The organism is Actinomycetospora callitridis, assembly GCF_028737265.1.
GTDB classification, from domain to species: domain Bacteria; phylum Actinomycetota; class Actinomycetes; order Mycobacteriales; family Pseudonocardiaceae; genus Actinomycetospora; species Actinomycetospora callitridis.
Genome location: NZ_JAQZAK010000001.1, coordinates 506,364 through 621,706, shown reverse-complemented (window position 1 = coordinate 621,706; position 115,343 = coordinate 506,364). Strand labels below are relative to the sequence as shown.

Below are 115,343 nucleotides of genomic sequence, written 5' to 3'. Positions count from 1 at the left end.
ACGGTCGAGGGGACCATGTGCTCGGGCACGCGCGTCGAGAGCGCGCGGCGCACCTCGTCCGACGACAGCGCGCCGCCCGGCTGCGGCACCACGTAGCCGACCAGCTGGGGACGGCCGGTGTCGGTGCGGATCGCCGCGGCCGCTGCGCGCACGCCGGGCAGCTCGGCCAGCTGCCCCTCGACCTCGCCGATCTCCACCCGGAAACCGCGGATCTTCACCTGGCCGTCGCCGCGGCCGAGGTAGTCCAGCCCCCGCCCGGGGACCCAGCGGGCGAGGTCGCCGGTGCGGTACATCCGCGCGCCGGCCGGGCCGAAGGGGTCCGCGACGAACCGCTCGGCGGTCGTCCCGGGGTGCCCCAGGTAGCCCCGCGCCAGGTGCGGCCCGGCCAGGTAGAGCTCACCGACGGCACCGTGCGGCACCGGTTGCAGCGCGACGTCGAGCACGTGGATGCGCGTGCCGGGCAGGGCGTGGCCGATGGTCGGGGCGCCCGTCGTGACCGGGGCGACGGTGGCGTCGACCGCAGCCTCGGTCGGGCCGTACATGTTGCGGGCGGCGACGCCGGAGTCGGCGACGCGCTGCCACAGCGCGGGCGGGGTGGCCTCACCGCCGAGGATCAGCAGCGAGGGCGGGTGCTCGCCGGTGAGCAGGCCCGCCTCCACGAGCTGCGCGGCCATCGACGGCGTGGTGTCGACGACGTCGATGCGGTCGCGGGCGTACGCCGCGAGCAGCTCCTCGGCGTCCTTGGTCAGCTCGGTGTCGTAGAGGTGCAGCTCGTGCCCGCCGAGCAGCCAGAGCAGCTGGTCGATCGAGGCGTCGAAGGCGAACGAGTAGGTGTGCGCGACGCGCAGGACGCCGTCGGCCACCTCGGCCGCGGTCACCCGGTGGTGCGCCAGCAGGCCGGCGAGGCCCCCGGCCCGGCCGAGCACGCCCTTGGGACGCCCGGTCGAGCCGGACGTGTAGATCACGTAGGCGAGCCGGTCGGGTGACTCGTCCCCCCGCACGAGCGGCCCCGCCTCCTGGGCGTCGGCCTCCGTCCGCAGGTCGGCGACGTCCACGGCGCCGAGCTCGTCGACCGCCGCGTCGCTCCCCAGGACCAGCGCCGGGCGGGCGTCGTCGATCAGCTCCTGCCGGCGCCGCAGTGGGTGGGCCAGGTCCAGGGGCAGGTAGGCGGCGCCCGCGTCCATCACCGCGAGGAGCGTGACCACGAGGTCCACGCCGCGCGGGAGCGCGAGCGCGACGACGTCGTCGGTGCCGATGCCGCGCGCCCGCAGGGCCCGCGCCGTCCGGTGCACGCGGTCGACGAGCTCGACGGCCGTGAGCCGCTCGGAGCCGCAGACCAGGGCGGTGCGGTCGCCGGCCTCGTCGCGCAGCCGGTCCAGCGCCGTCGGGACGTCGTCGGGGTCACCGGTCGGCGCCGGCCCCGTCCACTCCCGCAGCAGCCGGTCCTGCTCGTCGGCCGGGATGAGGTCAACGCGTCCGATCGGCGGCGCCTCCGCCGACGTCAGCGCGTCGATCACCCGGAGCAGGGCCTGCGCGCGCCACTCGACGCCGGCCTGGTCGGTGAGCCGGTCGTCGACCTCGAAGCCGAGGCGGATGCCGCCGTCCGCTGTCGGCGTCGCGGTCAGCTCGAAGTCCTGCGGGGGGCCGCCGGCCACGTTGCGCATGACGCCGGTCGAGCCGGCGAAGTCGATCGTGTAGTCGAAGGCCTTGAGATTGATGCCGCCGATCAGCATCGCGCCCAGCCCGGGCACACCGAGCTCCCGCGGGAGGTCGGCACCCCGGAAACGCTGGTGGGAGCGCATCTCCTTCATGAGGCCCGCGACCCGGCGGGCGAGGTCGTCGAGGCGGTCGTCCCCGCGCACGGTGACCCGCAGCGGCAGCAGGTTGACGGCCATCGACGGGGTGCGCAGCGCCACCTTCCCGACGCGGCACATCAGCGGCATGCCGATGACGACGTCGGTCTCGCCGTGGGCGCGGTGCAGGAACGCCGCGAAGCAGCTGATGAGGACGTCGGCCCAGGTCGTCGAGGTCTCGTCCCCGACGGCGCGCAGCCGGGCGAGGACCTCCGGCGCGACCACGACCGACGCGGCCACCGTGCGCTCCGGCGCCCCGGACGCCGTGCGCGCTGTCCACCCCGTACTCGTCGGGTCGGGCAGCGGGGAGAGGCGGTCGCGCCAGTAGGCCCGGTCCTTCTCGTGGCGCTCGCCCGCCCGGTACTCCTGGTCGGCCGCGACGAGGTCGGCGATCGCGCCGAACTCGGGCGGCGGGCGCTCGGTGCCCCGCACCAGCGCCGTGTAGTGCGCGGCCGCCCGCCGGGCCATCATCGCCGCGGAGTACCCGTCGATGATCACGTGGTGGTAGAGCTGCACCCACCACACCGCGCGGGCGGAGAGCCGCAGCAGCGTCTGGCTGTCCAGCCGGCGGTCCACCAGCCCGCGGCACGCCTCGGCCGCCCGCGCCCGGATGGACGCCACGGCCGCGTGGGCCGCGGCGACGGGGTCGGGCTCGGCGCGGAGGTCGACGATCTCGGGGGGCGGCGCGGGGTCGTCGGACAGCGACTGGCGCGGGCCGTCCGGGGTGTCGTGGAAGCGCAGGTGCAGCGTCTCGGCCTCGTCGATCGTGGCGCGGACGGCCTCCGCGAGGGACGCGAGGTCGAGCGGCTCCGTCCCGTCGATCTCGACGACGTCGCCGACGAGGTAGTGCGGGGAGTCCGGCTCCAGCCACTGCGCGTTCCAGATCCCGAGCTGGGCGCCGGTCAGCTCCAGCAGCGCGTCCGCCGGGGTCCGCGTCCGGACAGCAGTAGTCAACCCGTCCTCCGTCTCGCCGGTCGGCCGAGGCTCCGAGCCCGGGACACCCGTGTCGGTTAGGCATGCCTAACCCACCATCTCGCGCCCGTCCGGCGCAAGCGGCTCGAGTCGTCGGGCGGGTCACGGGCGGTGTCGACCCCATCACGTCGGGCGATCACCCGGCTGGTGCGGTGATGGAAGGCTGTCCTAACCTCGCCTCCGACACGGTCGACGTCATCACGCTGAGCACACCCGGGTCGCGCACGACCGTGGGTGGACGACGAGAGGAGTGACCCGTGGGCCCTGCGGGCTCGATAGGTCAGGACGCCCCGGCGGTCCGGCGGGAGCCCGCGAGGGGCTCGCGGCGGTCCTCGTCAGGCGGGCGTGTCCGCCTCCTGGTCGCCGGGCTCGCGGCCCTCCTGGTGCTGGCCGGCTGCGGCGGCGGCGAGTCCGGCGGCGGCGCGGCACCGGCGGGGCCCACGCGCACCGTCGACTCCGAGCGCGGCCCGGTGCAGGTCCCGGTCACGCCGCAGCGGATCGCCGTGCTGTCCGGCAGCCTCGCGGGCGACCTGTTCACGCTCGAGGCGCCGGTGGCCGTGGCGGAGCCCCGCGTGCTCGGCGTGCCGCCGGACGCGACCGGCTTCCCGCCGAGCTGGTCGGCCCAGGCGACGGCGCAGGGCACGCAGCGGCTCGCGAGCGAGGGCGCCGGACTGTCGATCGAGCAGATCGCCGCCGCCCGCCCCGACCTGATCATCGGCGGTGGCCAGGGCTTCACCGCCGCGCAGGCCGCCAACGCCTACCCGCAGTTGCAGCAGATCGCGCCGACGGTGCTGCTGCCGGCCTTCACGCAGTGGCAGGACCAGCTGACGCGGATCGCCGACGTCGTCGGGCGGTCGGACCGCGTGCCGGGGCTCCTGCAGGCCTACCAGGACCGGGCCGCGCAGGTCCGGGGCGCCCTGCGCCTGCCCCCGCAGCCGACGGTCTTCCTCTACCAGGCCCGCGACGGCAAGCCCTACGTGATCACCCCGACCGCGGCGCTCCCGCGCATCGCGAGCGACCTCGGCTTCGTTCCCGACGACGTCCTCACCAAGGCGAACAACCCGCCGCTGTTCGGCACCGGCGACTCGTTCGAGACCAGCCCGGAGCTGCTCCCCCGGGTCGCCGACGCGCCGACCGCGATCGTGCTCCCGATCGGCCAGCGCCCCCTGTCCCAGCTCCAGGCGGACCCGGTCTACGCGCGGCTGCCCGCGTTCGGCAGCGGCCAGGTCTACGAGCTGCCCTCCACGGCCTTCCGTCCGGACTACGCGGGCGCGATGAGCACGCTCGACGCCTTCGCCGCCCAGTTCCGCTGACCGCCGGCCCAGAACCCGAGCGGCCCAGAACCCGAGCGGCCCAGAACCCGAGGAGCCCATCGATGCGCGTCGTCCTGTTCGGCTACCAGAAGTGGGGCGCACGGCTGCTGGCCGCGCTGCTGGAGTCCCGCCACGAGGTGGTGCTCACCGTGAGCCACCCCGAGGAGGGCGAGTGGGCGCCCGCGATCTTCGAGGAGTCGATGGGCGACCTCGCCCGCGCCCACGACATCCCCGTGATCTACCGCGAGAAGGCGGTCGACGACGAGCTCGTGAGGGCGATCGAGGAGGCCGGGGCGGAGATCGGGCTGGCCTGCAACTGGCGCACCTGGATCAGCCCGGAGGTCTTCTCCGCGCCCACCCGCGGCACGGTCAACACCCACGACTCGCTGCTGCCGAAGTACGCGGGCTTCTCCCCGCTGAACTGGGCGCTGATCAACGGTGAGAGCCAGGTGGGCATCACCGCGCACTGGATGGACGCCGACCTCGACCGCGGCGACATCATCACCCAGCGCACCGTCCCGGTGACGCCCACCGACACCACCGAGGACCTGTTCCACCGCACGGTCGGGCTGTTCGGGGAGCTCTCGCTCGACGCCTTCGACCGGATCGAGCACGGCCCGCACGACTGGCTGCGTCAGGACCCCGCGCACGCGTCGTTCTTCCACAAGCGCGCCGACCCGGACAACAAGATCCACTGGGAGCGGCCGGCCCGCGACCTCGTCAACCTCGTGCGCGCCCAGACCGGGCCGTACCCGAACGCCTGGTGCCTGCACGAGGGCCGACGGCTGCGGGTGCTCGAGGCGTCGGTGTCGACGGAGAAGGCCGGCGGCACCCTCGGGCGCGTGTTCGCCCGGGAGGGCCGCGGCGTCATCGTCGTCGCCGGACCGGAGGCCTGGCGGGGCGGGCAGCACGGGCTGGTGCTGCAGCGGGTCCGCGACGACGAGGGCGTCGAGCACGTCGCCGGCGACTGGTTCCGGCGCATGGGGGACTACCTCGAATGAGCGTCTCGCCGCCGACCGCCCCCACGACCGACGAGCGGGCCGACGAGCGCGGGACGCCCCCGCTCGCCGGCGGGGCGGCGCGCGCGGCGGGCCTGCTGGTCGGGGTGGGACTGCTGGCCCTCGCGACCCTGCTGTCGCTGGCGGTGGGCGCATTGCCGGTCTCGCTGCCCCAGGTGATCGGCGCGTTCACCGACTTCGCGGGCACCGACGCCCACGTCGCCGTCCGGGAGCTCCGGCTGCCGCGGACGCTGGTCGGCATCGCGGTCGGCGCGGCGCTGGGCGTCGCGGGCACCGTGATCCAGGGCGTCACGCGCAACCCGCTGGCCGATCCCGGGATCCTCGGCATCGAGGCCGGCGCGGCCTTCGCCGTGGTCACGTCGATCTACGTCCTGGGCATCACGAGCGTGTCCGGGTACGCGTGGTTCGCGCTGCTCGGGGCGGCGGTGGCGGCGGTGGTCGTCTACACCCTCGGGGCGTCGGGCCGGGCGGCGGCGAGCCCCGTGACCCTGGCGCTGGCGGGGGCGGCGGTGGCCGCGCTGCTCACCGCGCTGACCTCGGCGATGGCGCTGCTCGACTCCGGCACCCTGGACGCCTTCCGGTTCTGGGTGGTCGGCTCGCTCGCCGGTCGCGACCTGGAAATGCTGGCCGGGGCGGCGCCGTTCCTGGTGGTCGGCGTGGTGCTCGCCCTCCTCTCCGGGCGCGCGCTCAACGCGCTGGCCCTCGGCGAGGACGTCGCGCGGGCGCTCGGCCAGCGGGTGGCCCTCTCGCGGGGTCTCGCCGCGGTGGGCATCGTGTGCTGCGCCGGCGGGGCGGTGTCGGTCGCCGGGCCGATCGGGTTCGTCGGGCTGACCGTGCCCCACGCGGCCCGCGCGCTGGTCGGACCGGACTACCGCTGGGTGCTCCCCTACTCGATGCTCATGGGCCCGATCCTGCTGCTCGTCGCCGACGTGATCGGCCGGGTGCTGGTGCGGCCGGGCGAGCTGCAGGTCGGCATCGTCATGGCCGCGATCGGCGCCCCGGTGTTCATCGCGCTGATCCGTCGCGGACGGCTGGTGCAGCTGTGACCCGGGCCGACCCTCGACCGGCCCCCCGCCGGGTGCCGGTCCGCGCCGGCGGGTTCTCGCGGCTGCTCGACCTGCGGCTGCTCGCGGTGTGCGCCGGCGCGCTCGTCGTCGGCGTCGTCACCATCGCCCTGTCGGTGAGCGTCGGCGAGTTCCCGATCCCACTGGGCGACGTGGCCGCGACCCTGGTCGGCTCGGGGACCTTCAGCGACGAGTTCATCATCGTCGGCCTGCGGCTGCCGCGGGCGCTCGTCGGCCTCGGCTGCGGGATGGCGCTCGGCGCCTCCGGGCTGATCTTCCAGACGCTGGTGCGCAACCCCCTCGCCGCGCCGGACATCATCGGCGTCACCGGCGGCGCGAGCCTGACCGGCGTCGCCATCCTCATCCTGGGCGCCCCGCCCGCCCTGCTGCCCCTCGGCGCGTTCGCCGGCGCCGTCGTGTCGGCGACGCTGGTCTACGCCCTGGCCTGGCGCGGTGGGCTCTCCCCGTACCGGCTGGTGCTGATCGGCATCGCGCTCGCCGCGGTCTCGGTGGCGGGCACGCAGTACCTGCTGGTGATCGGCGACCTCATCGACGTCCAGCGCGCCGCGGTGTGGCTCGTCGGCAGCCTCAACGGCGTCACGTGGGCGGAATTCTGGCCCCTGCTCGTGGGGCTGGTGCTGCTCTTCCCGGCCACCGCGGCCCTCGCGCGCGCCCTCGACGCGCTCTCGCTCAGCGAGGAGTCCGCCACCGCGCTCGGGGTGCGCGTGCAGCGCTCGCGCCTCGGTCTGGTGGTCGTCGGCGCGGCGCTGGCGGCGTTCGCGGTGGCCGCGGCCGGGCCGATCGGGTTCGTGGCCTTCATCGCTCCACACCTCGCCCGCCGGCTGACCGGCCTCACCGGCGCCGCGGTGCTGCCCGCGACCGCCCTGGTCGGCGGGGTGCTGGTGATGGTCTGCGACCTCGTCGCCCGCCTGGTGCTCGCGCCGGTCGAGCTGCCGGTCGGTGTCGTCACGGCCGTCGTGGGCGCGCCCTTCTTCCTCTACCTCCTCTACCGCGCCAACCGACCCGTCCGTGGAGGGTGACCCCATGAGCCTGCGCGCCCATGAACTGACCCTGGGCTACGGCGGCACCCCGGTCGTCGCCGATCTCTCGCTCGAGCTGCCGCCCGGCGCCGTCACCGCGATCGTCGGCGCCAACGCCTGCGGCAAGTCCACCCTGCTGCGCGGCCTGATCCGGCTCCTGGCACCGAGCTCCGGCGCGGTGCTGCTCGACGGCACCGAGCTGGCCCGGCTCGGTACCCGGGAGGTCGCCCGGCGCCTCGGGCTCCTGCCGCAGTCGCCGTCCGCACCCGAGGGGCTCAGCGTCGAGGACCTCGTCGCCCGGGGCCGCTACCCGCACCAGAGCTGGCTGCAGCAGTTCTCCCGCGACGACCAGCACCACATCGACTGGGCCCTCGAGGTCACCGACACCGCCGGGTTGCGGCGCCGGTCGCTCGACGCGCTGTCCGGGGGTCAGCGCCAGCGGGCCTGGATCGCGATGGCCCTGGCGCAGGACACCGAGACCCTGCTGCTCGACGAGCCCACGACGTTCCTCGACATGGCCCACCAGGTCGAGGTGCTCGATCTGCTCGCCGATCTCAACCGCGAGCAGGGCCGCACGATCGTCATGGTCCTGCACGACCTCAACCAGGCGTGCCGCTACGCCGACCACATCGTCGCGATGCACCAGGGACGGATCCACGCGCAGGGCCCGCCCTCGGACGTCGTCGACGCGGAGATGGTGCGCACGGTGTTCGGCCTCGACGTCCGCGTCGTCCCGGACCCCGAGGAGCACACGCCGATGTGCGTCCCGGCCAAGCGGCGACGGCGTCGCCTCGACGCCCCCGAGCAGCAGCCCACCGTGACGTGACGCTGCCGCGACCCGACGGCAGCACGAGGGAGAGGACCGCCATGGCAGAGCAGACCCCGACGACGGGGACGGAGATGACGGGCAGCGTCGACCGTGACCGCATCCGGACCGACGTCGCCGCAGCACTCGGCGAGGAGCCCCGGGACGTCGGCGACGACGACGACCTCTTCGACCTCGGCCTCGACTCCATCCGGCTCATGAGCCTCGTCGAGCAGTGGCGCGGCGAGACCGGGTCCGACATCGGCTTCGTCGACCTGGCCGAGGAACCCACCGTCGCGGCCTGGAGCCGCCTGTTCACCGGAGCGTGACGACGTGCCCAACCCCTTCGACGACCCCGACGGCCGCTTCCTCGTGCTCGTGAACGACGAGGGGCAGCACAGCCTCTGGCCGGTCTTCGCCGACGTCCCGGCGGGCTGGACGGTCGTGTTCGGTCAGGACTCCCCCGGCGACGCCCCGGGCGCCGACCGGGCCGCCGCGCTCGAGTACGTCGAGCAGCACTGGACCGACATGCGCCCGCGCAGCCTCGTCGAGGAGATGGAGCGGGCGGAGCGCTGACGCTCCCGCGTCAGCGGGCCTCGCGCCGCATGCTCAGCGCGAGGCCGATGTCCATCGCCCCGCGGAAGAGGAAGCCCAGGGCGATGAAGATCGCGATCAGCCCGACGGCCGTTCCCGGCGAGACGATGAGGATGAACGCGACGACCAGCGTCAGCGCGCCGAGGACGAGGTTCCAGATGCGGTGCTCGCTCTGCGAGAAACCGACCAGGAGGTCGTGGACGCCGGCGATCACGAACCACAGGATGATGCCCCAGGCGAGCACGAGGATGCCGCCGCCCGGCTGGAAGAGCACGAGGACGCCGGCCACCAGGGCCAGCACCCCGAACGCGGCGAGCCAGCCGCGGCCCGCCGAGCCGGTCTCGGCGCGCCAGGCGACGCCGATCTCCAGGGCCCCCTGCACGATCAGGCCGATCCCGAGCACGAACGCCGCCGTGAGGATGGTCAGCCCGGGGAAGAACAGCGCGACGACCCCCACCAGCAGACCGAGGATCCCGGACGCCAGGACCCAGCCCCACCCGCTCGACGCCCGGCGCACGCCGGGTCCACCCACCGCGCTGGTCATCAACGTTCTCCTCTCGAGGAACAGATCTGTCGGGCACATCGAAGCCTTGTTCACGCTCCGTGTCGAGAGGGCGCGCTTGACCGATCTGCTGCGATGAGCGGGTGAGCGGAGCCTTGCTCGACACCGACGTCGCCGTCGACGCCCACGCCGCGGAGCGTCTGGCCTCGGAACCCGTGATCTGGCTGGGCACGGTGGCGCCGGACGGGCGCCCGCACACGGTGCCCGTGTGGTTCGCCTTCGACGACCCGATCGTGACGATCTTCAGCCGCCCGGACACCGCGAAGATCGGCCACCTCCGGGCGCACGGGGCCGTCAGCCTCGCCCTCGACACGGCCGGCCAGGGCGGCGACGTCGTCACCGGCGGTGGCGACGCCGTCCTCTCCGAGCTCGCGCGGGTCGAGGACGCCCTCGACGCCTTCGGGCGCAAGTACGCCCCGATGCTCGGCGACCAGCCCCTGGACGCCTGGCTCATGACGTTCTCGCAGCCGATCGTCGTCACCCTCGACCGGCTCGTGGTGTGGCGCGGCACGGCGAACGGCCTCGAGTACCGGTCGCTACCCTCCCGCGGGTGATCACTCCGACCCGCCGGGCAGTGCTCCTCGGCGGTGTCGCGGCGGTGCTCGCGGGGTGCTCGACCGGCGGCGCCTCTCCTGAGCCGACGAGGCCCGGCACGACCGTCGTCGACCCCGCGGCCCTCGACGAGCTGGAGCGCCGATCCGGCCGGCGGATCGGCCTCGTCGTGCTGGACACCGGCACCGGTCAGGTGGTGCGGCACCGCGCGGAGACCCGGGTGCTGATGTGCTCCACGGCCAAGGTGCTCATCGTCGCGGCGATCCTGCGCCGACGCCTCGACGACCCCGGCCTGCTCGAGCGCACCGTCCGCTACACCCGCGCCGACCTGCTCTCCTACGCGCCGACGACCACGCGCTCCGTCGACACCGGCATGACCGTCGCGGCGCTGTGCGAGGCCGCGATCGTCGTCAGCGACAACACCGCCGCGAACCTGCTCATCGGCCTGCTCGGCGGGCCCGCGGCGACGACGGCGTTCGTGCGCACCCTCGACGACCCGGTGACCCGGCTGGACCGACTCGAGCCGGAGCTCAACGAGACCGGGCCCGGCGACGAGCGCGACACCAGCACGCCGGACGCGATGGCCGCGGACCTGCGCGCCCTCGTGCTGGGGGACGCCCTCGACCCCGCGGGCCGCGATCTCCTCACCGGGTGGATGGACGGCGCGACCACCGGCACCCAGCAGATCCGCGCCGGCGTGCCCGGCGACTGGCGCGTCGGCGACAAGACCGGCTCCGGGGCGCAGGGCGGGAGCCACGACATCGCCGTCGCCCGGCCGCCGGGACGCGCGCCGCTGGTGATCGCGGTCTACACGACCCCGTCCGACCCGACGAGCACGAACGGCAAGCAGACCATCGCGGAGGCGACGCGGATCGCGGTCGGGGCGCTCTGAACCGTCGTCCCACGACGTGCCCCACTACGTTGTCCGCATGGCGCCCGGAGCGAGCGACGCCGAGCCGCGGACACACCCGGCGGTGCGCTGGCTCTCGCCCACCGAGCTCGCGCGCACCGGCGTGACCGTGGCGCTGGGCAGCATCGTTGCCGCGTACGCCGACAAGCGCGACGTGATGTCCGGGACGACGTTCGCGCAGGGCGTCGCGACCCACGAGGCGGACCCCGACGACGACTTCTGGATCGACGTCCTCAACGACACCGGTGACGGCTTCCGCGCCATGGCCACGGTCGCGACCCTGCTCGGGGCACCGGCGCTGACGGTCGACGGCGAGGAGCTCCCCCGCGGCGACGTGCTGCTGATGGGCGGCGACGAGATCTACCCGGTGGCCGGCGTCCGCGCCTACGAGGAGCGACTGGAGGGCCCGCTCGACGCGCAGTTCGTGCCCGACCCCACCCGCGACGCCCCGACCGCGTACGCGATCCCCGGCAACCACGACTGGTACGACGGCCTGACCGCGTTCCTGCGCGTGTTCTGCCAGGGCCGCGACCTCGCCGGCTGGCGCACCGCGCAGCGCCGGTCGTACTTCGCGCTGGCGCTGCCCCGCGGATGGTGGGTGCTCGCCGTCGACATCCAGCTCGACACCTACGTCGACGCGACGCAGCTGCTGTGGTTCCGGGAGGTCGTCGCCGGGATCCCGGCGGGCGACCGGATCATCCTGATCACGGCCGCCCCGGCCTGGTACGCGGCGCAGGACGGCGACGACGAGGCGATGGACCGCCTCGCCTTCTTCCTGCGCGACGTCCTCGGCGACCGCGACCTGCCGGTGCGCCTCGTGCTCACCGGCGACACCCACCACTACGCCCGGTATGCGCTGCGCCGCCCCGGCGAACCCGGACCCGGTCCGGACGGCGGCGAGGAGCAGGTGCTCGTCACCGCCGGCCACGGCGGGGCGTACACCTCGCCGACACACTTCCTCCCGCCCACGCTCGACGTCACCACCGACCTCGCCGAGCCCGGGAAGGTGCGCGCGACCGGCACCCACCGCTACGTCCGCGGCCCGCACACGTTCCCCACCGAGGCGGTGTCACGGGCCGAGGCCCGCCGGGTGCTGTGGCGGCTGCCGATGCGCAACGGGCTGCTCCTGCCGCTGCTGGTGCTCGTGCAGGCCCTCGTGATCGTGCCGTGGGTGCTGCGCGTGCCCGCCGTGTCGGTGGTCGCGGGGGTGGCCCTCGCGGCCGGGGCGTTCGCGTTCGTGGTCCCGCAGCGCGCCGGGCGGGTGCGCCGGGTCCTGCTCGGTCTCGCGCTCGCCGTCCCCGAGCTGGCGGTCGCGATCGGCGCGACCGCCCTGGCCGCCCGCCTGGACGATCCCCTCGCGACCGTGCTCCTCGTCCTCGCCGCCGGGCTCGCCGCGAGCCTGGTGATGTCGGTGTTCCTGCTCGTCGCGGCGCGGGGGGCCAACCGCAACGAGCTCTTCGCCGCGCAGAGCATCGAGGACCACAAGGGCTTCCTGCGCCTGCGGATCGCCCCGGACGGCGCGCTCACGGTGTTCGCCCTCGGGGTGGACCGGGTGCCGCGACGGTGGCGGTGGCGCCCGGGCGCCGCGCCACGGTGGGAGCCGACGACGCCGGTGTCGGTGCGCCTCGTCGACGAGCCGGTCGTGCTGAACCCCTGACTGGGTCGGCTGAGCGCGAACGGGCCTCCCGTCGGCGTCGACCGCGCGGTAGGACTCCACCGTGGAGTACACGGTCAGCCGGGATGTGGACGCCGACTCCGGGACGGTGTGGGCGGTGATCGTCGACGTGGAGCGCATGCCGCCCCCGGCCTGCAGAGCGTCGCCTGGCACGCGGTCGAGCCGGCCGGTCCGGGACGGAGCCGGGTGACGCTCGGCATCCGGCAGACCGGGCCGCTCGGGGTCGTCGCGACGCTGATGGGACCGCTCACCCGGCGCTACGTCGACACCGAGATCGCCGGGATCGTGGCGGAGGCAGCGCGAACCACGTGAGGACCGGCGTCCTACGTGAGGACCAGCGTGAGGTGCACGCTGTGGTGGTCCTCGGGGTAGTCGGCGAACGGGGCGCACCGCACGAACCCGTGACGTGCGTAGAGGCGGCGGGCCGGGGCGAAGTACTCCTCCGCGCCGGTCTCCAGGCTCAGCCGCGCGTACCCGCGGCGCCGGGCCTCGGCGACGACGTGCTCGACGAGCCGCGTCGCGGTGCCGCGGCCCCGGTGCGCCGACGCCGTGCGCATCGACTTGATCTCGCCGTGGGACGGGTCGAGCTCGCGCAGGGCGCCGCAGCCCAGGAGCGCGCCGCCGTCCGTGTCGTCCCAGACCGTCCAGAACGTCACGTCCGGGGCGCGCAGACCCTCGAGATCGAGGGCGTGCTTGCTCTCCGGCGGCGACACCGCGCGCATCTCCTCGAGGTGCTCGTCGAGCAGGGCGGCGATCTCGGGGCCGGTGAGGTCGTGCGCGACGATCTTCATGGCAGGGGCGCGAGCTGCGGGCGCTTCGGCGGTCGGTGGTCGCCCGTGCTGCGGCCCTGCGCGCGCCGTTGCACCCACGGCCACAGGTGCTCGCGGGCCCAGCGGGCGTCCTCGCTGCGGCGCGCGGTCCACGTGGTGGGCGCCTCGGGCGGCCAGGGCTCGCGCCAGTCCAGCTCCGGCGGGAGGCCGAGGACCTCGCAGACGCGGGCGGCGACCTTCGCGTGACCGGCCGCGTTGAGGTGCAGCCGGTCGTCGGTGCGGGCCCGGGCGTCGGCCAGCGGCGCCATCGCCCACAGGTCGACGAGGTACGCGTCCTGCCGGGCGGCGATGTCGCGGATGTGCTGGTTCATCGCGGCCAGCCGCCGGGCGATGAGGTTGAGCAGCGGGCTCTCACGGGTGTTGAACCCCGTGAACACCAGCACGTCGGCACCCGTCGCGCGCAGCGTCGCGACCGCGCCCTCGAGCCGTCCGGCCAGGGCGTCCGGGTCGGCCGACGGACGCAGCAGGTCGTTCCCGGCGGCGCAGATGCTCACGAGGTCGGGAGCCAGGCGCACGGCCTCCGGGACCTGGGTGGCGACCACCCGGTCGAGCAGGAGCCCCCGGATCGCGAGGTTGGCGTACTCGACGTCCGGCCGTCCGCGCGCCAGGGCGGCGGCGACGCGGTCGGCCCAGCCGCGCTCGATCCCCGTCACGGGATCGGGGTCCCCGACGCCCTCGGTGAAGCTGTCCCCGAGTGCCACGTAGCTGCGCCAGGCCCCACGCGCGGGCCGCGGGCCCGGCACGTCGAGTGACGCCTCGTTCCTCGTCACCCGCGCGATTCTGCTCCGCGGGCCCGACGGCGCGCGCCACCGCCCCGATCTTGTCCGGTTCCTATCGGCCGCCCGCCACGTCGAGGACGCTGCCCGTGCAGTAGGACGCCTCGTCGGAGAGCAGCCACGTCACGGCGACGGCGACCTCGTCGGCCGTGCCGGCGCGACCGACCGGTGCCGAGGGCCCGAGGCGGGCCACGCGGTCGGGCTGCCCGCCCGAGGCGTGGATCTCCGTGTCGATGATCCCGGGACGCACGACGTTGACCCGCACGCCCTCGCCCGCGACCTCCTTGGCGAGCCCCGTGCCCAGGGTGTCGACGGCGGCCTTCGACGCGGCGTAGTCCACGTACTCCCCCGGCGCGCCCAACCGGGCGGCGACGGAGGACACGAGCACGATCGACCCGCCGAGGCCGCCGTGCGTGGTGGAGAGCCGCCGCACGGCCTCGCGGCAGGTGACCAGCGCGCCGACGACGTTGATCGCGAGCATCGCCGTGACGCGCTCGGCGGACATCGCGTCGACCCGCGCCTTCGGGGCCACCACCCCGGCGTTGACGACGACGCCGGCGAGCGGGCCCATCGCGTCCGCGGCGGCGAACGCGGCCTCGACGTCGGCCTCCGCCGCGACGTCGGCGCGCACCGCCCGCGCGTCGACGCCGTGCTCGCGGGCCGCGGTGACCACCTCCTGCGCCGCCCCGGCGTCCCCGCGGTAGGTCAGGCACACCGCCCACCCGGCGGCCGCGGCCCGCGCGACCACCGCGGCGCCGATGCCGCGGCTGCCGCCGGTGACGAGCAGGACCGGGGCTCGACCGCTCATACCCTGAACCCGAGGCTCGACTCGCGTCCGGCGGCGCGGGCGGCGCGGTGCTCGGCGATCGTGGTCTGGTCTGCCAGCGAGCGGCCCTGCCCGAGCCCGGCGAGCACCGCGGCCTCGGCGCGCTCGATCTCCTCGGCGCCGGCCAGGGCGGCGCGCAGCTGGTCGGGGGTGGCGACGGCGAGCCCGTCGTCGTCACCCAGCACGACGTCGCCCGGCCGCACGGCGACCCCGCCGAGGGCCACCGCACCCTCGTCGACCCCGCGCGGGTCGCGCGCGGTGCCCGACGCCGGCGTCGAGCCGCGGGCGAACACCGGCAGCCCGAGCACACGCAGGCCCGCGACGTCGCGGCAGAAGCCGTCGATGACGATCCCGGCCAGGCCGCGGCGGCGCGCCTCGGCGGCGACGAGCTCGCCCGCGATCGCCCGAGTGCCGCGGGGGTTGGTGATGACCAGCACCGAACCCGGCGCCGCCTCACCCGCCGCGAGGAGCACCGGCAGGTGGTCGTCGGGGGCCACGACGGTGACGGCAGGCCCGGCCATCCGCACGCCGGGCACCATCGCCCGGATCGCGGGGTCGGGCAGGGCGAGGGTCTTGTCGGCGTCGCACAGCGAGGAGGTCGCGAGCGCGCGTACGCGGCCCAGCTCGTGGGCGGTGAGGGGGTCCACGGGCGGCCATGATGCTCGACGCGGCGCCGCGGGGCGACGATCCTCGCCGGGTGACGTCTCCCGTGATCCTCGAGGTCGCCGTCAACGGGGCGACGCCCCGCTCGGTGAACCCGCACGTGCCGCTGACCCCCGCCGAGGTCGCCGACGAGATGCTCGCGTGCGTGGCCCGCGGGGCGAGCATCGCGCACGACCACCACGAGGCGATGTTCGTCGCCGACGGCGTGCACTCGGTCGAGCCCTACGTCGAGGCGTGGACGCCGGTGCTCGTGCAGCACCCCGACCTGCTGCTCTACGCGACCATGGCCGCCGGGGCGCGGGGCATCCCGATCGAGCGGCGCTGGGCGCACCACGAGGAGCTCGCCCGCCGCGGCATGGGCGGGCTCTCGCTCGTCGACCCCGGGTCGGTGAACCTGGGCCTGACCAGCGACGGCGTCGTCGCCGAGGCCGCCGCGCCGGGGCCGTACCAGAACAGCCTGGCCGACACCGAGCACATGTTCGCCCGCTGCGCGGCGCACGGGACCGGACCGTCGATCTCGATCTTCGACCCGAGCTTCCTGCGGGTGGCGCTCACGCTGCACCGCCACGGGCGCGTGCCGCCGGGCGCGATCGTGAAGCTGTACTTCGGGGGCGCGCTGGAGTTCGGGCTGCCGCCGACCACCACCGCGCTGGAGGCCTACCTCGAGATGCTCGAGCCGTCGGGGCTGCCGTGGTCGGTGGCGGTGCTGGGCGGCGACGTGGTCGCGTGCGGGCTGGCCGAGACCGCGATACGCCGGGGCGGGCACGTGCGGGTGGGACTGGAGGACTTCGCGGGGTCGTCGACGCCGACGAACACCGCGCTCGTCGACGACGCCGTCGCCCTGCTCGCCGACCTCGGGCACCGGCCGGCGACGATCGCCGAGACGCGCGGGATTCTCGGCCTGTGACCGACTCCGTGGTGACCCGCCTGCGGGCCGCCGGGTGCGTGTTCGCCGAGGAGGAGGCGGCGTTGCTGGAGTCGTCCGCCGGGGACGTGGAGGCGCTGGTGGCCCGGCGGGTCGCGGGCGAGCCGCTGGAGCAGGTGCTCGGGTGGGCGGAGTTCGCGGGGCTGCGCGTGCGCGTCGCGCCCGGGGTGTTCGTGCCGCGACGGCGCAGCGAGTTCCTGGTGGCGCAGGCGCAGGCGCTGGCGGTGCCCGGTGAGGTCGTGGTCGACGCCTGCTGCGGGAGCGGGGCGATCGGGGCGGCGCTGCTGGCGGCCCGCCCGTCGCTCGTGCTGCACGCCACCGACGTCGACCCGGCCGCCGTGGCCTGCGCGCGGGAGAACCTGCCGGAGGCCGCGGGCGTGCACGTCGGGGACCTCCTGGACGCCCTGCCGGCCTCGCTCGCCGGGCGGGTCGACGTGATCGTCGCGAGCACCCCGTACGTGCCCACCGACGCGCTCGCCGACATGCCGCCCGAGGCGCGCGACCACGAGCCCCGCGCCGCCCTCGACGGCGGCGGCGACGGGATCGACGTGGTGCGCCGGCTCGCGCTCGGGGCGCCGGCGTGGTTGCGGCCGGGCGGTCACCTGCTCGTCGAGTGCGCCGAGCACCAGGCCGACGTGGCCCGCGAGGCGCTCGTCGCGGTGGGGTTCGACGCCGTCGTGCACCACGACGACGACCGCGACGCGACGGTCGTCGTCGGCGTTCTCCACTGACGCTGCGTGAGCGAGGCGCGAGCGTCTGCGTGGCCCTATCGGCGTGCTCCCCTTCTACGGACGTTCACCGTCTGCGACGGTCCGCCGCTGACCTGGACCTCGAGGGGAACCGACTACTCGGGGTTCTTCTCCGCGGCGCGCTTGCGGCGCTTGCCCTCGTGCATGGCCTGGACGCGGGCGACGGGGATGGTGCGGCCCTCGGCGACGAGCTCCTCCGGCAGCGCCTGGGGCACCGGGCGGGACGTCGCGTCGGACCAGGGATCGGGGCGGTCCGGGCCCGTGTGCACGGTGATCTCCGAGGGCACCACGGTGTCCAGCTCGTCCCAGGTCACCGGGAACGACACCGGCAGGCCCGGGCGCACGCGCGGGCTGTAGACGGCGGCGATCGTCGAGCCGCCCGCGCGGGTGGGGTCGACGAACACCTTGCCGTCGCGGTCGGCGCGGATGAACGCCGTGGTCGCGACCGACGGGTCGAGCCGCTCGGTGTGCACCGCGAGCGCGCGGGTGGCGCCCGCCACGTCCTCGTGGGTGGGCCCGGGCGCGAGCGGCACGAGGATGTGCACGCCCTTGGACCCCGTGGTCTTCACGACGCCGGCGAGCCCCACGTCGTCGAGCGCGCGGCGCACGAGGTGCGCGGCGGCCACGACCGCGTCGAACCCGGCGTCCTCGGGCGGGTCGAGGTCGAGGACGAGGTGCTCGGGCGTGCCCATCGCGTCCGCGCGGGTGAGCGTGGGGTGGTACTCGATGGCGCGCTGGTTGGCGAACCACAGCAGCGTCCGGCGGTCGTCGCACAGGGCGTAGGCCACCTCGCGGTGCGACGACTCGGCCCAGAACGACACCGTGCGCACGAAGTCCGGCGCGTACTTGGGGACGTTCTTCTGCATGAACGGCTTCTGCCCGCGCAGCGCCCGCACCACGGACAGCGGCCGGCCGGCGAGCGCGGGCAGCAGCCGCGGCGCCATCGCGTCGAGGTAGTCGACGAGCTCGCGCTTGGTCACCCCCGCCCCGGCGAACAGCTCCTGGTCGAGGTTCGTGAGCGCGACGCCGTCGCGCTCCTCGCCCGTGCTGTCGGCCCCGCGCCCGCGGGATCCCGTTGCGGCCACGGCGTCACTTTCCTGCTCAGGGCCACACCGGGCAAGCGCCACACGCGGGGCGGGGGGTCCCGGCGGAGGCCGTCGCGGATGAGAGAGTCCCCGCCCGGCAGCCGAGATCGGCACGGAGAGCGACGGGACGGTCACCGCGAGGGACCACCCGGACAGACCACTCGTCCGTGTCGACCCCGGTGCCGTTGAGAGGGAGGCGCCGCGCAGCGGTGCCCCGTCGAGAGGAGCAGGGTGGGTCGGCACACGTGGATGGACGTCCGGACCGAGGCGCGTGAGGGCGCTCGTCGGGTCGGACGTCGGGTCGGCAGACGCGCCGCGGCCCTGGGACTCGGACTGACCGCCCTCGCCGGCATCGGCGGTGCCGGGGCGGTCGCGATGGCGGCGCCGGTCGCGGCCATGCCGTGCGAGGACAACGTCAAGGCCTGCGCGCGCCTGTCCACCAACGAGGCGTGGCTCTCCGACGGCAAGGGGACGATCGTCCGAGGCCCCGTGCGGATGAACCACGGCGCCCCGGGCAGCGAGACGCCGGTCGGCATGTTCGCCGTGCAGCGCAAGGAAGAGGTCCACCTCTCCAAGGAGTACAACAACGCGCGGATGCCGTGGTCGGTGTTCTTCGACAACAACGGCCGCGCATTCCACGGCGGCGACCCCGCCCGGCAGTCCGCGGGCTGCGTGCGCATGGCCGACCCCGACGCTCAGGCCTTCTTCAACGGCCTCAACGTCTACGACCGGGTCCAGATCGTCCCCTGACCCGTGAGCGAAGTTCCCGGCTATAGCCGGGAACTTCGCTCACGTACGGAGGCGCATCGACCGGAGGCGGTTGAGGGCGGCGGCGACCTCGTGGCGGCGGGGGCGGGCGACGTCCTCGGACCGCCCGTCGAGCAGCGCCTCGGTGCCGCGACGGTCGAGCTCGGCGTCGAGCAGGTCCAGGCCCTCGGCCACCGTGATCGTCCCGTCGAGCACGCCGTCCCCGAGCAGCGCGAGCGCCCGCCCGATGCCGGCGACCTGCGAGCGATCGGCGATCTGCTCCACCGCCGAGAGGTCGATGTCGTCCTCGCCGAAGCTCAGCCGGTCGCGCCCCCGCGCGGTGACCCGCCGCTTGCCCTTCGCCGTCGGGTCCAGCGAGGCCGGGTCGACGACGCGCGGCGTCACCGCCGGGAAGCCGGTGTGCTCCACGGTGCGCGACGGCCCGGACGCGGCGATCTCGTGGGCCCGCGCGGTGACGTCGGAGGCGCGGTAGGCGTCCATCATGATCACCGTGTCGGCGACGCCGAGGTAGTCGCCCGACCCGCCCATCACCAGCACCGTCGACACCCCGTGCTCCGCGTGCAGGGGGCGGACCCGCTCGACGAACGGCACCAGCGGCTCGGTCGCGATCAGCTGCTGCATCCGCGCGTCGCGGATCATCATGTTGGTCGCCGACGTGTCCTCGTCGATGAGCAGGACGTCGGCGCCCGCCTCCACCGCCTCGACGGTCGACGCGGCCTGGCTCGTCGAGCCCGAGGCGTTGGTCGTCGAGAAGTCGTCGGTGGGCTCACCGGACGGCAGGTGCGCGACGAACGCGGACACGTCGTCGTGGGTCACCGCGCGCCCGTCCTCGGCGCGCAGCTTCACCGCGTCCGGCCGGGTGACCACCTGCTCGCGGCCGTCGCCCGGCACGTGGTCGTAGACGCCGGCCTCCAGCGCACGCAGCAACGTCGACTTGCCGTGGTACCCGCCGCCGACGATCAACGTGACGCCCTCGGGCACCCCGAGCCCGCTCACCTCCCCGGCGTTCGGCGCCGTGAGCGTCACCCGCAACGAGGACGGCCCGCCGAACGGCGTCGCCCCGTCGAGCGGCCGGTCGTCGACGCCGCTGCGCCGCGGCAGCACGGCCCCGTCCGCGACGAACCCGACGAGCCCGCGCCCGGCGAGCGCCGCCCGCAGCGCCACGGCGTCCTCGACGGTCTCGACGAACGTCCGCGCCGCCGCGTGGTCGGCCGCGTGCACCGCCTCGCGCACCGCGGTCGGCAGCGTCTCCCCCAGCAGCGTCGCCGCCTCGCGCCCGAGGATCCGGCGCTTGGGCCCGGGGAACGGGACGCCGACCTCGAGGACCACGACGCCGTCGTCGCGCACCGTGCCCGCGCTGCGCTCGAGGACCTCGGGGCCGCCCGCGTCGACGTTCACCGGGGTGCCGCGCAGCGACCGGCGCAGGCCACGGAGCAGGAACGACGCGAGGGCCCGGCGACGGTCGGCGGTCGACCACAGGTCCGCGGGCAGGCCGGCGTCGTGGACGGTCAGCCGCACCCGGCTCGGCGGCGCGAACGGGTCGGCCTGGACGCGCAGGACCTCGAGGTCCAGGCCGGCGACGTCCCACCGCCCCGACAGCGACTTGTAGCGGCCGTAGCTGGCGCCGTCCATCGAGCGCAGGGACGCGGCGAGATCGTCGCGGGGAGCCATGGCCGGGAGTGTGCCCGCCCCGCGCTCCGCTCACGCCCGGCCCCGGACCCGGCCCCGGCCCCGGACCCGGCCCCATACCCGGCCTCACGCCCGTCCGACCGGCGTCGGGGCACCGTGGATGTCGTGCGCAGACCGTTGCTCCGAGCGTGTGGTCCGTCGCCCGGAGCACGTCCGGTCCGTCCCGTCCGGTCACGAAGCGCAACCCGTGACCGTTCCACGGAGCACCCCCCGGGAGCACGGGGCCCGACCCCCACGCGATAGTGGAGAACGCTCACAACGTCGTGTCCGCAAGACCGAGGGGAAGCTCCGTGATCGTCCTGGGTCTCTCCGGCCTGCCGCGCGCGCAGGAGCACCTGCGCCGCACCCACCCCGACCTCTCCCCCCTCGACGAGCGGATCGTCCAGGGCCTCGACAGCGCCGCGGCGCTCGTCGTCGACGGCCGTCTGGTCGCCGCCGCGTCCGAGGAGCGGTTCACCGGCGAGAAGGGCACGGGACGCCTGCCCGAGCAGGCGATCGCGTGGTGCCTGCGCGAGGCCGGGGTCACGCCGGACGACGTCGACCTGATCGCCCACGGCTTCGACTACGAGCGCCACCGCCGCGCCTTCGAGATCACCGGCGCCCCGTTCGACGAGGTGTACTCGAGCGCCACCGTGATCGACGGGCTCACCGGCCTGGGCTGGACCCGCGTGGCCGAGCGCTTCCGCCCCGTGCGCCACCACGAGGCGCACGCCGAGTCCGCGCTGGTGCCGAGCGGGTTCGACCGCGCGCTGTGCATCGTCAGCGACGGCATGGGCGAGACCGAGTCGCTCTCGGTGTTCCGGGCCGTCGACGGGTCGCTCGAGCGGCTGCACACCACGCCGATCGCGTCGTCGCTGGGCATCCTCTACTCGATCGCGACCCGGTTCCTCGGCTTCCAGTTCAACAACGACGAGTACAAGGTCATGGGGCTCGCCCCGTACGGCGACCCCGAGCGCTTCCGCCCGGTGTTCGAGAAGCTCGCCCGCGTCGACGCCGACCGCGGCACGGTGACCGTCGACTGGCCCACGAACGGTCTCGCCGACGCCGAGCAGGGCTACCCGCACGCCCGCGCGTACCTGGCCGAGGCCTCGTTCACCCCGCGGACGCCGGACGGCGACATCCACCGCGACGAGGCCGACTTCGCCGCCGCCCTGCAGGAGCGGCTGACGACGCTGCTCGTCGAGCTGACCTCCGTGTGGCTCGAGCGCACCGGCGAGCGGAACCTGTGCCTCGCCGGCGGGACCTTCCTCAACTGCAAGTCCAACCAGTCGATCGCCGCGCTGCCGGGCGTGGACGCGATGTTCGTCCAGCCCGCCTCCGGCGACGACGGCACCGCGCTCGGCGCGGCCTGGCACGTCGCCCGCTGTGAGGGGAGTGAGGGCGGCGGGCTCGCCCCGGTCACCGGCGCGTTCGACCCCTACCTGGGCCCGCGCTACGACCCCGACGAGGTGCGCGCGGCCCTCGAGGCCCGCCCCGACCTGCGGTGGACCCACGTCGGCGTGACCGCGGAGTACTTCGCCGGGGCCGCCGCGGACATCGCCGCCGACCGGATCGTCGCCTGGTTCCACGGGCGCATGGAGTTCGGGCCCCGGGCGCTGGGGAACCGCTCGATCCTCGCCCGCCCCGACGGCGACCGGATCAAGGAGCGGATCAACGGGGCGGTGAAGTTCCGCGAGGCGTTCCGCCCGTTCGCCCCCGCGGTGCTCGACGAGGACGTCGACCGCCTCTTCGTCACCCGCGGCTTCGAGCCCGACCGCTACATGCTCTGCACCGCGCAGGTCCGGCCCGAGGCGCGCACCGTGGTCGAGGGCATCGTGCACGCCGACGACTCGGCGCGGATCCAGACGGTGCGCGACGACCTCGCCCCCGGCTTCGCCCGGCTGCTGCGGGAGGTCAAGGCCCGCACCGGGGCGGGCGTCGTCGTCAACACGTCGTTCAACGTCAAGGGCCAGCCGCTGATCATGGATCCCGGCACCGCGCTCGACACCTTCGCCGGCATCGCGCTGGACCGGCTCTACATCGAGGGGTACGTCGTCGAGGGGACACGCAGCACCGCATGAGCGCGATCCGACCCCTGACGCGCGAGGACCTGCCCGCCGTCGCCTCGCTCTACGAGCGCGTCGCGCGGTCGGGTGGCGCCACGCCGCCGGCGCCGCTCGTCGGCTACCTCGAGCGCCTGTGCCTGGACGCCGTGTGGACCGACCCGGACATCCCGCCGCTGGTCGCCGAGGGCGGCGACGGCGCGATCATCGGTTTCCTCGGCTCGTACCCGCGCCGGGTGCGGCTCGACGGCCGGGCGCTGCGCGTGGGCTGCTCCGGGCACCTCGTCGCCGAGCCGTCGAACCCCGGCATCGGCGCGCTGCTGACCCGCACCTACATGCAGGGCCCGCAGGACCTCACGATCACCGACGGGGCCACCGACTACATGCGCCAGATCTGGCGCACGCTGCGCGGCCGGGTCCGCACGGCGCCGTCGTTCGGCTGGTACCGCGTGCTGCGCCCGACGTCGACGGTCGCGTCGCTGCTCGGCGACCGCGGCCGACCCGTCCCCGGTCCGCTGCGCAGCGTCGGCGGCGGGCTGGACGCGCTCGCCCGGCGGATCCCCCGCATCGGCGCCCGCCCGGCCCCGGCGTCGGACCCGGACGTCACCGCGGAGCCCCTGACCGTCGAGGGCCTGCTCGAGCAGACGTCCTCGGCCCCGCGGCACTGGCGGCTGCACCCGGACTACGACGAGCCGTACCTGACCGGCCTGTTCGCCGAGCTCGACGCGGTCGTCCCGGTCCGCGGCGAGGTGCTGCGCCGCCTGGTGCGGGGGCGCAACGGCCGGGTGCTCGGCTGGTACGTGGCCTTCGTGCCCACGGGCGGGATCGCGCAGGTCCAGCAGCTCGCGGCCACCGGTCCCGACCCGGGCCCGGTGCTCGACCACCTCATCGCCGAGGCCGACGCGCGCGGCGCGGCCGCGGTGGCGGGACGGCTCGAGCCGTCGCTCGCCGACGCGGTGCGCCGGCGCCGCTGCGTGGTCCGGCCGAGCGCCTGGGCGCTGGTGGACTCCGACGACACCGGCGTGCTCGCGGCGCTCGACGCCGACGACACGCTGCTGACCAGGCTCGACGGCGAGTGGTGGATGGGCCACCACCTGCTCTGGCGCGGGAGGGAAGCCGCATGACCCCGACCGGACTCACGGTCTACTCGACGTGCCCGCAGTCCAAGGACGTGCCGGCGGCCGACTACCTCGACGCGGTGGCCGCCACCGCGCGCTGGAGCGAGGAGGCCGGCTGCGCGGGGATGCTCGTCTACACCGACAACGGCATCGCCGACCCGTGGCTGGTGTCGCAGACGGCGATCGCGGCGACGCAGCGGCTCGCCCCGCTCGTCGCGGTCCAGCCGGTGTACATGCACCCGTACACCGCGGCGTCGATGGTGTCGTCGCTGGCGTACCTGCACGGCCGCTCCGTGCACCTGAACATGCTGGCCGGCGGGTTCAAGAACGACCTCGTCGCGCTCGGGGACCGGACCGAGCACGACGACCGCTACGCCCGGACCGTCGAGTACACGCAGATCCTGACGGCCCTGCTGCGCGGGGAGACGGTGACGGTCGACGGGCGCTGGCACCAGGTGCACAACCTGCGCCTGGCCCCGGCGCTTCCCCCCGAGCTCATGCCCGAGGTGCTGATCTCGGGCTCGTCCCCCGCCGGCCGGGCCGCGGCCGAGGCGATCGGCGCGACGCCCATCCGCTACCCCGAGCCGCTCGGCGCGGGCTCCGTCGCCGACGCCGACGCCCCGACCGGCGGCGGCGTCCGGATGGGCATCATCGCCCGCGACGACGCCGACGAGGCCTGGCGCGTGGCCCACGAGCGCTTCCCGGTCGACCGCGCCGGCCAGGTCGCCCACGCCATGGCCATGCGCGTCTCCGACTCGCACTGGCACCACCAGCTCGCCGCCGCCCGGGATTCAGCACGGAACACGGCCCCGACCCCGCAGGCCGACCTCGGCGCCGAACCGGACCCCTACTGGCTCGGCCCGTTCGAGAACTACCAGTCGTTCTGCCCCTACCTGGTGGGCTCGCACGACCGCGTCGCCGCCGAGGTCGCGCGCTACGTCGAGCGGGGCACCGAGGTGTTCGTGCTCGACATCCCGCCGGCGGCCGAGGACCTCGGCCACGCGGGCGAGGTGTTCGCCCGCGCCGGAGCGGCGGCCCGCGCATGACCCGCCACCTCCAGGACCTGCTCGCCGCGTCCGCCGACCGGCACGCCGACCGGCCCGCGCTCGTGGGCGTCGACGAGACCCTGACCTACGCCGAGCTCGACGCCGCGGTGAACCGGGTCGCCCACGTGCTGCTCGCGCACGGCCTGACGCCGGGCGCGCGGGTGTGCGTGCTCGCGGAGAAGGCGCCGTGGACGGTCGCGGCGCTGATCGGGACGCTGCGGGCCGGCGGCGCCTACGTGCCGGTCGACCCGGCCGGGCCGGCCTCGCGGGTCGCGCGGATCGTCGGGGCCGCGGAGCCCGAGGTGGTGCTGGTCGACGCCGGGTCGCGCGCCCTGCTCGACGAGGTGCTCGCCGAGCTGCCCGGCCCGCTCCCGGTGGTCGGGGCGATCGACGACGCCCACGCCGCCTTCACTCCGGCCGCCTTCACGCGCGCCGACCTGCTCGCGGCGCCCGCCGACGCGCCCGGAGCGGCGCCCGCCGACCTCGCCCACCTGCTCTTCACGTCCGGCTCCACCGGCGCGCCCAAGGGCGTGATGATCACCCACGACACGGTGCTCGCGTTCGTGGACTGGGCGCTGCGCCACTTCGGCCCGAAGCCCGGTGACCGGATCTCCGGGCACCCGCCGCTGCACTTCGACCTGTCGACCTTCGACATCTACGCGACGCTCGCCGCGGGCGCCGAGCTGCACCTCGTCCCGGCGCCGCTGGGCATCGACCCGCGCGGCACGGCGGCGTTCATCCGCGACCGCGCGCTCACCCAGTGGTTCTCGGTGCCGAGCGTGCTGACCTACCTCGCGCGGTTCGACGCGGTCGCCCAGGACGACTTCCCGGCCCTCGAGCGGCTCCTGTGGTGCGGCGAGGTGCTGCCGACGCCGGTGCTCGCGCACTGGATGCGCCGGCTGCCCCACGTCCGGTTCACCAACCTCTACGGCCCCACCGAGGCCACCATCGCGTCGAGCTTCTTCGACGTGCCCGAGGTCCCCGCCGACGAGACCCTGCCGGTGCCGATCGGCCGGGCGTGCGACGGCGAGGAGCTGCACGTCCTCGACGAGGCCATGGCCCCGGTACCCGCGGGCGAGACGGGCGAGCTCTGGATCGGCGGCGCCGGGCTCTCGCCCGGGTACTGGCGCGACCCGGAGAAGACCGCGGCCGCGTTCCGCGCCGACCCCGTCGCGGGCGAGCGGCTCTACCGCACCGGCGACCTGGCGCGCGCCGACGTCGACGGCGTCGTGCACTTCCTCGGACGCGCCGACTCGCAGATCAAGAGCCGCGGGTACCGCATCGAGCTCGGCGAGATCGAGGCCGCGCTGGCCACCGTCGCCGGCATCCGGGAGTGCGCCGTGGTCGGCGTCGACACCGGCGGCTTCGAGGGCACGACGATCTGCTGCGCCTACTCGGTGGCGGAGGGCCACGAGCTCCCGCCCACCGAGCTGCGCACCGCCGTCGCCGAGCTCGTGCCGCGCTACATGGTGCCCGCGCGGTGGGCCGAGCTCGACGACCTGCCCCACAACGTCAACGGCAAGATCGACCGCCCGGCGCTGCGGGAGCGCTTCACCCCCGCGCGCGCCGCGACAGGAGGACGCTGACCATGCCGGACGCCAGCACCGGAGCGGTGAACGACCAGCTGATCGACCTGGTGCGTGACCGGCTCGGCGTCGAGGTGCCCTCGTCCGACACCGATCTCGTCGCCGACGGCCTGATCGACTCGCTGGCGCTGGTGACGCTGATCGTCGGGATCGAGGACACCTTCGGCTGCCGGTTGCCGCTCGACGACTTCGACATCGAGCGGTTCCGCAGCGTCGACGCGATGGCCGCGTTCCTCGCCGAGGTCGGGGTGACGGGATGAGTGCCGGATGACCGGCTCGTAGGCTGCCGCGCGTGATCGCCGGCCTCACCTTCGCGGTGCTCGCCCTCGCGCTGGCGTGGGCGCTGTGGTGCGCGGTGTCCGCGGCCGTCGGCCAGGCCCCGACCAAGGCGCACCGCATCGGTCTGCTGGCGCTCGAGGCCGTCGCGCTCGTGCAGGCGCTCGTGCTCGTCGTCGGGCTCGTCGTGCTGGGCGGGCGGTCGGCGGGCGCCGTCGTCGAGATCGTCGGCTACCTGATCGCGACGCTGGTGGTGCTGCCCATCGGCGCGGCGCTGGCCCACGGCGAGCGCACCCGCTACGGCTCGGTGGTGCTCGCGGTCGCGGGCGTCACGCTCGCGGTGCTGTCGCTGCGCACGGGGCAGGTCTGGACGGTGACCGGTGCCTGAGACCCGGTCGCTGTCGGCCGGTCCCGGCCGGGTGCTGCTCGTGGTCTACGTGGTGTTCGCGATCTCGGCGGGCGCCCGGGCGATCTACCAGATCGCGGTGCAGTTCGAGCGCGCGCCGGAGGCCTACCTGCTCTCGGCGTTCGCGGCGGCCGTCTACCTCGTCGCGGCCGTGGCCCTGGGGCGCGGTGCCCGGCGGGTGGCGCTCGTCGCGGTCGTCGTGGAGCTCGTCGGCGTGCTCGGGATCGGCACGCTGTCCCTGCTGCGGCCCGAGGACTTCCCCGACCCGACGGTCTGGTCGGACTTCGGCGTCGGCTACGGCTTCGTCCCCGTGATCCTGCCCATCCTGGGCCTGCTCTGGATCGGTCGCGTACGTGAGTGAAATTCCCGGCTATTGCCGTGAACATCACTCACGTGGGCCGGTCAGCCCAGCCCCGTGCCCGCCACGCCGCGGCGCCAGTAGCCGTCGAGGTCGACCGCGGCGGTCGGCAGGATCGCCCGCAGGCGCCGGCGGACCGGGCGCAGCTCGCCCGCCTCGGCCCCCATCCACGCGAAGCCCTCGCCGGGCGGGGGCGTGAAACCCGCGACGACGTCGTCGAGCAGGCCCGTGGTGCCCGCCGGGGCGCCGTCGCGGTGGCGCCAGTGCACGGTGACGTGCGACGGGACGTCGGCGAGGTAGGCCTCCTCGGCGGCGTCGGCGACCTCGACCGCGACGGTGACCGGCACCGGGGGCAGCTGGTCGAGCCAGCGGGCGAGCGCAGGCAGGGCCGTCTCGTCACCCCCGAGCAGGTACCAGTCCCGCGCCGCGACCGACGCGCTCGAGCGGGGCCCGTAGAGCCACAGGGCACCGCGCGGGTCCTCGGCCCACGTCCCGGCGAGCCCGCCGCCGTGGCGCACGAGGTCGACGTCCACGGTGCCCGCGGCGGGGTCGTGACGGCGCAGCGTGTACTCCCGGTAGGGCCGGGGCGTACCCGCCGGCGGGGCGGCGAGCCCGCGTGCGGTCAGCCGGGGCTCCGGCGGCTCCTCCCCCGGCGCCGGCGGGAAGAAGAGCTTGGCGTGGTCGGTCGGGCCGGTGACCGGCAGGTCGTGCAGGTCGCCGGCGAGGCGCACGCGGCGCATCCGCGGGGTCACGTCGAGCACCTCGACCACCTCGACGCGCCGCGGCCGCCGGGCGTGCTCGGAGTGCTCGACGTGCGAGACGACCGGGGCGTCGCGGACCACCATGGCCCGAGACGTTAACGAGTCCGGTAGCGCAGGTGGACCGCCCCGCTGTCGAAGCGCCGTTCCTCGACGAGCTCGAGGTCGAGGCGGACGCCGTCGGGGAGGAAGCGCGTCCCGCCGCCGACGACGACGGGGACGACGATCGGCCCGATCTCGTCGACGAGCCCGGCCGCGAGCGCCGCGGCCGCGAGCCCGGGGCCGTCGACGGTGAGGTCGCCGGTCTCCTTGAGCGCCCGGATCGCGTCGGGATCGAGGTCGCGGGCGATCGTGGTCCGGGCGCTGGACACGGTGTCCAACGTCTTCGAGAACACGATCTTGTCGGCCGCCTGCCAGGTCCGTGCGAACTCGGCCATCTCGGGCGGCTCGTCGGGCAGCTCGTGGGCGGTCTCCCAGAAGACCATCGTCTCGTACATCCGGCGGCCGTAGAGGAAGGTGCGGACCGGCCGCATCAGCTCCTCGAAGTAGCGGTGCAGCTCCATGTCCTGCTCGATGCCCCAGCCGAAGTCGCCGTCGGCGTCCGCGGTGTAGCCGTCGAGCGTCGTCATCATCGAGTACATCAAGCGGCCCATGCGACGCCTCCTCGTTCTGATTGCATTTCGCAACCGGTTCGGAGCGTAGCGGATCGTGCTAGGACACGGGGATGTTCCAGGCGCTCGCCGACGCCGTCGGCGCCGAGCACGTGATCGCGGGCGACGACCCGTCGGTGGCCGACCTGTGCGCCGACGAGGCGCTCGGGGTGCCGGCCGGCAAGCCCGCGTACGTCGTGTGGCCCGCGGACCGGGACGAGGTGGTCGCGGTGGTCCGCGCCGCGCGGGCCGCCGGCGCGTCCGTCACCGCGCGGGGCGCGGGCACCGGCCTCTCGGGCGCCGCGACCCCCGACGACGGCGCGGTGCTCCTCTCGTTCGCCCGCATGGACCGGATCCTCGAGATCGACCCCGTCGACGCCGTCGCCGTGGTGCAGCCCGGGGTGGCGCTCGAGGACCTCGACGCCGCCGCGGGCGAGCACGGCCTGACCTACCCCGTGCACCCCGGCGAGCAGACGGCGTCGCTCGGCGGCACCGTCGCCACCAACGCCGGCGGCATGCGCGCGGTGCGCTACGGCGTCACCCGCGCGCACGTGCTGGGCCTCGAGGCGGTACTCGCCGACGGGACGGTGGTGCGCACCGGCGGGCGGCTCGCCAAGATGTCCTCGGGCTACGACCTCACCCAGCTGCTCATCGGCTCCGAGGGCACGCTCGCGCTGGTCACCGAGGTGATCGTGCGCCTGCACCCGCACCTGCCCGCCCGGCGCACGGTGCTGGCACCGTTCGGGTCCGCCGACGCCGTCACCGCCGCGGTCGGGCGCATCGTCGGCGCGGGGCTCGCGCCGACGGTGTGCGAGTACCTCGACGGCCCGACCATGCGCGCGGTCTGCGCCGCCGCCGACCTGACCCTCGGCCTGCCCGAGGACCTCGTGGACGCCGACCACCTGCTCGTCGAGCTCGCGGGGCGCCGCGCGGAACGGGTCGACGAGGACGCCGAGGAGCTCGCCGACACCCTGTCCGCGCTCGGGGCCGCGGAGGTGTTCGACCTGCCCGCGGGGTCGGCGCGGCGGCTGGTCGAGGCGCGGGAGAAGGCGTTCTGGGCGGTCAAGGCGGCCGGCGCCGACGAGATCGTCGACCTCGTCGTGCCCCGCTCGGCGATGGCGGCGTTCCTCGGGCGGGCCCGCGCCGTCGGCGACGCCCACGGCTCGCGGGTGCTGGGCTGCGGCCACGCCGGGGACGGGAACGTGCACCTCGCGGTGTTCCAGCCCGATGCGGAGCAGCTGGCCGCGACGCTGCACGGGGTGTTCGCGGCCGGGATCGCGCTGGGCGGTGCGGTGTCGGGCGAGCACGGGGTCGGGCGCGCCAAGGCCCACCACCTCGCCGAGCTCGGCGACCCCGGCGCCCTGGACGTCCTGCGGCGCGTGCGGGCCGCACTGGACCCCGACGGCACCCTGAACCCGGGCTGTTCGCTGCGCTGACGGTTGTCCCGCGCGGCGTGGCCACCGAGACTCGTGAGCGTGGCCAACGATCCCGACGTCGTCGTCATCGGGGCCGGCTTCGCCGGGCTCTACACGATCCACCGCCTGCGCGAGCGCGGCCTCTCGGTCCACGGGCTCGAGGCCGCCGAGGGCGTCGGCGGCACCTGGTACTGGAACCGGTACCCGGGCGCCCGGTGCGACTCCGAGAGCTACTACTACTGCTACGCCTTCTCCCGCGAGCTCGAGCAGGAGTGGGACTGGAGCGAGCGCTACTCCGGCCAGGCGGAGATCCTGTCCTACCTCGAGCACGTGGCCGACCGCTTCGACCTGCGGCGCGACATCTCGTGCTCGACGACGGTCGTGTCGGCCGCCCGCGACGGCGACCGCTGGGTGATCGACACCGAGGACGGCGGACGCTGGACCTGCCGCTGGCTGGTGACCGCCGTCGGCTGCCTGTCGTCGGCGAACGTGCCCGACATCCCGGGCCTGGAGTCCTTCACCGGGGAGTGGCACCACACGGGGCAGTGGCCGCACGAGGGCGTGGACGTCGCCGGCCGACGGGTCGGGGTGGTCGGCACCGGGTCCACCGGCATCCAGGCCATCCCGGTGCTCGCCGAGTCGGCCGGGCACCTCACCGTCTTCCAGCGCACCGCGAACTACTCGATCCCCGCCCGCAACGCCCCGCTCGCCCCGGAGGAGGCCGCGGGCTACAAGGCCGACTACGCCGCCATCCGCGAGCTCCAGCAGGCGTCCACGAACGGGCACCCCTTCGTCGTCAGCGACGTCGACACCCTCGCCCTGCCCGACGACGAGCGGCGCGCCCTCCTCGAGCGGGCCTGGGAGCGGGGCGGCCTGCGCTTCCGGGCGGCCGTGCGCGACGTGCTGACCGACCCCGCCGTCAACGAGGACACCTCCGACTTCCTGCGCTCGAAGATCCACGAGACGGTGGACGACGCGGCCACCGCCGAGGCGCTGACGCCGCGGGACCACCCGTTCGCGACCAAGCGCCCGCCGATCGACACGGGCTACTTCGAGACCTACAACCGGGCGAACGTGTCCCTGGTGGACGTCCGCGCCGACCCGATCGTGGCGATCACGCCGACCGGGGTGCTGTTGACGTCGGGGGCCGAGCACCCCCTCGACGTCCTGGTGTTCGCCACGGGCTTCGACGCCCTCTCCGGGCCGCTGCTGCGGCTCGGGATCCGGGGCACGGGAGGGCAGTCGCTCGCCGACGCGTGGGCCGAGGGCGCCACCACGTACCTCGGCCTCGGCGTCGCGGGCTTCCCGGACCTCTTCACGATCACCGGGCCGGGCAGCCCCTCGGTGCTCACCAACATGCCGACCTCGATCGAGCAGCACGTCGACTGGATCGCGGACCTCGTCGTGCACCTGCGCGAGCACGACCTCGAGGCCGAGCCGACGCCCGAGGCGCAGGCCGGCTGGGCGGAGCACGTGCGCGAGGCGGCCGACGCGACGCTGCTGCCGCAGGCGGCCAGCTCCTGGTACCTCGGCGCGAACGTGCCGGGCAAGCCCCGGGTCTTCCTGCCCTACGCCGGCGGCTTCGCGCGCTACCGCGAGATGTGCGACGCCGAGGCGGCCGCCGGCTACCCCGGGTTCGCGCTGCGGGCACGGCGTAAGGCCGCCTGACGTCAGGTCTGCGAGGGCACGCGGAACCCGGGTGCTCGCGGGTTGATGGCTTCCGGCCCACGCTCCGTCCCGAGGTCTGGGCGCGGTTCCGCGAGGCGACGCAGACCGGGTGATCGAAGCGGATTTTCTGGCGCTGAGTGCCAGCGAGGACGCAGGGCTTGCACTCGCGGAGGATGTCTCAGGCGGTCTGCAGGGCCGGGCGGTCGGGGTGGTCGGCGCGGACAACGAGGTCGGCGACGGCGAGGGGGTCGACCTCGTCGTCGTAGCGGGCGTAGGCGGGCAGGGTCCAGGCCTCGTCGGCGGGCGTGCGGCGTTCGAGCACGGTGGCCGAGAGCGCGAGGTGGACCGCCAGCTCCGCCGGCAGGCCGCGACCGAGCAGCAGCGGGCCGTCGACGACCACGACGCCCGACGGCGGCAACGCCACCCGGTCCACGCGCGCGGCGCGGTCGACGTCGACGTCCCAGAGCCGGGGCAGGACCTGGCCACTCCCGCCGGGACCCATCGGCGCGAGCACCTCGCGGACCAGCGCGCCGGCGTCGAGCCAGTCGTCGTAGAACGAGTCCGGATCGGTGCGCCCGCGCTCGAGGCGCACCGAGGCGGGGCGCAGGAAGTCCCAGGCCGACACGCGCACCACGGGCCGGGAGCGTACGCGCAACGGATCGACCAGGGCGTCCGCGAGCACCTCCGTCCGGGCCGGCGGGGCCCCGTCGACGAGCACCCGGACCCGGCCGGGTCCGGCGCGCTCGATCGCCGCGACGAGCTCGTCGGTCAGGGCGTCGGGTGTGAGCGGGCGGATCGGCATCCCGTCCAGGATGCCGCGCCTCAGGCCTGCGCCGCGCCCCGGCTCGTGTCCTGACCCGCCTCGTCCTCGGACGCGAAGTCGGCCTCGTCCAGCGCGGGATCGCGGGGGTGCATCGTCAGCAGCGCGGCGAGGGAGACGAAGGCGCAGATGATGATGTAGATGGAGATCCAGGTGGTCTCTCCTGTGCCCGCGAGGATCGCGGTGGCGATCAGCGGGGCGGGGCCGCCTGCCGTGATGGAGGCGAGCTGGTACCCGAGGCCGGCGCCGGTGTAGCGGATGCCGGTGCCGAAGCTCTCGGAGATCAGGGCCGCCTGCGGGCCGTACATCATGTCGTGGAAGACGAGCCCGAGGATCATCCCGAGCAGCACGAGCCCGCCGACCCGCGTGTCGAGCAGGGCGAAGTACGGGAAGGCGTACAGGCCGGTGAGCACGACACCCGCCCCGTAGACGAGGCGCCGGCCGATCTGGTCGGAGAGCCAGCCGAAGAACGGCACGCTGACGATGCCGATGCAGGCCGCGAGGATGAGATAGAGCAGCAGGTCACCGCGCGCGAGCTTGAGCTGCTGGGTGCCGTACACGAGCACGAACGAGGTGAACAGGTAGAACGGCGCCTGCTCGGCGGTGCGCACCAGCAGGGCCTTGACGACGTCGCGCCACTGGGTGCGCAGGGTCTCGGCCAGCGGCAGCTTGGCGACCTTCCCCGAGGTCTTGACCTGGGCGAACGCCGGCGACTCGAGGACGGTGAGGCGAATCCAGAGCCCGACGGCGATGAGGACGATGCTGGCGAGGAACGGCACCCGCCAGCCCCACTCGAGGAACTCCGGGCCCGAGAAGAAGTAGACGACGGCCGTGCCGCTCGCCAGCCCGATGGGGACGCCCGCCTGCGGCCACGCCGCCATCAGGCCGCGTTGCTTGCGGGTGCCCCACTTCATGGACATGAGCACCGCGCCGCCCCACTCGCCGCCGACACCGATGCCCTGCATGACCCGCAACAGCGTCAGGAGGATCGGCGCGGCGATGCCGATGGTCTCGTAGGTGGGCAGGCACCCGATCAGCACCGTCGCCCCGCCCATGATCAGCAACGTCGCCACCAGGCTCTGCTTGCGCCCGATGCGGTCGCCGTAGTGCCCGAAGATCGCGGCGCCGATCGGACGCGCCGCGAACCCCACGAACTGGGTCGAGAACGCCAGCAGGACGCCGCCGACCTCGTTGTTGGCGAAGAACAAGGGCCCGAACACCAGGGCGGCGGCGGTGTTGTAGAGGAAGAAGTCGTACCACTCGATGGTGGTGCCGACCGTGCTCGCGACCACCGCCTTGCGCTTGAGCGTCCGGCGGTTCGCGCCAGCGGGAAGGGTGCTCATGGGCGCCCATGGTCGTCATCACACCCACACGGGGCAATACCTCTCCCGGACCTGACCGGTTGGGCCGATCAGATCACCGAGAAGCGATCGGTCAGTGGCTCACCGTCAGTACGTGAGATGACGCAGCTGACCTGACGGGCCCCGGAGGACGACGCTCCCGACGTGCGCGGCGCGTCGAACGCCGCCTCGGAGGGGATCACCGCGGTCATCCGCAGGTCAGCACGGTCGACGCCCCCGGACGTGGGCACGAGCAGCTCCGAGTCGGCGAACAGGGCGCAGTACGCCCGCCCGAAGTCCGCGAGCGCGGCCTCGCCCGGGTAGGCCACCGGGCGCCCCTCGTCGATCGGGGCCCGCGAGGCGACCACCTCGACGTCGTGGGGCGTGCCGCACTGGGCGTCCGCGGCCTCGCCGAAGGTGCCGCCGCCGGTCAGCTCCCCGCGGGCGCACTGACCGTCGAAGAGCGTGAACTGCTCCAGGTCGCCGCCGGGCCCGAACGTCAGCACGTCGGGCGCGGCGGTGAAGGGCCGCCAGCCGCCCATGAGGGCCCCGACGAGCACGAGCAGCACCGCGAGCCCCACGGCGCCCGCGGCCAGCACCACCCGTCGCGGCACCTCGGGGCGCGCGACCCCCCGCGCGCTCAGTTCTCCTGCTCCACGTGCATGGCCTGCTCCTCCGCGGTGCCCGGCTCGTTGTCGAGGGCCGCGACCTCGGCGATCGCGTCGTCCGCGGGAAGGCCGGTGGCCTCGACGGCGTCCGCGGCGGACGAGACGCCGAGCTCGATCTCGGTCGCGTCCTCGGCCAGGAGCTCGCCCTCGGTCGCCCCGTCGGCCCCGACGCTGTCGAGCACCGCGCCGCCCCCGACGCCGTCGACCGCGTTCGCCGGGTCGTCGACCGACTCGTCCAGCTCGTCGATCGGCGTCGCCGCCAGGGGCCGGTCTGGCGGCTGCTCGGGCTGCGCCTCGGGCTCCTCCTGGGGCAGCCGGTAGTCGATGCTGGGCGACTGGGTCTCCCACTGCTGGGTGCCCCCGAGGCGGACGTCCCGGCTGTAGCCCTCCGGGGTGTCCATGCCGTCCTCGAGCGGATCGGCACCCATGCGGTCCTCGTCCATCACGACCGCCGGCTCGGTGTCCAGCGCCGTCATGTCGTTGTCCAGGACGGCCTCGCCCCGTTCGACGGACTCCTCGCTCACGCGTCCTCGCCTTCGTCGCGACTCGGCGGACATCCTCCGCCGTCCGCCAGCCGTTCCCCCCACCGGCCCCTCCCATGCGCGCGGCGGGCGAGTCGGCGTGCGAGTGCGTGGCCCTGTCGGCGTGCGAGTGCGTGGCCGCTGACGTCTCTCAGCCGCGGATGCGGGTCCCGCTGTCGCCCCACTCCTTGGCGCGCAGCGCGAACTTCTGGATCTTCCCGGTGGACGTCTTCGGGAGCTCCTCGACGATCTCGACGTCACGGGGCGCCTTGTAGCGGGCGATGGCGCCCTTGACGTGGTCGATGATCGCGTCCGGCTCGGCGTCCTTGCCCTGCCGCAGGACCACGAACGCCTTGGGGCGCTCGCCCCACCGCTCGTCGGGGACACCGACGACCGCGGCCTCGAGCACCGCCGGGTGACTCAGCACGGCCTGCTCGACCTCGACGGTCGAGATGTTCTCGCCGCCGGAGATGACGACGTCCTTGGCCCGGTCGCGCAGCTCCACGTAGCCGTCGGGGTGCATGACCCCCAGGTCGCCGGAGTGGTACCAGCCGCCGGCGAACGCCTTGGCCGTCGCGTCGTCGTCGCGGAAGTAGCCGGACATGACGTTGTTGCCGCGCATGACGATCTCGCCCATCGTCCGGCCGTCGGCCGGCACGTCGACGAGCTGCACCGACGCCCAGGCCGACGCATCGTCGGCGACGTCCTCGTCCAGCGTCTCGACCACCCGCACCGGCTCGGCGATCAGCATCCCGACGCCCTGGCGGGCCTGCAGCCGCGCCCGCTCGTGCTCCTCGAGGCCGCGCCAGTCCTCCTGCCACTGGCACACCGTGTAGGGCCCGTAGGTCTCGGTGAGGCCGTAGACGTGGACGATCCGGAAGCCCATCTTCTCCATCTCGAGGATGGTGGTCGGGCTCGGCGGGGCGCCCGCGGTGGTCACCACCAGCGCGTAGTCCAGGGTCCGGGCCTCGGCGGCGTTCATGATCGTGGTGACGACGGTGGGCGCGCCGTTGAGGTGGGTGACCCGGTGCTCGTCGATGAGCGCCCAGATCGCGTCGCCGCGGACCTCGCGCAGGCAGACGTGGGTGCCGCCGATCGCGGTGATCCCCCAGGGCGTGCACCAGCCGTTGCAGTGGAACATCGGCAGCGTCCACAGGTAGACGCTCGACGGGTCGTGGTACGAGTGCACGATCTCGCCCAGCGAGTTCAGGTACGCGCCGCGGTGGTGGTACTGCACGCCCTTGGGGCGTCCGGTGGTGCCGCTCGTGTAGTTGATGCTGATGGTCGAGCGCTCGTCGTCGACCTCCCACGGGAGATCGGCCCCGTCGTCGCCGCGGGCCAGCAGGTCGTCCCACGTCGCGCCCTCGACCGACGTGCCCGCGTCCGGGCCCTGCGGGTCGACGAGCGTGACGATCTCCCGCACCGTCTCCAGCGAGTCCGCGACCGGGTCGACGACCGCGCGCAGCGTCGAGTCGACCACCAGGACCGTGGCGCCGGAGTGGTCGAGGATGTAGCGCACCTCCTCGCTCGACAGGCGCGTGTTCACCGCGACGAGCACCGCCCCGCCCAGCGGCACCCCGAAGTGCGCCACGAGCATCTCCGGCACGTTCGGCAGCAGGCACGCGACGCGGTCGCCGGGCCCGACGCCGCTCGCTCGCAGCCCGCGCGCCAGGCGCTGGGCGTCCCGGGCGAAGTCGGCGTAGGTGTGGCGCGCCGTCCCGTGGACGATCGCGACCTTCTCCGGGTACACCGCGGCCGACCGGCGCAGGAACGAGAGCGGCGTGAGCGGGGTGATCCAGGTCTCCGGCGTGTCCACCCCGGGATCATCGCTCAGTCGTCGTGTGACGGGCCAGGGCCCTGTGCGTGACGGGGCCGGGCCTGATGGGGCCGTGCCTGATGGGGCTGGGCGTAGTCGGGGCGCTCGTCGGACCCCGGCGCCGTGGGGAGCCCGGCGGCGGACCAGGCGCGGAAGCCCCCGACGACGTCCGTCGCCCGGTGCAGGCCGATCTCCTGGAGTGCCGCGGCCGCGAGCGACGACGTGTAGCCCTCGGAACAGAGGACGATCCACTGCCGGTCGGGCGAGTCCGCCTCGGCGATCCGGGCGTCGGACGTCGGGTCGAGGCGCCACTCGAGGTGGTTGCGCTCGATCACCACCGCGCCCGGCACCGTGCCCTCGTCGAGGCGCTGCCAGCCCGGGCGGATGTCGACGAGCAGGGCGCCGGCGTCGACGGCCTGGGCCGCGTCGCGGGGGTCGAGCCGCCGCAGGCGCGCCCGGGCGCGGTCGAGGAGATCGGAGATCGCACTCACTCGGGAGACTGCCCGGGCGCGACCAGCTCGGAGCGCGTGCGCTTGAGCACGCCGCCCTCGACGCCGTAGTACGACATCGCCGACAGCGGCGGGGAGTAGGCGTGCACGCTGACCGCGGTCTCGAGCGCGCGGTTGCTGACGTCGTGGACGTGCCCGAGGCCGAACGCGACGCCACGACCGGGCTCGAGGACCCGGCGGCGCAGCCCCGGACCGCGGGAGGCGAGCTCCTCGGCACGGCAGGCGTCGTCGTCCTCGCTGCCGGCGGTCCAGCGCCACTCGGTCAGGCCGCCGCGCACGACGGTCAGTGCGCCGAGCGAGCCGCCGTGGTCGTGCAGCTCGGCGGCCTGGTCGCTGGCCCAGGAGATCAGCCAGACGTCGAGGTGCTCGTCGGCGTGCAGGCGCTGCGACCAGCGGTGCACGGGGTCGACCTCGACGGCGTGGCGGCCGGCGTGGACCTCGTCGGCCACCTCACGGGTGAGGGCGACGAGGTCGGCGAGGCTCGCCGGGGTCGGGCCGTCCTGCCAGCGGCGGCGGTCGGCGCGCAGGGTGCGGGGACGGGCGAACGGGCTGGCGTGCGGGCTGGCGTGCGGGCTGACGTGCGTGGGTGTGTCGACCAGGGCGGTCACGACGGTCGTTCCTCCGGGTGCGGGCGTCCACGCGCGCACAGCCCCCGGGGTCAGGGAGGGACCGGTGCGGCGCGCGGGCGACGGGACGGGACGTCGCGGCCGGATGGCTCGCGACGATCGGCTCGTCAGGCCCGTCGACACCGCTCGTCGAACACGTGCGCGCGGCGGCTCCCCCAGAGGGGGCCGAGCAGGAAGTGGCGCACGCCGGTATTCGACCACGACGCCGGTCGTTCGTCACGTCGGGGTCCGCGATCGGGCCGCCTGTCGGGGTGCCGTCCTAATCTGGGAGGGACCTCCCCATCCACCACCACTTCTCCGGAGGGCACCACGGAGCGCACCACCGAGCACGTCCCCGCCCGTGAGGACGTGCCGACCGGCCCCGCCCGTGGCTGGATGCGACGTCTCGCGAGCGACTGCTGGCGCCGCCCCTCGCTCACCGTGGCCGCCCTCACGGCGTCGGTGCTGGGCGTCAGCCTCGAGGCCGTCGGACCCCTGCTGATCGGCACGGCGGTCGACCGCGCGGTCGCCGGATCCACCGCGGGCCTCGGCCCGCTGGTGATCGCGATGGCCGCCATCGCCGTCGTCCGCTTCGGCGCCGCCTTCCTGCGCCGCTACCTCGGGGGGCGCCTCTCGCTCGGGGTGCAGCACGACCTGCGCCGGCGCGTGTTCGGCTCGGTCTCACGCCTCGACGGGCCCAAACAGGACGCGCTGCGCACCGGGCAGGTCGTCTCGCGCGCCAACTCCGACCTGCAGCAGGTCCAGGGCCTGCTGGGCATGGTCCCGCTGGTCGCGGGCACGCTCGGGCAGCTGGTGGTCTCGATCGGCATCATGCTGTGGCTCTCGCCGCTGCTCACGGTGGCATCGATGATCATCCTGCCGGTCGGCGTCCTGTTCACCGCACGCATGCGACGGCGCCTGTTCCCGGCGACGTGGGCCGCGCAGCAGAGCGCGGCCGAGGTCGCCCAGCACGTCGAGGAGGCCGTCACCGGCGTCCGCGTCGTCAAGGGCTTCGGGCAGGAGGACCGCGAGACGGGCCGGCTGCGCGACGCCGCCCGGCGGCTCTACGCCCAGCGGCTGCGGGCGGCGCGGTTCAACGCCCGTCTCACCCCGACGCTCCAGGCGCTGCCGACGGTGGGCCAGCTCGGGGTCTTCGGGCTCGGCGGCGCGCTCGCGGTCAGCGGGCAGATCTCGCTCGGGGTGTTCATCGCGTTCACCTCCTACGTCGCGGCGCTCGTGGGGCCCGCGCGGCTCGTCGCCGGGCTGGTCGTCACCGGCCAGCTCGCCCGCGCGGGCGTGGAGCGGGTCTACGAGCTCATCGACTCCCAGCCCGAGATCGTCGATGCGCCGGCGGCCCGCGAGGTCCCGGCGGGGCCGCTCGGCGTCGAGCTCGACGACGTGCGGTTCGGCTACGCGCGCAGCGAGCCGGTGCTCGACGGGCTGACGCTCGAGATCACGCCCGGCGAGACGGTGGCGCTCGTCGGCACCGCGGGGTCGGGCAAGTCGACGGTCGCGCTGCTCGCCCCGCGCTTCTACGACGTGCAGGCCGGCGCGCTGCGCATCGGCCCGCCGGGCGAGGCCGTCGACGTGCGCGAGCTGCGCCTCGACGCCCTGCGCCGCGCGGTCGGCGTGGTGTTCGAGGAGGCGTTCCTCTTCTCCGACACCGTGCGGGCCAACATCGCCTACGGCTGCCCGGACGCCACCGAGGAGCAGATCCGCGCCGCCGCGGCCGCCGCGCAGGCCGACGGCTTCATCAACGACCTGCCCGACGGCTACGACACCCGCGTCGGCGAACGGGGCCTGACGCTCTCCGGTGGCCAGCGCCAGCGCGTGGCGCTCGCCCGCGCCCTGCTCTACGACCCGCGGGTCCTCGTGCTCGACGACGCCACGTCCGCCGTCGACCCCACCACCGAGGCCGCGATCGGCGAGACCCTGCGGGCGGTCACCGCGCAGCGCACCACGCTGGTGATCGCCCATCGCCGCTCGACGCTCTCGCTCGCCGACCGGATCGCGGTGCTCGACGGCGGCCGGGTCGTCGACGTCGGCACCCACGCCGAGCTCGAGGGCCGCTGCCGGCTGTTCCGCGAGCTGCTCGCGGGGCCTGCGGAGCTCATCGACGAGCCGGGGTGGGTGCTCGACGAGCCCGCCGACCCCGCTGCCTCGGCGGCCGAGGGTCGGGACGCCACCATCACCCCGGCCCTGTGGCCCGACGACCCGGCGCCCGACCGCCCGGTCCCCCCGCCGGCGCCGATCACGGTCTCCTCGGGCTCGGAGGCGCTCGCCGGCGGGCTCGACGGGGCGGCGCCGACCGAGATGACGGCGGCCCTGGAGAAGCTGCCGCCCGCCACCGAGGAGCCCCGGCTCTACGGCGAGGACCCCACCGCCCCCGACCCGGGCTTCCGGCTCGGGCGGCTGATGCGCCCCGTGCGGTGGGCCCTCGTGCTCGCCGTCGTGCTCCTCGGCCTCGACGCCGCGGCCACCGTGGCGTTCCCGTCGCTCGCGCGCCTCGCCGTCGACGGCGGCATCCAGGCGGGCTCGCTCGACATCCTGTGGCTGTCCGTCGGGCTGGGTCTGGTGGTGGTCTCCGTCGACTGGGTGGTGGTCGCGGCGCAGACCGTGCTCACCGCCCGCATCGGCGAGGGGCGCCTGTTCCTGCTGCGCACGCGCAGCTTCGCGCACCTGCAGCGCCTCGGGCTCGACTTCTACGAGCGCGAGCTCGGCGGCCGGATCATGACGCGGATGACGACGGACGTGGACGCGCTCTCGTCGTTCCTGCAGACGGGTATGGCGCAGGCCGTGGTCAGCCTGCTCACCGTCCTCGGTGTGGCCGTGGCTCTGCTCGTCACCGACCTCGAGCTGGCGCTCGTCTCGTTCGCCGTGATGCCGGTGCTGATCGTCGCCACGCTGATCTTCCGGCGCATGGTCTCGGCGGCGTATGCGGAGGCGCGCGAGCGCGTCAGCGTCGTCAACGCCGACCTGCAGGAGAACGTCGCCGGCCTGCGGGTGGCCCAGGCGCACACCCACGAGGAGCGCTCGGCGGCCACCTTCGCCGGCAACAGCGACGCCTACCGCCGCGCGCGGGTCCGCGCGCAGCGCATGATCGCGACGTACTTCCCGTTCGCCGCGATGCTCTCCGACCTCGCGCAGGCCGCGGTGCTCGGCGTCGGCGCCGCCCGCGTCGCCACCGGCGGCCTGTCCCCCGGCATCCTCGCGGCGTTCCTGCTCTACCTCGCGATGTTCTTCGGCCCCGTCCAGCAGCTCTCGCAGGTGTTCGACGGCTACCAGCAGGCACGCATCGGGCTCATGCGCATCGGCGAGCTGCTGCGCACGCCGACGTCGGTGCCCTCGCCGGAGCACCCGGTGGTGCTCGACGACCTGCGCGGCGAGGTCGAGATGCGCGACGTCGGCTTCACCTACGCCGGCGCGACCACGCCCGCGCTCGCCGACTTCTCCCTGCACGTGCCGCCCGGGCGCACCGTCGCGCTCGTCGGCGCCACCGGGGCGGGGAAGTCGACGGTGGTCAAGCTCGTCGCGCGGTTCTACGACGCCACCGCGGGCACCGTGCTCCTCGACGGCGTCGACATCCGCGACCTCGACATCCCGACGCTGCACCGGCGCCTCGGGGTCGTCCCACAGGAGGCGCACCTGTTCGTCGGCGACGTCGCCTCGAACATCGCCTACGGCGACCCGGAGGCCACCCCCGCGCGGATCGAGCAGGCCGCGCGCGACGTCGGCGCCGTGGACATGATCGCGTCGCTGCCGGCGGGCTTCCGCCAGCCCATCGGCGAGCGGGGCGGCGGGCTCTCGGCCGGTCAACGCCAGCTCGTCGCCCTCGCCCGGGCCGAGCTCGTGGACCCCCGGCTGCTGCTGCTCGACGAGGCCACCGCCGCGCTCGACCCCGCCACCGAGGGCGCCGTGCTGGCCGCGGGCGACCGCGTCTCGCGCGGCACCGGTGCGGCGCCCCGCACGACGTTCGTCGTCGCCCACCGCCTCGCCACCGCCGCGCGCGCCGACCACATCGTCGTGATCGACGGGGGACGGATCCTCGAGGAGGGCGCGCACGCCGAGCTCCTGGCGCGCGACGGGGCCTACGCGCGCCTGTGGCGTGCCGGTGCGGGCACGGTGGACGACGCGATCGAGGCGGTCGACCCGTTCGACGACGACGACCTCGCGCGCACGGGCTGATCCGTTCCCGGAGGAATCGAGCCCGGCACCGGCGGAGCCCTGACCAGCACGGACGACGCCTCGAATTGTCCGGGAAACGAAACCCGGGAATCGGAGGGCATCATTCGTCCCGGCGGCCCGATCAGTTCGGTTTCCCGTCGAATCCGACCATTTCCGAACCGGTCGGCGGCCCGGCGCGGACGAGGGACAACAGCTGCGCACCGCACGCTGATCTCGCTCCGGAAGGCCTTCTCGTGACCCTTCGTCGTACGTTCGCCACCCTGCTCGTCGGCGGTGTGTCGGCCCTGGCGCTGGCCGGGCTCACCGCCGGTACCGCGGCCGCCGCCGACCCGGTCGCCACCATCCCCGACCTCACCGGCCAGTCGTCGTCGGTCCGGCTCGACTCCGGCTTCACCGACGCCCTGACCCAGCTCGAGGTCACCCCCGGCACGATCGGCGACGCCACGCTCGCCGACGGCAGCGTGACGTTCCCGATCACCGGGGGCAACGTCACCGTCTACGAGCCCGGCGCCGTCAACCCCTACGTCCAGGGCCGCATCGAGCACGACGGCAGCGGCCTGAGCCTCACCAAGGGCGAGACCGAGGTCGAGCTGACCGACTTCGTCATCGACCCGGGCAACCCCGCGACGCTGAGCGGCAAGGTCAGCGCGGGCGGCCAGACCATCGCCGAGTCCGCGGTGCTGTTCGACCTCGACGGCTCGACCCTGCAGCCCATCTCGACCGACGCCGCGGCCGGGACCGCCACCCTGACCGGCACCACGGTGCGGCTCTCGCAGACCGCGGCGACCGCGCTCAACCAGGCGTTCAGCACCGACGCGATCCAGGGCGGGCTGACCATCGGCGTCGCCACCATCGTCGTCAACCTGCCCGGCCAGATGCCGGCCATGCCGGCCGGCGGCGTCGAGACCGGCGGCGGCTCCACCAGCGGACCGTCCCCCGTCCTGCTGACCGCGGGCATCGTCGCCCTGGTCGCCGCGGGTGGCGTGGGCTTCGCCGCCCGGCGTCGCGCGGGCGCCCGGCACTGACCCTGCCCTGACCCCTGCACCGATCCACTGATCGGTTACTGGCTGGTATCGCTCGCTCAGCGAGCGATACCAGCCAGTAGTCGTCGCACAACGGGAGCAATCGATGACCGAGCCCACCGCACCGGCCCGTCCCCGGGTCCTGCTGGTGGCGGCCGGCGCGCTCGCGGTGCTCGGCCTCGTGCTGGGGGGCGCCGGGCTCCTCGGGACGAATCCGCCCGCCCCGGCGGCCGCCGTCGCCGCGGACCCGCTGCCCTCGACCCCACCGAGCGCCCCCGCGGGACCCCGCCAGCAGCCGGCCACCGGGTCTCCCCCGGCGACGATCGCCATCCCCGCGATCGACGTCTCCTCGCCGGTCGACTCGGTCGGACTGAAGCCCGACGGCACCCTCGAGGTCCCGGTGCCGGGCCCGGCGTACGACCACGCCGCCTGGTACCGCGGCTCGCCGACGCCCGGACGGGTCGGCCCGTCGGTGATCCTCGGGCACGTCGACTCGGCCGCGAACGGCCCGTCGGTGTTCTACGACCTCGGGCGGCTCCGCCCCGGCGACCGGATCACGGTCACCGCGGCGGACCGGTCTGCGCGCACCTTCGCGGTCGACGCCGTGCGCTCCTACCCGAAGGACGGGTTCCCGCGCCTCGAGGTCTACGGCGACACCGCGGGCCCCGAGCTGCGCCTCATCACCTGCGGCGGCGACTTCGACGACGCCGCGGGCTCGTACCGCGACAACACGGTCGTCTTCGCCCGGCTCGTCCCGTGAGCCGCCCTGACGTGAGCCGCCTGACGTGAGTCGCCCTCACGTGAGTCGCACCGCGTGCACCACGAGGTTGTCGGTGTAGCTGCGCGCGCCGCGGTCGAAGTCGCCGGCACAGGTCACCAGCCGCAGGACGTCGGTGGCGGTCGCCCCGAACACCGCGAAGGTCGGGAACGCGTCCTTGGCCACCTGTTCGGTGCGCTCGACGGCGTAGCGCGCCACCGACCCGTCGGACCGGCCGACCTCGACGACGTCCCCGGGGCGCAGGTCGCGCAGGCGGAAGAACACGGCGGGGCCGGCGCGGGAGTCGACGTGCCCGAGCAGCACGGTCGGGCCCCGGCCCGCGGGCACCGGGACGTCGGCGGGGGCCGCCCCGGCGCGCTGCGCCGCGAGGGTCCGGTCGAACCAGCCGACCCGCCCGAAGTCCTGCGGCACCTCGGCGCTGCCGTCCGACGCGACACCGAGCCCGAGGAGCGCCGGCTCGTCGACGTCGATGGCCGGCACCCGCACCGAGGTCGGCACCACCGCCCCGGGCCCGGGTCGCTCGCCGGTGGTGACCTGCGGAGAGGTGGGCGCCGCCCCCGGGACCGCCCCGCCGCCCGCACACCCGGCGAGCAGCAGGACGGCCCCGAGGACGAGCGCGGCGAGACGCATCGTCAGGAGCTGGTGCCGCGCCGGCGGTGGGCGACGGCCCCGGCGGCGGCGGCCGCGACGAGGGCACCCACACCGAGCGCGGCCGGTGCGACGTCGCCGGTCGCCGTGGCGCCGGCCGTGGCCCCGCCGCCGGTCTCGACGCCGCCCATCGGCACCGCCATCAGCTGACCGCGCACCGCGCCCGCGGAGTACTCAGCGGTGTGGGTGTCGCCGAAGAAGGCCGCCGGGTTCTCCTCGATCTCCTTGACGGTGAAGCCCGTGCCGGTGTCCTGGCCGTTCGCCATCACCCCGGTGGTGAACGGGCCCTGCAGGCAGCCGGAGCTGGTGCGCGTGTCGCCGTCGCCCGCGGGGTTCGGGAAGGCGAGGCGCGGCGGGCCCGCGGCACCCTCGGCGGCCTCGTGGATGTGCGTCGCGGTCCGCGCCGGGCTCATGTACTCACCGGTCACGCCGCTCAGCGTGAGGTCGTAACAGATGACGTCCTCGTCGGAGTTGATGCGGTAGTTGAAGGTGCCGGTGGCGCCCGGCTGCCCCGGGGCCGGCTGGCCGTTCGTGCCGATGACCATGTCGGGGGTCGCCATCGCGGTGAACATGCTGGTGAAGGTCTCGGGCTCGTCGACCTCGGTATCGGCGGCGTAGGCCGCACCCCCCGAGAACAGGACCGCGCCGGCGGTCAGCACGGACAGGGCGGCGAGCTTCGGGAGTGCACGGTGCACGGGGGCCTCCTGGCGATGGGCGGGATGTCCGGATCGCCCGTCTCTACGGAGCCCTCGGCGGCCGCGTTCACCACGATCCGCCGCGGATTCCTCCCCGAGGTCGGTGAACGCTCCCGGCCGCCGCTCCGTACCGACGGGAGTGACCCGTGCCGTCCCGCTCCGCGTCGCCGCGTCGCGCGCACGCATCACGACGCGGTCACACCGCAACGATCACGATGCTCCGGACGTCGTAGCGCGCAGGGGGAACCGGGTGAGCGAGGCCGCAGGGATCGCGCGCGCGCCGGTGGACCTGCGCCGGACCGAGGATCTCGAGGCCGCCTACCGCGCCCACGCCGGCGAGCTCGAGCGCTTCGCCCTGCGGCAGCTGCGCGACCCGGGCGCCGCCTCGGACGTGGTGCAGGAGGTGTTCGTGCGGGCCTGGCGCCACGCCGACCGCTACGACGCGACGGTGGCGAGCCTGCGGGTGTGGCTGTTCACCATCGCCCGCAACGCGGTGATCGACCACGTCCGCCACGCGCGGAGCCGCCCGAGCACACCGACCGCGCCCGGCGACCTGTCGCTGGTGTCGGACCGGTCCGGGCCCGCGGGCCGGGACGACTTCAGCGACGACCTCGTCACCGCCTGGTTCGTCGAGGAGGCCCTCACGCGACTGGGCGACGACCAGCGCAGCGCCATCGTCGAGACCTCGGTCCGGGGCCGCCCGTACGCCGAGGTGGCCGAGGAGCAGGGTGTCCCGATCGGCACCCTGCGCAGCCGGGTCTTCTACGGCCTGAAGAACCTGCGGCAGATCATGGACGACATGGGAGTCCCGCTGTGACCACGACGCCCGACGGCCACGAGCGGCTGCGCGAGCAGCTCGGCGCCCACGCGCTCGGGGCGCTCGACGACGAGGAGCGCGCCGAGGTCGACGCCCACCTGCGCACCTGCGCGTCGTGCCGCGCCGAGCTCGCCGAGCTGGTGCCGCTCGCCGGGCCGCTGCGTCACGTCGACCCGGACGCCGCACGGACCGCGGGCAGGACCGCGCCAGGGAGCCCGCCGTCCCCCGACGGCTTCGCCGCGGTCCTCGACCGTCTCGGCGCGGACGAGGAGCCGCGGGAGGCACCCCGGTCCCGGCGGCGGCTCGCACCCCTGCTCGCGACGGCGGCCGTCGCGGCGGTGGTCGGGCTCGCCGGCGTGGGGATCGGCCTCGCGGTCGGCGCCGCGGGCGAGCCGCCCGTCGACCCGGTCGCGGTGCAGTCCCTCGACCCCGCGATCCGCGCCACCGCTGGCACGATCGACCACACCTGGGGCGTCGAGATGGTGCTCACGGCGTCGGGGTTCGCCGAGGGGCAGACGTACGACGTCACCGTCCTCGACCGCGCCGGACGCCCCGTCCCGGCGGGCGCGTTCCGCGGCACGGGTCCGGCCGAGATGGTGTGCCGGCTCAACTCCTCGGTGCTCCGGGACCAGGCCGGCGGGTTCGTCGTCACCGACGCCGAGGGCGACGAGGTGCTGCGTTCGCGCTTCGCCTGAACGGGCACTCCGGGGGGAGACGCCGATCCCTGGACCTCTCCGAGCCACGCGCAGGTGGAGCAACGGTCCGTGTGGACCGGTGCAGTGCGAGACAGGGGCCCACCCCGCGCGGTGTCAAGCGCTAATCTGGACACGCTTCCGACGCCACCGCGATGACTGATTGAGGCGATTTCGAGTCGTGTCGAGTAGTAGCCCGACCGCCCAGTTCGGACCCAACGAGTGGCTGGTCGACGAGATGTACCAGCGCTACCTCGCCGACCCCTCCTCGGTCGACAAGGCGTGGCACGAGTTCTTCGCCGACTACGCCCCTGCCGACAGCCAGCCCGACGGCGCCGACCAGCAGGCCGACGACGCCGCCGAGACGGCCTCGGCCGGTGACGGCGCCGCCCCCGCGTCGGCCGCTCCCGCGCCCGCCCCGTCCAACGGGAAGGCCTCCACGAGCACCGCGTCGGCGTCGCAGGACGCCCCGCGCTCGTCGGCCAACGGCAGCGCGCCCGCCGGCAGCACCACGGGCACCGGATCGCCGTCCGCCCCGTCGACCGACGGCGCGCGCACCACCTCCTCGCGCAGCGGCGAGACCCCGAGCAAGCCGCCGGCCGGCACCACGAGCCCCGCCAAGGCCGCCCAGCCCGGCGCGGGCGCCGACGCCGACCAGACGACGAAGCCGCTGCGCGGCGCCGCGAACGCGATCGCGAAGAACATGACCGCGTCGCTGCAGCTGCCCACCGCGACGAGCGTGCGCGCGGTGCCGGCGAAGCTGCTGGCCGACAACCGCATCGTCATCAACAACCACCTGCGGCGCTCGCGCGGCGGGAAGGTCTCGTTCACCCACCTGCTCGGGTACGCGATGGTCCGCGCCCTCGCGGACTTCCCGAACATGAACCGCCACTACGGGGAGGACGACAAGGGCAAGCCCGCCGTCGTCGACCCGGGGCACGTCAACCTCGGCCTGGCGATGGACCTGCCGGGCAAGGACGGCTCGCGCACGCTCGTCGTCGTCGCCCTCAAGGGCACCGAGAACATGAGCTTCGCGCAGTTCTGGGCCTCCTACGAGGAGATGGTGCGCAAGGCACGCAACAACGCGCTGACCAGCGAGGACTTCTCCGGTGTCACGATCAGCCTGACCAACCCGGGCACGATCGGCACCAACCACTCGGTGCCGCGCCTGACCGTCGGCCAGGGCACGATCGTCGGTGTCGGCGCCATGGAGTACCCCGCCGAGTTCCAGGGGGCGAGCGAGGAGAAGCTCGCCGACATGGGCATCAGCAAGATCATCACGCTGACGTCCACGTACGACCACCGGATCATCCAGGGCGCCGAGTCCGGCGACTTCCTGCGCCGCATCCACCACCTCGTGCTCGGCGAGGACGGCTTCTACGACGACATCTTCGCGTCGCTGCGGATCCCCTACGAGCCGATCCGCTGGCGCCAGGACCTGCCGTCGTCGCAGATCGACCGCACCGCGCGGATCATCGAGCTGATCGACGCGTACCGGACGCGCGGCCACCTCATGGCCGACACCGACCCGCTGTCGCACCCGCAGCGCAAGCATCCCGACCTCGACATCGCGTCGCACGGGCTCACGCTGTGGGACCTCGACCGCGAGTTCCCCGTCGACGGCTTCGCCGGCCGCGGCTGCATGAAGCTGCGCGACGTCCTCGGGGTCCTGCGTGACTCGTACTGCCGCACCATCGGCATCGAGTACATGCACATCCTCGACCCCGAGAAGCGCGACTGGCTCCAGGAGCGCATCGAGCGCCCGCACGAGAAGGTGCCGGTCGCCGAGCAGAAGTACATCCTCTCGAAGCTCAACGCCGCCGAGGCGTTCGAGGCGTTCCTGCAGACCAAGTACGTCGGGCAGAAGCGCTTCTCGCTCGAGGGCGCCGAGACCGTCATCCCGCTGCTCGACGCCGTGCTCGACACGGCCGCGGCGCACGAGATGGACGAGGTCGTCGTCGGCATGCCCCACCGCGGGCGGCTCAACGTGCTGGCGAACATCGTCGGCAAGCCGGTGTCGCAGATCTTCCGCGAGTTCGAGGGCAACCTCGACCCGGGCCAGGCCCACGGCTCCGGCGACGTGAAGTACCACCTCGGCGCCGAGGGCAAGTTCTTCCGGATGTTCGGCGACGGCGAGACCACGGTGTCGCTGACGTCGAACCCGTCGCACCTCGAGGCCGTCGACCCCGTGATGCAGGGCATCGTGCGGGCCAAGCAGGACGTGCTCGACAAGGGGCCCGAGGGCTTCACCGTCCTGCCCGTCGCGTTGCACGGCGACGCCGCCTTCGCCGGCCAGGGCGTGGTCGCCGAGACGCTCAACCTCGCGCTGCTGCGCGGCTACCGCACCGGCGGCACGGTGCACGTGATCGTCAACAACCAGGTCGGCTTCACCACCGCGCCCGAGCACACCCGCTCGACGCACTACTGCACCGACGTGGCCAAGATGATCGACGCGCCGGTCTTCCACGTGAACGGCGACGACCCCGAGGCCTGCGTCTGGGTGGCGCGCCTCGCGGTCGAGTTCCGCGAGCGCTGGAACTCCGACGTCGTGATCGACATGATCTGCTATCGGCGCCGGGGCCACAACGAGGGCGACGACCCCTCGATGACCCAGCCGGAGATGTACGACGTCATCGACGCCAAGCGCTCGGTGCGCAAGACCTACACCGAGTCGCTGATCGGGCGCGGCGACATCTCGCTGGACGAGGCCGAGCACGCGCTGCGCGACTACGGCAGCCAGCTCGAGCACGTCTTCAACGAGGTCCGCGAGCTGGAGAAGGCCGACCCGGAGCCCAGCCCGTCGGTCGAGTGGGAGCAGGCCGTCCCGAACTCCCTGCAGACCGCGGTGCCGCTCGAGGTGATCCAGCGGATCGCCCGCGCGCACACCGAGCTGCCCGAGGGCTTCGCGGCGCACCCGCGCGTCAAGCCCGTCCTCGAGCGCCGCGGCAAGGCGGCGGCGACGGACACCGAGGAGGGCATCGACTGGGCGTACGCCGAGCTGCTCGCCTGGGGTTCGCTGCTCATCGACGGCAAGCTCGTGCGCCTGTCGGGCCAGGACTCCCGGCGCGGCACGTTCGTCCAGCGCCACTCGGTGATCATCGACCGGCACAACGGCGAGGAGTACGTCCCGCTGCGGAACCTCACCGCCGACCAGGGCAAGTTCATGCCCTACGACTCGGCGCTCTCGGAGTTCGCCGCGGTGGGCTTCGAGTACGGCTACTCGGTGGCGAACCACAACGCCCTGGTGCTGTGGGAGGCCCAGTTCGGCGACTTCGTCAACGGCGCGCAGTCGATCATCGACGAGTTCATCTCGTCCGGTGAGGCCAAGTGGGGCCAGACGTCCGACGTCGTGCTGCTCCTGCCGCACGGCCACGAGGGCCAGGGGCCGGACCACACCTCGGGGCGCATCGAGCGCTTCCTGCAGCTGTGCGCCGAGGGATCGATGACCGTCGCGGTGCCGTCGAGCCCGTCGAACTACTTCCACCTGCTGCGCCGCCACGCCATCGACGGCGTCCGCCGTCCGCTGGTCGTGTTCACCCCCAAGTCGATGCTGCGCAACAAGGCGGCCGTCAGCCCGGTGGAGGACTTCACCCACGGCAGCTACCGGCCGATCCTGGACGACCCGGCGTTCGCGAGCGGCGACACCGACGGCGTCACGCGCGTCCTGCTCTGCGCCGGCAAGCTCTACTACGAGCTGGTCGCCGCCCGCGAGAAGGCGGGCCGCACGAACGACACCGCGATCGTGCGGATGGAGCAGCTCTACCCGCTGGCCACCGAGGAGCTCACGGCCGTCCTCGACCGCTACCCGAACGCGGACGACGTCCGCTGGGTGCAGGAGGAGCCGGCCAACCAGGGCGCCTGGCCGTTCCTGGGTCTGTGGCTGCCGGAGCGCATGAACGGCCGCCTGCCCCACCTCAAGCGCGTGTCCCGCCGCCGCATGGCCGCCCCGGCCGCCGGCGTCGCCAAGGTGCACGAGGTGGAGCAGAAGGCGCTCATCGCCGAGGCGCTGGGCGACTAGTGGCTGCCGACTAGGTCCGCGCGTGTACTTCACGGACCGCGGGATCGAGGAGCTCGAGGACCGGCGGGGCGAGGAGGAGGTCAGCCTGGCCTGGCTGGCCGACCGCCTCCGCGCCTTCGTCGACGCCCACCCCGAGCACGCGGGCGCCGCCGACCGCTTCGCGACGTTCCTGGCGCGCGACGACAGCGATGACGAGTAGCGCCGGCGAGTAGGGACGACGAGTAGGGCCCCGGCAACAAGATCAGGAGCGCGAGGACCACCCTCGCGGGCACGCAGACGTGGTCATCGCGCCCCTGATCTTCGCGGCCTCCCCTGGCTCACGGCAGCGAACGGGGAGTTTGCGCGCGTAGAAGCAGCGAACGGCGCGTTCGCTGCATCGCCTGCAGCACTCAGACGGCGTCGACCCGGTCGGACTCCTCGTAGCGCAGGACCGGGAGCAGCGACGGCTCGTCCGCCGCGGGGTCGGCCGCGCAGGCGTCGAGCGCCGCGTGCAGGGCCGCCGCGTCGAGCCCGACGCCGAGGAACACCAGCCGGGCGCCGGCGACGTCGACGGACCGCGGCGCCGGTCGCACCCGGATCGCCGTCCCCACCGTCTGCACGACGAACGGGGCGGCGCCGGGGAACCGCACGACGCCCTTGGACCGGAAGACGCCGGTCGGGCCCGCCTCGAGGAACGCCGCGAACCGCGCCGGGTCCAGCGGGGTGTCCCGCTCGACCGCGACGCTCTCCCAGGCGGCGTGGGTGTGCTCGACCTCGGCGTCCTCGCGCAGCAGCGCGTCGAACGACAGCTGACCCGACCGGGGCGGCCCACGGCGGGCCGGCGGGTCGATGAGCAGCGCCGGGTCGAGGGCGCCGCGGACCACCGGGAGCACGGGACCAGGGGCGTTGGCCCGCAGAGAGGCGAGCAGCGGGCCGGGGTCGTCGACGCGGTCGACCTGGTTGAGCACCACGAGGTCGGCGAGGCGCACCGCCTCGTCGTGCTCCCCCTCCTCCACCGCGTCGACCACCACCACCAGCCCGCCGTACGCCGCGTGCCGCGCCTCGCCCCCGACGGCGTCGAGCAGCAGGCGCACGAGCTCGCGGGGCTCCGCGAGGCCGCTGGCCTCCACGACGACGAGGTCGAGGCGGGCGGCAGGCGCCGTCAGCTCGGCGAGCAGCCCCGCGAGGCCGTTGGCGTCGGTGGTGCAGCACAGGCACCCGTCGGCCAGCGACGTCACGGCGCTGGCCTGCCCCGCGACGAGCATCGCGTCGATCCCGATCGCCCCGAAGTCGTTGACGACGACGCCGATCCGGACCCCGTCGGCGCGGCGCAACAGGTGGTTGACCAGCGTCGACTTGCCGGCGCCGAGGTGACCGGCGACGAGCACCACGGGGACGCGACGGGGCACGCCGACCACCCTGACACAGGGCCGACGGGCCCCGAACTCCGGAGCGAACGGGGAGTTCGCACGCCTAGAAGCAGCGAACCGCCCGTTCGCTCCGGGAGGGGTCCGGGAGAGGTCCGGGAGGGGGCAGGGGCTAGCGGATGCCGGCGGAGTTCAGCCAGTCGCGGGCGACGGTCTGCGGGTCCGGGCGGTCCGGGCCGGCGAGGCGCTGGTTGAGCTGGGTCAGCTGGGTGGTGTCCATGGCCGCGGAGATCTGGTTGAGCGTGTCGGTGACGCGCGGGTCGGAGGACTTGGCGCGGTTGACCAGCGGCACGACGTTCTGGGCGGCGAAGTTCGACCGCGGGTCCTCGAGCACCACGAAGTCGTTCTCCGGGATCGAGGCGTCGGTGGTGAACAGGTCCGCCGCCTGGACGGTGCCGTCGCGCAGCGCCGCCACCGTGAGCGGGCCACCGGCGTCGAGGGCCCGGAACTCCTTGAAGGTGCAGTTGTAGAGCCGCTGCAGGCCGGGGATGCCGTAGGCGCGCTGCTGGAACTCGGGCGGGCCCCCGAAGGACACCGTGGGGCACAGCGGCGCGAGGTCCTCGATCGAGCGCAGGTTGTTCTGCGTCGCGAAGGCCCGCGTGACGACGACCGCGTCCTTGTCCTCGGCGGGGCTCTGCTGGAGGAGCTGGAGCTGGGGCGGCAGCTTGGAGGAGACCTGCTGGTAGACCTGGTCCGACGCCGTGGCCGTGGTCTGCGGGTCGAGGAACTGCAGCAGGTTGCCGGTGTAGTCGGGCACCAGGTCGATCTCACCGCGCTCGACGGCGGGGTAGTACGTCTCGCGGCTGCCGATGCCGAAACGGCGCTCGACGGTCACGCCCTTGCCCTCGAGGGCCGTCGCGTAGATCTCGGCGAGCAGCCGGTTCTCGGTGAAGTTCGCCGAGCCGATGCGGACCGTGCCCTGGGCGGAGGGCCCGGCGGGGGCGGTGGCGAGCGGGTCGGAGCCGCCGCCGCAGCCGGCGAGCAGCGCGCCGGCGGCCAGCACGGCCCCGACCAACAGGGCACGCGGGGATCGGATCACGGGGAGACCTCTCTGGTGGTGACGGTGTGCGGTGTGCGGCGCAGCCGCGCGCGGTCGGGGCCGGGCGTGACGAGGCGCCCGAGGCCCTGCAGGACGAGCTCGACGACGATCGAGAGCACGGCGACGACGACGGCGCCGCCGAGCACCTGCGGGTAGTCGCGGACCGAGAAGCCGTCGAGGATGTAGCGCCCCAGGCCACCGAGGCCGACGTAGGCGGCGATGGTGGCGGTCGCGATCACCTGCAGCGTCGCGAACCGCACCCCGCCGAGCACGAGCGGCACGGCCGAGGGCACCTCGACCTGCAGGAGGATCTGGGACTCGCGCATCCCCATCCCGCGGGCGGCGTCGACGGCGCCCGGGTCCGCCCCGGCGACGCCGGAGTAGGCGCCGGCGAGCATCGGCGGGATCGCGAGCAGGACCAGGGCGAGCGTCGGCGGCAGCAGCCCGAGGCCCAGCAGCAGCACGAAGAGCACGAGGACGCCGAGCTCCGGCAGCGCGCGCAGGCCGTTGGCGACGCCGACGACCGCGAGCTCGCCGCGCCGGGTGTGCCCGATGAGCGCGCCCAGCGGCAGGGCGATGACGGCGGCGATGACGACGGCCAGCACGGTGTACCCGAGGTGCTCGAGCACCCGCGTCGGGATGGCGTTCGGCCCGCTCCACTGCGCCGGGGCGGAGAACCACTCGAGGAGTCGACCCAGCACGCCCTACACCCCCGTCCGCGCGCGGACCCAGGGCGTGAGCGCCCGTCCCAGCGCGAGCCACAGCGCGTCGAAGACGAACGCGAGCACGATCGAGCCGATGATGCCGGCGGCGACCATGGCCGGGTACGCCTGCTGGAAGCCGTCGGTCATCAGGGTGCCCAGCGACTGCACGCCGACCAGCGCACCGACCGTGACCAGCGAGAACGCCGACACCGACGCGACCCGGATGCCGGCGGTGAGCACCGGCACGGCGAGCGGCAGCTGTACTCCGAGGAAGAGCCCGGTCGGCCGGTAGCCGACGGCGACCGCCGCCGTGGTGACGGTGACCGGCACGGCGTCGAGGGCCTCCGCGACGCTGCGGACGAGCAGCGCCACCGTGTAGATCACCAGCGTCAGCCCGACGTTGAGCGGGCTGAGGATCGGCGTGCCCACCAGGATCGGGATGAACACGATCAGCGCCAGCGACGGGATCGTGTACAGCGCGCCGGAGAGCGGCACGAGCACCCGGCGCGCGCCGGGCGACCGGTGCGCCCACCAGCCCAGCGGGACGGCGACCACCAGGCCCACCAGCACCGGGACCAGGGCGAGCAGGACGTGGGAGATCACGAGCTCGTCGATGTCGTAGCCGAAGGCCCTCACCGGACCGGGTCCGGCCGCAGCAGCGCCAGCACGTCGTCGGGGGCGACCCCGCCCCGGAAGCGGCCCTCGCGGTCGACCGCCACGCCCCGTCCCGCCGGCGAGCTCAGCGCGGCGTCCAGGGCGCCGCGCAGCGTGCCCGCCGCCTCGGAGGCCGCTGTCACACCCTCGGCGCCCCCCTCGGTGACGTAGACCGAGCCCAGCTCGTGGCGCACCCCGTCGGGTCCGAGCCACGCCGCGGGACGCTCGGCCCCGTCGAGCAGGACCGTCCACTCGCCCGGCACCCCCGAGTCGCCGTTCGCGTCCGCGCGCGTCGGCAGCTCGGTGAGGTGCAGCGCGGTGGCCGGCACGAAGCCCAGGCGGCGGTAGCCGCGGTCGCGCCCGACGAACCCGGACACGAACTCGTCGGCCGGGTGCGCGAGCAGCTCGTCGGGCGGCGCGAACTGCGCCAGGCGGCCGCCGACGCGCAGCACGGCCACGCGGTCGCCCAGGCGGATGGCCTCGTCGATGTCGTGGGTGACGAACAGGATCGTCTTGCCGAGGTCGGCCTGCAGGCGCAGCAGCTCGTCCTGCAGCTCGACGCGCACCACGGGGTCGACCGCCGAGAACGGCTCGTCCATGAGCAGCACCGGCGCGTCGCCGGCCAGCGCACGGGCCACCCCGACGCGCTGCTGCTGGCCGCCGGAGAGCTGCGCGGGCCAGCGCTGCGCCATCGTCGCGTCGAGACCGACGCGCTCGAGCACCTCGGCCGCCCGGGCACGGGCCTCCTTGCGCGGGAGGCCCTGGAGCACCGGCACCGTCGCGACGTTGTCGAGCACGCGGCGGTGGGGGAACAGGCCGGCCTGCTGGATGACGTAGCCGATGCCTCGACGCAGCAGCGCCGGATCACCCTCGGCGACGTCCTTGCCGGCGAGGAGCACCGAGCCCGACGTGGGCTCGACCATGCGGTTGACGGTGCGCAACGAGGTGGTCTTGCCGCAGCCCGAGGGCCCCACCAGCACCGTGATCTCACCCTCACGGGCGGTCAGCGACAGCGACTCCAGACCGACGGTGCCGTCGGCGAAGCGCTTCCCCACGTCCCGGAACTCGATCACGTACGACGCCCCCGGGATCCGCCGGCGGCCACGAGTAGGCCACCGAGTCGACGCGTGAATCTAGCCCGGCCCCCCGACGGCCGCGACCGATCACGACCGGCCGCCACCACCGTGTGTGACGGCGATCACCCGGCCGCGCGCGTCTCCGGGACGATCGGGCCGCGGCGCACGAGCTCGGTGAACGCCTCGGCCGGCATGGCGCGGGCGAACAACCAGCCCTGGTAGGCGTGCACGCCGAGGTCGCGCAGCACCGCGAACTGGTCGGAGTCCTCCACACCCTCGGCGACGCAGACCTGCCCGATCGCGGCGGTGAGGTCGACGACCGCGCGGGCCACGGCCCGGTCGGACTCGCCGGTGGCGACCCCGCGGACGAAGGCGCGGTCGAGCTTGACGATCTGTGCGGGCAGGCCGGTGAGCCGCGAGAGCGACGAGTAGCCGGTGCCGAAGTCGTCGACCGCGAAGCGCACACCGGCGGCGATGAGCTCGTTCATCTCCCGCAGCGTGTGCGAGGGCAGGTCGGCGAGGCAGGTCTCGACGAGCTCGAGGACCAGGCGGTCCCACGGCAGCCCGGACTCGGCGACGGTGGCGCGCACGACGGGCAGGAAGTCCGGGTCGCCGGGCAGCAGGCCCGCGAGGTTCACCGCCACCGACGGCGGAATCCCGTCGGGGGCCGTGCCCGGCCACGTGGCGGCCTCGCGGACCGCGGCGCGCAGCACCCAGCGGTCGAGGTCGCCGAGCAGGTCGGCGGCCTCGGCCACCGGCAGGAACTTGTCCGGGAAGAGCAGGCCGTGCTCGGGGTGCTGCCAGCGCACCAGGGCCTCGGCCGTCTGGATCCGCCCGTCCGCCCCGACGACGGGCTGGTAGTGCAGCACCAGCTCGTCGTTGACCATCGCCTCGCGCAGCTGGGTCTCCATGCGCAGCGCCTCGTCGGCGCCCTTCATGATCGCCTCGTCGGCCAGCGCGAAGCGCCCGTTGCCGCCGCTCTTGGCCTCGAACAGCGCAGCGTCGGCGAAGCGCATGAGGTCCCCGGTGCCCGGGTGGCCCGGCGCGGGCTCGAGCCCGGCGAGCTCCGTGGCCCGCTCGCGGCGCAGCACCTGCGCCACCGGGTCGTCGGTGGGGTCGATGTCGGGGCCCGACGGGTCGGCGCGGTAGCTGTCGGGGTCCCCGACGCCGAGCCCGATGGTGGCACCGACCGCGGCGCCGACCGTTGCCGAGATGCGCACGAGCTGGCCGTGCACGGGGATGGCGGTGCGCAGGATGCCGGCCACCGTCGCCGACAGGGCGTCCAGGCCGCCGTGCAGGTCGACGTCGGCGCAGACCACGACGAACTCGTCCCCGGCGCTGCGCGAGGCCGCGCACCCGGCGGGCAGGCGGTCGCGGAGGCGCTGGGCCAGCTCGACGAGCAGCTCGTCGCCGGCGTCGTGGCCGAGCGAGTCGTTGACCCGCTTGAAGTTGTCGATGTCGCAGAACAGCACCCCGGTGCGCCGCGACGTCGGGCCCGCCAGCAGCCGCGAGACCGTGGTGGTGAGCGCGCGGCGGTTGGGCAGGCCGGTCAGCTCGTCGTGCATGGCCTGGTGGCGCAGGCTCGCCTCGACCCGGCGCGCGTCGGTGACGTCGGTGAACACCACGAGGTGGGTGACGCCGCCGTCCTCGTGCACCGACACCGAGACGTGCAGCTCGCACCACACGGGCTCGGCGACCGCGCCGCCGGCGCCGCGCTCCCGGGTGAGGAGCGCGCGGGGGGTGCACGACCAGCTCACCGAGCCCGCCGAGCCCGCCGGACGGGCGAGCAGCGGTGTCGCCGGGCCGGGGCCCGCGGCCGACTCCGCCGAGAGGTCGAGCAGCTCGTCGGCGCGCCGGCCGCGGAGCGCCTCCGGGCCCTGGCCCAGCAGGCGGCACAGCGCCTGGTTCGCCTTGACCAGCCGCTCGTCGTCGTCGAAGAGGGCGATCCCGACCGGGGCGACGGCCAGCAGGTCGGTGAACCGCTGGTTGGAGGCCCGCAGCCGCTCCTCGGCGTGGCGCCGCGCGGTGACGTCGGCGGCCGTGCCGAGCACGGTGCCGGCCCGCAGGGCGGCGTGGAGGGCGAGGATGCGCCCGCTGCCGTCGCCGAGGCGCACCTCGCACTCGAGCGGGGCGCCCTCGGCGACCAGCGCCTGCCACCGGCGCGCGAGCCCGCCGCGGTCCTCGGCGTGCAGGGCGGCGAGGAGCGTCTCGGCACTGCGGGTGGCGTGCGGGTCGATCATCAGCAGCTCGGCGAGCACCGGCGAGAGCCACGCCGAGCCCGTGGCGAGGTCGACCTCCCAGTGCCCGAGGCCCGCGATCCGCTCGATGTCGGCGGCGGAAGGGGCGGACGGAGCGGAGGGGGCGGAGGGGGCCGAGGGGGCCGAGGGAGCGGCAGGAGCCGCCGGGGCCGGCACGTCGGGCACCAGCACGAGGGCGGCACCGCCGTGGGTGTCCGGCCAGGCCACCACCCGCACCGGCAGCGGCACCCCGGCGACGCGGCGCAGCCGGGCGGCGTAGAGGCCCCCCATCCCCTGGTCGGCCGCACCCTGGTCGGCCGGGCCGAGGTCGACGAGCAGCTCCCGCACGGGCCGGCCGAGCATCGTCCGCGGGTCGAGGCCCCCCGTGGGGTCGACCAGACGTGCCACCTGCGCCCGGACCTCGGTGATCCGGCCGTGGGCGTCGTGGCGCAGCGCGGGACCGGCCGGCAGGACCGGGGCGCCGGCGTCGGGAGCAGCGGCCGCGTCGGGCCGGCGGGGCGTCGTCGTCGCGTGGACGACGGCAAGGCCCCGCGAGCCCGGCACCGGCACCGCACTGCTCACGTCTCGACTCCTTCGCCGCGCGGGCCCCCACCGCTCCCCGGAGAGGAACGGACCGTCCGCGTCTGTCTCAGCAACGAAGGAGACACGGTCGGGGATCGGCAACATCACCGGAGTGGGGGAGGTCGCGCGGCGACCGTGGCCCGGGACGCGTCGTGCTGCATCACCTGATCGTTCAACCTTGAGTCCATCGACCGGTCGTCGCGCCGAAGCAGACGGAGTCCACGACGAACGGCATGTGGCCCATCGCGACTCGACCGATGGAACGGACGATCACCCACGTGCGGCTCGACACCTCACGGTCGGTGCGATCTTGCCGCTACGAACGGTTCGTTCCCGGCCACGAACGACGTGCCACCGCCGAACGTGGACGATCCCTGCTCCGGGCGGGCGACACGGCATCCGGGCGCGCAGGACCGCACGGGTTCGTACCCACTTCTCGTGGACGGCAATCCCGTGATGCCCAACCGGATTTCCGGGGTGGAGCAGGCGGGTCAGTGGTGTCCGTCGACGGCGACCTCGGCGACGTGCCGGCGCACGACCCCCTCCTCGGCGGCGGCCCGGGCCACCGCCTCGGCGACGGCGGGCGCGACCCGCGGGTCGAGCGCGCTGGGCACGATGTGGTCGGGACCGAACTCGTCGTCGCCGGCCGCGATGTCCGCGATGGCCTCGGCGGCCGCGAGCTTCATCGCCTCGGTGATGCGCCGGGCGGCCGCGTCGAGCGCCCCGGCGAACACGCCGGGGAAGGCGAGCACGTTGTTGATCTGGTTCGGGTAGTCGCTGCGCCCGGTGGCGACGACCGCGGCGTGCTTCCGGGCGACGGCGGGGTCGATCTCCGGGTCGGGGTTGGACAGCGCGAGGACGACGCCGCCCTCGGCCATCGACGCGATCACCGACTCGGGGACCGTCGAGCCCGACAGGCCCAGGAAGACGTCGGCCCCGTCGACGGCGGCGGCGAGGTCGCCGCGCACGCCGCGGGGATTCGTGATCTCGGCGAGGGCCATCTTCTCGACGTTCATGCCGTCACGACCCGCGTGGATGACGCCGCGGGAGTCGAGCACGACGACGTCGTGCGCCCCGGCCGACAGCAGGATCTTCGCGCAGGCGACCCCGGAGGCCCCGGCCCCGCTGACGACGACCTTGAGCCCGGCGAGGTCGCGGTCGAGGACGCGGGCGGCGTTGCGCAGGGCGGCGAGCACCACGATCGCCGTGCCGTGCTGGTCGTCGTGCATCACCGGGCAGTCGAGCGCCTCGATCAGCCGGCGCTCGATCTCGAAGCAGCGCGGGGCGGCGATGTCCTCGAGGTTGACCGCCCCGAAGCTCGGACGCAGGTGGACGATCGTGTCGACGATCTCGTCGACGTCGGTGGTCTCGAGCACCAGCGGGATCGAGTCGAGGTCGGCGAACGCCTTGAACAGCGCGGACTTGCCCTCCATCACCGGCAGCGACGCGCGCGGGCCGATGTCGCCCAGGCCGAGGACGGCGGTGCCGTCGGACACGACGGCCACGAGGCGGTGGGTCCACGTGTAGCGGGCGGTGAGGGCCTTGTCGTCGGCGATGGCGCGGCACACCTTGGCCACCCCGGGGGTGTAGGCGATCGCGAGGTCGCGCCGTCCGGCGAGGCCCACGGTGGGCGCGACGGAGAGCTTGCCGCCCTCGTGGGCGGTGAAGACCTCCTCCTCGGTGATGTCGCGGCCGTCGAGGGACGGGGTCCTGTCGGCAGCCTCATTCACGGGGTCGCTCACGGGGGCTCCAAGCGGGGTCGGGGGTCGCGGCACATGGCCAAGATCGATGTCGCGGCGGATCGATGTCGCGCCGGGTCGGTGCGGGCTGCACGCGCCGGGACGTGGCGCTGCCGAGGTTAGGGTCGGCGTCCGTGGAGGCGCGGGAGCTCGGTGTGCCCGGCGCGTGGCTGTTCAGCCCGCCGGTGTTCCCGGACGCGCGGGGCGCGTTCGCGGCGCCCTTCCAGGCCGGGGTGTTCGCCGACACGGTGGGGCACCCCCTGCATGTTGCGCAGGCGAACACGAGCGTATCCCGGCGCGGCGTGCTGCGCGGGGTCCACTACGCCGACGTGCCGCCCGGCCAGGCCAAGTACGTGCAGTGCAGCGCGGGCGCCGTGCTCGACGTCGTCGTCGACGTCCGCACCGGCTCCCCCACCTTCGGGGCGTGGGACGCGGTGCGCCTCGACGGCGCGACGCTGCAGGCGGTCTACCTCGCCGAGGGCCTCGGGCACGCCTTCCTCGCCCTCGACGAGGGCACGGTGACGACGTACCTCTGTTCCCGGGAGTACGAGCCGGCCGCCGAGCACGGCATCTCGCCGCTCGACCCCGCGCTCGGCCTGCCCTGGGAGCGGTGGATCCCGCGCCACGAGCTCGTCCTGTCGGACAAGGACGCCGCGGCCCCCGGTCTCGAGGAGGCGCGCGCGGCGGGGATGCTGCCCACCTGGGCGGCGTGCCGGGAGCGCCACAGGGCCCTGCTGGCCCCCTGAGCCGCCTCCTGGCCCCTACCGCGGCCGCACCCGCCCCGGGTGCGGCCAGAGCCGCCAGCGCACCGGACCGAGCACCTCCGCGGGCCCCAGGGTGCGCGAGTCGGTCGAGGACCCCGGGGCGTCGCCGACGGCGAACCAGCCGTCGGCGTCCTCCAGCGCCGCCCGCTTGACCGAGAGCTGGCCCGGCCGCGAGGACCAGCGCACGAGGGCGACGTCGCCCGGCCGCACCCGCGTCCCGGGCAGCGCGAGCACCACGTCGCCGTCGCGCAGCGTGGGTGCCATCGACGGCCCGCGGACGAGCACCCGGCGCGGACGCCGTCCCACCAGCGTGATCAGCAGCTCGCGGGGTGTCCTCACCGGCGGCGCTCCACGTGTCGGGGCCCGGTCACGGGGGTACGTTGACTGTCGTCGGAACGATCACCATTCCCCATGAGGAAGAGGGAGGCGAGATGGGACTGCTCTCCAGCGTCCTCCGTCCGCGCCTGGAGGCCACCGCGCACTGCGACCTCCCCTGCGGCGTCTACGACCCGGCTCAGGCCCGGATCGAGGCCGAGTCGGTCAAGGCGATCCAGGAGAAGTACCAGAGCAACGAGGACCCGGCCTTCCGGACGCGCGCGATCCTGATCAAGGAGGAGCGGGCGGACCTCGTCAAGCACCACCTCTGGGTGCTCTGGACGGACTACTTCAAGCCGCCGCACTTCGAGAAGTACCCGCAGCTCCACGAGCTGTTCAACAAGGCCACCAAGGCCGCCGGTGGCGGGGCGGACGGCGCCAAGTCGTCCATGGACCCGCAGACCGGGCAGCAGGTGCTCGACTACATCGCCGAGATCTCGGACATCTTCTGGGAGACCAAGAAGGGCTGAGTCCGGCCTCGCAAGCGCCCGTTCACGACGACGCGCCCGTCCCGCACGTGCGGGGCGGGCGCGTCGTCGTCTCCCCGGGCGGGTAGGAGTCACGGATGACCAGGAGCCTGCGGTGAGCGCGAGCCCGGCGGGACGCATCTTCGCGCTGCGTCACGGCGAGACCGAGTGGTCCCGCGACGGACGGCACACCAGCCGCACCGACCTGCCCCTGACCGAGCGGGGTCGCGACGCGGCCCGGACCGCCGGTCGGCTGCTGGTCACGCTGCGCGGGCTCGACGCGCCGCCGCCGGTCGTCTGGACGAGCCCCCGTCAGCGGGCGATGGACACGGCCCGCCTGGCCGGCCTCGAGCCCGACGCCGTGCGCGAGGACCTCGTCGAGTGGGACTACGGGGCCTACGAGGGCCGCACGACCCCGGAGATCCGCGAGGAGGTGCCGGGCTGGACGGTGTGGACCCACCCGAGCCCCGGCGGCGAGACCGGCGCCGAGGTGGCCGCCCGGCTCGACCGCGTCCTCGCCGACGCGGAGCGCGAGCTCACCGACCGCGACGTCGTCCTCATCGGGCACGGCCACGCCGGGCGCGTGCTCATCGCCCGCTACCTCGGGCTGGAGCCGGCGGCCGGGGTCGGCTTCGCGTTCGACGCCGCGTCGGTGACGGTGCTGGGCCACGAGCGCGGCGTGCCGCGCATCGACCTGCTCAACGCCCCCGGCGGCCTCGTCGAGCCGCCGCCGCCGCCGGCGGACCGGTACTAGGTACCGGCCCACTCCCGGGCCGGCCGCGAGATCAGCGCGGCCAGCACGGCGGCGGCCAGCAGGAGCACCGGCACGCCCCAGTCCGGGCGGCCCGAGGGCACCGCGGCGTAGAAGGCGCAGCCGAGGGTGAGCAGCTGGACGACGATCGACGGGCCGCGGGCTCCGCGCGCACCGCGCAGCAACGCGACGCCGGCCACCGTGATGCCCACCCCGAGCAGCACCAGGAAGCCCCAGACCGAGAAGGTCAGGCCCGCGGCCACCATCAGCGCCGCCACGACGAGCGCGACGACACCCTCGGTGAGCACTCCGAGTGCTGCGAGGCGCACAGGGCGTGGCGTCGTCACGGGATCAGCCTAGGCGGCGACGTCGGCGGTCCACCGCTCGGTGGAGACATCGGCGACATCGGAGACCCGGCCCCCCCGGACGGACGGGACACCCGGTCTACGGTGAGGGCCGTGCGTGCGCTGCTCGTGGCCAATCCCTCGGCCACCACGACGACGGCGGCCGGTCAGGACGTCATCGCGCACGCGCTCGCGAGCGAGATCAAGCTCGACGTCGTCGTGACCCGGTACCGGGGCCACGCCGCGGAGCTCGCCGCCCGGGCGCGAGCCGAGGCCGTCGACCTGGTCGTCGTGCTCGGCGGCGACGGGACGGTCAACGAGGCCCTCAACGGGCTGCTCGCGGACGGGCCCGGCGAGCACGTGCCCGCGCTCGGCGTGGTGCCCGGCGGGTCGGCGAACGTCTTCGCCCGGGCCCTGGGCGTCCCCCGCGAGCCGCTCGAGGCCACCCACACCCTGCTCGGCGCGATCGCCGAGGGCCGCTCGCGCAGCGTGGGGCTCGGGCGCGCCGACGAGCGGTGGTTCAGCTTCAACGCCGGTCTCGGCTGGGACGCCGACGTCATCGCCTCGATGGAGCGCGCCCGCGGACGGGGCCACGACGCCACGCCGACGCGCTACGTGGCCACCTCGATCCGCCGCTGGTCGCGGGCCCGGGTCGACCCACCGGACCTCACCGTCGAGGTCGAGGGCGAGGAGCCGGTCGGCGGGATCCGCCTGGCGCTCGTGTCGAACACCGACCCGTGGACCTACCTCGGGGCCCGCCCGGTGCGCACCAACCCCGGCTGCTCGTTCGACAGCGGCCTCGGGCTCTTCGCCCTGCACTCCCTGGGGCTGCCGACCGTCCTGCGGCTCGTCCGGCAGGTCCTGCGCCGCGACGGGGCCGCCGGGCTGCCCTCGGTGCTGCGCCGCGACGACGTGCCCGCGATCCGCGTCACGAGCGACGAGCCCGTCAACCTCCAGGTCGACGGCGACCACCTCGGAGAACGCAGCGACGTCGAGTTCGTGGCCGTCCCGGACGCCCTGCGCGTGGTCGTCTGAGGCCGCCGACGAGCGCGATGTGAACTCCGTGTGAGATCCCATCGCGACCGGTGGCCTTCTGAATCGAGCCGTCCTGCTGACCGCTCGTCGCGCTCGCTCACACGGGTGGACGGTTCGTCGTGCCTGAATCGTCGCTCGTCGCAGCCCGGCGCTCATGACGGTCCGCGCTATTCCACTCACCGACCGAGTTCGCCCGTCGAGCCGCTTGCCACTCGATCTCCCTGGTCACGTCCTGCAGATTGAGTCGCATCCCCCGCGAATACCGGGAAGGGCGCACGACCCGAGAGGGACGTGCACTCGGACCGGAGGGTCCGACGTTCGTGAATGTGCGAGCGACGGGCACGAGGCAGGGGACGGCGACACCGCATTCGTCCGTGGCACCGACGTCACAGTTCGAACGGGAGTTGACGTCCTCAGTCTCTCCTGACAGGTCGCGGGCCCTACACGGGGCCTACGACGAGGTCGAGACGATGACGACCACGACCGGCGCGCACCCCGAGGCGCGCCCACCGAGGAGCTCAGAACGATGGACTGGCGGAACGACGCTGCTTGCCGCGACGAGGACCCGGAACTGTTCTTCCCCGTCGGCACGAGTGGCCCCGCTCTCTCTCAGATCGCCCGCGCGAAAAGCGTCTGCCGGCGTTGCCCCGCGATGACCGAGTGCCTCACGTGGGCGCTGGAGTCCGGTCAGGACGCGGGTGTCTGGGGCGGAGCGAGCGAGGACGAGCGCCGTGCGCTGAAGCGTCACGGCATCCGGCCCGAGGTGCACACCGCCTGATCGGCGGCACACCTCGGCGTCGTGGCCGGGCGCTCGCTCCCCAGGCGGCCGACCACGACCGAGACCCACGAGGGCCCCGGCCCCGTCCCACGGACGGGTCCGGGGCCTTCGTGCTGCTGCGGGCCTTTCTGAAGACTTTCCCGGGCCCCTCTAGCGCCCCCGGTGCTGCAGCGGCACCTTGAGGACCGCCCGGGTGCCGCCGTCCTCGGCGGGCCGGATGCTCAGGGCCCCGGCCAGCTCGGAGTCGACGAGCGTGCGCACGATCTGCAGCCCCAGGCCCGTGGCCCGCTCCAGCGAGAACGTCTCCGGCAGGCCTCGGCCGTCGTCGGCGACCTCCACCTCCAGCACCGCGGCGGTCCGCGTCGCCGTGATGACGACGGATCCCGAGGACCGCTCGGCGAACCCGTGCTCGAGGGCGTTGGCGACGAGCTCGGTGAGCACCATGACCAGCGGCGTCGCCATCACCGCCGGCAGCACGCCGACCTCGCCGGCCCGGCTCATGGCCACGCGGGCACCGGGGCGGGCGAGGTCGTTCATCATCGGCAGCACGCGGTCGAGGACGTCGTCGATGTCGACCCGCTCGTCGACGGACGCCGCCAGCGCCTCGTGCACCAGCGCGATCGACGCCACCCGACGCACCGACTCCGTGAGGGCCTCCTGGGCCTCGGCGTGCGGCGTGCGGCGGGCCTGGAGCCGCAGGAGGGCGGCGACGGTCTGGAGATTGTTCTTCACGCGGTGGTGGATCTCGCGGATCGTGGCGTCCTTGCTGAGCAGGGCACGGTCGCGGCGGCGGACGTCGGTGACGTCGCGGGCCAGGACGACCGCGCCGGACGGCACCCCACGCGGGTGCAGCGGTAGGGCCCGCAGTACCGCGGACGCCCCGTGGCCCTCCAGCTCGGCGCGCTGCGACGGGGTGCCCGCCAGCGCGCCCCGCACGTGCTCGGCCGCCTCGGTGCCCTCGAAGGCGTCGTCGGCGACCTCGCGCACCACCCCCGCCAGGTCCGCGCCGACCAGCTCGTCGCTCCACCCGAGCCGGTGGAAGGCCGACGCGGCGTTCGGGCTGGCGTAGAGCACCCGTCCCGTCGAGCTGATGCGCACCAGCCCGTCGCCCACCCGCGGCGTCGAGCGGCCCTCGTCCTTGCTCTGCGCCGTCGGGAACGTGCCGTCGGCGACCATCTGCAGCAGGTCCGCCGCCACCGCGAGGTAGGTGATCTCCAGGGTGCTCGGCACCCGGGGGGCGGCGAGGTTGGTGTCGCGGCCCAGGACGGCGATCACCTCACCCCGACCGGAGTCCTCCCGCGTCTGCGGAGCGCGCACCGGCACCACCTCGCGGCGCACCGACCGCCCGCGGTGCCACCGCGGCTGGTCCTCGCGGCGCAGGGCGGTGTCCTCCATCGCCCGCTGCAGCTGCGGGACCAGGCTCTCGGCGGGCGCGCTGTCCACCATGTCCTCGGGGTGGGCGGTCGCCGTCGTCGTCGGGCGGCTCTGCGCCATGCAGAGGAACCGCCTCGTCCCCTGCGGGCCCGTCACGGGCACCCACAGCAGGAAGTCCGCGAACGACAGGTCGGCGAGCAGCTGCCACTCGGCGACGATGCGCTGCAGATGGGCCACGGACGTCCCGGGCAGGTCCGTGTGGGCCGCCAGGAGGTTCGAGAGCGTCGAGACCGGCCGCCCGCGGTTCCCGCTGCCCTGCATGCCGATCATCCAACCACCGCGCCGGTCGCGGTCTCCCCACGTGCGACGATGGACGCATGTCGAAGCGCGCGCGCCAGAAGCGGGACCGCAAGAAGAAGGCCAGCAACCACGGCAAGCGCCCCAACTCCTGAGCGCCTGCCCGCTACACGCACGAGGGCCCGTCCGCGAAGCGCGGACGAGCCCTCGTGCGTCGTGCGGTGTGTCCCGCTGCGGGGACGTCTAGCTGCGCCAGGACTCGACGCGCGTCTGGTTGACCTCGACGACCGTGCCGCCGGGCCCGCGCTCGACGGTGACCTCGGCCTGCTCGAGCACCGTGGCACGGATCTGCTCGCGCAGCCGCTGGTGCAGCTCCGCCGGCGCGTGCTCGCCGCCGCAGCTGCGGCCCAGCAGCCTCTTGACCTTCTCCTCGAGCCCGTACCGCGCCAGGCACGGCCCGCACTCGTCGAGATGGCGTCGGAGCTGGGCGTCGCGGTCGGCGTCGCACTCGTGGTCGAGCAGCAGCCAGACCTCGGCCAGCACCTCGGAGCAGTCGGTCTCGTGGGGCTCGCCGCAGCTCATCGTGCCGCCCCCTCTCCGGACGTGACCCGCGCGCCGTCGGCGTCCCGCAGGAAGCCGCGGTCCCGGGCCGTGTCGGTGAGCGCGTCGCGGAGCTGCTTGCGGCCGCGGTGCAGCCGCGACATCACGGTGCCGATCGGGGTGCCCATGATCTCGGCGATCTCCTTGTACGCGAAGCCCTCGACGTCGGCGAGGTACACCGCCATCCGGAAGTCGTCCGGCAGCGCCTGCAGCGCGTCGCGGATGTCGGTGTCCGGCAGGTTCTCCATCGCCTCGACCTCGGCCGACGGGAGACCGAGCGAGGTGTGCTCGCCCGCCTGGGCGAGCTGCCAGTCGCTGATCTCGTCCGTCGGCGACTGCTGGGGCTGACGCTGCCGCTTGCGGTAGGTGTTGATGTAGGAGTTGGTCAGGATGCGGTACATCCAGGCCTTGAGGTTGGTGCCGGGGGTGAACGAGGCGAACGAGGAGTACGCCTTGAGCACCGTCTCCTGCACCAGGTCCTCGGCGTCGGCCGGGTTGCGGGTCATCCGCAGGGCCGCCGCGTAGAGCTGGTCCACCAGGGGCATCGCGTCGCGCTCGAAACGCGCGGCACGCTCCTCGGGTGTCTCGGTGGCCACGTCGACCGCTTCGGGTCGCCGCTGGTCACTACTGGTGTCGCCGGGGGTCTGGTCAGGCACAGCCCTCGCCGCGTCGGCCACGGGGCTCCCTTCGGACCGCGCCGGGGGCGCGGTCGGAACGTCTACGGATCCCGCGGAGACTACCCGCGTCAGGTCCCGGACATCCCACTCCGCGGACGACGTCACGCCGGGGAACGGCGCCACGGGGGCCGTGCCGGCCTCCGTCATCGTCATCACTGCTGGCATGTCCCCGTCAACGCGGTTCCGGGGTGCGGGATTCCCGCCGGTCGCGGGGTGGGCGTCGCTACGCTCGCCGGTCGTGGCGCGACGAGCGGCGGCGGCGACCCCGGCCCTGGTGGCGCTCGACGATGCGGACATCCGGTACACGACGCACCCCTACACCGCGCCGGGCAGGACCGCCTACGGCACGGAGGCCGCCGACGCCCTCGGCCTCGACCCGCGGCGGGTGCTCAAGACGCTGGTCGCCGAGGTCGACGGCCGCCCGGTGCTGGCCATGGTGCCGGTCGCCGGGACGCTCGACCTCAAGGCGCTCGCGGCGGCGTGCGGGGGCAAGCGGGCCGTGATGGCCGACCCCGCGGTGGCCCAGCGCCTCACCGGCTACGTGGTCGGCGGCATCGCCCCGCTGGGCGGGCGCCAGCCGCTCGACGTCGTGATCGACCTCTCGGTGGCCGAGCACGGGACGGTGTTCTGCTCGGCCGGCCGTCGGGGGCTGCAGATGGAGCTGGCCCCCGACGACCTCGTCACCGCCACCGGCGCCGAGCTGGCCGAGATCGCGGCTCCCTAGCTCTCGTCCACCGGGCCGAAGAACACCCGCAGGTCGGCGGCGACGACCTCCGGCAGCTCGAGCGCCGCGAAGTGCCCGCCCTGCTCGTGGCGGCTCCAGTGCACGATGTTGGTGTTGTCGCGCTCGGCGAACACCTTGATCGTCTGGAAGTCGTCGGCGAACACCTGCACGCCGGTCCGCGCGGCGCTGACCCGCGGCTCGACGCCCGAGTGCGCCTCCTCGAAGTGGTAGCGCGCGGCCGTCGCCATGGTGTTGGTGAGCCAGTAGAGCGAGACCTGGGTGAGGATCTGCTCCTCGCTGACCAGGCTCGTCCCGTTGCCGAAGGAGTTGAACAGCTCGTTGTAGGCGAGCTGGCCGACCGGGGAGTCGGCGAGCCCGACGGCCACCGTCTGCGGGCGCGAACCGTTCATCTGGTTGTAGCCGCCCACCGACCGGAACCACTGCATGTGCTCCAGCCCGGCGTAGTCCGACGGCTCGAGACGCTCGAACTCGCTCGGGTCGCCCGACGGGAAGCTGAACAGGTGCAGGACGTGCAGACCGAGGAACCCGGGCGGGTCGAGCAGGCCGAGCTCGCGGGCGACCATCGCGCCGCCGTCGCTGCCGTGGGCGCCGTAGGACTCGTAGCCGAGCCGGCGCATGAGGGTGTCGTAGGTGCGCGCGACCCGGGCCATCGTCCAGCCGCGGTCCGCCACCGGCGTCGAGAACCCGAAGCCCGGCATCGACGGCACGACCACCGAGAACGCGTCCTCCGCCCGTCCGCCGTGGGCGACGGGGTCGGTGAGCGGGCCGATCATGTCCAGGAACTCGGCGAACGAGCCCGGGTAGGTGTGCAGCAGGAGCAGCGGCGTCGCGTCCGCCTCGGCCGACGGCACGTGGACGAAGTGGACGGTCTGGCCGTCGATCTCTGTCAGGAAGTTCGGCACGGCGTTCATCCGCTTCTCCTGGGCGCGCCAGTCGAACGTCGTGCGCCACCGCTCGACCATCGCGGCGAGGTAGTGGTTCGGCGTGCCGTAGTCCCAGTCGTCCCCCGGGGCCGGGCGCGGCAGGCGGGTGCGGGCCAGCCGGTCGGCGAGGTCGTCCAGCTCGGCCTGCGGGACCTCGATGGTGAAGCGGCCGATGACGGTGCTGCTGCTGGTGTCGCTGCTCATGGGAGAACGATAGAAACCAACCAGGCACGTTTCGTTCCTCGTTCACCGGCAGGATTCACCTCGTGCGCGACACCTCGGCCCGGATGCTGGCCCTCCTCTCGCTGCTGCAGTCCCGCCCCGACTGGCCGGGACCGGAGCTCGCCGCCCGCCTCGGGGTGAGCACCCGGACGATCCGCAACGACGTCGCGCGGCTGCGCGAGCTCGGCTACCCCGTCGATGCGGAGACGGGCCGGACCGGGCGCTACCGGCTCGGGATCGGGGCCTCCCTGCCCCCGCTGCTGCTCGACGACGACGAGGCCGTGGCGATCGCCCTCGGGCTGCGCGCCGGCACCGGGCTCGCCGGCACCCGGGAGGCCGGCGACCGCGCGCTCGCCAAGCTCGACCGTGTCCTGCCGCACCGCCTGCGCCGCACCCTCGCCGCCCTCACCGAGGCCACCGACCACGGACCGGAGAACACCGGGTCCGACGCGCCCGACCCCGAGGTCGACCCGGCGCTGCTGCGCACGCTCGCCGAGGCGATCCGCGACCGGACGTCGCTGCGGGTCGGCGGGGATGCCGAGGGACCCACCCGGCTCCTCGAGCCCTACCGCCTCGTGAGCTGGCAGCGCCGCTGGTACGTGGTGGTGCGCGACCCCCGGGACGACCGCTGGACGGTGCTGCGCGCCGACGGCCTGGAGCTGCGCACGCCAGGGGGCGGGCTCTTCACGCCCGTCGAGCCGCCCGAGGACCTCACCGACCTGGTGCTCCGCGAGGTCGCGGCGTCCGGGTGGTCGGTGCACGCGCGGATCGTGGTCCACGCCCCGGCCGCGGAGGTGCTCGCGCACATCAACCCCGCGGTCGGCGTCGTCGAGCCGCGCGACGGGCGCAGCTGCGTGCTCGTGACCGGCGCGGACAGCGTCGCGACCGTGTCCGCCTACATCGGGATGCTCGACACGGACTTCCACGTCGACGGCCCGCCCGAGCTCGTGGCCCAGCTGCGCACGACCGGCGAGCGCTACCTGCGGGCGGTGGCCGGCGCGGGGGCGGGCTGAGGGAGCACGCGCGCCAGCCACGGCGCCACCGCCGCGGCGACCGGCCCGCGGGCCTTGAGCGAGTGGTCGCCGGCGAGCACGACGACCTCGCGGGTGGCCGTGGGCCCGGGGATCCCGAAGCGGTCGCGCTCGCCGGAGACCGCGAGCACCGGCACCGTGACGGCGTCGATCTCGGGCCCCCGGTCGGCGCGGGAGCCGTCGCGGCGGGGCGGTGCGAGCAGGGGGAACGCCAGCGCGAGGACGGCGACGGCCCCCAGCGTCGTCGCCCCCCGGCAGGCCACCCGGGCGCCGGAGGACCGCCCGCCGTGCACCTGGGGGACCTCCGGGAAGGCCGTGCCCAGGTGCGCGACGACCGCGGCCCAGGCCTCGTCGAGCTGGGCGGCCGGCGCGGGGGCCTTGCGCCCGGCGACGCGGTAGGGCTGGAGGACGCGGGCGACCGCCAGGCCCGCGTCCAGGGCCGCCGAGCGGGCGCCGAGCAGGTCGGGCGCCTCGACACCGCCCCCGGCGCCGTGGCCGAGCACCAGCAGGGCACGCGGGCCGGCGTCGGGCCCGTCGAGGTGGACCTGGGCGGGACCGTGCGGGGTCTCGACCGTGATCACTGCGTGGCCGGGACGTCGGCCTCGAGGTCCAGGTCGAGGCCCACCTGCTCGGGCTCGTCGTGCCTCTCCTCGAGCAGCTCCGGCCCGTGGTTCTTGACGTTGTTGACCTTGGTGGACACCTGGCGCAGCTCGAACGACGTCAGCAGCTCGGGCGGGGGCGGCTCGAGGAGGTCGGTGGGGTCGTCGTTGTCCGGGTCGAGCCAGGCCTTCCAGCGCTCGGCCGGGAGCACGAGCGGCATCCGGTGGTGGATCTCGGTGAGCGGGCCCGCGGCGTCGATGGTGACGACCGTCGTGCTGATCAGCGGCGACGTCCCCTTCGGCGCGTCCTTCGGCCGCCACGTCTCCCACAGGCCCGCGAACGCGATCGAGCGCCCGCCGGGCAGCGTGATGAAGTACGGGACCTTGCGCCCGCCGGGGCCGTCGCGCTGCCACTCGAACCAGCCGTCGGCCGGGAGCAGGCAGCGGCGCCCCTTGGCCGCGCGGCGGAACGCGGGCTTGCTGGTCAGCGAGTCGGACCGCGCGTTGATCATCCGGCTGCCGACCTTGGGGTCGTCCGCCCAGCCGGGCACCAGCCCCCAGCGCATGGCGCGCAGGCTGCGCTCGAGCCGCTGGGGGTCGGCCTTCCCGGCGTCGTCGCGCGGGTGCCGGTCGACGACGGCGAGCACCGTGGTGGTGGGCGCGACGTTGTGCTCGGGACCGGGCCACGCGCCCTCGGTGGCGTCGACGGCGTCGAACTCCTCGGCGAGGGTCGCCGGGTCCTTCGCCTGGCTGTAGCGGCCGCACATGCCTCCATCCTGGCACCGGGCCCCGACACCCCGCCGACGATCACCCGTGGGTCCGCTCCCCCGGTGTCGCTCCGGCGCGGGAGGATGGCGTCATGACCGACGTGCTCGAGCCCTGGCCCGCCCCGACCGCGGGCGGGCCCGTGCGCGGGACGGTGTCGGTGCCGGGGTCGAAGTCGGTCACCAACCGGGCGCTGGTCCTCGCCGCGCTGGGCACCGACGGCGTCACCCGCCACGTCCGCGGGGCCGCCCGCTCGCGCGACACCACGCTCATGGCCGGCGCGCTCGAGGCGCTGGGCGCCACCGTCACCCTCGGCGAGGGCCGCACCGGCACCGTCGACCTGGCCGTCACCGCCCCCGGCACCTTCCACGGCGGACACGTCGACTGCGGGCTGGCCGGCACCGTCATGCGGTTCGTCCCGCCGCTCGCCGCGCTGGCCGACGGGCCCGTCGTGCTCGACGGCGACCCCCGGGCCCGCGAGCGGCCCATGGGCGGCATCGTCGCCGGCCTGCGCGGGCTCGGCGTCGGGGTCGAGGGCGAGTCCCTGCCGCTGACCGTCACCGGTGGCCCGCAGCCGGCCGGGGGCGAGGTCACCGTCGACGCGTCGGCCTCCAGCCAGTTCGTCTCCGGGCTGCTGCTCTCCGGCGCCCGCTACAGCCGCGGCGTCACGGTCGTCCACGCCGGCGAGCGCGGGGTGCCGTCGCTGCCCCACGTGGCGATGACCGTGGCGATGCTGCGCGACGCCGGCGTCTCCGTCGAGGAGGGCGTCGCGCGCTGGCACGTCGCGCCGGGCCCCGTGACGGCGCCGGCCGCCCTCGACGTCGAGCCCGACCTCTCGGGCGCCGCGGTCTACCTGGCCGCGGCCGTCGCCACCGGCGGCGAGGTGACGGTGGCCGGCTGGCCGGACACCGACCTGCAGCCCGGCGGGACCGTGCTCCGCGTGCTCGAGGCCTTCGGCGCCCACGTCGAGCTCGGCGCCGCGGGGCTCACCGTCCGCGGGCCCGGCCGGCTCCGGGGTGTGGACGTCGACCTCACCGAGGTCAGCGAGCTCACCCCCACCGTCGCGGCCCTGGCCGCGATCGCCGCCCGGGACGGGGCGACGTCGCGGCTGCGGGGCGTGGGCCACATCCGCGGCCACGAGACCGACCGCCTGGCCGCGCTCGCCGCGGAGCTGGGCACCGTGGGCGCCCGGGTGACCGAGACCGCGGACGGGCTGGAGATCGCCCCGGCGCCGCTGTCGGCGCCCACCCGGCCGTGGCGCGCCTACGCCGACCACCGGATGGCCACCGCCGGCGCGATCGTCGGGCTGGTGGTCGACGGCGTGCGCGTGGACGACGTCGCGGCCACCACCAAGACCCTGCCCGACTTCGCCGCCGACTGGCCGCTGCTCGTCGGCGCCGGGTCCTGAGCCGCCCATGTCACCGAGCGGGGCGCGGGGCGGCGGGCGCGGGGAGACGTCGCGCCTCGACGAGTCCGACGTCCGCGTCCGCCCGGGACGCGGCACCCGCCCGCGCTCGAAGCGACGCCCCGACCACGCCGACGCCGAGGCGGCGATGGTCGTCGCCGTCGACCGCGGGCGCTGGACCTGCGCGCCCGACGACGACCCGTCCCGGCGCGTCGTGGCGATGCGGGCCCGGGAGCTGGGGCGGACGCCGGTGGTCGTCGGCGACCGCGTCGACCTCGTCGGCGACGTGTCCGGGGGCGACGACGCCCTCGCGCGCATCGTCCGCGTCGCCGAGCGCAGCAGCGTCCTGCGCCGCACCGCGGACGACACCGACCCCTACGAGCGGGTCGTCGTCGCCAACGCGTCGCACCTGGTGGTCGTCACCGCGCTGGCCGACCCGGTCCCCCGCACCGGCTTCGTCGACCGGGCCCTCGTCGCGGCCTACGCCGGCGGGCTCGAGCCGGTGCTGTGTCTGACGAAGTCCGACCTCGCGGACCCGGCGGAGTTCGCCGCCAACTACGCCGAGCTCGACCTGCCGGTGGTGGTGACGCGGTCCGACCGCGATCCCGAGGAGCTGCGCGAGGTGGTCACCGGGCGGGTGTCGGCGCTGATCGGGCACTCCGGGGTCGGCAAGTCGACGCTGGTCAACACCCTCGTCCCGGACGCCGACCGCGCCGTCGGCGTCGTCTCGGGCGTCGGCAAGGGGCGGCACACGTCCACGTCGGCCGTGGCCCTGCCGCTGCCCGACCACTCCGGCTGGGTGGTCGACACCCCGGGCATCCGGTCCTTCGGGCTCGCGCACATCGCCCCCGACGACGTGGTGGCGGCGTTCGGCGACCTCGCGGCGGCGATCGAGGAGTGCCCGCGCGGCTGCGCGCACCTGGGTCCGCCGTCGGACCCGGAGTGCGCGCTCGACACCGAGGTCGCCGCGGGTCGCCTCGGCCCCGGGCGCCTCGACGCCCTGCGCCGGGTGCTCACCGCGCTGCGGACCCCGGCGTGGGAGACCGGAGGGTGAGCGTCACCCGCTGAGCACGACGTCGGCGCGGTACGCCGTCGCGGCGATCACCCGGGCGTTGGCGCCGTCGCTACCGTCCGCGCGGGCCACCGCCTCGGCGTGGCTGCGGCCGTGCCGCTCGTGGCGGGCGATCAGCCGGTCGCGGCGGACGTCCTCGTCGGGGGCGACGAACCAGGCCTCGTCCAGCAACGCGCGGATGCCGTCCCACGGGGGCTCGTCGAGCAGCAGGTAGTTGCCCTCGGTGACGACGACCAGCGCCTCCGGCGGGACCTCGAGGGCGCCCGCGATCGGCTCCTCGACCTCGCGCCGGAACTCGGGCGCCCACACCGTCGCCGCGCGGGAGCGCACGCGATCGAGGAACGCGACGTAGCCCGCGGCGTCGAAGGTGTCCGGGGCGCCCTTGCGGTCGCGGCGGCCCAGGCGGTCGAGCACCGAGTTCGCCAGGTGCCACCCGTCCATCCCCACCACGGCGACCTCGGGGCCGGCCAGCGACGCGGCGAGCGTCGACTTGCCCGCGCCGGGGCCGCCGACGATGCCGAGGACCCGGCGGCGGCCGTCGGTGCGGGCGGCGTCGAGGAGGTGCGCGATATCGGCTTCCACGACGCGCACTATCGCTGATGAGCGGGTACGCCCGGCCGGTGCAGCTCCCCGTTCCCGGTCCCGGGCCCGACGCCGCGGTGCGGTTCGTCCGCGAGCACCTCGCCGACCTCACGTGCGACACCCCGGCGGCCTCGGTGACCATCCGGGGCGGGCAGACCGCGGCGGACGCCGCCCTGGCCGCGCTCGACGTCACGGGCTACGCCGGGACCCGCAACCAGGTGTGGCCCCCGGAGCGCCGCGGCGCGTCGCGGATGTCGCCCTACGTCCGCTACAACCTCGTGGACCTGCCCACGCTCTGGGACCACGTCGCGGACGCGCCGTCGAACGACCGCCGGAAGTACCGCGACGAGCTGGCCTGGCAGGAGTTCACCCGCCATATCTACGCCCGCTTCGGGCGCGACGGCGGGCCGGCGCTGCGCGAGGAGCTGCGCGCCCGGCCGCCGCAGCCGCCCGAGGTGTGGGACGAGCCGTGGCCCCGGGACATGCGGTGCATGGACGCGACGGTGGGCGAGCTGCACGCCGACGGCTGGCTGGTCAACCAGACGCGGATGTGGCTGGCCAGCCAGTGGACCGTGCGGGCCGGCGCGCGGTGGCGCGACGGTGAGGAGGAGTTCTTCACCCACCTCCTGGACGGCTCCCGCGCCGCCAACCGCCTCAACTGGCAGTGGACCGTCGGCGCCGGCAACGGCAAGGCCTACGCGTTCTCCCGCTGGCAGGTGCAGAAGCGGGCGCCGGCGCTGTGCCGTGAGTGCGCCCTGCGCGACGCCTGCCCGGTGGCGTCGTGGCCCGCCGACCAGCGGACGTCCCGGGTCGCGGTCTCGGACCTGCTGCGCGGCGACCCGGACCCGGCGGTGACGGCCGGGCCGGAGTCCGCCGGCCCGGAGTCCGCCGGCCCGGAGTCCGCCGGCGCGGAGTCCGAGGTCGACGCCGTGTGGCTCACCGGCGAGTCGCTCGGGGACGCCGACCGGGCGCTGGTGGCCCACCCCGACGTCCCGGCGGTGTTCTGCTTCGACGAGCCGCTGCTGAGCAGGCTGATGCTCTCGGGCAAGCGGCTGGTGTTCCTCGTCGAGACCCTGGCCGACCTCGCCACCCGGCGTCCCGTCGAGATCCGGCGGGGCCGGGTCGCCGACGAGCTCGCCGGGCGTCGTCTCGCGGTGACCTTCGCGCCCGTGCCGGGGTTCCGCCGCCGGGCCGCCGAGGTCGAGCCCGCGGTGGTGCACCCGTGGCCCTGGCTCTTCCGCCCGCGCGCCGGTCGCCTCCAGTCCTACTCGGCGTGGCGCAAGGGGATGCCCGCACAGCCCGACCGCTGAGCGCGCCCCGGGCGTCGGGGCGACCTGCCATCCTCCCGGGCAGGGGTCGTCACGGTGGGGGTCGTCATGGTGCACGAGCAGCAGCCGTGGCTGGACGTGCCGTTCGGCGAGAAGGACGACGCCAAGGCCGCCGGCGCGCTGTGGGACTGGCGGGCCAAGCGCTGGTACGCCCCGCGGCCCGGGATGGCCGAGCTCGCCCGGTGGCTGCCCGCCCATCGGGACGAGACGCCTCCCGCCGAGGCTGCGTCTGACGAGGCTGAGCCTGACGAGGCGGCTCCTCCCGACCCGGCCCCGCCCGATCCGGTCGCCGTCCCTCCCGAGGTCCTGCTCGCCGAGGCCCTCCGGTGGCTGACCGAGCCGAACGTGCTGGCCCGGCTCACCCGGCGTCGCCCACCCTGGCGCGTGCTCCACGCCGTGCCCGCCGGCGCCGGGCACGGCGACCTCGACCACGTGCTGATCGGCCCGCCCGGGGTGGTCACCGTGACCGTCGAGCGCCACCCCGGGCAGGCGGTGCGCGTCGACGGCGACCGGTTCACCGTCGACGGCGAGGACGTCGGGCACGTGCCGCGGGCGCGCGCCCAGGCCGAGCGGGCCGGGCGGCTCCTCGGCGCCGCCCTGGGTGGGGACGCCGAGGCGGCGCCGCCCGTCATCGCCGCGCTGGCCGTCGACGCCGCGTCCGTGACCCCCGCGCCGGGCGGCGAGCTGCCGGCGGGCGTGCTGGTCACCACGCCCGCGAGCCTGTCGCGGCTGGTCACCGCCCTGCCCGCCGCGCTCGACGACCGGGAGATCGACGAGCTCTACGCCGTGGCGCGCCGCCTCGGCACCTGGACCCGCGACCTCTGACCGGCGGCGAGGGGTCCTACAGGAGCTCCAGCACGAACGGCAGTTCCTGGACGCCGTACCAGGCGAGCTCGTGGTCCTCGACGTCGCCGAGGACGAACTCGGCGTCCGGGTCGCCGAGATCCGCGGCGTCGACGACGGCCGCCGCGGCGCGCACGGCGTCCGCGGCCTCGACGAGGTCGAGGTGCACGGCGGCGAGACGCGCCATCGGGATCGGGCCGGCGACGCGGACGACGGCGTCGTCGAGGTCGGGACGCAGGGTCACGTCCTCGACGTCGGCGCTCACGACCGCGCGCCGGGGCGACGCGTCCGGGTCGTCGGCCAGTTCGGCGGCGAGCAGGCGCAGGGACGCGCGAGCGGCCTCGGACATGGCGACGTACTCGAGCTCCTCGTCGTCACCCGCCGCGTAGGACTCCCGCAGCCGTGGGGTCAGGGCGAACGCGGTGCCCGAGAGGGGCTGGAGCGCCTCGGTGTCGAGCAGCCGCCGCAGACCGGCCACCGTGGCCGGTACGTAGATCCTCACCGTTCTCCTGCCCTGTCGTCGTCCGCCCCGGCCCACCGCGCCGCCGTGGTGCGCAGCGCCACCTGCGCGACCTCGGCCTGCTTGCGGGGGTCCATGACGTTCCAGCCGGTCACGGCCCGGTCCTCGGCGCCCGGGGCGTGCTCGGTCACCGCGATGCCGGCCTCGCGGAGCCGCTCGATCTCGCGCGTCGAGCGGCCGCCGATCAGCCCCCGCAGCCACCCGTCGGTGGCCGCGACGGGATCCGACCACACCCGCGTCGTCTCGCCCGACCGGGCCAGGGGCACGAGCACGAGGGCCTCGTCGACGCGGGGCAGGTCGGCGTCGAGCAGGAGGTCCGCCGACGTCGCGGAGCACACCCCGCCGTCCACGTAGCGGCGCCCCGCGATCCGCACCGGCGAGAACCAGCCCGGCACCGCGCACGACGCCGTCGCCGCCTCGGCCATCGACGCCGGTGGTGCGCCGGCCCGGCCGAAGGGCACGCGCGCCCCGCTGTCGTAGTCCATCGCCACGATCCGCACCTGCGGGTGCTCGGGCCACGTCTCGCTCGACCACTTCGTGGCCCAGCGGTGCAGTCCGGTGGTGTCGCCCCGGCCGGTCGGCAGCAGCGCCGCCCCGAAGGCGAGCGGCGGGAAGCGCCGCGGGCGGCGGGCGATCTCGCCCAGCAGGCGCAACGAGCCGGGCCCGACCCGCGGCATCGGCGGTAGGCCACGGCGCGCCGTCGACGGCGGGGCGCTCTTCGGGCGCGGACGCGGCGGGGGCGGGTCGAGCAGCTGCCCGAGCATGTCGGACACCGGTACCCCACTGGCCAGCGCCGCGGCGACCACGGAGCCCGCCGACGTCCCGATCATCACGTCGGCCTCGCGGGCGTCACGGCCCGTCGCCTGCTCCCAGGTCGTCAGGGCGGCGACCATCCAGGCGTAGCCGAGCTGACCACCCGTGCCGAGGACGAGGCCGAGGCTCACGGCCGACTCACCGCGGGACCGTCGCGACGAGTTCGGCGAGCGCCTCCGTCACCAGCGGGCCGAGCTCGTCGACGTCGGCCATCGAGTCGCGGTCGGCGTTGAAGCCGTAGAAGACACCGCCGTCGTAGGAGGTCAGGCCCACCGCGAGGGACTGGCCCTTCGCCAGCGGCACCACGGGGTACATCTCGAGCATCCGTGCCCCCGCCGCGTACAGCGCGTGCTGCGGGCCCGGGACGTTGGAGACGACGAGGTTGAACAGCCGGCGCGCGAAGCCGTTGGCCGCTCGGGCGCCGAGCGCGTGCAGGGTGGGCGGCGCGAAGCCCCCGACGCGCACCAGCGCGTTCGCCCCCACCGACTGCCCGGACTCCTTGTGCTCGCGCATCGCGTGGGCGACGTGGTGCATGCGCAGCACGGCGTTGGGCTCCCCGACGGGCAGGTCGACGAGGTACGAGGCGATCTGGTTGCCCAGCAGGCCCGCGCCCGCGATCGAGCCCGTCGTCTCGGCGTCCCCGCGCACCGACAGCGGCACCATCGCCCGCATGGTCGTCGTCGGCGTCACCGACGCACCGCGGGTGAGCAGCCAGTTCCGCAGGGCGCCGGAGACGACCGCGAGCACCACGTCGTTGATCGTGCCGCCGTGGGCGCGGCGCACGGCGCGGTAGTCCTCGAGGTCGGTGCGGGTCATCGCGAACCGGCGCTGGGTGGAGATCGGGACGTTGAGCGGGCTCACCGGGGCCGGCCGCACCGCGGTACGCACCGCGGAGAACAGGCCCCCGGCGACGCCCGCCACCTTGGTGACGGTGTCGGCGGCGTCGCGCACCGCGTCGCGGGCGGCCTCGACGGCGTTGCCGGGACGGGAGACGTTCTCGCTGAACGCGTCGTACATCAGCCGCCACGACGACGGCTCGCTGCGCGCCACCCACACGTCCTCGGGGGTCGAGCGCCCCGAGGCGGTGTCGTCGAGCACGACCTGGCCGATGTCGATCGACGCGACGCCGTCGACCATCGCCTGGTGGGTCTTGGTCACGAGCGCGACCCGGCCCCCGGACAGGCCGTCGACCAGGTACATCTCCCACAGCGGACGGGTGTGGTCGAGCGGGCGCGACATGAGCCGGGCGACGAGGTCGCACAGCGCCCGCTCGGTGCCGGGAGGCGGCAGCGCGGAGCGCCGGACGTGGTAGGTGACGTCGAAGTCGACGTCGTCGATCCACACCGGCCGCGCCATCCGGCCCGGCACCTCGCGGATCTTCTGGCGGTAGCGCGGCACGAGGCCGATGCGGCTCGAGATGAGGTCGACGAGGCCGTCGTAGTCGAACCCGGACTTCGGCTTCCGGAAGAGGGACACGCTCCCGACGTGCATCGGCGTGGTCGGTTGATCCATGTAGAGGAACGAGGCGTCCAGCGCCGACAAGCGGTCCGGCATGGGCGCGATCGTCGCACAGGGCCGGACCGGCGGCCGTGGGTCGGGCGCTCTGCCAGGCTGGAGGTGATGACCCCCTCACCTGTGTCGGACGCCGGGCCCCCGGTCTCCCCCAAGGACACCTTCGTCACGGTCTACGGGCGCAAGCCGGTGCTCGAGGCGCTGCGCGACCCGGCGCTGGCGGTCGACAAGGTCGTCCTCGCCGAGGGGGCCGACCGCGAGGCGGTGCGCACGTTCACCGAGGCCGCCCGGGCCCGCGGGCTGGTGCTGCAGCGCGCCACGGCCCAGCGGGTGAAGGTGCTCGCCGGCAACGGGCGCCAGGACCAGGGCGTGCTCGCCGACGTCGTCGCGCCGCGGATGCGTCCGGTGGAGCACTTCCTCGCCGACCTGGACCCGGCCGCACCCGCACGGGTGCTGGTGCTCGACGGCCTGACGAACCCCGCGAACGTCGGGATGATCCTGCGCTCGGCCACCGGCGCGGGCCTCGAGGGCGTGCTGGTCCCCCGCCGCGGCGTGCCGGCCATCGACCCCCTGGTGATCAAGGCCTCGGCCGGGGTCGCCTTCCACGCCCCGGTCCTGCGGTCCCGGACGGCCGCCACCGGCCTCGCGGCGCTGGCCGAGGCGGGGTTCGTCCTGTTCGGGCTGGACGGCGCCGCACGGGAGTCCCTGTTCAGGGCCGAGCTCCCCGAGCGGGTCGCCCTGGTCGTCGGGGGCGAGACCGACGGGCTCACCGACGACGTGCGCGACGAGCTGCACGGGATACTGACGATCCCCCTCGCCGAGGGCGTCGAGTCGCTCAACGCCGCCTGTGCGGCCACGGTGGCCTGCTTCGAGCTCGCGCGCCGACGGACCTGACGGAACCGCCACCCTTCTCCGACCGGCGTGCCTAGGCTGGCCGCCGACCCCGCGACCCGGTCCTCCCCCGCCGCCGCGACAGCGCTCCGCCATGCCGGGAGGACCCGTGTCCGTCACGCCGCTCGCGCTCGTCCCCTGCACCGTTCCCGCCCGGGCCCGCCGGGTCGGCGCAGTGCCGATGCCCCGGGTCCGGCCGCTCGCCGAGGTACTGCCCCCGGCCCGGGCGACGGTGCCCGTCGATCCGGACGACGGGGCCCGCACGCGCCGGGCCCAGGACGAGCTCGACCGGCTCGCGGCGGCGCTGCGGCCCGTCGCGCTGCGCCTGCTGACGGCCGTGGCCGACGTGCTGGCGGGCCGGCGGCCGCCCGGCGACCTGGGCCCGCTCCTGGGCCCCGAGGCCCTCGCGACCCTGGTCCGGGCCACGCGGAAGGCCGCGGGTCCGCGGCGGGGAGCCGAGAGCGCGCGCCCCGGCCCCCGGGCCGGCCTGCGCGGCCTGCGCGTGTGCGCCCTCGGACCGCGGGCGGTCGAGGTCGTCGCCGTCGTGCACGGCCCCGAGCGCGTCCGGGCCCTCGCCGCGCGCCTGGAGCGCACGGGCGACGGCCCGGCCGACCCGGGCCACTGGCGCGCGGTGGCGCTGTGGCCCGGGTGAGGCTGGCTCTTACCCCGGGGTCCGGGGCGGCGCCCCGTGGCACTGCTTGTACTTGCGGCCCGAGCCGCAGGGGCAGGGCGCGTTGCGCGACGGGGTGTCGGCGCGGCGGGCCTGCTGCGGGTTGGCCCGGGCGGCGCCCCCGCCCGCGTCCGCCGCGGCGTGCCGCGAGGCCTGGCCGTCCTCGTCAGGCCCGATGTAGTCCAGCTGCTGCGGGCGATGACCGCCGAGCCCCGCGCCCCGGAAGGCCTCGGGCACCGACTCCTGCCCCAGCTGCGACAGCGCCGGGCCGGAGGCCGTGGGCGGGCCGGCCGTCTCCGGGGCGGCGTGCGCCCCCGAGCGCCGGCCGTCCCGCTGGCCGTTGCGCTGGCCGCCGCCGGGACGCTGCGACTCCGGCGCGGGCCCACGGCCCGGGCGGCCTCGCCCGCCCCGCGCCGCCGCCGGGGGCTGGGCCGCGGCGGGAGGTTGGGCTGCGGCGGGTCCGCGCGGCGGCACCGGGATCGCGCTGGTCGGCGCGCCGGCCACCCGCGGGTCGACCGGCAGCGGGGCGGCGCCGGCCGTGGTGCGCGTCTGGCTGGTGCGCGGGTCGGGCGTGTCCGGGGTGATCGCCGCCTGGACGCTGGTGTCCGTCGTCGGGTTCGCGCCGGGCACGGCGTCGACGGGGGCCTGCTCCTCGACCTGGATGGTCAGGTTGAACAGGAACGCGACGGACTCCTCGCGGATGCCCTCCATCATGGAGGTGAACATCTCGTAGCCCTCGCGCTTGTACTCGATCTTGGGATCGCGCTGGGCCATCGCCCGCAGGCCGATGCCCTGCTTGAGGTAGTCCATCTCGTAGAGGTGCTCGCGCCACTTGCGGTCGAGCACCGACAGGACGACCTGCCGCTCGAGCTCGCGCATCCCGCCCTGGGGCGCGATGGCGTCGATCTCGTCCTCGCGCTTGGCGTAGGCCTCCAGCGCGTCCTCGGTGAGCAGCTCGACCAGCATGTCGCGGTCGATGTCCTCCTGCTCCTCGACGAGGTCCTGCCAGCGGACCCCGACGGGGTAGAGCTGGCCCAGGCCCGTCCAGAGCTTCTCGAGGTCCCAGTCCTCGCTGTAGCCCTCGGACGTCGCGCCGTCGACGTAGGCCGTCACGGTGTCGACGATCATGTTCTGGACCTGCTCGGACAGGTTCTCGCCCTCGAGGACCCGGTGACGCTCGGCGTAGATCACCGTGCGCTGCTGGTTCATGACCTCGTCGTACTCGAGGATGTCCTTACGGGCCTCGAAGTTCTGCTGCTCGACCTGGGTCTGCGCGCTGCGGATGGCCCGGGAGACCATCTTGGCCTCGATCGGCATGTCCTCGGGCAGGTTGAACCGGGTCATGATCGACTCGACCATGGCGCCGTTGAACCGCCGCATGAGCTCGTCACCCAGGGACAGGTAGAAGCGCGACTCCCCCGGGTCGCCCTGACGTCCGGAGCGGCCGCGGAGCTGGTTGTCGATGCGCCGCGACTCGTGGCGCTCGGTGCCGAGGACGTAGAGCCCGCCGGCCTCCTTGACCTCGACGGCCTCGCGGGACACCTCGTCCTTGACCTCGGCGAGGGTCTCGTCCCACGCCGCCTCGTACTCCTCGCGGGTGTCGACGGGGTCGAGCCCCTTCGCGCGCAGGCGCTGGTCGGCGATGAAGTCGGGGTTGCCGCCGAGCACGATGTCGGTGCCGCGGCCGGCCATGTTCGTCGCGACGGTGACCGAGCCGCGCCGCCCGGCCTCGGCGATGATCTGCGCCTCCTGCTCGTGGAACTTGGCGTTGAGCACCGAGTGCTCCACGCCCCGCGAGGTCAGCAGCTTCGCCAGGTACTCCGAGCGCTCGACGCTGGTGGTGCCGATCAGCACCGGCTGGCCGCGCTCGAAGTGCTCGGCGACGTCGTCGGCCACGGCCTCGAACTTGGCGGGCTCGGTCTTGTACACGAGGTCCGCCTGGTCGACGCGCCGGGGCGGCTTGTTGGTCGGGATCGTGACCACGCCGAGCTTGTAGGTCTTCGAGAGCTCCGCCGCCTCGGTCTGGGCGGTACCGGTCATCCCGCAGAGCTTCTCGTACTGGCGGAAGTAGTTCTGCAGCGTGATCGTCGCCAGGGTCTGGTTCTCCGGCTTGATCTCGACGCCTTCCTTGGCCTCGATCGCCTGGTGCAGACCCTCGTTGTAGCGCCGGCCCACGAGCACACGGCCGGTGAACTCGTCGACGATCAGGACCTCGCCGTCGCGGACGATGTAGTCCTTGTCGCGGAGGAAGAGCTCCTTGACCTTGATCGCGTTGTTCAGGTACCCGACGAGCGGGGTGTTGGCGGCCTCGTAGAGGTTGTCGATGCCCAGCTGGTCCTCGATGAAGGACACGCCCTCCTCGGTGACCCCGATGGTCTTCTTGCGCTCGTCCACCTCGTAGTGGACGTCCTTGGTCATCTTCGGGGCGAGCCGCGCGAACTCGGTGTACCACCGGGCGCTCTGCTCCGCGGGACCGGAGATGATCAGTGGGGTGCGGGCCTCGTCGATGAGGATCGAGTCGACCTCGTCGACGATCGCGAAGGCGTGCCCGCGCTGCACGCACTCGGCCTTCGACCAGGCCATGTTGTCGCGCAGGAAGTCGAAGCCGAACTCGTTGTTGGTGCCGTAGGTGATGTCGGCCTCGTAGGCCGCGCGCCGGTCGGCGGCCGGCATGCCCGCGAAGATGGCGCCGACCTCGAGACCGAGGAAACGGTGCACACGACCCATCCACTGCGAGTCGCGCTGGGCGAGGTAGTCGTTGACCGTGACGACGTGCACGCCCTCCTGGGCGATCGCGTTGAGGTACGCGGGCAGCGTCGAGACCAGGGTCTTGCCCTCGCCGGTGCGCATCTCGGCGACGTTGCCCTCGTGGAGGGCGGCGCCGCCCATGAGCTGCACCGGGTAGTGGAACTGGCCCAGCGTGCGGGACGCGGCCTCGCGGACGACGGCGAAGGCCTCGGGCAGCAGGTCGTCGAGGGACTCGCCGTCGGCGTACCGCCCGCGGAACTCGTCGGTCTTCGCCCGCAGCTCGGCGTCGGTGAGCTCGGCGATCTCGTCGGCGAAGGTGTCGACGTAGTCCGCGATCTTGCCGAGGCGCTTGACCGTCCGAGTCTCACCCGCCCGCAGCAGTCGGTTCAGGACCACGGTGGTGACCTCGCTCGTGCTCGTCGGCGCTCGGGTGCGGGCCGGCCCCGGCGCGCGCACCGGCACGGGCCCGTCCCCATCGTAGGTGCAACGGGGACGGGCCCTGTGTGCCCGTGCCGTCAGGCGAGCGCGATCACCCCGTAGTCGTAGCCGTGGCGGCGGTAGACCACGCTCGGCCGCCCCGTCGCGGCGTCGGCGAACAGGAAGAAGTCGTGGCCGACGAGCTCCATCTGTGACAGGGCGTCGTCCACGCTCATCGGGACCGCGTGGTGCTCCTTGGTCCGCACCACCTGGCCGGGCCGGCGTTCCCCGGCATCGTCCCCGGCATCGTCCTCCGGCGCGACGTCGTCCCCGGGCTCCCGTGCGGCCGGGACGTCGACGCCCCAGTCGCGACCGTGCGAGTGGCCGTTGGTGGCCGGCTCCGCGGGCTCGAGCAGATCGGTCGCCGCCCCCGCGGTGCCCTCGAGCTCCTCGGTCGCCGTGATCGTGCCGGTCGCCCGGGCCACCGACACCGGCACACGACGGCCGTGGCTCACGCGGCGCCGGTCGTGGGCGCGGCGCAGCCGGGCCTCGAGACGTGCCACGGCCTGGTCGAGCGCACAGTAGAAGTCGGCGGAGCAGCCCTCGCCGCGGACCACGGGACCGCGACCGCGGCCGGTGATCTCCACGCGCTGGCAGTTCTTCGCCTGGCGGGGGTTCGGCTCGTGGGAGAGCTGGACCTCCATCCGCACGATCTTGTGGTCATAGCGCTCGAGACGCGACAGCTTGTCGGCCACGTGCTCGCGGAAGTGTTGGGGAACCTCGACGTTGCGTCCACAGAGAACGGTCTCCAAGACGACCTCCCGATCTGGGGGAAAACGATGCGCGGCCGTCTCCGTCAGGGGAGCTCGGGGCACACCGTCCTCGGGGGCCCGCGACCGCGTCGAACTGCGACGTTCGCGCCTCCTGTCGTTCACCTCGGCGGGTGTGGTGCGTCACCGTAGTGACTCCTGCCGGTCCTGCGGAAGGTCCGATCTGCCCGGGTAGGGCCACCCGGCGGGCACTCGACCGGACGGCTCACCCCTGGTCACGGGCACCGGCCGGGTGAGACGGGCGTCCGGGTCCGTACCCACCCGGACGAGTGACCGCCGGGCACGGGGGTCGGCCACGGTGAGCACCACGATCGCGTCCACCGGCCGGCCCGCCGCGGCGAGCAGGCGCGTCGCGGCGCGGGCGGTGGCCCCGCTGGTGAGGACGTCGTCGAGCAGCACCACCGCGCATCCCGGCGGCGGCAGCCCCCGCGGACGCAGGCGCAGGTGGCGCGCGAGGTTCTCGGCCCGGGCGGCCGCGTCGAGACCCACCGCGTCGACGGCCTTCCGCCCCAGCGTGAGCGCGCGGGCGACGCACGGCACCCCGGGCTCGCTCGGTGCCGCGCCCCGGACCACCGCCCGGGCCAGGCGCAGCACGTGGTCGCCACCGCGGGCACGCGCCGCGGCGGGACGCGACGGGGCGGGGACGAGCGCGGCGGGTGGGACGTCGTGCGCGCGCAGGCCGCCGGCGACGTGCTCCGCGAGCGGCCGGGCGAGCTCGCGGCGACCCCGCTCCTTGTAGGCCAGCAGGGCCTCGCGCGCGCTGCCCCCGTAGGGCGCGAGCGCGATCACCGGGGGCAGGCCGGGCAGGTCGAGCAGCGCCGGGCGTCGCCACCGGTCCCGGCACGCGGCGCACCAGCGCTCGCCGTCGGCCCCACAGCCGGGGCACGGGGCGGGCAGCAGCAGGTCGGCGAGGGCGAGCAGCGCGTGCTGGGCCCGCTGCGTCTGCCGAGCTTGCTGGGGCACCCCGCCAGGCTCGCGCCGCGGGTGCCCCGACGGCCAGGGTCGCGTCCGGGCCTGGGGACGCATCCGGGCGATGGGGACGGAGTGCTGTGTGGCGAGCGCTGCCTCAGCCCGGGTACGCCGGCACGGTGGAGGGGCCGAAGCCCGGCACCGCTTGCCACACGTCGGTGCCGGACCCGCTCTCGCCGCCCAGGGGCAGGGTCCAGGTGCCGCCCTGGTCGGCCACGACCAGCGGTCGCCCGGGCCGGGCCGCCACCGCGGTCACCGGCGGCGTGATGTTGGTGGTCGAGAGGGACTCGAGGTCCAGGCCGTCCACCGAGACCAGCGTGACCGGCCGGTCGGCCCGGTTGCCGACGGCGACGAGCTGGTCGGTGCGGGTCCAGCCGACGTCGAGGACCTGGTCCAGCGACTCGGGCCGCAGCGCCGCGACCGACCCCAGCCGGGCGTTGCCCGCGCCGTCGCGGGCGATCGCCGCCACCAGCACCCGGCCCCCGGAGACGAGCGCGACCCGCGCCCCGTCCGGCGAGATCCGCAGCGCCGACAACGGCCCGAGCGCCCCCGGCGCCGCGGTCACCCCCGCCGCGACCAGCCCGGACGCGTCGACGGGCAACGGGCGTACGGCCCCGGGCGGCCCGGCCCGCGTCGCCCGCACGACGGTGGCGCCGTCGGCGACCGACCACACCTCGTTCGAGTCCGGGGTCCACGACGGCCGGGCCAGCGACCGGCCCTCGATCCCGCTCGCGGCGAGCTCCGACCCGCCGGCGCCCGTGAGCAGGCGCATGCGCGGGACCGCCGGGTCGGCGGACACCCCGTCCTGCGCCACGAGCGCGACGTCGCCGTCGGCGCTCGCGGACGCGGACGCCGCCTGGTAGGTGCCGCGCCCGGCCGGGCCGCCCGCGGGCTCCCCCGAGAGCAGGCGCAGGCGCCCGTCGTCGGCGACGAGGACGGGGACGTCGGACTCGCCCGGGCCGCCGACGACGGGATCGACGGGCAGGTCGGGGCGCCGGGCGACCTCGGGCGGCAGGCCGGCGAGCGCGGCGGCGATGTCGACCTCGGGGACGCCGGGCAGCAGGGGTTCGCCGTCGACCAGCAGCTCCACCCGGGGCACCCCGATGCCGGCCAGCGTCAGCGTCACCTGCTGCGCGACCTCGCGGCGCCGGCGGTCGTCGAGGGGGCCGGTGCGGGTGAGGTCGACGACCGCGGTGCCCCCGGGCGTGATCGTGACGTCGGAGCGGAGCGCGGTGCCGACGGGCAGGGCGCTCACGGCGGCGCCCGCGAGCGACTCCGAGGGGCCGGCGAGCAGGTACTGGATCGTGCGCGTCGGCACCGAGCGCGCCGGGGTGGTGGCCAGGTAGCGGGGGTCGGAGACGGGGCTCGCGCGCTGCGGGTCGAGGAACCACGTGCGCACCGGGCGGGTGTTGGCGCGCAGGTCCGAGCGCCGCACGATCGTGCCGGTCGGCAGCGAGGAGATCCGCCACTGGCCGTTCTGCTCGGTCAGCCCGACCTCGACCTCCACGGGACGCACGCCGGCGTCGAAGACCCCGTCGGGCGTGAGCACCCCGAGCGCCGTGGCCCGGACGCGGACCCGCGCCTCGCCCACGGGCACCGGGCGGTCGACGAACACGGTGTCCACCTGGTCGGAGACGACGACCGGACTGGCCCCGTCGTCCCACGTGCCGGCCGTCGCCGAGGTGAGGAACCCCCGCGCGGCGCGGTGGCGCTCGGCGGTGGCGCCGGAGGCGAGCACCCAGCCCCGGACGGTCTCCAGCGGCCCGGCGTCGCGCGCGGGGCCGGGCGGCGCAGTCGGCTCGGCGGCGTCGCCGACCTGCCGCAGCACGGTGACCTCGGACGAGCCGGGCACCGACGCGCAGCCGGCCGCGAGCAGCACCGTGAGGAGGAGCAGCACCACCCGGCGCATCCGCGTCACCGGATCACCGAGGACGTGCCCGGCCCCGAGGGCGGTGCGGGATCGGGCAGGGTCGGTTCGGGCAGCGTGGGCTCGGGCAGGGTCGGTCCGGGCAGGGTGGGCTGGGGCAGGGTGGGCTGGGGCAGGGTCGCCTCGGGCATGTCCGCCCCGCCGTTCGTCGTGTCCCCGTCGCTCGTGTCGGCCTCGGGCGGGGGCAGGGCGGTGCCCGCGGTGGGCGCGGCGTCGTGGATGCCGGGCTCGGCGGCGGCCGGGGCGGCCGCGACCGGCAGCAGGGGCAGCGGGCTCGTGCGCAGGCGCTCGCCGTGGCGCAGGGGCAGCGTCAGGCGGAAGACGGCGCCCTGGTCGACCTCGCCCCAGGCCTGCAGCCAGCCGCCGTGCAGGCGGGCGTCCTCCAGGCTGATCGCCAGCCCGAGCCCGGTGCCGCCGCTACGGCGCTGGCGGGACGGGTCGGCGCGCCAGAACCGGTTGAACACCAGCCCGGCCTCGCCCGGCTTGAGGCCGACGCCGTGGTCGCGCACCACGACCGCGAAGGCACCCTCGTCGGCGGCCAGCCGCACCTCGATGGGCCGGCCCTCGCCGTGGTCGATCGCGTTGGCGAGCAGGTTGCGCAGGATGCGCTCGACGCGGCGCGGGTCGACCTCGGCGAGGACCTGGTCACCCAGGTCGAGCAGCAGCGGGGTGCCGGTGGCCTCGACGAGGTGCCGCACCGTCTCGGCCGAGCGCCGCACGATCGCGCCGACGTCGACCTCCTCGAGGCCCAGCTCGGCCATGCCGGCGTCGAGGCGGCTGATCTCCAGCAGGTCGGCGAGCAGCGTCTCGAAGCGGTCGAGCTCGTCGACGAGCAGCTGCGCCGAGCGCGCCGACGTCACCTCGGCGGGGTCGACCTGGGCGTGCAGGACCTCGGCGGCCATGCGCACGGTGGTCAGCGGCGTGCGCAGCTCGTGGCTGACGTCGGAGGTGAACCGGCGCTGCAGCGCCCCGAACTCCTCGAGCTGGCGGATCTGCGACTGGATGCTCGCCGCCATCTCGTTGTACGACTCCGCGAGCCGGGCCACCTCGTCGTCACCGTGGACCGGCATGCGTTCGTCGAGATGGCCGTCGGCGAACCGTTCGGCGACGTCGGCGGCCTGGCGCACCGGGCGCACGACCTGGCGGGTGACCACCGACGAGATGCCCGCCAGCAGCACGAGCAGGACGCCGGCGGCGAGCGCGAGCGTGCTCTGGACCAGCGCGAGCGTGCGCTGCTCGGCCGAGAGCGGGAAGAGCAGGTAGAGCTGCAGGTTGCGGCCCGCGGTGCGCACCGGCTGGCCGACGACGAGCGTGGGCACGGGCGCGGCCTGGTCCGACGAGGCGACCGTCAGGTACTTGGTGGCGAGGAAGCCCTGGAGCACCGGGGCCCGCAGCTGGGGCGGGATGACCTCGGCGGGCCCGGCGCTGACCTCCACCGTCGCGCCGCCCGGCACCGTCGGCAGGGCGCCCGGGGCGCCGGCGCCCACGGTGTCGGAGCCGGCGATGAGCACGGCGTCGAACGCGCCGGCGTCGCTCGTCGGGTCGCTGCCCCGGGCCAGGCCGTCCTGGTCGGCACCCTGGCCGCTGGTGGAGAGCCGGTCGAGGACGTCGTCGAGCACGGCCTGGGCGCCGTCGCGGTCGGGGTCGATGCGCGCGAGGTCGCGCTCGAGGGCCTGGCGGGAGATGTCCGCCTGGATCAGGGCGGCCTGCTCCTTGCCCTGCACCAGCCGGTCGGCGATCTGGGTCTGCAGCACGAGGCCGAGCACGGCCACGACGACGACGGACATGGCCAGCGTCGACAGCACGACACGCAGCTGCATCGAGCGCCGCCAGAGCACCCGGACCTGACCCACCCGCTCGGCGGCGAAGCGCTCGAGGCGAAGACGCAGGCCCGTCAGCACGGTGTCCCCCGGCGGCCCGGACTCAGGGCGGCCCGGCCTTGTACCCGACGCCGCGCACGGTCAGCACGACCTCCGGGTGCTCCGGGTCGATCTCGACCTTGGAGCGCAGGCGCTGCACGTGGACGTTGACCAGCCGCGTGTCGGCCGCGTGCCGGTAGCCCCAGACCTGCTCGAGCAGCACCTCGCGGGTGAACACCTGGCGCGGCTTGCGCGCCAGGGCCACCAGCAGGTCGAACTCCAGCGGCGTCAGCGGGATCGTGCGCCCGCTGCGGCGCACCTGGTGGGCCGGGACGTCGATGGTGACGTCGCCGATCTGCATCTGCTCGGCGGGCTCGGCCGGGAACTGGCGCAGGCGGGCCCGGATGCGCGCCACGAGCTCCTTGGGCTTGAACGGCTTGACCACGTAGTCGTCCGCGCCGGACTCGAGACCCAGGACGACGTCCACCGTGTCGGTCTTCGCCGTCAACATCACCACGGGCACCCCGGACTCGGCGCGGATCGCCCGGCAGACGTCGATGCCGTTCATCCCCGGGAGCATGAGATCCAGCAGCACGAGATCCGGCGCGTTCTCCCGCAGCGCCGGCAGCGCCGCCGGCCCGTCGCCCACCACCGTCGTCTCGAATCCCTCGCCCTGCAGGACGATCGTCAACATCTCCGCCAGCGAGGCGTCGTCGTCCACCACGAGGATCCGAGAGGTCATGTCTCAATGGTGTCACTTCTCACCGACGATCCGGGGCCGATGTCGCCCGACGAGCCGGTTCCGAGCCAGTTGTCGACCCACGACTCCGCCGTTCGGGTGACCGACGCGCGGTCTCCGTCGGTGCCGATCACCGCCCAGGGCGCCAGCCAGGAGCGTTCGACGAGCTGGTCGTACACCGCGGCGCACCGCGCCTGCAGCGCCGCGTCCGCCTCGTAGCCGTCCGGGGTGCGCGTCGGGTCGGCCGCGGCGCGGTCGCGGACGCGCTGCGCGGCGAGCACCCCGGGGACGCGGACGAGCACGTGCGCGTCCGGCGCCGGCACCCCGAGACGGCCGATCTCGAGGGCGTGCACCCAGGCCACGAACGGCCCGTCGATGTCCTCACCGCACCGGGCCGCCCCGTAGGCGGCGTTGGAGGCGACGTAGCGGTCGACGAGGACGAGGTCGTACTCCTCGCGTGCGGCGCGCAGCGGGACCGCGGCGCCGGCCCGGTCGAGCGCGAAGAGCACGGCCATCGCGTGGATCGAGCCGCGCAGGTCGCCGTGCCCGCCGTGCAGCGCCTCGCCGGCGATCGCGGCGTGCACGTCGGCGTCGTAGCGGGGGAAGGCGAACGCCCCGACCGTCGCCCCGCGGGCGCGGGCGGCGTCGGCGAGCGCGGCGACCAGCGTCGCCTTGCCCGCCCCGTCCAGGCCCTCGACGGCCACCACCACGCCCACTTCGGTGACCTTAGGCGCGGGCCCGGAACGACCGAAGGGCACCTCCACTCGCCCAGAGCGAGCGAAGGCGCCCTTCGCGGGATCGGCCGGTGTTCAGGTCGCGGGAACCAGGCGGCGGCGGAGATCAGGAGTGCGACGACCACCCGGCCAGGCCCTCCGAGGTGGTCCTTGCGCTCCTGATGTCCCCGGGCGGGCCGTCCGCGGCCCGGAACGACCGAAGGGCACCTCCACTCGCCTAGAGCGAGCGAAGGTGCCCTTCGGCCCCGAAGTCAACGAGTGATCAACGGGGAGTTCGTGCGCTTAGAAGCAGCGAACAGCGCGTTCGCTGCGAACACAGCCGCCTCAGTAGCGGTAGTGATCCGGCTTGTACGGGCCCTCGACGTCGACGCCGATGTACTCGGCCTGCTCCTTGGTGAGCTTGGTCAGCTCCGCGCCGAGCGCCTCGACGTGGACCTTCGCGACCTTCTCGTCCAGGTGCTTCGGCAGGCGGTAGACGCCGATCGGGTACTCGTCCGGCTTGGTCCAGATCTCGATCTGCGCGATCGTCTGGTTGGCGAACGAGTTCGACATGACGAAGCTCGGGTGCCCGGTGGCGTTGCCGAGGTTCAGCAGCCGGCCCTCGGACAGCAGGATGATCGAGTGGCCGTCCTCGAACTTCCACTCGTCGACCTGCGGCTTGATGTTGATGCGGTTCGCACCGGACTTCTCGAGCTTCTCGACCTGGATCTCGTTGTCGAAGTGGCCGATGTTGCCCAGGATCGACTGGTGCTTCATCCGCTTCATGTGGTCGAGGGTCACGATGTCCTTGTTGCCGGTCGTCGTGATGACGATGTCGGCCTCCTCGATGACGTTCTCGAGGGTGTTGACGTCGTAGCCCTCCATCAGCGCCTGGAGCGCGCAGATGGGGTCGGACTCGGTGACGGTCACGCGGGCGCCCTGGCCGCGCAGCGACTCGGCGGAGCCCTTCCCGACGTCACCGAAGCCGCAGATGACGGCCTTCTTGCCGGAGATCAGCACGTCGACGGCGCGGTTGATGCCGTCGATGAGCGAGTGGCGGCAGCCGTACTTGTTGTCGAACTTCGACTTGGTGACCGAGTCGTTGACGTTGATCGCCGGGAAGAGCAGCTTGCCCTCGTTGAAGAACTCGTACAGGCGGTGGACGCCCGTCGTGGTCTCCTCGGTGACGCCCTTGATGCCCGACGCGACCTTGGTCCAGTGCTGCGGGTCCTCCTCGAGGCTCCGGCGCAGCGTGGCCAGGACGACCTGGTACTCGGCCGGGTCCTCGGCGGTGACGCTGGGGACGACGCCGGCCTTCTCGAACTCGACACCCTTGTGGACGAGCATGGTGGCGTCGCCACCGTCGTCCAGGATCATGTTCGGGCCGCGGGTCTCGGAGTCCTTCCACGCGAGCATCTGCTCGGCGCACCACCAGTACTCCTCCAGCGACTCGCCCTTCCAGGCGAAGCAGGAGATGCCCTGCGGCTTCTCGGCGGTCCCGTGGGGGCCGACGACGACCGCGGCGGCGGCGTGGTCCTGCGTGGAGAAGATGTTGCAGGAGGCCCAGCGGACCTCCGCGCCCAGCTCGACGAGGGTCTCGATCAGGACGGCGGTCTGCACCGTCATGTGCAGCGAGCCGGAGATCCGGGCGCCGTGGAGCGGCTTGGCCTCGGAGTACTCGCGGCGCAGGGCCATCAGGCCCGGCATCTCGTGCTCCGCCAGGCGGATCTCGCGGCGCCCGAAGTCGGCCTCGCCGAGATCGGCGACGGCGAAATCGATGCCGTTGCGCGTGTCGTGCTTCTGGTCGACGGTGCCTACTGCGTTCGTCATGACTCCCTCTGGTCGGTGATCGTTGGACCGTGCGAAACGGTGCCGGGTCCGTGGACGTCCGGTGTGTCGCCGTCGCTCGCTGTCGCGCGGGCGGGAGGACGGCACGCCGGGGGCACGAGGACTCAGAACACGCTTCATCACCATCCGCAGGCGCCCTTGCGAAGGTACGGACCACTACCGAGCGTGGCGGACTAGAGAACCGTCCGTTGCAGCGCCACTCGGCAGCTCCCGTTCGCACGAGGTGTGCGATCGATGCCGTGCACCAAGTCCAGCACAGGCCCCATACCCGGTCAACCGCGACGAGCCGGGGGCGACCCGGTCCAGCGCCGACCGTCCGTACGGTGACCGGCGTTCGCGCAGGTCGCAACCGCCGCGCCGCCGAGCGGGTCACCCGGGTCACACGTCCCGGCACACATGGTGATCAGTTGTCGGCCGATCCCGACGAGGGGGCGATACCGGTCGGGATCGCCGTAGGATGAGTGACGGCAGTTACACCGTTCAGGGAGGCCCCGCCAGTGCTCGGTCAGATGCAGGACTACCCCCTCGCCCTGCCCCACGTCTTCCATCGTGCGGAGCAGATCTTCGGCCACAAGCCGATCACCGGCGTGGGTGCGGGCGGCACGGTGCACCGCAGCGACTACGCGTCCTGGGCCGTCCGGGTCCGCCGCGCCGCCGCCGCGATCGACGCCCTCGGTGTCTCCCCCGAGGGCCGCGTCGGCACCTTCTGCTGGAACAGCCCGGCCCACCTCGAGCTCTACTTCGCGGTGCCGTGCAGCGGGCGCGTGCTGCACACCCTCAACATCCGGCTGTTCACCGAGCAGCTGATCTACATCGCGAACCACGCCGAGGACGAGGTCGTCTTCGTCGACCGATCGCTGTTCCCGCAGTTCTGGCCGCACGTCGACGAGATGACGACCGTCCGCAAGGTCATCGTCATCGACGACGGCGCCGACGTCGCCATCCCCGACGACGAGCGCATCTCCGACTACGACGCCCTGCTCGAGTCCGTCGAGCCCCACGAGGGCCGCTTCGAGATCGCGGACGAGAACCAGGCCGCGGCCATGTGCTACACGTCGGGCACCACCGGCAACCCCAAGGGCGTCGTCTACTCGCACCGCTCGACGGTGCTGCACTCGATCGCCGTGCTCATGGCCGACGTCGCCGGGCTCGTCGAGCGCGACGTCCTGCTGCCGATCGTGCCGATGTTCCACGCCAACGCCTGGGGCACGCCGTACGCGGCGGTGTTCGCCGGCTCGTCGCTGGTCATGCCCGGCCCGAACATGACCCCGAAGGCCATCGCCGGCATCCTGCGCGACCACCACGTCACGGTCACCGCGGGCGTCCCGACGATCTGGATGGGCGTGCTGCCCGAGCTCTCCGAGGGCGATCTGCCCGACCTGCGCCTGCTGCTCTGCGGCGGGTCCGCGGTGCCGAAGTCGCTGTCCGAGGCGTGGCGCCACAAGATCGGCCTGCCGATCACCCAGGCCTGGGGCATGACCGAGACCAGCCCGATCGCCACCACCGGGGTCCTCAAGACGGTCCACGACGGTCTCTCCGACGACGAGCTCGCCGACGTGCGCGCGATGGCGGGCACGCCCGCGCCGCTGGTCGACCTGCGCATCTGCGACCCGGACTCCGGCGAGGTGCTCCCGTGGGACGGCGAGACCTCCGGCGAGCTCCAGGCCGCCGGGCCCTGGATCGCGGCGTCCTACTACCGCAACGAGGACGGCGGCAAGCAGTACACCGAGGACGGCTGGCTCAAGACCGGTGACGTCGCGGTGATCGACCGCTACGGGTACGTGAAGCTCGTCGACCGCACCAAGGACCTCGTGAAGTCCGGTGGCGAGTGGATCTCGTCGGTCGACCTCGAGAACGAGATCATGTCCCTCGAGGGCGTCGCCGAGGCCGCGGTCATCGCGATCCCGGACGAGAAGTGGTCGGAGCGTCCGCTGGCCTGCGTCGTCCCCAAGCAGGGCGTCGAGCTCACCCGGGAGGCGGTGCTCGAGCACATCGCCTCGCGCGTCGCCAAGTGGCAGGTGCCCGACGACGTGGTGTTCATCGACGAGGTGCCCAAGACCTCCACCGGCAAGTTCTCGAAGAAGACGCTGCGGGAGAAGTTCGCGGGTCACCAGGCGCCGGCGAAGGCCTGACACGGGGGTCCCGGGGACACGGACACCCTCAGGGCTCCGGCGTCCCCGGGTCGTCCCGCAGCCGACGTTCGGAGGCGGCGCCCTCGTCGTCGATCTCGCGCTGCTCGCGGTCGACCAGCTCCCGCGAGCGCTGCAGCGCCGCCCGGGAGCGCTCGACCCGCTCGCGGGACCGCTCGGTCGTCTCGGCCGTGCGCTCGACGGCCTCGCCCGCGCGGTCCAGGAGTCCGGGGGTGTCGAACCGGAACGCGCGGGCCAGGTCGTCGAGCCGGCCCTCGCGCTCGTCGGCCGTGTGCTCGCGGGCGTCGGCGGTGCCCTCGCGGGCGTCGGCGCCGGCCTCGCGGGCGTCGGCCGCGACCTCACGGCGGTCGGCGGCCGCGTCGCGGTCCGTGGCGCGGGCGTCCCGCTCGTCGGCCAGCTCCTCCCGACGCGCCCTGTCCGCGCCCCCCGTGTCGTCGCGGGGCCCGTCGCTCACGGCGGCGGCTCCCGACCGTTCCCGTGCCCGTCGACCTGGTCCATGAGCACGATCGCCCCGGTGGGCCCGCGGTGGCGCAGGGTCAGCGGCGAGGCGGAGACCGCGAGCTGCACGGTGCGGCCGCGCCGGTTGATCGCCTCGACGCGCAGCGGTTGCTCCGGCGGGCCGTCACCGCCGAGGGCCTGGCGGACCAGCGGGCGCAGGCGCTCGGTGGGCAGGCCGATGTCGAGGTTGAGCAGGTGCTGCCCCACGGTCTCCTCCGACCGCAGGCCCCAGAGGTCGTCGGCGCGGGCGTTCCAGGCCTGGACGATCAGCTCGGTGTCGACCACGACGACGGCGGTGCGCAGGCTGCCCAGCACCGACTCGAGGAAGTCGTTCGCCTCGTCGAGCTGCGTGCCGCGCTGACGGAGCTCGTCGTTCATCGACTGCAGCTCGTCGTTCGTGGACTGGAGCTCCTCGTTGGTCGTCTCCAGCTCCTCGACCGTCGACTGGAGCTCCTCGTTGGTCGTCTCCAGCTCCTCGACCGTCGACTGGAGCTCCTCGTTCGTGGTCTCCAGCTCCTCGACCGTCGACTGGAGCTCTTCGTAGGCGGTCTCGACCTGCCGGTGCGCCGACTGGAGCTCGCCGGTCATCCGCCGGTAGCGGGTGACGTCGGAGAAGAAGATCGCCACCGCGACGCGGCCGCTCTCGTCCGGCTCGAGGGGGGCGACCTGGATGTCGAAGTACAGCGTCTCGGTGGCCGAGCGGGAGAACTCGGCGTCGTGCTGCCACAGCGAGGTGTGGTGGCGCCGGACGTCCTCGAACGACGCCCGCAGCCCGGTGATGCGCTGGCAGAGGTCGAGCTCGGTGAACCGTCGGCCGATCTCGCGGGCCGACACCCCGAGCTGGGCCTCGGCCCGCTGGTTGGCCTTCTCGACGACCTCGTCGGCGTTGACCACGATGGTGGCCAACGGGCTGACCAGCAGCGTCTCGTCCTCGAGGCGGGCGTCCACCGCGGAGCCGGCGCCGTCCCGCCGGCCGTCGGCGTGGGCCGGGCGGGCCGCGGGATCCCCGTGGTCGGCCTTGCGGAAGAACCGCCGCTTGAGGTCGACGGGCAGGAACAGCCGGCTGTGGCTGAGCAGCATCTCGGCCTTGCCGAGGAACAGCGCCCCGGCGGGGCCGAGGGCGAAGTGGAACCGGCGCAGGACCTGCGCCTGCGTCTCGGCGTTGAGGTACATCAGGGTGTTGCGGCAGACGAGCAGATCCAGCCGGCCGATCGGCGCGTCCTGCACCAGGTCGTTGCGCCCGAAGATGACGTTGTGGCGCAGGTCCCCGCGGAACGTCGCGCGCGACCCGTGGCGCTCGAAGTAGCGCTCGCGCCACTCCTCGGGGACGGCCTGCAGCTCCTTGTCGGTGTAGGTGGCCTGGCGTGCCGTGGCCAGGGCGTCCTCGTCGACGTCGGTGGCGTAGACCTTGACGCGCCGGCCGAACTCCTCGGGGCCGACGGCCTCGGCGAGCAGGATCGCCAGCCCGTAGGCCTCCTCGCCGCTGGCGCAGCCGGCCGACCAGACCCGGATGGGCTCGCCCCGTGTCTTCGGCGCCAGGAGCTTGGGCAGGATCTCGTTCTGGAGCTCCCGCCACGCCTCGGGGTCCCGGAAGAACCCGGTGACGTTGATCAGGACGGTGTTGAACAGCTGCGTGAACTCGTCCTGGTCGACCTGTAGGCGGTCCAGGTACTCGCCGAAGGTCGCCATCCCGACCTCCTGCATCCGGCGCTCGACGCGGCGCTGCAGGCTGGAGCGCTTGTAGCCGGTGAAGTCGAAGCCGCGGCTCTCCTTGATGAAGTCGAGCAGGGTCTCGAGCCCGGCGTCGTCGTCCTCGCTCACGGCCGTCCGCTCCCGCTCTCCTCGGGCCCGCGGCGGCGGGCGTCCCCGGCGAGCAGGCTACGCAGGCCACCGGCGGGCACGGCCCCCGCGGAGGGCTCCGACGCGACGATCTCGCGCAGGGCGGCGCCGACGGCGTGCGCCGGCGTCACGAGCGCCGTCGGGACCCGGGCGAGCGCCGCGCGCGGCATCGAGTCGTGGCCCGCCTCGGTGGGCTCCTGCACGACGGCGCTCCCGCCGTGCCGGACGATCTCCAGCATCCCCGCGGCCCCGTCGTCGAGCATCCCGCTCAGCACGACCCCGACGGCCCCGGGCCCGGCCTCCCGGGCGAGAGAGCGGAACAGGGCGTCGACGCCCGGGCGGTGCCCGTCCTCCCGGGGTCCGCGGCCCAGGACGACCTGCCCGTCCCGGACCAGCAGGTGGTGGTCCGGCCGGGCCACGACCACGCGGCCGGGCCGCACCGGGGCGCCGTCGCGCGCGCTGTCGACCGGGAGCCGGCACCGCCTGGCCAGGAGCCCCGCCAGCACCGTCGGCGCGGCCGCCGCCTGGTGGAGCACCACGAACAGGGCGGCCGGCAGGTCCTCGTCGAGCCCGGCGACCAGCGCGAGCAGCGCCTCGACGCCGCCGGCCGAGGCGCCGACCCCGACCAGGACCCCCACCGGCCCCTCGTCCGCCACGGCCCACCTCCCGGCTGCGGCACCGCCGCCGTCGCCGACGGCGGGGTGCGGCGACCTGCAGGCCGGGCGGTCCACGGGTCGGTCGTGCGATCGTAGCGACGACGTCACGACCCGCGCCCGGATCCGGGTCCCGAGGAGGAGTCCATGGCCGAGAAGGACACCCCCGCGGAGCCCTCCGGGTCGGACGAGAGTGCCGACGCCCTCGAGCGCGTGCGCGGGCGCGCCTCCGAGCTCACCACGCGGATCGGGCGTCTGGCGGGCGAGATCGCGGACTCCGAGGAGCGGGTGGCCCGCACCTACGAGGACTCCGCCCGCCTGCGCCCGCACGCCGCGGACCGGCTGCGAGGTGCGGCGCAGGAGGCACGCGAGTTCGCCGCGCGGGAGCGCGACCAGAGTCGACGGCTCCTCGGCTCCGGGGAGTCCGACGACTCGGAGGACCGTGGCGGGGGCCCGGCGGACGCACCCTGAGCGTCAGCCCCCGAGGGCGTCGCCGACCAGCTCCCGGGCCACCTGGACGAGCTTGACGTTGCGCTGCTGCGACGACTGGGCGAGGAGGGCGAAGGCCCCGTCCGCGTCGAGCCCCTGGCGCGCCATGAGGATGCCCTTGGCCTGCCCGATGAGGTCCCGGCTGGAGAGGGCGTTCGTCATGGCGTCGATCCGGGTCTGCGCGGCCAGCGCCACCGCGACGTAGTCGGTGAAGAGCGCCGCCGTCGCCCGGCTCGCGCCGCCGAAGGCCTCCGCCCGCGCGGCGTAGAGCACCAGCGCGCCGCGCACGGCCGCGCACGAGACGTCGAGGGCGAGCACGGCGCCCACCCCGGCCTCGCGGGCCCGGGCGATGACGTCCGGCCAGCGGGTCTCACCCGCGGTGTCCGGGACGTGGACGCGCCCACCGCTCTCGAGGACCTCGATGCCGGGACCCTCGCCGGCGGCCGTCTGCGCCGCCTCGAGCTCCTCGGCGACGGTGTCGCTCGCCGCCCGCACCGACGTCGCGCCGGCGGGCGGTGCGATGTGGAGGGCGGCGCGCTCCGCCCCGGGGACGGACGTCAGGGCACCCGCGACCACGCGCTCGGCCAGCCCCTGGGCGTCGGTGACGTTCCCCAGGTTGCGGGCGGCCGCACGCAGCGCGTCCATGGGGGCCGCGGCGACGGCGGGTGGCGCCGGATCCGTCCCGGTCGCCGTCGCGCGTCCCTGCACGGCCCGCCGGGCCTGGCCCGCACGGTTCACCTCCGCGAGGGTCCGTGTCCGCTCGCGGACCTCGGCGAGCCCTTCCCGGACGCGCTGCGCCTGCTCGCGGGCCAGCGCGGCGCGGGCGCCCGCGATCGAGCGGTTCTCGGCGGCCCCGGCGCCCGGTCCGGCGACGCCGGGGTCCGGACGGGGTCCGCCGACGTCGGCGACGTCGCGGCGGAGGCGGTCGATCAGGTCGATCAGCTCGTCGAGCTCGTGTCCGACGTCCACCTCGTCACCTTCCTCGTCCGACGGCGCGGCCCGGCCCACGGCCGGCACGGCTCACGACCAGCCCGGGGGCGCCGCCCGGTCCGTTCCCGCGGCCCTCCATCTCATCGCACGACCGGGTGCCGGGGCCACCGCCGCCGGGTGGACGACGACGGCCCCGCCGGTCGTGACGACGACCGGCGGGACCGTACCGATCAGCCGGGTTCGGTCGGCCGCGCGGCCGGGCCTGCCGGGCCGCCCGGGTTGGTGACCGAGGACTCCTCCCCGCGCTCCCGCTTGCCGAGCACGGAGTTCCGGCGGGAGTAGGCGAAGTAGATCACGACGCCGAGGACCATCCAGACGATGAACCGGATCCAGGTCTCGACGGTCAGGTTCAGCATCAGCCAGAGGCAGCTGAGCACCGCGAGCGTGGCCACCAGCGGCAGGGCCTTGACCGTGAAGGTCCGGTGCAGGTCGGGCCGGTTGCGCCGCAGGTAGACCGTCCCGACCGCGACCAGGATGAAGGCGAACAGCGTGCCGATGTTGACCATCGACTCGAGCTCGTCGATCGGGAAGAAGCCGGCCAGCACGGCGCAGAGCGCACCGATGATGATCGTGATCGTCACCGGGGTGCCGCGGGAGCCCGTCCGCGCGAGGTTGCGCGGGAGCAGCCCGTCGCGGCTCATCGCGTAGAACACCCGGCTCTGCCCGAGCATGAGCACCATGACCACGGTGGTCAGCCCGGCGAGGGCGCCGACGGAGATGATCGTGGACGCCCAGTTGGCACCGACCAGCGTGAACGCGGTCGCCAGCGTGGCGCTCTCCTCGCTGCCGGGGGGCGTCGCGAGCTGGGTGTAGTTGACCATGCCCACGAGCACGAGCGAGACGGCGACGTAGAGGACGGTGACGACGCCGAGCGAGCCGAGGATCCCGCGGGGCAGGTCCTTCTGCGGGTTCTTGGTCTCCTCCGCGGTGGTGGACACCGCGTCGAAGCCGATGAAGGCGAAGAAGACCAGGGACGCGCCGGCCAGCAGGCCGTAGATGCCGAAGGTCGACCCCTCGCTGCCCGCGATCAGCGACAGCAGCGACGCGTCGGCGCCGCCACCGCTCTCCTGCTCGCCGCCGGGCGGCGGGATGAACGGGGTGTAGTTCGCGGCCTGGACGTAGAAGAGCCCGACCACGATGACGAGCAGCACCACGAGCACCTTGATCGAGGTGATGATCGTCGAGACCCGGCTCGAGAGCTTGATGCCCAGCACGAGGACGACCGTGAGGGCGCCGATGACCAGCACCGCGCCCCAGTCGAACGTCACCGGGCCCAGCTCCAGGGAGGCCGCGGTGCTGCTGCCCCCGAACAGCTCGCCCAGGTACTGCGCCCAGCTCTTCGACACGACGGCGGCGCCGAGGGCGTACTCGAGGATGAGGTCCCAGCCGATGATCCAGGCGATGAACTCGCCGAACGTGGCGTAGGAGAACGTGTAGGCACTGCCCGCCACCGGCACCGTCGAGGCGAACTCGGCGTAGCAGAGGCCCGCGAACCCGCAGGCGATCGCGGCGATGACGAACGAGATCGCGATGGCCGGGCCGGTGATGTCCCCGGCGACGCGCGCGGTGATGGTGAAGATGCCGGCGCCGATGAGCACCGCGACGCCGAAGACGGTGAGGTCGAAGGCGCCGAGCTCGCGGCGGAGCTTGCTGCCCGGCTCGTCGGTGTCGGCGATGGACTGTTCCACCGACTTGGTCCGGAAGAGCCCGCCTTGCGGCTGGGTCGACGTCATGGGCACTCCTGAAGGTCCGACCGGTCCGTCCGTGGTCGGCGGCACCCTACGCCCGCAGACCCCCGGTATGACGACGGAGACGACCAGATCCGTGACGGCGAGTTCACATCGCTGCGCCGGGGGGACGCAGCGGCTCGGCCGGTCAGCCCGCGCGGTCCGGCGTGGGGTCGAGTGCCTCGCCGACCGGTGAACCGTCGGGACGATCGAGGTCGGGCTCGAGGTAGATCAGCCGGGCCTCCGGCACCGCGTCGCGCAGGCGCGCCTCGGCGTGGTCGATCGCCTCGGCGACCGTCTCGGTCGGCAGCGACGACGAGACGGCGATCTTGGCGGCGACCAGCAGCTCCTCGGGGCCGAGGTACTGGGTGCGCAGGTGGATCACCCGCTCGACGGGCCCGCCGACCAGCGCGCCGGTGATCGTGCGGACCAGCGGCGGCGACGCGCCCTCGCCGATGAGCAGGCTCTTCGTCTCGACGATGAGGATGACCGCGATGACGCCCAGCAGGACACCGATGCAGATCGTCCCGATCGCGTCGAAGACGACGTTGCCGGTCAGGACGGACAGCCCGACGCCCGCGAGGGCCAGGACCAGGCCGATGAGGGCCCCGAGGTCCTCGAGGAGGACGACGGGCAGCTCGGGGTTGACCGAGGTGCGGATGAAGCCCCACCACGACTGGTCGCCCTTGAGCTCCCGCGACTCCTTGATGGCGGTGCGGAAGCTGTAGGTCTCCAGGGCGATCGCGACGACGAGGATGGCCACGGCGACGAACGGGCTGGTGAGGTCCTCGGAGCCCGCCGTGAGCTTGTGGATGCCCTCGTACAGGGCGAACACCGAGCCGAGGCTGAAGATCAGCAGCGCCACGATGAACGAGTAGAAGAAGCGGTCGCGCCCGTAGCCGAAGGGGTGCGCCCGGTCGGCCTCGCGCCGTGCGCGCCGGCGTCCGAACAGCAGGAGCCCCTGGTTGCTCGTGTCGGCCACCGAGTGCACACCCTCGGCGAGCATCGAGGACGAGCCGGTGATCGCGAAGCCGACGAACTTGGCGATGGCGATGCCGGCGTTGGCCGCGAGCGCGGCGACGATCGCCTTGCCGCCTCCGGATGCGGACACGGGGTGCCTCCAGGGGATGGACCGGACCGGGTGTGGGTTCGCCGTGAAGGCTAGCCCCCGCGGGTCTCGAGACCGTCCGCCGCCGCGAACGCCAGCGCCGGGCCGTCGACCGGAGCGATCGTCACCGGGCCGTCGCACGCCGGGATCCAGGCCGCGGCGCCCTGGGACACCTCGTGGCAGCGCCCGAACGCCGTGCGCAGCCGCACCGTGCCGCGCACGGTGACGACGATCCGCGGCCCCTCCAGGCCGAGGTCGGCGGGTTCGGGCTGCGCCTCGTCGAGGGCCCCCTCGTCGACGTGCCCCTCCTCGAAGTCACAGCGGGCGAGGGTGAAGAACTCCGACGGCGCGTAGCGGGTGACGGGGCCCTTGCCCTCGCCGCGCAGCAGCGTCGGCATGCCGGGCGCGAAGTCGAGCACCCGCAGCAGCTCGGGCACGTCGACGTGCTTCGGGGTCAGCCCGCAGCGCAGGACGTTGTCGGAGTTGGCCATCAGCTCGACGCCGGCGCCCGACAGGTAGGAGTGCGGCGAGCCCGCCGGCTGGTAGAGGCACTCCCCCGGCGCGAGCGTCACTCGATTGAGCAGCAGCGCCGCGAGCACCCCGGCGTCGCCGGGGTAGCGCTCGCCGAGGTCGAGCAGGGTCCGCGCCTCGCCGGTGAACTCGCCGCGGGCGCGGACGTGGGCGACGCAGCCGTCGAGCAGCGCGGGCACCAGCTCGTCGACCGCCCGCTGGGGCAGCGTGATCCAGGTGGTGAACACCGCGCGCAGGCCGTCGGCGTCGGGCTGGGCGGCGAGCAGGCCCGCGTGGTGCTCGAGCGCGCGCACATCGAGGGCCTTCAGCAGGCGCACGGTCGTCGCGGCCTCCCGGAACCCGGCGAGGGCGTGGAACTCGGTGAGCGCGCACAGCAGCTCGGGCTTGGGCAGCGGGTCGGGGTAGTTGCGCTCGGCGGCCGTGCGGGGAATGCCCGCGGCCTCCTCGCGGGCCCAGCCGGCGGCCGCCTGTTCCGCCGAGGGGTGGGCCTGCAGGCTCAGCGGCTCCTCGGCGGCGAGCACCTTGAGCAGGTAGGGCAGCCGGTCGGACCACCGCTCGCGGCGCCCCGGGCCGAGCCCGGCCGCCGGGTCGTCGGCCAGCGCGTCGGCGAGGTTCGTCCCGCGGCCGGTCAGCTGCGACGGCTCGTCGCGGTGCGCGCCGAGCCACAGCTCGGCCTGCGGGTGGGGCGAGGGGACCTCCTCGCCGAGCAGCTCGGCGAGGTGCGTGCGGGAACCCCACGCGTACGTGCGCACGCTGCCCCTGAGGGTCTCCACGGACATGCCTCTCTGGTCGGGACGGGGGACGTGACGCGACTCAGCCGGTGTGGACGCCCGGCACCCGCGCGCCGAGCGCGAGGCCGAGGTACACCGCGGTGAAGTCGAGCCGGGTGGCCAGCACGGCCGCGCGCAGCGCGTCCGCGACGGGGCCCTCGCCGGCCAGGTCGACGTCGTCGATCTCCAGGACGTCGGCTCCCGGGTGTCGGGCACCGACGTCGGCGACCAGCCGCCGCACCGCGAGGTCCTCGCGGGCGGCGAGCAGCACCAGCCGCGGCGGCGGGGCCGCCGGGGACGGGTCGTCGAAGGGGTCGGCGAAGATCGACGCCTCCCCGGAGGTCTCCTGCAGCCGGGCCCGCAGCGCCGGCTGGGTGGTCGCGGCCGCCACCGAGGTGGCCTGGGCGACGACCCCGGCGTGCGTGGCCAGCACCGTCGCGCCGTACCCGGCGAGCAGGGCGGCGACCGGGTCGGCGCCCCACAGCAGCGGCGTGCGCTCGGCCAGGCGCAGCGCGAGGCTCTTCGCCGGGTTGACGAACGCCTCGCCGCGCGGGCCGTCGCGCTCCGCCTCGGCGTCGAGCCGGTCGGCGAGCACGTCGAGGTCGAGGTCGAGCAGCTCCAGCGACCGGGCCACGGCGAGGCCGGTGGCCAGGACCGTCGCGGTGTCGAGGCCGTCGAGGTCCTCCCCCGGCACGCCGAGCGTCATCCGGGGCACGACGGCGAGGGCCCGGCCCGCGCCCGCGGCGGCCGCGGGCCCCTCGCCCGGGCCGGCGAGCACGACGTGGGCCCCGCGGCGCACGGCGCGGTGCACGGACTCGGCCACGTCCGCCTCGACCGGGTCGCCCTCGCGCCCGCGGTGGGTGGCCACGACGACGTCGAGCGGCCCGAGCCACGGCGGCGCCACCCCGGTGACGATCACCGGGAGCGGGGCCGTGGGTGTCAGGAGCGCGGCGAGCAGGCGGCACGCGGACTCGGTGGTGCCCGGGCGGGTCAGCAGGATCAGCGCGCGCGGGCGCAGGCCGGCGAGCTCGTCGGGCACCCCGACGTCGCGGGCGGCCGCCCACGTCGCGCGCACCTGGGCGCCCGCGGTCGCCACCGCGCGCAGCACCCCGTCGTGGTCGGCGGCGAGCAGGCGCGGCTCGTCGGAGAGGAGGGCGTCGTCGAGCACGCGCTCACCCCTGCACTGCGGTGGCCGGTCCCCCGGTCGCCTCGGACAACAGCAGGACAGGGATGCCGTCGGTGACCGGGTAGCGCCGGTCGCACGACGTGCAGGTCAGGGCGGCGGCCTCGGGGTCGTCGGGCGTCCCGGGGCGCAGCGTGCCGTGGTCGGGCGCGGGGCACGCCAGGATGTCGAGCAGGTCGGGGTCCAGGCCGAGCGGCATTCGGGGTCTCCTCTGAAGTCCGGATCAGCCGCGCACGAGCGCGAGGACCTCGTCGCGCAGCGCGGCGACGGCGTCGTCGTCGGCGGCCTCGACGTTGAGCCGCAGCAGCGGCTCGGTGTTCGACGGGCGCAGGTTGAACCAGCTGTTGTCGGGCAGCACGACGGTGAGGCCGTCGAGGTCGTCGGTGGTGACGCCGTCCCGGGCCCCGAAGTCCTGCTCCACCTCCGCCATCACGGCGGCGGCGTCGGAGACCTTCGAGTTGATCTCGCCGGAGGCGGCGTAGCGGTCGTACCGGGCCATCAGCTCGGACAGCGGCTTGTCCTGCTCCCCCAGCGCGGCCAGCACGTGCAGGGCGGCGAGCATCCCCGAGTCGGCGTTCCAGAAGTCGCGGAAGTAGTAGTGCGCCGAGTGCTCGCCGCCGAAGACCGCGCCGGTGTCGGCCATCGTCGCCTTGATGAACGAGTGGCCCACGCGGCTGCGTTCGGGCGTGCCGCCGGCCTCGCTGATGATCTCGGGGACCGCGCGCGAGGTGATGAGGTTGTGGATGACGGTCGACCCCGGGTGCTTGGCGAGCTCCCGCGTCGCCACGAGCGCGGTGATCGCGCTGGGGCTCACCGCGTCGCCCTTCTCGTCGACCAGGAAGACGCGGTCGGCGTCGCCGTCGAAGGCGAGCCCGGCGTCGACGCGGCCGAGGGTGACGACCTTGCGCTGGAGGTCGACGAGGTTGTCCGGGTCCAGCGGGTTCGCCTCGTGGTTGGGGAACGAGCCGTCGAGCTCGAAGTACAGCGGCTCGATCTCCAGCGGCAGCGGATCCATCACCGCGGGCACCGTGTAGCCGGCCATACCGTTGCCCGCGTCGACGACGAGCGACATCGGGCGGAGGCCCGAGAGGTCGACCAGCGAGCGCAGGAAGGCCGCGTAGTCGGCGAGCATGTCGCGGTGGCTGACCGTGCCGCGCGTGTCGGCCCCCGGCACCGCGCCGGCGCCGCGGTCGAGCAGCGCGGCGATCTCGTCGAGCCCGGTGTCCTGCCCGACGGGCGACGCCCCGGCCCGGCAGAGCTTGATGCCGTTGTAGGTCGCCGGGTTGTGGCTCGCGGTGAACATGGCACCGGGCATCTCGAGCGCGCCGGACGCGTAATACATCATGTCCGTGCTGGCCAGGCCGATGTGGACGACGTCGACCCCGAGCGCCGTGACGCCGTCGGCGAACGCCTCCGCCAGCCCCGGGGAGGACTCGCGCATGTCGTGCGCGACGACGACCGCCCCGCCGTTGCCGAGGCCCGAGCCGGTGCCGTCCGCCTGCTCGTCGAGCAGGACGCGCGCGAAGGCCGAGCCCACGTCACGGACGAAGGTCTCGTCGAGCTGGGAGCCCACGAGACCGCGGATGTCGTAGGCCTTGACGACCTGGTCGATCACCTGGGCGCGGTCCGGGGTCGTGTCCGCTGCAGTGGCCACCCCCTGAGCCTATCGGCCGGGGCCGGGGAGCTGCGCCCGCCGGGCGGGCACGTCCGCCGAACGGTGCGCCGATCCGCGACGCGCGGGAGAGATCCTCAGGAGCCGGCGGGGTCGGGCAGGACCCGGAGGTGGCCGCGCCGGCCCGTGGAGCCGGCGGGCATGCCCGCCGCGAGGCCCGGCGGCATGGCGGCCGGGGGCCCCGGGGACAGGGCCGCGCCCGATCCCGAGGCGGCGGCCGCACCGCGGCCCGCGGTGATCCGCGTGCGTCCGTCGCGGGTCTCCCCCAGCGGGCGGTCGGCCCGCCCGGCCTCGCGGACCGCCTCGGCGAGGGCGGTGAGGTCGTCGGCGGAGGGCTCGGCCGGGAACTCGCCCTCGTACCGGACGACCTCCCATCCGCGGGGGGCGGTCAGACGCACGGCGTGTCGCTCGCAGAGGTCGTAGGAGTGCGGTTCGGCGCTCGTCGCCAGCGGCCCGACCACGGCAGTCGAGTCCGAATAGACATAGGTCAGGGTGGCCACGGCCGCGTGACCACACCCGGTCCGTGAGCACTTCCGTACTCCTCGCACGGACCGAACGATAGCCCGGTCGCCCGCATTGATCGTGCAGGCGCGCGGGGCGCGTCGGCCCCGTGGGGGTGAGGCCCGCGTAGGCTCCGGCACGTGACGAGGAGCGCGAGCCGTCGGGGCCCCACCCCGTCGTCCGGAGCGCGCCGCCGGCGCCGTGACCGGCGGGGACGCGGCCTGCGGATGCCGCTCTACCCGTCCGGCTCCCCCGCCGCCCGCACGCGTGCCGAGCGGTTCGACGCCCTGGTGCTCGAGGCCCTCGAGCCGATCGAGGAGCGCTGGAGCGCCGAGCTCGCGGATCTCGACGTGGCTGTGGACGACGTCCCGGAGGTGCCGTCGGGCTCCGAGCGCTCGCCGGTGGAGGACGACGCGGTGCTCGGCGACGGCGAGGTGCCGCTCGCGCGCCTCGTCCCCGCGGGCATGGACCGCCGCGGCGCGGTGACCCGCGCCCGCATCGTGCTCTACCGCCGCCCGCTCGAGGCGCGCGCGCTCGACGGCGAGGACCTCGCCGACCTGCTGCACGACGTGCTCGTCGAGCAGGTGGCGGGCTACCTGGGCGTCGAGCCCGACACCATCGCCGGCGAGGAGTAGGGCTAGAAGGTGTGGTGGACGGCTTCGACGTTGTGGCCGTCGGGGTCGCGCAGGAAGACGGCGTAGTAGCCCGGGTGGTACTCGGGGAAGATCCTCGGCGCGTGGAGCACCTCGGCGCCGTGCGCCACGGCCGCCTCGTGCACCGCGTCCACCGCCGCGCGGTCCGGGGCCGCGAACGCGACGTGCAGCTCCTGCTCGACCGCGGCACCCGGGGCGAGCCAGAAGCCGGCGTGGCCGCCGCCCGCCGACAGGCCGACCACCTCCGGGGCACCGGGCGGGCCGGTGGGGATCCGGACGGCCACCGCCATGCCGAGCGGGGCGAAGGCGGCGGTGTAGAAGGCGACGGAGGTCTCGACGTCGCTGCTGGGGAAACCGAGGTGGTCGAACACGGTCGTGACCCTAGGGGTGACCCCCGACACCGCCCATCGCAGCGCTGCTAGTCGAGACGGGTCCGCGACGGCAGGGCCGAGAGCGCCGTGAACAGCACGAGCGCCAGCTGCAGGAGCAGGAGCAGCAGCCGGGCGGTGTCGTCGCGCCCGACGACCACGGGGCCGCCGGCGTCCCCGACGGGCACGCCGACGAGGTGGCCCCAGGCCGGGACGACGGCCACGGGCGCGCCGCCGACCGTCGCGGTCCACCCCGACTCCAGCTCGGCGGCCACCACGAGCAGCCGGCGGTCGGCGCCCGGCGAGACGCGCACGCCGACGGTCGGCAGGTCCGACGGCACCGGCGTGAGGCCTGCGGGACGCCGCGGGGCCGCGCGGGCCTCGGTGGCGTCGTCCGAGACCGGCGGCTCGAGCAGCACCGCGCCGCCCACCGGGAGCGCGACCCGGGCGACGGGCCGCCCGTCGGAGGCTGGCGGGGCGTCGGCGAGCAGGGGCCCGGCCGAGGTGCGCACCGAACGGGCGGTCTGCTCGTCGGGCAGCACCACGACGCCGGTCCCGGCCGTGGCGAGCTCCGCCACGCCGGCCTGCACGGTGGCCGGGTCGCCGGAGAGCAGCGCGCGCACGTCGCGCTGCAGTCGAGCGGGCGCGGCGCCGACCGGGGCGAAGTCGTCGTCGCCGTAGCGGGGCAGCGCCGGACCCGACCGCCGGGTGGTGTCCGCGTCACGGGTGAGGACGACGACGCCGGCGCCGCTGCGCGCGAGCTCGTCGACGAGCGGGGCGGCGAGGGTGGCCGGGCGCGTGGCGGCCAGCGGTCCGGCCCCGCCGCCGAGGACGGTGACCACGGCCAGCGCGACCACGGCGAGCGCGAGCACGGGCACCGCGACGCCCCGGACCCGCTCGGTGCGGTCGTCCCCGCGGTCGCGCGACCGGAACCGGCTCGCGAGGCCCGTCGCGCTCGCGCCCACCCGCTCGGCGGCGTCGGAGAGGCGACCGCCGAAGCCCGCGCCGCCGAGGTCCAGCTCGGACTCGCCGCGACGGTCCGGCGCGCGGCCGCTGCGCTCGCGCCGCCCGAGGAGCTGGCCGAGCGGCTCGGCCCGCGCCGCCGCGACCTGGGCGAGCAGGCTCCACAGCGCCCCGCACGCCGCCAGCGCGAGGGCGGGCCCCGTCCAGCCCGGGCGCGCGTCGCCGCCCGAGAGCGGCGGCAGCGCGAACGAGCCGACGAGCGCCGCGGCGCCGACTCCGAGCAGCAGGAGCGCGAGCCCCGGCACCGCGGCCCGGCGGGGCGCCAGCAGCGCGCCACCGACCGCGACGAGGACGAGCAGCAGGCCCGCCCACGGGACCGTCCCGGGGCCGCCGGGGTCGAGCGACAGGATGTCGAGGGCGCCCGCGAACCGCTCGGCCACCGGTGCGCCGGTGCCGTGCAGGAGGATCTCGGGGGCCGTGAGCAGCACCGTCGGCCACGGCAGGAGCAACAGCACCGGCAGGACGACGATCACGGCGAGCGCCATCGCCCGGCGCCCGGCCGCCCGCGGCGGCGAGGGCACGAGCACGAAGCCGACGACCACGACGACGAGCACGAGCGCGTACACGAGCGGCGCGAAGGCGCCGACGACGGCGAGCGCCAGCGCGGTGCCCGCCGCGGTGCTCCACCAGGAGCCGCGGCGCCCGGAGACGCGCACCCCGCGCAGCACGGCGAGGACGCCGGCGAGCACGAGCGGCAGCAGCACCACGGTGACGACGCCGTCGAGCCGGCCCTGTGCCACCGCGCCGCCCGTGATCCCGAGCAGCGCGTAGACGGCGCCGGCGAGCGCGCGCAGGACCCGGCCGACCCGGAGCTCGCGCGTCGCGAGGTACGCCGAGAGGCCGGCGAGGGGCAGCGCCGCGAGCAGCAGGAGCGACACCGCCGCCTGCGGTCCGCCCAGCGGCGTCAGCGGGCCCCCGAGCACCCCGACCACGGCGAGCGCGGCGGGCGCCGGCGCGCCGGTACCGCCGGCGGCCGGGTGCCAGACCGCCAGGTAGGACGACCACAGCTCGCGCAGCCCCGGGACCTCGGCGATCCGCCCGCCCGCGAGCGTGAGGCCCAGCCGGGACCACTGCGTGACCAGGGCGACGAGCGTCAGGCCGACGACGAGCAGCAGCGGCGGGGCCAGCAGCAGCTCGCGCGCGACCCGTCCCGCGGTGACGGGGACGACGACCACCCGCTCGCCGGGCGCGGTCGGCGGGTCCTCCCAGTCCTGGCCGGGGGCGCCCGGCCGGCCCTCGGCGCGCGGGGCCGGCGTGGGGGCCGGCCTCGCGGGGGCCGCGTCGGCCGGGGCGCGGGGTCCCGGCAGCGCCACCGCCAGCGACTCGCCGGGGCGGCGCAGGCCCGCGGTCCGCCGGGTGCTGCGGGTGCTGCGCGGCAGGGCGGCGCCGACGGCGAGCGCGCCGGGTCCCACGGCCGGGCGCCGGGCGGCGTCACCGCCGTCGGCGGCGGAGCCATCGGTGCGCGACTCCCGCTCCGCCCACTCGGGCAGCCGCCCGAGCGCGAGCTCGTCGGCGAGGCGGCCGCGCACGAGCGAGGTCAGCCCGCCGCGCACGGCGTTGCGCAGCCGCGTGGTGCGGCTCGTCAGGAGTCCCCGCAGCTCGCGGGGCAGGGCCGTCGCCCCGGTGCTGCGCCGTCGGCGGGCGTCAGCGAGGTCGGCGATGCCCGGCCCGGAGCCGAGGACGCGCGACAGGCCGGCGAGCTCGGCACCCGCGGCCCGGGCCCGGCGCACGAGCAGCAGGCCCAGGGCGCGGAGCACGGCGAGCACGGGCAGGCGCGCCAGACCGAGCACGAAGGCGGGCGACGAGCAGTTGGCCAGGAAGGTCCGGACACCGTGGGCGCGGTCGGTGGCGCGGTAGCGGTGGTCGACGCCGGCGGTGTCCAGCGGGCGGGTGCGGCTGGAGAGCGCCCGGGCGTGGCGCAGCCGGGCCGAGGGGGCGCACAGCACGAGACCGCCGGCGCGGTTGACGCGCCAGCCGTAGTCGACGTCCTCGCGCAGCAGGCCCAGGGCCGTGTCGTAACCGCCGAGCCCGTCCCACTCACGGCGGCGCATCAGCGAGCCCGCGGACCCGACGGCGAGGACCTCGGAGTTCGTCGCGAACTGGCCCATGTCGAGCTCGTCGGCCCCGATGCCGGTCTGCCGCGACCCCGAGGCGTCGATGGACACGCCCGCCTCGACCACGAGCCGGGGCTCGTCCCAGTCGAGGCACAGGGGGCCGAGCACGGCGGCCGACGGCGAGGCGTCGGCGACGGAGAGCAGGACCTCGAGGCAGTCCGGGGCCGGGGCGGCGTCGTCGTGCAGGACCCAGAGCCAGTCGCCGGAGCCCCTGTCGGCGTGGCGGCCCCAGCGACGGTCGGCGTCGTCGACCGCGGTGTGGACGGCCTCGGCGAAGCCGGTGTCGTGCGGCATCCGCAGCACGACGTCCACCTGGTTGCTTTCCGCGAGCAGCCCGGAGGTGCCGTCGGTGGAGCCCGTGTCGACGGCGATCACCCGGCGCGGACGGCGGGTCAGGCGCGCCAGGGAGTCGAGGGCGGTGGGCAGCCAGAACTCGCCGTCGTGGCACACCAGCACCGCGAGGACGGGCGAGCTTCCAGCCACCGACGAGCCGCCCTTCCCTCGGGCGACCTCCCCGCGGGGCGCCCCTGCACCGGTCCGGCCGCCGAGAGTAGGGCCCCCCGACGGACTGTCCGGTGCCGGGTCCGTGGCGACGTCAGACGGCGTCGACCGCGTCCATCGTGTCGAACGCCCGGCGCTTCAGACGCCGGCGCTCGCGCTCGGACAGGCCGCCCCAGATCCCGAAGCGCTCGTCGTGCCCGAGGGCGTACTCGAGGCACTCCGAGCGGACGTCGCAGCTGTTGCAGATCTGCTTGGCCTCCCGGGTGCTCCCGCCCTTCTCGGGGAAGAACGCCTCCGGGTCCGTCTGCGCGCACAGGGCGCGCTCCTGCCACTCCTGCTCGTCCTCGGTGACCATCGCCAGCTCCGAGAGGACGTCCCTCAGAGGCGCCTGCCCCACCGGCCCGAAGGCCCTCACTGCATCGCTACCCAGCACCACCGACCCGCTCTCCGCACCGTTCACGGACACCTCCCTCGCCTCGACTCCCCCCGGCCCCCACTGAGTGGACGAGGCGTCGGCCCCGCACCGACGTGTCATCGCGTAGGAATTACACCGGTGTCGTTCATCCGGGTCAAGCCGGGGGACACGTCCGGCCGCATGTCGCGGCGGGCGGTCGTCACGTGCGGTGAGCGTCACTGCGCTGTCCGTAGCAATGAGCTGTCACCACGCCTTCGAGGCGCCGGCCGGTGATCGGGGAGACTGGGTGCGTGACATCCCGCGTCTCGCGCCTGCGCTCGCCGGTCAGCCCCATCTTCCTGGTGCTGGTCGCGCTCACCGTCGCGGGGGGCGCCCTGACACTCGTGCCCGCCCGGGGGACCGTGATCGGCGGCACGGTCCTGCTGGTCCTCGCCGGGTGGGCGGTCTCACTCTGCCTGCACGAGTTCTCCCACGCGCTGACCGCGGACCGCTGCGGCGACCACTCGGTGCGCGCCCTCGGCTACCTGACCCTGGACATCCGCCGCTACGCCAACATCGGGCTCACGCTCGTCCTGCCGCTGCTGTTCCTCGTCATCGGCGGGATCCCGCTGCCCGGCGGCGCGGTGTGGATCCAGCGGGGCGCGCTGCGGTCGCGGCCGGCGATCAGCGCGGTCTCGCTGGCCGGGCCGATGGCCAACCTCGTGCTCGCCGCCGCGATCGCGATCGGCGTGGCGCTCACGGCCCCGCCGCTGCCGCTGGCCGCGGCCCTGTCGTTCCTGGGGATCATCCAGGTCCTCACCTTCGTGCTGAACCTGCTGCCGATCCCGGGGCTCGACGGCTGGGGCGTCATCGACCCCTACCTGCCCTACGGGACGCGGGCGGGCGCGGCGCGCATCGCGCCGTTCGCCCCCTTCGCGGTCATCCTGCTGCTGTTCCTGATCCCGGGCGCCTCGGCGCTGCTGTTCGCGGCGGCCGAGTGGGTCTTCGCCCTCGTCGGCGGCGACGGCACCCTCGCGCGGCTGGGCAACGTGCAGTTCGCCCGGCTGCTCGGCTGAGCGCGACCAGGGGGACGATGGACGGTGTGAAGGTCACCGTTCTCGTCGGGGGCGTCGGCGGCGCCCGGTTCCTGCAGGGCGTCCTGGCCGCCGCCGCGCCGGGCGACGCGATCCGCGCGGTGGTCAACGTCGGCGACGACATCTGGCTGCACGGCCTGCGGGTCTGCCCGGACCTCGACACCTGCATGTACACCCTCGGCGCGGGCATCGACACCGAGCGCGGCTGGGGCCGGGCCAAGGAGACCTGGTCGGTCCGCGAGGAGCTCGAGGCCTACGGCGCCGACCCGACCTGGTTCGGGCTGGGCGACCGCGACGTCGCCACCCACCTCGTGCGCACGCGCATGCTGCGGGCGGGCTACCCGCTCTCGCAGGTCACCGCCGCGCTGTGCGACCGCTGGTCCCCCGGCGTCGAGCTCATCCCGGCCAGCGACGACCGGATCGAGACCCACGTCGTCGTCGACGACCCGTCCGACGGATCGCGCCGCGCCATCCACTTCCAGGAGTGGTGGGTGCGCCACCGCGCCGCCCTGCCGGCGCACTCGTTCGCCTCGGTCGGGCGCGAGCAGGCCACGGCGTGCCCCGCCGCGCTCGCCGCGATCGCGGACGCCGACGTCGTGCTCGTGGCGCCGTCGAACCCCGTGGTCAGCATCCACACGATCGTCGACGTCCCCGCGATGCGGCCCGCGCTGTCCGCCGCGCCCGGCCGGGTCGTCGGGGTGTCGCCGATCGTCGACGGGCACGCGGTGCGCGGGATGGCCGAGGCGTGCCTGGCGGCGGTGGACGTGCCGGTCAGCGCCGAGGGCGTCGGGCGCTGGTACGGCGCGCGCACCACCGGCGGCCTGCTCGACGGGTGGCTCGTCGCGCCGGGCGACGGGGCCGAGGTGCCGGGTGTCGAGGTCCGCGAGGTGCCGCTGATGATGACCGACCCGGACGCCACGGCGGCGATGGTGCGCGCGGCCTACGATCTCGCCGGCGTGCGCGGAGCGGAGCGGAGCCGGACCGTCGATGGCAGCTGATCACGCCTCCGACGGGCTGACCCTCTGGGGCGTCACCGGCCTGCCGGAGTTCCGGCCCGGCGACGACCTCGCCGGCGCGCTGGCCGATGC

Annotated in this window: 110 protein-coding genes (2 of these 110 cut by a window edge); 50 read left to right on the top strand and 60 right to left on the bottom strand. The window is 74.8% G+C overall.

What is annotated here, in order from left to right:
- Positions 1–2,807, bottom strand: partial view of an amino acid adenylation domain-containing protein gene (locus PH191_RS03030; RefSeq protein ID WP_337994035.1) — the start only. 4,330 nt of this gene lie to the left of the window's left edge; 2,807 of the gene's 7,137 nt are visible here — the first part of the coding sequence; the start codon lies at positions 2,805–2,807; the stop codon falls past the left edge of the window.
- 275 nt (positions 2,808–3,082) lie between these two features.
- On the opposite strand from PH191_RS03030, the gene PH191_RS03025 reads away from it, so the two are divergent.
- The 7 genes from PH191_RS03025 (at position 3,083) to PH191_RS02995 (ending at position 8,642) form a co-directional block, all read left to right on the top strand.
- On the top strand, positions 3,083–4,138 hold the full coding sequence (locus tag PH191_RS03025) for an ABC transporter substrate-binding protein (RefSeq protein WP_274193144.1): 1,056 nt from the start codon (positions 3,083–3,085) through the stop codon (positions 4,136–4,138).
- A 62-nt stretch (positions 4,139–4,200) separates the two neighbouring features.
- Positions 4,201–5,139, top strand: coding sequence for a methionyl-tRNA formyltransferase (locus tag PH191_RS03020; RefSeq protein ID WP_274193143.1), 939 nt, complete (start codon positions 4,201–4,203; stop codon positions 5,137–5,139).
- Positions 5,136–6,203, top strand: a complete 1,068-nt coding sequence (locus tag PH191_RS03015; RefSeq protein WP_274193142.1) for a FecCD family ABC transporter permease — start codon at positions 5,136–5,138, stop codon at positions 6,201–6,203. The genes PH191_RS03020 and PH191_RS03015 overlap by 4 nt, the downstream gene beginning before the upstream one ends.
- Positions 6,200–7,261, top strand: a complete 1,062-nt coding sequence (locus PH191_RS03010; protein WP_274193141.1) for a FecCD family ABC transporter permease — start codon at positions 6,200–6,202, stop codon at positions 7,259–7,261. Before PH191_RS03015 ends, PH191_RS03010 begins: the two co-directional genes overlap by 4 nt.
- 4 nt (positions 7,262–7,265) lie before the next feature.
- Positions 7,266–8,087, top strand: a complete 822-nt coding sequence (locus PH191_RS03005) for an ABC transporter ATP-binding protein (RefSeq protein ID WP_274193140.1) — start codon at positions 7,266–7,268, stop codon at positions 8,085–8,087.
- 41 nt (positions 8,088–8,128) lie between these two features.
- The gene (locus PH191_RS03000; protein ID WP_274193139.1) at positions 8,129–8,395 is read left to right on the top strand and encodes a phosphopantetheine-binding protein; all 267 of its coding nucleotides are present in this window, start codon (positions 8,129–8,131) and stop codon (positions 8,393–8,395) included.
- Positions 8,396–8,399: 4 nt separating this feature from the next.
- Entirely contained in the window at positions 8,400–8,642 is a 243-nt protein-coding gene (locus PH191_RS02995) for an MbtH family protein (protein ID WP_274193138.1), read from the top strand.
- Positions 8,643–8,652: 10 nt separating this feature from the next.
- On the opposite strand, the gene PH191_RS02990 is transcribed toward PH191_RS02995, so the two are convergent.
- Positions 8,653–9,204, bottom strand: coding sequence for an HdeD family acid-resistance protein (locus PH191_RS02990; protein WP_274193137.1), 552 nt, complete (start codon positions 9,202–9,204; stop codon positions 8,653–8,655).
- Between the two features lie 101 nt (positions 9,205–9,305).
- On the opposite strand from PH191_RS02990, the gene PH191_RS02985 reads away from it, so the two are divergent.
- The 4 genes from PH191_RS02985 (at position 9,306) to PH191_RS02970 (ending at position 12,671) form a co-directional block, all read left to right on the top strand.
- A complete protein-coding gene (locus PH191_RS02985; protein WP_274193136.1) occupies positions 9,306–9,776 on the top strand; it encodes a pyridoxamine 5'-phosphate oxidase family protein in 471 nt (156 codons plus the stop codon).
- On the top strand, positions 9,773–10,666 hold the full coding sequence (gene bla / locus PH191_RS02980) for a class A beta-lactamase (RefSeq protein ID WP_274193135.1): 894 nt from the start codon (positions 9,773–9,775) through the stop codon (positions 10,664–10,666). Before PH191_RS02985 ends, bla begins: the two co-directional genes overlap by 4 nt.
- Before the next feature lie 37 nt (positions 10,667–10,703).
- The gene (locus tag PH191_RS02975; RefSeq protein WP_274193134.1) at positions 10,704–12,341 is read left to right on the top strand and encodes a metallophosphoesterase; all 1,638 of its coding nucleotides are present in this window, start codon (positions 10,704–10,706) and stop codon (positions 12,339–12,341) included.
- 204 nt (positions 12,342–12,545) lie between these two features.
- Entirely contained in the window at positions 12,546–12,671 is a 126-nt protein-coding gene (locus PH191_RS02970; RefSeq protein WP_274193133.1) for a hypothetical protein, read from the top strand.
- An 11-nt stretch (positions 12,672–12,682) separates the two neighbouring features.
- Here the strand turns inward: PH191_RS02970 and PH191_RS02965 are convergent, their stop codons facing one another.
- The 4 genes from PH191_RS02965 to PH191_RS02950 form a co-directional block, all read right to left on the bottom strand.
- Entirely contained in the window at positions 12,683–13,150 is a 468-nt protein-coding gene (locus PH191_RS02965) for a GNAT family N-acetyltransferase (protein WP_274193132.1), read from the bottom strand.
- On the bottom strand, positions 13,147–13,959 hold the full coding sequence (locus PH191_RS02960) for an SGNH/GDSL hydrolase family protein (protein WP_274193131.1): 813 nt from the start codon (positions 13,957–13,959) through the stop codon (positions 13,147–13,149). Before PH191_RS02960 ends, PH191_RS02965 begins: the two co-directional genes overlap by 4 nt.
- Before the next feature lie 61 nt (positions 13,960–14,020).
- Positions 14,021–14,773, bottom strand: coding sequence for an SDR family oxidoreductase (locus tag PH191_RS02955; protein WP_274193130.1), 753 nt, complete (start codon positions 14,771–14,773; stop codon positions 14,021–14,023).
- Positions 14,770–15,438: an RraA family protein gene (locus PH191_RS02950; protein ID WP_274193129.1), complete on the bottom strand. Its 669-nt coding sequence runs from the start codon at positions 15,436–15,438 to the stop codon at positions 14,770–14,772. Before PH191_RS02950 ends, PH191_RS02955 begins: the two co-directional genes overlap by 4 nt.
- A 50-nt stretch (positions 15,439–15,488) precedes the next feature.
- Between PH191_RS02950 and PH191_RS02945 the strand changes: the two genes are divergently transcribed.
- Complete coding sequence (locus PH191_RS02945; RefSeq protein WP_274193128.1) at positions 15,489–16,361, top strand: beta-keto acid cleavage family enzyme; 873 nt, start codon at positions 15,489–15,491, stop codon at positions 16,359–16,361.
- A complete protein-coding gene (locus tag PH191_RS02940) occupies positions 16,358–17,110 on the top strand; it encodes a putative protein N(5)-glutamine methyltransferase (protein ID WP_274193127.1) in 753 nt (250 codons plus the stop codon). The genes PH191_RS02945 and PH191_RS02940 overlap by 4 nt, the downstream gene beginning before the upstream one ends.
- Before the next feature lie 113 nt (positions 17,111–17,223).
- Here PH191_RS02940 and ligD read toward each other — a convergent pair whose 3' ends face one another.
- Positions 17,224–18,213, bottom strand: coding sequence for a non-homologous end-joining DNA ligase (gene ligD, locus PH191_RS02935; RefSeq protein ID WP_274193126.1), 990 nt, complete (start codon positions 18,211–18,213; stop codon positions 17,224–17,226).
- A 231-nt stretch (positions 18,214–18,444) separates the two neighbouring features.
- Here ligD and PH191_RS02930 point away from each other — a divergent pair, with 231 nt between their 5' ends.
- Complete coding sequence (locus tag PH191_RS02930) at positions 18,445–18,963, top strand: L,D-transpeptidase (RefSeq protein WP_274193125.1); 519 nt, start codon at positions 18,445–18,447, stop codon at positions 18,961–18,963.
- Between the two features lie 39 nt (positions 18,964–19,002).
- On the opposite strand, the gene PH191_RS02925 is transcribed toward PH191_RS02930, so the two are convergent.
- On the bottom strand, positions 19,003–20,652 hold the full coding sequence (locus PH191_RS02925) for an ABC-ATPase domain-containing protein (protein ID WP_274193124.1): 1,650 nt from the start codon (positions 20,650–20,652) through the stop codon (positions 19,003–19,005).
- Positions 20,653–20,960: 308 nt separating this feature from the next.
- Here PH191_RS02925 and PH191_RS02920 point away from each other — a divergent pair, with 308 nt between their 5' ends.
- The 7 genes from PH191_RS02920 to PH191_RS02890 are packed head-to-tail and all read left to right on the top strand — an operon-like array spanning position 20,961 to position 27,505.
- Positions 20,961–22,730: a carbamoyltransferase family protein gene (locus PH191_RS02920; RefSeq protein WP_274193123.1), complete on the top strand. Its 1,770-nt coding sequence runs from the start codon at positions 20,961–20,963 to the stop codon at positions 22,728–22,730.
- The gene (locus PH191_RS02915; protein WP_274193122.1) at positions 22,727–23,836 is read left to right on the top strand and encodes a GNAT family N-acetyltransferase; all 1,110 of its coding nucleotides are present in this window, start codon (positions 22,727–22,729) and stop codon (positions 23,834–23,836) included. Before PH191_RS02920 ends, PH191_RS02915 begins: the two co-directional genes overlap by 4 nt.
- Positions 23,833–24,876 (top strand): LLM class flavin-dependent oxidoreductase, encoded by a 1,044-nt coding sequence (locus PH191_RS02910; protein ID WP_274193121.1) that lies wholly within the window; start codon positions 23,833–23,835, stop codon positions 24,874–24,876. The genes PH191_RS02915 and PH191_RS02910 overlap by 4 nt, the downstream gene beginning before the upstream one ends.
- Positions 24,873–26,462 carry an amino acid adenylation domain-containing protein gene (locus PH191_RS02905; protein WP_274193120.1) on the top strand — a complete coding sequence of 530 codons (1,590 nt, stop codon included), beginning with the start codon at positions 24,873–24,875 and terminating at the stop codon, positions 26,460–26,462. Before PH191_RS02910 ends, PH191_RS02905 begins: the two co-directional genes overlap by 4 nt.
- Before the next feature lie 2 nt (positions 26,463–26,464).
- Positions 26,465–26,722, top strand: a complete 258-nt coding sequence (locus PH191_RS02900; protein ID WP_274191581.1) for an acyl carrier protein — start codon at positions 26,465–26,467, stop codon at positions 26,720–26,722.
- A gap of 32 nt (positions 26,723–26,754) precedes the next feature.
- Positions 26,755–27,126, top strand: coding sequence for a hypothetical protein (locus tag PH191_RS02895; protein WP_274193119.1), 372 nt, complete (start codon positions 26,755–26,757; stop codon positions 27,124–27,126).
- Entirely contained in the window at positions 27,119–27,505 is a 387-nt protein-coding gene (locus tag PH191_RS02890; protein ID WP_274193118.1) for a hypothetical protein, read from the top strand. The genes PH191_RS02895 and PH191_RS02890 overlap by 8 nt, the downstream gene beginning before the upstream one ends.
- Before the next feature lie 41 nt (positions 27,506–27,546).
- Here the strand turns inward: PH191_RS02890 and PH191_RS02885 are convergent, their stop codons facing one another.
- On the bottom strand, positions 27,547–28,347 hold the full coding sequence (locus PH191_RS02885; RefSeq protein ID WP_274193117.1) for a siderophore-interacting protein: 801 nt from the start codon (positions 28,345–28,347) through the stop codon (positions 27,547–27,549).
- Between the two features lie 11 nt (positions 28,348–28,358).
- Positions 28,359–28,913, bottom strand: a complete 555-nt coding sequence (locus tag PH191_RS02880; RefSeq protein WP_274193116.1) for a dihydrofolate reductase family protein — start codon at positions 28,911–28,913, stop codon at positions 28,359–28,361.
- 71 nt (positions 28,914–28,984) lie between these two features.
- On the opposite strand from PH191_RS02880, the gene PH191_RS02875 reads away from it, so the two are divergent.
- The gene (locus PH191_RS02875) at positions 28,985–30,346 is read left to right on the top strand and encodes an FAD-binding oxidoreductase (protein ID WP_274193115.1); all 1,362 of its coding nucleotides are present in this window, start codon (positions 28,985–28,987) and stop codon (positions 30,344–30,346) included.
- Between the two features lie 39 nt (positions 30,347–30,385).
- A complete protein-coding gene (locus tag PH191_RS02870; RefSeq protein WP_274193114.1) occupies positions 30,386–31,993 on the top strand; it encodes a flavin-containing monooxygenase in 1,608 nt (535 codons plus the stop codon).
- Positions 31,994–32,171: 178 nt separating this feature from the next.
- Here the strand turns inward: PH191_RS02870 and PH191_RS02865 are convergent, their stop codons facing one another.
- From PH191_RS02865 to PH191_RS02835, 7 genes are all read right to left on the bottom strand, one after another.
- Positions 32,172–32,795, bottom strand: coding sequence for a nucleoside/nucleotide kinase family protein (locus PH191_RS02865; protein ID WP_274193113.1), 624 nt, complete (start codon positions 32,793–32,795; stop codon positions 32,172–32,174).
- 20 nt (positions 32,796–32,815) lie between these two features.
- Complete coding sequence (locus tag PH191_RS02860; protein ID WP_274193112.1) at positions 32,816–34,156, bottom strand: MFS transporter; 1,341 nt, start codon at positions 34,154–34,156, stop codon at positions 32,816–32,818.
- A gap of 68 nt (positions 34,157–34,224) precedes the next feature.
- Positions 34,225–34,755 carry a hypothetical protein gene (locus PH191_RS02855; RefSeq protein ID WP_274193111.1) on the bottom strand — a complete coding sequence of 177 codons (531 nt, stop codon included), beginning with the start codon at positions 34,753–34,755 and terminating at the stop codon, positions 34,225–34,227.
- 38 nt (positions 34,756–34,793) lie between these two features.
- Complete coding sequence (locus PH191_RS02850; protein ID WP_274193110.1) at positions 34,794–35,345, bottom strand: hypothetical protein; 552 nt, start codon at positions 35,343–35,345, stop codon at positions 34,794–34,796.
- Positions 35,346–35,493: 148 nt separating this feature from the next.
- The gene (locus tag PH191_RS02845; RefSeq protein WP_274193109.1) at positions 35,494–37,158 is read right to left on the bottom strand and encodes an acyl--CoA ligase family protein; all 1,665 of its coding nucleotides are present in this window, start codon (positions 37,156–37,158) and stop codon (positions 35,494–35,496) included.
- A gap of 14 nt (positions 37,159–37,172) precedes the next feature.
- Complete coding sequence (locus tag PH191_RS02840) at positions 37,173–37,649, bottom strand: rhodanese-like domain-containing protein (RefSeq protein ID WP_274193108.1); 477 nt, start codon at positions 37,647–37,649, stop codon at positions 37,173–37,175.
- Positions 37,646–38,275: a cysteine dioxygenase gene (locus PH191_RS02835; RefSeq protein ID WP_274193107.1), complete on the bottom strand. Its 630-nt coding sequence runs from the start codon at positions 38,273–38,275 to the stop codon at positions 37,646–37,648. The genes PH191_RS02840 and PH191_RS02835 overlap by 4 nt, the downstream gene beginning before the upstream one ends.
- Before the next feature lie 393 nt (positions 38,276–38,668).
- On the opposite strand from PH191_RS02835, the gene PH191_RS02830 reads away from it, so the two are divergent.
- From PH191_RS02830 to PH191_RS02820, 3 genes are all read left to right on the top strand, one after another.
- Entirely contained in the window at positions 38,669–42,457 is a 3,789-nt protein-coding gene (locus tag PH191_RS02830; RefSeq protein WP_274193665.1) for an ABC transporter ATP-binding protein, read from the top strand.
- 233 nt (positions 42,458–42,690) lie between these two features.
- Positions 42,691–43,482, top strand: a complete 792-nt coding sequence (locus PH191_RS02825) for a hypothetical protein (protein ID WP_274193106.1) — start codon at positions 42,691–42,693, stop codon at positions 43,480–43,482.
- 103 nt (positions 43,483–43,585) lie between these two features.
- Positions 43,586–44,239: a class F sortase gene (locus tag PH191_RS02820; protein WP_274193105.1), complete on the top strand. Its 654-nt coding sequence runs from the start codon at positions 43,586–43,588 to the stop codon at positions 44,237–44,239.
- 36 nt (positions 44,240–44,275) lie between these two features.
- On the opposite strand, the gene PH191_RS02815 is transcribed toward PH191_RS02820, so the two are convergent.
- Positions 44,276–44,887 carry a class F sortase gene (locus PH191_RS02815; protein WP_274193104.1) on the bottom strand — a complete coding sequence of 204 codons (612 nt, stop codon included), beginning with the start codon at positions 44,885–44,887 and terminating at the stop codon, positions 44,276–44,278.
- Between the two features lie 2 nt (positions 44,888–44,889).
- Complete coding sequence (locus PH191_RS02810) at positions 44,890–45,600, bottom strand: CHRD domain-containing protein (RefSeq protein WP_274193103.1); 711 nt, start codon at positions 45,598–45,600, stop codon at positions 44,890–44,892.
- Between the two features lie 250 nt (positions 45,601–45,850).
- Between PH191_RS02810 and PH191_RS02805 the strand changes: the two genes are divergently transcribed.
- From PH191_RS02805 to PH191_RS02790, 4 genes are all read left to right on the top strand, one after another.
- On the top strand, positions 45,851–46,417 hold the full coding sequence (locus PH191_RS02805; RefSeq protein ID WP_274193102.1) for a sigma-70 family RNA polymerase sigma factor: 567 nt from the start codon (positions 45,851–45,853) through the stop codon (positions 46,415–46,417).
- Entirely contained in the window at positions 46,414–47,112 is a 699-nt protein-coding gene (locus PH191_RS02800) for a zf-HC2 domain-containing protein (RefSeq protein WP_274193101.1), read from the top strand. The genes PH191_RS02805 and PH191_RS02800 overlap by 4 nt, the downstream gene beginning before the upstream one ends.
- A gap of 178 nt (positions 47,113–47,290) precedes the next feature.
- A complete protein-coding gene (locus PH191_RS02795) occupies positions 47,291–51,127 on the top strand; it encodes a multifunctional oxoglutarate decarboxylase/oxoglutarate dehydrogenase thiamine pyrophosphate-binding subunit/dihydrolipoyllysine-residue succinyltransferase subunit (protein WP_274193100.1) in 3,837 nt (1,278 codons plus the stop codon).
- Positions 51,128–51,149: 22 nt separating this feature from the next.
- Positions 51,150–51,326, top strand: coding sequence for a DUF6104 family protein (locus PH191_RS02790; protein ID WP_274191560.1), 177 nt, complete (start codon positions 51,150–51,152; stop codon positions 51,324–51,326).
- A gap of 190 nt (positions 51,327–51,516) precedes the next feature.
- Here PH191_RS02790 and PH191_RS02785 read toward each other — a convergent pair whose 3' ends face one another.
- The 7 genes from PH191_RS02785 to PH191_RS02755 form a co-directional block, all read right to left on the bottom strand.
- Positions 51,517–52,515, bottom strand: coding sequence for a CobW family GTP-binding protein (locus PH191_RS02785; protein ID WP_274193099.1), 999 nt, complete (start codon positions 52,513–52,515; stop codon positions 51,517–51,519).
- 130 nt (positions 52,516–52,645) lie between these two features.
- On the bottom strand, positions 52,646–53,572 hold the full coding sequence (locus PH191_RS02780) for an ABC transporter substrate-binding protein (protein WP_274193098.1): 927 nt from the start codon (positions 53,570–53,572) through the stop codon (positions 52,646–52,648).
- On the bottom strand, positions 53,569–54,273 hold the full coding sequence (locus PH191_RS02775) for an ABC transporter permease (RefSeq protein ID WP_274193097.1): 705 nt from the start codon (positions 54,271–54,273) through the stop codon (positions 53,569–53,571). Before PH191_RS02775 ends, PH191_RS02780 begins: the two co-directional genes overlap by 4 nt.
- A gap of 3 nt (positions 54,274–54,276) precedes the next feature.
- The gene (locus tag PH191_RS02770; RefSeq protein ID WP_274193096.1) at positions 54,277–54,912 is read right to left on the bottom strand and encodes an ABC transporter permease; all 636 of its coding nucleotides are present in this window, start codon (positions 54,910–54,912) and stop codon (positions 54,277–54,279) included.
- Positions 54,909–56,003, bottom strand: a complete 1,095-nt coding sequence (locus PH191_RS02765; RefSeq protein WP_274193095.1) for an ABC transporter ATP-binding protein — start codon at positions 56,001–56,003, stop codon at positions 54,909–54,911. Before PH191_RS02765 ends, PH191_RS02770 begins: the two co-directional genes overlap by 4 nt.
- Positions 56,004–56,128: 125 nt before the next feature.
- Positions 56,129–58,825: a putative bifunctional diguanylate cyclase/phosphodiesterase gene (locus PH191_RS02760; protein ID WP_274193094.1), complete on the bottom strand. Its 2,697-nt coding sequence runs from the start codon at positions 58,823–58,825 to the stop codon at positions 56,129–56,131.
- Between the two features lie 491 nt (positions 58,826–59,316).
- Positions 59,317–60,567: an NAD(P)-dependent malic enzyme gene (locus PH191_RS02755; protein ID WP_274193093.1), complete on the bottom strand. Its 1,251-nt coding sequence runs from the start codon at positions 60,565–60,567 to the stop codon at positions 59,317–59,319.
- A gap of 131 nt (positions 60,568–60,698) precedes the next feature.
- On the opposite strand from PH191_RS02755, the gene PH191_RS02750 reads away from it, so the two are divergent.
- Complete coding sequence (locus PH191_RS02750; protein WP_274193092.1) at positions 60,699–61,310, top strand: dTDP-4-dehydrorhamnose 3,5-epimerase family protein; 612 nt, start codon at positions 60,699–60,701, stop codon at positions 61,308–61,310.
- A 15-nt stretch (positions 61,311–61,325) separates the two neighbouring features.
- Here PH191_RS02750 and PH191_RS02745 read toward each other — a convergent pair whose 3' ends face one another.
- On the bottom strand, positions 61,326–61,667 hold the full coding sequence (locus tag PH191_RS02745) for a S24 family peptidase (RefSeq protein WP_274193091.1): 342 nt from the start codon (positions 61,665–61,667) through the stop codon (positions 61,326–61,328).
- Between the two features lie 92 nt (positions 61,668–61,759).
- On the opposite strand from PH191_RS02745, the gene sodN reads away from it, so the two are divergent.
- Positions 61,760–62,173 carry a superoxide dismutase, Ni gene (gene sodN / locus PH191_RS02740; protein WP_274193090.1) on the top strand — a complete coding sequence of 138 codons (414 nt, stop codon included), beginning with the start codon at positions 61,760–61,762 and terminating at the stop codon, positions 62,171–62,173.
- Positions 62,174–62,285: 112 nt separating this feature from the next.
- The gene (locus tag PH191_RS02735) at positions 62,286–62,924 is read left to right on the top strand and encodes a histidine phosphatase family protein (RefSeq protein WP_274193089.1); all 639 of its coding nucleotides are present in this window, start codon (positions 62,286–62,288) and stop codon (positions 62,922–62,924) included.
- Here PH191_RS02735 and PH191_RS02730 read toward each other — a convergent pair.
- Positions 62,921–63,268, bottom strand: a complete 348-nt coding sequence (locus tag PH191_RS02730) for a hypothetical protein (protein WP_274193088.1) — start codon at positions 63,266–63,268, stop codon at positions 62,921–62,923. The genes PH191_RS02735 and PH191_RS02730 overlap by 4 nt on opposite strands.
- Positions 63,269–63,379: 111 nt before the next feature.
- Here PH191_RS02730 and PH191_RS02725 point away from each other — a divergent pair, with 111 nt between their 5' ends.
- Positions 63,380–64,300: a diacylglycerol/lipid kinase family protein gene (locus tag PH191_RS02725; RefSeq protein WP_274193087.1), complete on the top strand. Its 921-nt coding sequence runs from the start codon at positions 63,380–63,382 to the stop codon at positions 64,298–64,300.
- 526 nt (positions 64,301–64,826) lie between these two features.
- Entirely contained in the window at positions 64,827–65,078 is a 252-nt protein-coding gene (locus tag PH191_RS02720; protein ID WP_274191547.1) for a WhiB family transcriptional regulator, read from the top strand.
- 150 nt (positions 65,079–65,228) lie between these two features.
- Here PH191_RS02720 and PH191_RS02715 read toward each other — a convergent pair whose 3' ends face one another.
- Complete coding sequence (locus tag PH191_RS02715; protein ID WP_274193086.1) at positions 65,229–66,782, bottom strand: sensor histidine kinase; 1,554 nt, start codon at positions 66,780–66,782, stop codon at positions 65,229–65,231.
- Between the two features lie 47 nt (positions 66,783–66,829).
- Between PH191_RS02715 and PH191_RS30035 the strand changes: the two genes are divergently transcribed.
- Positions 66,830–66,904: a 50S ribosomal protein bL37 gene (locus PH191_RS30035; RefSeq protein ID WP_378034828.1), complete on the top strand. Its 75-nt coding sequence runs from the start codon at positions 66,830–66,832 to the stop codon at positions 66,902–66,904.
- Between the two features lie 88 nt (positions 66,905–66,992).
- Here the strand turns inward: PH191_RS30035 and rsrA are convergent, their stop codons facing one another.
- Both rsrA and PH191_RS02705 read right to left on the bottom strand, forming a co-directional pair.
- Positions 66,993–67,331 (bottom strand): mycothiol system anti-sigma-R factor, encoded by a 339-nt coding sequence (gene rsrA, locus PH191_RS02710; protein ID WP_274193085.1) that lies wholly within the window; start codon positions 67,329–67,331, stop codon positions 66,993–66,995.
- On the bottom strand, positions 67,328–67,945 hold the full coding sequence (locus PH191_RS02705; RefSeq protein WP_274193084.1) for a sigma-70 family RNA polymerase sigma factor: 618 nt from the start codon (positions 67,943–67,945) through the stop codon (positions 67,328–67,330). Before PH191_RS02705 ends, rsrA begins: the two co-directional genes overlap by 4 nt.
- A gap of 319 nt (positions 67,946–68,264) precedes the next feature.
- Here PH191_RS02705 and ybaK point away from each other — a divergent pair, with 319 nt between their 5' ends.
- Positions 68,265–68,750 carry a Cys-tRNA(Pro) deacylase gene (gene ybaK, locus PH191_RS02700; protein ID WP_274193083.1) on the top strand — a complete coding sequence of 162 codons (486 nt, stop codon included), beginning with the start codon at positions 68,265–68,267 and terminating at the stop codon, positions 68,748–68,750.
- Here ybaK and PH191_RS02695 read toward each other — a convergent pair.
- Positions 68,747–69,898 carry an epoxide hydrolase family protein gene (locus tag PH191_RS02695; protein WP_274193082.1) on the bottom strand — a complete coding sequence of 384 codons (1,152 nt, stop codon included), beginning with the start codon at positions 69,896–69,898 and terminating at the stop codon, positions 68,747–68,749. The genes ybaK and PH191_RS02695 overlap by 4 nt on opposite strands.
- Before the next feature lie 62 nt (positions 69,899–69,960).
- Between PH191_RS02695 and PH191_RS02690 the strand changes: the two genes are divergently transcribed.
- Entirely contained in the window at positions 69,961–70,929 is a 969-nt protein-coding gene (locus PH191_RS02690; protein WP_274193081.1) for a helix-turn-helix transcriptional regulator, read from the top strand.
- Here PH191_RS02690 and PH191_RS02685 read toward each other — a convergent pair.
- Positions 70,893–71,528, bottom strand: coding sequence for an alpha/beta hydrolase family protein (locus tag PH191_RS02685; protein ID WP_274193080.1), 636 nt, complete (start codon positions 71,526–71,528; stop codon positions 70,893–70,895). The genes PH191_RS02690 and PH191_RS02685 overlap by 37 nt on opposite strands.
- Positions 71,525–72,313, bottom strand: a complete 789-nt coding sequence (locus PH191_RS02680; RefSeq protein ID WP_274193079.1) for an SOS response-associated peptidase — start codon at positions 72,311–72,313, stop codon at positions 71,525–71,527. Before PH191_RS02680 ends, PH191_RS02685 begins: the two co-directional genes overlap by 4 nt.
- A 92-nt stretch (positions 72,314–72,405) precedes the next feature.
- On the opposite strand from PH191_RS02680, the gene aroA reads away from it, so the two are divergent.
- Together aroA and rsgA are read left to right on the top strand one after the other, a co-directional pair.
- Positions 72,406–73,719 (top strand): 3-phosphoshikimate 1-carboxyvinyltransferase, encoded by a 1,314-nt coding sequence (gene aroA / locus PH191_RS02675; protein WP_420791739.1) that lies wholly within the window; start codon positions 72,406–72,408, stop codon positions 73,717–73,719.
- Between the two features lie 7 nt (positions 73,720–73,726).
- On the top strand, positions 73,727–74,770 hold the full coding sequence (gene rsgA / locus PH191_RS02670) for a ribosome small subunit-dependent GTPase A (protein WP_274193078.1): 1,044 nt from the start codon (positions 73,727–73,729) through the stop codon (positions 74,768–74,770).
- Positions 74,771–74,773: 3 nt separating this feature from the next.
- On the opposite strand, the gene PH191_RS02665 is transcribed toward rsgA, so the two are convergent.
- Entirely contained in the window at positions 74,774–75,370 is a 597-nt protein-coding gene (locus tag PH191_RS02665) for a nucleoside/nucleotide kinase family protein (RefSeq protein ID WP_274193077.1), read from the bottom strand.
- Between the two features lie 17 nt (positions 75,371–75,387).
- Between PH191_RS02665 and PH191_RS02660 the strand changes: the two genes are divergently transcribed.
- Positions 75,388–76,680, top strand: a complete 1,293-nt coding sequence (locus PH191_RS02660) for an FAD-binding domain-containing protein (protein WP_274193076.1) — start codon at positions 75,388–75,390, stop codon at positions 76,678–76,680.
- Between the two features lie 54 nt (positions 76,681–76,734).
- Positions 76,735–77,523, top strand: coding sequence for a DUF5710 domain-containing protein (locus PH191_RS02655; RefSeq protein WP_274193075.1), 789 nt, complete (start codon positions 76,735–76,737; stop codon positions 77,521–77,523).
- Between the two features lie 16 nt (positions 77,524–77,539).
- Here PH191_RS02655 and PH191_RS02650 read toward each other — a convergent pair whose 3' ends face one another.
- From PH191_RS02650 to PH191_RS02640, 3 genes are read right to left on the bottom strand one after another with little or no spacing between them, the layout of a single operon-like run.
- Positions 77,540–78,043: a DUF6912 family protein gene (locus PH191_RS02650; RefSeq protein ID WP_274193074.1), complete on the bottom strand. Its 504-nt coding sequence runs from the start codon at positions 78,041–78,043 to the stop codon at positions 77,540–77,542.
- Positions 78,040–79,005: a patatin-like phospholipase family protein gene (locus tag PH191_RS02645; RefSeq protein WP_274193073.1), complete on the bottom strand. Its 966-nt coding sequence runs from the start codon at positions 79,003–79,005 to the stop codon at positions 78,040–78,042. The genes PH191_RS02650 and PH191_RS02645 overlap by 4 nt, the downstream gene beginning before the upstream one ends.
- Positions 79,006–79,012: 7 nt before the next feature.
- A complete protein-coding gene (locus PH191_RS02640; RefSeq protein WP_274193072.1) occupies positions 79,013–80,428 on the bottom strand; it encodes a WS/DGAT/MGAT family O-acyltransferase in 1,416 nt (471 codons plus the stop codon).
- A gap of 66 nt (positions 80,429–80,494) precedes the next feature.
- Between PH191_RS02640 and PH191_RS02635 the strand changes: the two genes are divergently transcribed.
- Positions 80,495–81,280 (top strand): TrmH family RNA methyltransferase, encoded by a 786-nt coding sequence (locus PH191_RS02635; RefSeq protein WP_274193071.1) that lies wholly within the window; start codon positions 80,495–80,497, stop codon positions 81,278–81,280.
- Positions 81,281–81,386: 106 nt separating this feature from the next.
- Positions 81,387–81,929: an Rv3235 family protein gene (locus PH191_RS02630; protein WP_274193070.1), complete on the top strand. Its 543-nt coding sequence runs from the start codon at positions 81,387–81,389 to the stop codon at positions 81,927–81,929.
- A 9-nt stretch (positions 81,930–81,938) separates the two neighbouring features.
- On the opposite strand, the gene secA is transcribed toward PH191_RS02630, so the two are convergent.
- The 8 genes from secA to ahcY form a co-directional block, all read right to left on the bottom strand.
- The gene (secA, locus tag PH191_RS02625; RefSeq protein WP_274193069.1) at positions 81,939–85,091 is read right to left on the bottom strand and encodes a preprotein translocase subunit SecA; all 3,153 of its coding nucleotides are present in this window, start codon (positions 85,089–85,091) and stop codon (positions 81,939–81,941) included.
- A gap of 119 nt (positions 85,092–85,210) precedes the next feature.
- Entirely contained in the window at positions 85,211–85,924 is a 714-nt protein-coding gene (gene hpf, locus PH191_RS02620; RefSeq protein ID WP_274193068.1) for a ribosome hibernation-promoting factor, HPF/YfiA family, read from the bottom strand.
- A 141-nt stretch (positions 85,925–86,065) separates the two neighbouring features.
- Complete coding sequence (locus tag PH191_RS02615) at positions 86,066–86,905, bottom strand: ComF family protein (protein ID WP_274193067.1); 840 nt, start codon at positions 86,903–86,905, stop codon at positions 86,066–86,068.
- A gap of 103 nt (positions 86,906–87,008) precedes the next feature.
- Positions 87,009–88,811 (bottom strand): LpqB family beta-propeller domain-containing protein, encoded by a 1,803-nt coding sequence (locus tag PH191_RS02610; protein ID WP_274193066.1) that lies wholly within the window; start codon positions 88,809–88,811, stop codon positions 87,009–87,011.
- Positions 88,812–88,825: 14 nt separating this feature from the next.
- Positions 88,826–90,658 (bottom strand): MtrAB system histidine kinase MtrB, encoded by a 1,833-nt coding sequence (gene mtrB / locus PH191_RS02605; RefSeq protein ID WP_420791760.1) that lies wholly within the window; start codon positions 90,656–90,658, stop codon positions 88,826–88,828.
- A gap of 103 nt (positions 90,659–90,761) precedes the next feature.
- Positions 90,762–91,439: an MtrAB system response regulator MtrA gene (mtrA, locus tag PH191_RS02600; RefSeq protein WP_274193065.1), complete on the bottom strand. Its 678-nt coding sequence runs from the start codon at positions 91,437–91,439 to the stop codon at positions 90,762–90,764.
- Positions 91,436–92,152: a dTMP kinase gene (locus PH191_RS02595; RefSeq protein WP_274193064.1), complete on the bottom strand. Its 717-nt coding sequence runs from the start codon at positions 92,150–92,152 to the stop codon at positions 91,436–91,438. The genes mtrA and PH191_RS02595 overlap by 4 nt, the downstream gene beginning before the upstream one ends.
- A 342-nt stretch (positions 92,153–92,494) precedes the next feature.
- On the bottom strand, positions 92,495–93,979 hold the full coding sequence (ahcY, locus tag PH191_RS02590) for an adenosylhomocysteinase (protein ID WP_274193063.1): 1,485 nt from the start codon (positions 93,977–93,979) through the stop codon (positions 92,495–92,497).
- Between the two features lie 515 nt (positions 93,980–94,494).
- Here ahcY and PH191_RS02585 point away from each other — a divergent pair.
- Positions 94,495–96,129: a long-chain fatty acid--CoA ligase gene (locus PH191_RS02585; RefSeq protein WP_274193062.1), complete on the top strand. Its 1,635-nt coding sequence runs from the start codon at positions 94,495–94,497 to the stop codon at positions 96,127–96,129.
- 28 nt (positions 96,130–96,157) lie between these two features.
- Here PH191_RS02585 and PH191_RS02580 read toward each other — a convergent pair whose 3' ends face one another.
- The 3 genes from PH191_RS02580 to PH191_RS02570 are packed head-to-tail and all read right to left on the bottom strand — an operon-like array spanning position 96,158 to position 99,140.
- Positions 96,158–96,601: a hypothetical protein gene (locus PH191_RS02580; protein WP_274193061.1), complete on the bottom strand. Its 444-nt coding sequence runs from the start codon at positions 96,599–96,601 to the stop codon at positions 96,158–96,160.
- Positions 96,598–98,466, bottom strand: coding sequence for a CheR family methyltransferase (locus PH191_RS02575; RefSeq protein WP_274193060.1), 1,869 nt, complete (start codon positions 98,464–98,466; stop codon positions 96,598–96,600). The genes PH191_RS02580 and PH191_RS02575 overlap by 4 nt, the downstream gene beginning before the upstream one ends.
- Entirely contained in the window at positions 98,463–99,140 is a 678-nt protein-coding gene (locus PH191_RS02570) for a chemotaxis protein CheB (RefSeq protein ID WP_274193059.1), read from the bottom strand. The genes PH191_RS02575 and PH191_RS02570 overlap by 4 nt, the downstream gene beginning before the upstream one ends.
- Before the next feature lie 144 nt (positions 99,141–99,284).
- Here PH191_RS02570 and PH191_RS02565 point away from each other — a divergent pair, with 144 nt between their 5' ends.
- On the top strand, positions 99,285–99,608 hold the full coding sequence (locus PH191_RS02565; protein WP_274193058.1) for a hypothetical protein: 324 nt from the start codon (positions 99,285–99,287) through the stop codon (positions 99,606–99,608).
- A gap of 3 nt (positions 99,609–99,611) precedes the next feature.
- On the opposite strand, the gene PH191_RS02560 is transcribed toward PH191_RS02565, so the two are convergent.
- The 8 genes from PH191_RS02560 to PH191_RS02525 all read right to left on the bottom strand — a co-directional run bounded on the left by PH191_RS02560 (position 99,612) and on the right by PH191_RS02525 (position 108,155).
- Positions 99,612–100,595: a GAF and ANTAR domain-containing protein gene (locus tag PH191_RS02560; RefSeq protein ID WP_274193057.1), complete on the bottom strand. Its 984-nt coding sequence runs from the start codon at positions 100,593–100,595 to the stop codon at positions 99,612–99,614.
- 191 nt (positions 100,596–100,786) lie between these two features.
- Positions 100,787–102,349: an amino acid permease gene (locus PH191_RS02555; RefSeq protein ID WP_274193056.1), complete on the bottom strand. Its 1,563-nt coding sequence runs from the start codon at positions 102,347–102,349 to the stop codon at positions 100,787–100,789.
- A 142-nt stretch (positions 102,350–102,491) separates the two neighbouring features.
- On the bottom strand, positions 102,492–103,454 hold the full coding sequence (locus PH191_RS02550; protein WP_274193055.1) for a cation diffusion facilitator family transporter: 963 nt from the start codon (positions 103,452–103,454) through the stop codon (positions 102,492–102,494).
- Positions 103,455–103,504: 50 nt separating this feature from the next.
- A complete protein-coding gene (gene manA, locus PH191_RS02545; protein ID WP_274193054.1) occupies positions 103,505–104,761 on the bottom strand; it encodes a mannose-6-phosphate isomerase, class I in 1,257 nt (418 codons plus the stop codon).
- 34 nt (positions 104,762–104,795) lie between these two features.
- Entirely contained in the window at positions 104,796–105,920 is a 1,125-nt protein-coding gene (locus PH191_RS02540; protein ID WP_274193053.1) for an SIS domain-containing protein, read from the bottom strand.
- 4 nt (positions 105,921–105,924) lie between these two features.
- Positions 105,925–106,134 (bottom strand): Trm112 family protein, encoded by a 210-nt coding sequence (locus PH191_RS02535; protein ID WP_274189620.1) that lies wholly within the window; start codon positions 106,132–106,134, stop codon positions 105,925–105,927.
- Positions 106,135–106,158: 24 nt separating this feature from the next.
- Positions 106,159–107,589 carry a phosphomannomutase/phosphoglucomutase gene (locus PH191_RS02530; RefSeq protein WP_274193052.1) on the bottom strand — a complete coding sequence of 477 codons (1,431 nt, stop codon included), beginning with the start codon at positions 107,587–107,589 and terminating at the stop codon, positions 106,159–106,161.
- Between the two features lie 95 nt (positions 107,590–107,684).
- Positions 107,685–108,155 (bottom strand): DUF3499 domain-containing protein, encoded by a 471-nt coding sequence (locus tag PH191_RS02525; RefSeq protein WP_274193051.1) that lies wholly within the window; start codon positions 108,153–108,155, stop codon positions 107,685–107,687.
- Between the two features lie 180 nt (positions 108,156–108,335).
- Between PH191_RS02525 and PH191_RS02520 the strand changes: the two genes are divergently transcribed.
- The gene (locus tag PH191_RS02520) at positions 108,336–108,743 is read left to right on the top strand and encodes a metallopeptidase family protein (RefSeq protein ID WP_274193662.1); all 408 of its coding nucleotides are present in this window, start codon (positions 108,336–108,338) and stop codon (positions 108,741–108,743) included.
- A gap of 2 nt (positions 108,744–108,745) precedes the next feature.
- Here PH191_RS02520 and PH191_RS02515 read toward each other — a convergent pair whose 3' ends face one another.
- From PH191_RS02515 to PH191_RS02505, 3 genes are all read right to left on the bottom strand, one after another.
- Entirely contained in the window at positions 108,746–109,132 is a 387-nt protein-coding gene (locus PH191_RS02515) for a VOC family protein (protein WP_274193050.1), read from the bottom strand.
- Positions 109,133–109,179: 47 nt separating this feature from the next.
- Complete coding sequence (locus tag PH191_RS02510) at positions 109,180–112,749, bottom strand: glycosyltransferase family 2 protein (RefSeq protein ID WP_274193049.1); 3,570 nt, start codon at positions 112,747–112,749, stop codon at positions 109,180–109,182.
- A gap of 112 nt (positions 112,750–112,861) precedes the next feature.
- The gene (locus tag PH191_RS02505) at positions 112,862–113,122 is read right to left on the bottom strand and encodes a WhiB family transcriptional regulator (RefSeq protein ID WP_274189625.1); all 261 of its coding nucleotides are present in this window, start codon (positions 113,120–113,122) and stop codon (positions 112,862–112,864) included.
- Between the two features lie 350 nt (positions 113,123–113,472).
- Between PH191_RS02505 and PH191_RS02500 the strand changes: the two genes are divergently transcribed.
- The 3 genes in view from PH191_RS02500 to PH191_RS02490 are tightly spaced (at most 26 nt apart) and all read left to right on the top strand, a layout consistent with a single transcriptional unit that may run on beyond the window.
- On the top strand, positions 113,473–114,237 hold the full coding sequence (locus PH191_RS02500; protein ID WP_274193048.1) for a site-2 protease family protein: 765 nt from the start codon (positions 113,473–113,475) through the stop codon (positions 114,235–114,237).
- Positions 114,238–114,263: 26 nt separating this feature from the next.
- Entirely contained in the window at positions 114,264–115,253 is a 990-nt protein-coding gene (gene cofD, locus PH191_RS02495) for a 2-phospho-L-lactate transferase (RefSeq protein ID WP_274193047.1), read from the top strand.
- Positions 115,243–115,343, top strand: partial view of a coenzyme F420-0:L-glutamate ligase gene (locus PH191_RS02490; RefSeq protein WP_274193046.1) — the start only. Its footprint extends 1,249 nt past the window's final position; only the first 101 of its 1,350 coding nucleotides appear in the window; the start codon lies at positions 115,243–115,245; its stop codon lies off the right edge, out of view. Before cofD ends, PH191_RS02490 begins: the two co-directional genes overlap by 11 nt.

Bases quoted from the DNA above. Each gene is read 5' to 3' on its own strand.
- PH191_RS03020 (WP_274193143.1), top strand. From the start codon at position 4,201: ATGCGCGTCGTCCTGTTCGGCTACCAGAAGTGGGGCGCACGGCTGCTG.
- PH191_RS03015 (WP_274193142.1), top strand. From the start codon at position 5,136: ATGAGCGTCTCGCCGCCGACCGCCCCCACGACCGACGAGCGGGCCGAC.
- PH191_RS03005 (WP_274193140.1), top strand. From the start codon at position 7,266: ATGAGCCTGCGCGCCCATGAACTGACCCTGGGCTACGGCGGCACCCCG.
- PH191_RS03000 (WP_274193139.1), top strand. From the start codon at position 8,129: ATGGCAGAGCAGACCCCGACGACGGGGACGGAGATGACGGGCAGCGTC.
- PH191_RS02990 (WP_274193137.1), bottom strand. From the start codon at position 9,204: ATGACCAGCGCGGTGGGTGGACCCGGCGTGCGCCGGGCGTCGAGCGGG.
- PH191_RS02975 (WP_274193134.1), top strand. From the start codon at position 10,704: ATGGCGCCCGGAGCGAGCGACGCCGAGCCGCGGACACACCCGGCGGTG.
- PH191_RS02965 (WP_274193132.1), bottom strand. From the start codon at position 13,150: ATGAAGATCGTCGCGCACGACCTCACCGGCCCCGAGATCGCCGCCCTG.
- PH191_RS02955 (WP_274193130.1), bottom strand. From the start codon at position 14,773: ATGAGCGGTCGAGCCCCGGTCCTGCTCGTCACCGGCGGCAGCCGCGGC.
- PH191_RS02925 (WP_274193124.1), bottom strand. From the start codon at position 20,652: ATGGCTCCCCGCGACGATCTCGCCGCGTCCCTGCGCTCGATGGACGGC.
- PH191_RS02915 (WP_274193122.1), top strand. From the start codon at position 22,727: ATGAGCGCGATCCGACCCCTGACGCGCGAGGACCTGCCCGCCGTCGCC.
- PH191_RS02910 (WP_274193121.1), top strand. From the start codon at position 23,833: ATGACCCCGACCGGACTCACGGTCTACTCGACGTGCCCGCAGTCCAAG.
- PH191_RS02905 (WP_274193120.1), top strand. From the start codon at position 24,873: ATGACCCGCCACCTCCAGGACCTGCTCGCCGCGTCCGCCGACCGGCAC.
- PH191_RS02900 (WP_274191581.1), top strand. From the start codon at position 26,465: ATGCCGGACGCCAGCACCGGAGCGGTGAACGACCAGCTGATCGACCTG.
- PH191_RS02885 (WP_274193117.1), bottom strand. From the start codon at position 28,347: ATGGTGGTCCGCGACGCCCCGGTCGTCTCGCACGTCGAGCACTCCGAG.
- PH191_RS02880 (WP_274193116.1), bottom strand. From the start codon at position 28,913: ATGGGCCGCTTGATGTACTCGATGATGACGACGCTCGACGGCTACACC.
- PH191_RS02875 (WP_274193115.1), top strand. From the start codon at position 28,985: ATGTTCCAGGCGCTCGCCGACGCCGTCGGCGCCGAGCACGTGATCGCG.
- PH191_RS02865 (WP_274193113.1), bottom strand. From the start codon at position 32,795: ATGCCGATCCGCCCGCTCACACCCGACGCCCTGACCGACGAGCTCGTC.
- PH191_RS02860 (WP_274193112.1), bottom strand. From the start codon at position 34,156: ATGAGCACCCTTCCCGCTGGCGCGAACCGCCGGACGCTCAAGCGCAAG.
- PH191_RS02830 (WP_274193665.1), top strand. From the start codon at position 38,669: ATGCGACGTCTCGCGAGCGACTGCTGGCGCCGCCCCTCGCTCACCGTG.
- PH191_RS02820 (WP_274193105.1), top strand. From the start codon at position 43,586: ATGACCGAGCCCACCGCACCGGCCCGTCCCCGGGTCCTGCTGGTGGCG.
- PH191_RS02815 (WP_274193104.1), bottom strand. From the start codon at position 44,887: ATGCGTCTCGCCGCGCTCGTCCTCGGGGCCGTCCTGCTGCTCGCCGGG.
- sodN (WP_274193090.1), top strand. From the start codon at position 61,760: ATGGGACTGCTCTCCAGCGTCCTCCGTCCGCGCCTGGAGGCCACCGCG.
- PH191_RS02720 (WP_274191547.1), top strand. From the start codon at position 64,827: ATGGACTGGCGGAACGACGCTGCTTGCCGCGACGAGGACCCGGAACTG.
- PH191_RS02715 (WP_274193086.1), bottom strand. From the start codon at position 66,782: ATGATCGGCATGCAGGGCAGCGGGAACCGCGGGCGGCCGGTCTCGACG.
- rsrA (WP_274193085.1), bottom strand. From the start codon at position 67,331: ATGAGCTGCGGCGAGCCCCACGAGACCGACTGCTCCGAGGTGCTGGCC.
- PH191_RS02695 (WP_274193082.1), bottom strand. From the start codon at position 69,898: ATGAGCAGCGACACCAGCAGCAGCACCGTCATCGGCCGCTTCACCATC.
- PH191_RS02680 (WP_274193079.1), bottom strand. From the start codon at position 72,313: ATGTGCGGCCGCTACAGCCAGGCGAAGGACCCGGCGACCCTCGCCGAG.
- aroA (WP_420791739.1), top strand. From the start codon at position 72,406: ATGACCGACGTGCTCGAGCCCTGGCCCGCCCCGACCGCGGGCGGGCCC.
- rsgA (WP_274193078.1), top strand. From the start codon at position 73,727: ATGTCACCGAGCGGGGCGCGGGGCGGCGGGCGCGGGGAGACGTCGCGC.
- PH191_RS02660 (WP_274193076.1), top strand. From the start codon at position 75,388: ATGAGCGGGTACGCCCGGCCGGTGCAGCTCCCCGTTCCCGGTCCCGGG.
- PH191_RS02640 (WP_274193072.1), bottom strand. From the start codon at position 80,428: ATGCCGGACCGCTTGTCGGCGCTGGACGCCTCGTTCCTCTACATGGAT.
- PH191_RS02635 (WP_274193071.1), top strand. From the start codon at position 80,495: ATGACCCCCTCACCTGTGTCGGACGCCGGGCCCCCGGTCTCCCCCAAG.
- mtrB (WP_420791760.1), bottom strand. From the start codon at position 90,658: ATGCAGCTGCGTGTCGTGCTGTCGACGCTGGCCATGTCCGTCGTCGTC.
- mtrA (WP_274193065.1), bottom strand. From the start codon at position 91,439: ATGACCTCTCGGATCCTCGTGGTGGACGACGACGCCTCGCTGGCGGAG.
- ahcY (WP_274193063.1), bottom strand. From the start codon at position 93,979: ATGACGAACGCAGTAGGCACCGTCGACCAGAAGCACGACACGCGCAAC.
- PH191_RS02565 (WP_274193058.1), top strand. From the start codon at position 99,285: ATGGCCGAGAAGGACACCCCCGCGGAGCCCTCCGGGTCGGACGAGAGT.
- PH191_RS02555 (WP_274193056.1), bottom strand. From the start codon at position 102,349: ATGACGTCGACCCAGCCGCAAGGCGGGCTCTTCCGGACCAAGTCGGTG.
- manA (WP_274193054.1), bottom strand. From the start codon at position 104,761: ATGTCCGTGGAGACCCTCAGGGGCAGCGTGCGCACGTACGCGTGGGGT.
- PH191_RS02535 (WP_274189620.1), bottom strand. From the start codon at position 106,134: ATGCCGCTCGGCCTGGACCCCGACCTGCTCGACATCCTGGCGTGCCCC.
- PH191_RS02520 (WP_274193662.1), top strand. From the start codon at position 108,336: ATGCCGCTCTACCCGTCCGGCTCCCCCGCCGCCCGCACGCGTGCCGAG.
- PH191_RS02505 (WP_274189625.1), bottom strand. From the start codon at position 113,122: ATGGTCACCGAGGACGAGCAGGAGTGGCAGGAGCGCGCCCTGTGCGCG.